Below are 113,845 nucleotides of genomic sequence, written 5' to 3'. Positions count from 1 at the left end.
GAGCTCGTCCCGGCAGGCCCGGGAGTGGAAGGCAGAGTGGGGCGTGCCCCTCACCTCGCCCCTGAGTCCGCTGACCGTCCAGGACGTCGTACCCGGCCTGGAGGTGGCCGGCCCCGTGCCCGAACTGTCCGACCAGGTGCGTGAGTTGCAGTGGCGCTTCCGTACGGGAAAGAACGCGGACGGCTGAGAGACGGGGTAGTGAGCCCCGAGGCCCGGCAGCGTCGCGTGCTGCCGGGCCCCGGCGGGTGGCGTCTCGGCACGCGGCGTCAGACCATGAACTGGTCGTACTTCGCCATGTGTTCGCGCAGTTCGTCCATACTGGGGTTGCGCCCGTCGGCCGTCAGGCGGCCGAGGCCACGGAAGTAGTCCTCGCGGTCGTAGATCGGGTAGAACATGATCAGCAGGGTGGCGTCCTCGGTGCCCCGGTTCGTGAAGCCGTGCGGCTCACCCTTGGGGACGTAGGCGAACGCGCCGGGTTCACCGACCACCTTGCGGTCGCCGATGGTGAACTCGATCTCGCCCTTGACCACGTAGAACATCTCGGTGGACCGCTTGTGGATGTGCGGGGACGCGCCCTTGGCCTCCGGAGCCATGTGATGCTCGAAGAAGCCGAACTCGCCGTCGGAGTCGGGAGTGATGAGCTTCAGATACGTCCTCTTCGTGTCCCGGATGTCGACGTATTCGCCTTCACCAGCGGGGACGTACAGCGGAACAGACATCTTTCCCTCCAGGGATGGTGTCGAGGTGACGAGTGGTTGGGCCGCACACCGGATGGGTGCGCGGGGTGATCACGTGGCATCGGCCAGGGCCGGGTCCTGTCGCGGCGGGTGGTTCGCCTGGGCCTGCGCCCATCGGCCGATGACCGGCGCCGCGAGGCCACAGACGGCGAACAGCGCGGCCAGGACGACCCACCCGGTGGTGCCGGTGGTGATGATCAGGCCGATCAGAAGTGGTGCCGCGATCTGCTGGACGGCCACGCCGAGCCAGAAGACCGACAGGTAGACGCCCTCCTGGCCGGGCGCCGCGAGCAGATACGAGCCGCCCCAGCCCCCGGCGGACTGGAACAACTCGCCCGCGGTCAGCGCGACCATGGCGAGCAGCAGCACCCCGACGGCCAGGACGACGGGCGGCTTCGGTGCCGCGACGAGCAGCAGGCAGCAAGCCGCGAGGGCCAGGCCGGCCCGCACCAGTGCCCGTGCCGAACCGGCGATGGTCTCGGTGCCCCGGCTGGCTCGTACCTGCAGCGTCACGGCCAGCACGGTGTTGACCGCCACCAGGGGCGAGATCACCGCGGCGGGGACCTCGGTGTGTTCGACGATCCACAGGGGGATGCCGATGCTCAGCAGGGTCATGTGCATGGTGAGCACGGCGTTGATCCCGGTGAACGACAGGAACGGTTTGTCCCGCAGCGCGTCGACCGAGAAACGGCGCCGCAGGCTCTTCGTGGGCGTGCCGAGCAGCGGCAACCGGTGGGCCAGGTGGGCGAGTACGGCGAAAGACACGGCGTTGAGGAGCAGGATCGCTCCGTAGCCGGCCCGGGTGTCGAGCAACAGGCCGACACCGCCGAGCAGGGCGCCGACGGTGAAGCCGACGTTGCGCAGGGACCGGAGGACGGCGACCACCCTGACCCGGTCGTCGGGCACCGTCACCTGCCCGACCAGGGCCTGTTCCATCGGGGCCGCCGCCTTGTCGGCCAGGCCGAGCAGGCACACCACTGCCAGGAACTGCCACAGGTTCTGGACGAACGGGTAGAGCACGAAGCACGCACAGCGCCACAGGCTCACCCCGACCAGTACCTTCTTCGGGCCGATCCGGTCGGCCAGGATGCCGATCGGTACCGCCGTGCCCAGGGCGATCGCGGCGGACAGGGTCAGGCCAAGGCTGAGTTCACCCACCGATAGACCGACGGACCGGGTGATGAACGGCACGGAGACGGCCAGGAAGGCGCCGGTGCCGACGGCGTCGATCATCGCCATCACGGACAGTCGTAGGCCGACCGGCCCGCCGGGGACGGACCTCGGCCATCCGCGGACGCGCTGCCAGAGAACAGACATCTGCTACCTCAATGTGTGGTGATGCGGATGACGGCGTCGGCCGTGAGGACGCGGCGCTGCGTGGTGGCCGCGTCCGGCCCGGTCGCGATGACGTGCCCGGCGCGGTCCCAGGAGGACGCCCACGGCCGGACCACTTGGCCTGCCTCGACGTCGACCTCCACGTCCCGTACACCGGGCAGGAGTCGCGCCGCGCCCGTGCCCGCGACCGCCGTGACGGTGCCCGGCTCGGCGGCCAGGAACCGGATCGCCGAGGTCAGTCGCGCGGCGCGGGGCAGGGCTACCGGACGGCCGGCCAGCAGGTCGATGAGGGCCAGCCTGATCCGGGTCCCGTAGGCAAGGTCGTTCAGGTCGATCAGGTGGTCGCCGGGGCAGCGGCCCGCGCATTCCACCAGCGCCGGACCGGCCTCGGTCAGGATCCACTCGGCGTGCAGGATGCCGGTGCGGTAGCCGGTCGCCGCGACGAGCGCACGCATGGCCGCCTCGAACGCGGCCTGCGTGTCCGGGTCGAGCGGAGCGGGCAGCAGGTGACCGAGTTCCACCGGGTACGGACCCGGAATCACCGTCTTGGCCGTGACGTTGTGAAAGATGATCTCTCCCTGCCGGACCAGCGCCTCGACGCTGTACTCGGGCCCTCGCAGGCGTTCCTCGGCCAAAAAGCGCCACGTCAGGTTCCGGTCGGGCACCTGCTCGTACTCGGCGGCGGATGAGGTGCGCTCCCACGCCCGCGCCGCGGTGGTCGCGTCGACCGAGTCGAGGAGCTGTACGCCGACGCTGGCCTGCCGGTTGGCCGGCTTGACCACCACGGGGCCGTCGTCGGCGAAGTCGAGGATGTCCGCGGGGCCGTGCACCTCGCGCCAGCGCGGACCGCGGACGCCGCCGGCGTCGCAGACCTCGCGCAGCCGGACCTTGTCCCGCAGGGCGTGCGCGGCGTGTTCGGTCGCGCCCGGGAGACCGAGCTTCTCGGCGAGTGCCGCCGCCGCGGGCACCGCGTACTCCAGGCCGGGCACCACCGCGGCCACCGGGCGCTCGGCCTCCAGCGCGGCCGCCAGGTCGAGGGCCCCGGACGACTGCTGGTAGCTCGCCGGGATGATGCGGTCCAGGCAGGCGAAGCGCCGTGCCGCGTCGCCCAGTTCCCGTTTGCGGATGATGTCGGGTTCTTCGATGACCACGACGGACCCGACGGGAACGCTCCCGTCGATGGCGGCCAAGTAGGCCGCGTTGTAGCCGACGAACACCACCTGTGCGTCGGCGTCGGAGGTGGTCACGGCCACCTTCCGGTCGGTCATGACGACCTCCTGGCCGTTGATGCGGGGTGCTGCACGATCGGTGCCTTTCTGCGGTGAGGGGGACGGGCCGGTGACAGACGTCGTGCGTACGGATGCCGGCGGCTCGCCGGTCCGGCCGTCCGCACGTACGGGCGTTCCGTCGATGACGAGCTCGATGGCGGCGAGCACCTCGGCGCACCGGCCCCGGGCCTGCTCCGGCGTGGCGCCGGAGACGATGACGTGCCCGTGCCGGTCCTTGGAGTCGCGGACCTCCGCCACGGTGTCGCCCGGGCGCAGTCGCAGGGTCAACTCGTCGACGTACGGCAGCCTGCGGACCTGCTCCAGGCCGCGGATCCCGTCGACACGGCCGGGCGGGAAGGTGAAGAACCGTACGGCTGCCGTGGCCGTCGGCTCCGGCACTTCGACCGGTGCGCCCACGAGGCCCGTGAAGATCGCCTGCTCGATGTCGAGGCCGCCGGCCAGTTCGACGAGCCTCGGGATGCGGTCGCCGCCGAGGCGGGCCTGCGACTCGACGATGCGTGGGCCGCGCGGCGTCCAGATCACCTCGGTGTGCGCGGGGCCGAAGCGGTAGCCGCACACGGTGAGGAACCGGACGGTCAGCTCCTCGATGGCCTGCTCGCGGGCCTGGGGCAGCGGCGCCGGATGGACGTGCCCCACCTCCACGAACAGCGGCGGTGGGCCCAGCAGCTTCTCGGTGATGCCGACGACGTGGTGCCTGCCGTCCCGGCTCAGCGTCTCCACGCTGTACTCGGGGCCGCGCAGGTACTCCTCGACGAGGAACGGACCTTCGTAGCCGTACGCGTCGACGAGCTTCGTCCAGGCCGCCTGGTCCTGCGGCTTCTGCCACAGGAACACGCCGCGGCTGCCGGCGAGAGCGACCGGCTTGACGACGGCCGGGCGGCCGATCCGCTCGACGGCAGCCGGTACGTCGTGCCGGGCCGGCGCCGGCTCGAAGGCCACCGGGGACAGTTCGTGCCGCGCCAGCAGGTCCCGCATCGCGTGTTTGTCGGCGAGGAAACGGATCGCCGCGGCCGGGTTGACCTCGGCGTGCAGGTCCTCGGCGACCTCATGGGCGGTGACCATCGTCTCCTCCCGCCCGATGTGGTAGATCACTGAGACGTGGTGCTGCCGGGCCACCTCGCGGATGGTGTGCCGCAGCAGCACCGGGTCCTGGAAATCGGTCGTCACGAACAGGTCCGCCAGGGCGTGCACGTCGTCGAGATACTCCGGCGTCTGCAGCCGCGGATCCCAGATCGCGCCGACCCAGAACCCCGCGGCCTGCGCCTTGCGCACGAACTGGCGGTAGGGCATCACCATCAGCAGGCGCGGCCGCTCGTCGGTGGGCAGGCCCATGGTGGGCAGGGGCGGCGTCATCGTGCACCGCCCGGTGCCGACGCGCTCTCGAGGCCGAGCAGGCTCAGATATCGCTCGCCGCTGTCGGGCAGGAGCGTCACGATGCGCCGGCCCCGGAACCGCGGGCGGGCGGCCAGGACTCCGGACGCGTGGACGACCGCGCCGCCCGAGACACCGGCCGGCAGACCGGCGTGCTGTGCGAGCCGCCGGGTGGTGTTCATGGCATCCGCGTCGGACACCGTGATGACCTCGTCGATGAGGCTCTGTTGCGTGGTCGGCGCGATGAAGCCGCCGTTGAATCCCGGGATGCCGTGCGTGCCGGGCTTGCCGCCGGACAGCAGCGGCGAGCCCGCGGGCTCCACCGCCACGATCTGCACCGCGGGGTGACATTCGCGCAGATAACGCCCCGCGCCACTGAGCGTCCCGCCGGTTCCCACGCCGCAGACGAGCACGTCGATCCGCCCGTCGGTGTCGTTCCAGATCTCGGGGCCGGTCGTCTCGTAGTGCGCCCGCGTGTTGTCCGGGTTGTCGTGCTGGCGGCAGAACCACGCCCCAGGAGTCCGGCGGTGCAGTTCCTCTGCCGTGTCGACCGCCGCCTGATAGCCGCCGGTGTGCGGGGTGCGGACCACTTCGGCGCCGAGCGAGCGCAGCATGGCCACGCGTTCGCGGGTCGCGTTGTCCGGCAGGACGATCACGCAGCGGTAGCCGCGGTGCGCCGCCAGCGCGGCCAGCGAGATTCCGGTGTTGCCGGAGGTCGCCTCGATCACGGTGCCGGTGCCCGGGACGAGCAGCCCCTGCTTCTCGGCGCCGCGCAGCATCGTCAGGGCGGCCCGGTCCTTGCTGCTCGACCAGGGGTTGAACAGCTCCAGCTTCGCCAGTACCTCGGCATCGGCCGGTGCGCCGTCCACGAGGCGCTCCATCGGCAGCCGCAACAGCGGTGTACCGCCGATCAGGTCGGCCAGGGAGGCGGCGACCGGCCGACGGGAGACCGGCTCGGTCCGGATGCCGATCTCCTGGACGGCGGCCTCCGCGGTGCGCGCCGCCAGCTCGGCGGTCTCCGCCACCACGAGCACATGACCGGCGCGATCACCGTTGCGGCGCAGCTCCCGCACCACGGAACCCGGGGTGGGCTTGACGACGACTTCCTCGACGCCGGGCAGCGCGGCGGCGCGCTGCCGTCCGGTGACCGACACCACCCGGCCCGGTTGCGCGGTCAGATAGCGGATGGCGGCGCCGCCCACCGGCCGCCGGGGCAGTACCGGGGTCGGCAGCGGCTGGCCGAGGTACTGGCGGGCCACCAGCTCCAGGGACTTGATGCCGAGCGCCCGGTCGACCAGGTAGGTGATCTTTCCGCCGGCCGGCCTGGGGTTGATCTCGATGAGCTTGGGTCCCGACTCGGTCACCTTGACCTCGACATGCGCCATGCCCAGGTCGAACCCCACCGCGCGCAGCGCCCGCACGGCCAGATCACCGCAGGCACGCACGAGCGGTCCTGGCAGGCTCGAGGGGAAGGTGTGGGCCAGCTCGACGAAGTAGCCGAGGCCGACGACCGACTTGTCGGTCACCCCGAACACCTCGTACCGGCCGCCGTCGGCGAGGACCTCGACGCTGACCTCGGGGCCGCTCAGATACTCCTCGACCATCAGCTCGTGGTACCGGGCCTGACCGCGGGTGTTCTCCGGACGGGACCGGATCAGGGCGACGTGTTCGGCGGCCTGATCGGCGGTGTCGACAAGGCGGACGTCGGCGCTGCTGGTCTCGTCGGCCGGCTTCACCACACAGGGAAGGCCGACCTCCGCCGCGGCCTTCGCCGCCTCGGCGGGCGTGCCCACCGTGCGGAACGCCGGTATGGGAACGCCCAGTTCGGCGCAGCGGCGGCGCATCAGCGCCTTGTTCCGGGCGGTGGCGACTCCGTCGACGCTGACGGTGGGAAGCCCCAGGTGGACGGCCACCTCGGCGGCCACGACCACGTCGTACTCGGCCAGGGTGAGGAACGCGTCGAAGGGCTGCTCGGCCGCTGCCTCGTGGACATGGGGCAGGAGCTCTTCGAAGAGGTTCGTCTCGCATTGGACGATGTCGTCGACGTAGCGCTCGAAGTAGGCCGGACCGCCCGGGACTTCGAGATAGCGGTCCAGGTCGCGGGTGAAGAAGGTGACGCGGCAGTCGAGTTCCTTGATGATCTGCAGGCCCTCGAAGCCGGAACCGGAGAGATTGCTCTCCAGGACTCCGACGTGAATCATGTGTGCCTCCGTTGGCATTCCGGCGCGCGGCCGGTCGGGATGGAGCTTGATAGGGGCGAACTGCGGGCGGGGGAGCGGTCTGTCACCAGCACCCGGCGGTGGCCAAGGTGCGCAGCAACTGCTCCGAGGCCGCGCGCTCCGCGGCCGACAGCGGTACGACGATTCCGGCCGCGGGAGCCGTCACACGGGCCCGGGGCGGCACATCGCCGAGGACCAGCGAACCGGCGCCGATCAGCGCGTCGGCGCCGACGGTGATGGGGCCGAGCACGATCGCGTTGGTGCCGAGCACCACCCGGTCGCCGACGACCGGGTGGCGTCGGGCGCCGGGCTCGCGGCGCTCGTCCCGCCACCAGCCGACCGCGCCCAGCGTGACCTGGTGGAAGATCGTGACGTCGTCTCCGATCTCGGCGGTCTCCCCGATGACGACGGCGGCCCCGTGGTCGATGAACACGCGCCGGCCCAGGCGCGCACCCGGATGGATCTCGATCCCGCCGGTCACCGCCCGCGCCAAGTAGGCCAGGGCCCGGGCGAGTTGAGGGTGTCCGCGGGTGTAGAGGACGTGCGCCGCCCGGTGGGCCCACAGGGCAGGCAGGGCGGGGTGCAGCAGCGCCTCGGCGCGTGTGTGGATCGACGGGTCCCGGGCCACGATCATGGCGAGGTCCTGCCGCATCCGGGTCAGTGTCCTGCGCATCTGGTCCCCCGCCTCAGTAGTTCGGACTCTTGACGAGATGGCCGGGGTCCTCGACGATCTCCGGGATGTAGACCCGCTCGTTCCACACGTCCTGGGCCACGGGTTCCAGGGCGATGGAGACGACTCCCTCGTCGACCGCGAAAGCGGTCCTGACCGCGCTGGTGATCGCCTCCACCAGGGCCGATACCTGGGCTTCCGCGAGGTTGTCCGGGAAATGCTTGATGTTGACGTGCGGCACTTGGATGACCTTCCTGGTGAGTCGTGCGGCCCGAACGGCGGCGACGAGTTCGTCCACCCCGGCGGGGCGCAGCAGTGCGTAGTGGTCGGCCCGCAGCCGACTGACCCTGGGCGGCGTGCTCGCAAGCGCGGGGTCGAGGTCGATGAACGAGTCCTGGTCGCCCGCGCCCCGCAGGACCGTGACCGGCGCCGAGAGCCGGTGCCCGGTCACGTCATGGGGTGCGTACTCGAACAGGAACGTCTTGCGCACCACGTCGATGATCCGGCGCACCAGTTCGCGTTCCAGGTGCTCGAACCGCTCGCAGACGCAGGCGATGAAGGACTCCTCGTCGTACGTCGACGCCAGACATGTGGCGACTGCCGCGGGTTCGAGGTTCGCGGCGAACACGGAGTAGAGGATCGAGACGAAGACGGGGTCGGTGAACTCGGCTGTCGGCTCGGTGGGTGCTCCCGCGCGGGCTTCCACGGGCGGCTTGCCGGGCGCCAGGAGGAGCACCTCGTCGACCCGGTCCCCGGCCCGCTCCAGCTGCCTGGCCACCGCGAAGGCGACCCGCGATCCGAAGGAGTAACCCCACAGGGTGTAGGGGCCGGTCGGCTGCGCCTGCCGGATCAGCTCGATGTCCTTGGCGACCATTTCCTCGAACGTCGGATACGCGTACTCGCCGGGGTTGATGCCGTGGGCCTGTACGCCGAGGAACGGCCGGTCGAGCCCCAGCCGGCCGGCCAGCAGCCGCAGGCTCATCGGGTAGCCGCCGAGGCCGGGCCAGCAGAAGACCGGCCGGCCGCCGTCCGCGCCGCGCAGCCGGACCAGCCGCGAGAGCGCGGTGTCCGGCGCGCGGTCGACCAACCGGGCAAGACCCGCGATGGTCGGCGCGTCGAACAGGACCTGCAGGGGCAGAGAGCTGCCCAGTTCCCGGTTGATCCGGCCGACCAGGTTGACCGCGGTCAGCGAATGGCCCCCGACGGCGAAGAAGTTGTCCCGGATCGAGACCCTCTCCTGGCGCAGCACCGTGCGCCACAGCGCGGCGATCGCCTCCTCGGTGGGCGTGCGCGGCGGGACGACCGGCGCGTCGGCGTCGTCGACGGCGGCCTTGTCCTGCTCGCGGAGGGCCTGGTGGTCGATCTTGCCGTTGGGGGTGAGGGGGAAGGAGTCGAGGACGGTGACCCGGTTGGGCACCATGTACGGCGGCAGGGATTCGGCGAGGTTGTCCTTGATGATCTCGGCGGGCCCCCGCATGTGGACGGAGTCCTCCTTCATGCCCTCACTGAGCCGCTGTTCAGCGCTGATCCGGCCGCCGACGGCGAAGTAGGAGGCCGTGTTCGAGTCCCTCCCCGGTTCAGGGCCCAGGAGGGCCGCGATGCGCCGGGCCGACGCGAGGGGGTTGCCGGTCTCCGAGCTGTAGCCGGAGGACATCAGGCCAAGACCGAGGTCGTTCATCTGCAGGCGCTGCAGCTCTCGGCCGAGGTCGGCGTAGCGCTGCCACGGCGAGGGCGCGCTGCCGATCACGCTGATCCCGAAGCTTGACCGTGCGTAGACCTCCTGGTTGATGGCGATGACGTCCTGCTTGCGGACCAGTCCGTCGGACACCCGCACCAGGTCCCCGTCGTCGTACCGGTACTGGCCCTCGGCCAGATCGGCGATGCGCCCGGGGTGAGCCTGCACATACAGCTCGACCGGGCCTGGCAGGGCCGGGGTGGCGGTGCCCTGCACCTCGTACGTGCCCAGGTAGAGGTCCTCGTCCGGGCAGCGCAGGGCATCCTTGAGCCCGGGCTCGTCCGCGCGGTCGTGCGCGCGGAGTCCGTACTCGGGGAGCACGTGGTCGAAGAGGCCCATCATGTGACCTGATTCGAACCGCAGGACTTCCTGGATGTTGTTCTGGTAGACCGGCTCGATGGCCGAGCGGCGCCCGACGAAGTGGATGCGCAGCCTGGGCCCGTCGCCGGGAGCGGGGCTGATCAGCGTGAGCCGGTGGCTCACCGGGTGGTAGTAGTAGTGGCCCGCCTCCAGGCCGGCGATGCCGGACAGCTCCAGGTACAGCTGGGTGGCGTACAGCGAGCCGGGTGAGGCGTAGCCGTACTTGGGCAGCAGCCGTTCGGCGCTGGGGAACTGGCCGAAGTGGCGCAGCAGGGAGCCGAGTTCGGGCAGGGTCAGGCTGCTCGGGTCGCGCGGCGCCGCCGACTGGTCCGCCGGGCGGGCGAGCAGGGCCAGAATGTCGTCGCGGGTGACGGGGCCGCCCTCGTAGAACCGGTAGGTCTTGCGGGCGAAGACCGTGCGCCGCTGGCGGGCCGTCGGTGTCCGTCCGGGGAGCTCGACGAAAGGCAGGCCCTCGTCCTGACGGGCACCCAGGTTGCCCAACTGCGCCTTGAGCTGGAGCCTGCTCTGCTTGGACTGGTGGTGGGCGCCGTGATTGCCCTGGTCCATCAGCGCGGCCCGTTCGGGGTCGAGCTCGACGAAGGCCACGAGATTGGCTCCGGTCCGCGCGTCGTCACGGACCAGTACGACGGCGGACTTGACCCAGTCGTGCTTCTCGACGGACACCTTGATCTCGTCCAGCTCGACCCGGAAACCGCGCAGCTTCACCTGGCTGTCGGTGCGACCGAGGAACTGTACGGTGCCGTCGTCGTTCCACCGGGCCAGGTCACCGGTGCGGTAGAGGCGGGTGGAGGGGGAATCGCCGGCGGCCGGATCGGTGAACGGACCGGTGACGAACCGTTCGGCGGTCAGTTCCGAGTTGTTCAGGTACCCGCGGGCCAACTGCCGCCCTGCTATGTACAGTTCACCGGACTCTCCGGCGGCGACCGGTCGGCGGGACGTGTCGAGGATGTGGAAGGTCATGCCGCGCACCGGCCGGCCGATGGAGACGTGGTCCGGGCCGTGCCGCAGAGTCTGTCGGTCAACGCGATGGGACGACGCGTTGATGGTGCACTCGCTCGGGCCGTACAGGTTGACCAGTTCACAGCCGGGCAGCGCGTCGAGCAGCTCGCCGGCCAGGTTCTTGGTGAGTGCCTCACCGCCGCTGAACACCTGAGTGAGCGAGGTGCACAAGGACAGTCGGCCGGTGTCGGCGAGCGCCTGTAACAGGGTCGGAACTCCCTGGAGGGTGGTCACCCCGTTCGCCAGGATCAGGTCGACGAGCCCTCCGGGGTCGGCGTACACCCCGGGTGCACTCATCACCACACCTGCGCCGCAGGCCGGCGCGAGGATCTCCCACTGGGCCGCGTCGAAACTCAGCGGTGTCTTCTGCAGTACCGTCCTGGTCCGGTCGAGGCCCTGCTCGTCGGCCAGCCAGCGCATCTGATGGGCGATGCTGTGGTGCTCGATCCCGATGCCCTTCGGGTTGCCGGTGCTTCCCGAGGTGTAGATGACGTACGCGAGGGCGTCGTCCCGCACGGGCGCGGTGGCCGTCGAACCGGCCGTGCCGATCAGGGCGCGCGGAGCTACAGGTGTCGCTGTCTCTGCCTCCGTCGCCCGGTGGGGCCGTGCCCGGGCGAGGGTGACAATCTGCGTTCCCGGTGGAGTCATGGCGGTCAGCCGGGAGACCAGGGACTCCTCGGTCAGGATGACCTTGGTCCGTGAGTCCGTGACCATGTAGCGCACGCGATCGTCCGGATACTCGGGCGACAGCGGCAGATAGGCCGCACCCGCGCGAAGGACGCCCCAGACGCTCACCATGAGGTCGACGGAAGGCTGCAGGAAGATGCCGACCGGTTCATCCGCGGTCGCGCCGAGGTGCCGCAGGCGCTCCGCCATGTTCTCGCTCTGCTCACCGAGTTGCCGAAAAGTCAGTCTCTCCGCGCCGCAGGAGACGGCGGTCCTGTCGGGCTGGGCGACCATGGCCGCGCGCAGCATGTCGGGCAGGGACAATTCCTTGGGCCCCGTGGGGTTCGTCATCATTCTCTGACCTGGAATCCGTTAACTTCGGGGGTGCGTCATTGGAAAGGCTTCACCGAGAGGCGCGTAAGCCTGATCGGAAATGGTCATGCCGAAGTGGCAGTCGGAATCGACCGTCGGCCGTTGACCGTCGTGAAAGAAGCCGGGGAGGGATGGAAACAAAGAAGGCGCGACGAAGAGCGGTTCGGCGCGCGTGTTTCGTCTCACCCGGAAAGCGCTCAGGCGCGCACGCAGTGCATGCCACACGCGTCACGCATGCCATTCGTGACATGAATGGCATGCAGGTGCATGTGGGCAGGTGTCGGACGCCTGTGGCGGAGGGAAATGATGCGCGGCTGCGCGCGGTTCCCTGTCAGCGCTCGAAAGGCCTCAGCATCGTTGAATCATGAGCTGGGACGCCTCAAGAAGTTGCTCGTACATACCTTTACACTCTCCCCGTTTTGACTGGTCGGTCTGGGATCAAGCGGTACGGGCCAAAAGGTCCGAACCAGAATGCGTGATCCCGGCCAGTCATCTCTTGCTGAGCATTCACCCTAAACACTGGGAACACCCTCTGTAAAACATTAACTTTGTTACAGAGCGCGGGAGTTGGCCGGAGAGTACGAGTCGCTAAAGGTCGATCATCATCCGCTTTGCCTCTCGTCGGGGGCTCGCGAGCGCGAGCGCTGGCGAAAGGGGCAGGCGGCTTTACAGGTGCCAGGTTCCGGCAACCGAAGTCCAGTTGGCCGATAATGAGGGTTGACCTGGCGCACGGTGTCGTGCGCCTCCGTCACTCCCCACTCAGCACGCACATCGAGCGCAATACTGCTGGCCGGTGGAGCGTCAGGGGAAGGGGAGCCCACGGTCAGGTGATACCCGAAACCGTGTGATCGAGCCAGCCCGAACCAAGTACCGAGCCGGGATAAACCAGGTGTTGATTCAGCCCGAACCAGGTATTGAGCACCACCCTCCGGGAGTGACCAATGGCGGTGTGCCGAGGCCGGGTTGTTGGTTAGGGTGACAAAGCAGAGGCTGATCCGCGGTGCGGTCATGGTCGCCGGGGCGCTGCACGGAGAGTCGGAGACGACGAGGGGGCTCGCGTTGGATCGCCTGGCCGAAAGAGCGGAACCGTACGTCGGCGGGCGCGCGTGAGCGGCCGGCCGACGCCCGCGGTGCTGCCCCCTTCGCTGCGCGTGTGGCTCGGGCTGACCGCGTTCCTCGCCGCGTCGGTGGTCGTCGCGCTCGGGGTTCTGTACGCGGGGCACAGCGAGCCCGGCACGGTGGACAGGTGGTTCGTCGAGCCGACGGATGACAGCGTGCGGCCGCCGTGGCGGTACGTCGCTCTGGCCATTGATTTCCTGGCGGAGCCCATCGGCGCGGCGCTGGTGCTCCTCGCCGCCGTGACGGGGTGCCTGCTGCTCCGGCTACCTCGGGGGGCGGCCCTCGTGGTGGGCGGCGTCGGCATCACCGTGGTGACGACGACGCTGATCAAACCGCTGGTGGGGCGCACCATCCACGGCGACGACAACCTGTCCTATCCGAGTGGGCACACCGCCTTCATCACCGCGCTCGCCCTGGTGGTGGCACTGCTCGCGATCGGCAGGTTCGGCCTCGGCAGGACAGCGGGCGCCCTGCTGATACTCGCCGCGACCCTGGTCGCCGGAATCGCCATGGGCTGGGCGCAGGTCGCGCTGAGCGCGCACTACGCGACGGACGTCCTCGGCGGCTGGTGTACCGCGATGGCGGTGATTCCGGTGACCGCGTGGCTGGTCGACCGGTCGGCCGACGTGCTGGCCGACCGGACGGCCGACGCCGGCCGGCGCGAGCGCCGCTGACGTCACCTCAAGCCGTGGCGGGCCACGTCACGCCAGGCGGCGGAAGACGGGCTTCACCGGTCGCCCCGCGAGCCAGGGAGTGGGGTCACCGGAGTCAAGTGCCTTCCGGTAGACGGCACATGCCTGGGCCACCACCTCGACGGTGCGGTCGATGTCGGCGTCACTGAGCGCGCTGCTCACCACGAACGACGGGGCGAGCACCCCGCCCGCGAGGAGCCGGCGCAGGAACAGGGTGCGGTAGGCCTGCGACGGCTGCCCGTGTTCGTCGAGGGTGGCGAACACCAGGTTGCTGGCCCGGCCCCGGACGACGACATGGTCGCCGACGCCCATGCCCGCCGCGGCCTCGCGGACCCCGGTGGCCAACCGCTCGCCGATGGCGTGCAGCCGGGCGGAGACACCCTCCTCGACATAGGTGGTCTGCACGGCCATCGCGGCGGCCAGCGCATGTGTCTCCGCGCCGTGCGTGGTGGACAGCAAAAACACCCGTTCGCCGGAGTGACGCAGCCCGCCCCGCTCCATCAGCGCGCGCCGGCCGGCAAGGGCGGAGACGGCGAATCCGTTGCCCAGCGCCTTGCCGAACGTGGAGAGATCGGGGACGACGCCGTACAGACCCTGGGCGCCCGCCTCGGACCAGCGGAAGCCGGTGATCATCTCGTCGAAGATCAGCACGCAGCCGTGCCGGTCGGCGAGATCGCGGAGGCCTTCCAGATACCCGGGCGGCGGCTCACTGTGGCCGGCGGGTTCGAGGATCAGGCAGGCGACGTCGTCCTGGTACCGGGTGAGCAGTTCCTCCGTGGCCGCCAAGTCCCCGTAGGGGAAGGCCACGGTGAGCTCGGTGGTCGCCGCCGGAATGCCGGCGGACATCGGTGTGGTCCCGATGAACCAGTCGTCGACGGAGAAGAACGGATGGTCGCCGCAGATGGCCACCCGCCGGCGCCCGGTGGCGGCGCGGGCCAGGCGCACCGCGGCGGTGGTGGCGTCGGAGCCGTTCTTCGCGAACTTCACCATCTCGGCTGTCGGCACCGTGGCCAGGAAGCACTCGGCGGCTTCGAGCTCCACGACGGACGGCCGGACGAAGTTGCTTCCCCGGTCGAGTTCGCGCCGCACCGCCTCGACGACACGTGGGTGGGCGTGGCCGAGGCTGACCGACCGCAGACCGGACCCGTACTCGATGTAGCGGTTGCCGTCGATGTCCCATACGTGGGCGCCATGGCCGTGGCTGATGACCGGGGCGAGGTTCTCGGGGTACTGGTCGTCGCCCTTGGCGTACGTGTGCGCGCCGCCGGGGATCAGCGCGTGCAGCCGCTCGTTCGCCGTCCGGGACCGGGGCAGGTCGAACTCTTCCGCGTCGTCGTTGCTCACGCCGGCTTCACCCTTCCTTCTGCTTCAGGACCTCGGCCAGGCTCGGCGCCTCCCGGTCCCTCGACGACATCAACGTGGGCGGCAGCGGCCACGGGATGGCGAGCTCCGGGTCGTCGAAGGCGATCGTCACGTCCTCGGCCGGATCGTGCGGGCGGTCGATGCGGTACGAGGTGTCGGCGGTTTCGGTCAGCGCCTGGAAGCCGTGCGCGCACCCCGCCGGGATGTAGAGGGTCACCTGGGTCTCGCCGGACAGTTCGAAGAAGGCCCGGTTGCGGTACGTCGGGGAGTCCGCCCGCAGGTCCACGACGACGTCGAAGATCTGCCCGTACGAGCACCGCACCAACTTGGCCTCGCCCGCGCCGGAGCGCAGGTGCATCCCGCGCAGCACGCCCCGGACCGAGCGGGACAGGCTGTCCTGGAGGAAGGCGTCCGGGTCGAGGCCCACCGAGCGGACCACGTCGGCGTCGAAGGTGCGGCAGAAGAAGCCGCGTTCGTCGGCGTACGGCGTCGGCTCGAACAGGTACGCGCCGTGGATCTCCGGGACTTCGGTCGCCTTCATATGGCCTTCCGCAGGATGTGGTCGGTCCTCGGGAACAGGGCCGCGGTCAGGGCGGTGAACTGGTCTTCGAGACGCCGGGTGGCGAGCAGGTTCTGATCGGTGAGGGCTCGGCGTACCTCGGCCGAGTTCTGTTCCAGCGCCCGGAACTGTTCGAGGAGCCGGCCGGCGTCCACCTCGCGGGCCGAGTGGCAGTAGGTGCCGAGTCCCATCCGGGCCATGAGCGCGTCGCTCTTCGCCGAGTAGCTGACCGCGAGCGTCGGTGTGCCGACCTTCAGCGAGCAGATCAGGTTGTGGTAGCGGGCCGCCACCACGGTGTCGGCAGCCGCCATCTCCTTCATCAGGTCGTCGAGTGAGGCCGTCTCGGCCTCGGTGACCAGCGGCGAGTCCACCGCGTCGAGGATCGCGGCCGCCACCGGCCGGTCGAGCTCGTCGCCGGTGACCAACCGCACCGTCCTGCCGTCCTGGACCAGCGCGCGCACGAACGCGGTCGTCCCGTCCAGGTAGCGCCGGTGGATCTCGACGGCCCTGGAACGCTCGTCGTTGCTGCCGTGGAAGTCCATGACGCCGACACAGACCGGACCCGGCGTCCCGGAGGGCTCGTTCGCGGACGGCGTCGGCAGGGCGAACACGAGGTCTTCGTAGACCTCGTCGGACGCGGTGTCCACACCCATCGCCCGCATCGCGGCACGGGACTGTTCATCTCGGTACGACCGGTACGCGGCAAGCCGTGCCGACCAGCGCACCAGCGCCCGGGTCGGCCGGTTGCCGATCGGGCCGGCGCCGACGCTGACCAGCGCGACCCGGGTGCCGAAAAGGCGGCCGGTCGCGCAGAGCAGGAACAACGAGTAGGGGAAGCCCCACGGCCGCAGGGGCAAAGTGGTCTCCAGGACACCCGTGCCCGGCACGAGCACCACGTCGTGCCGGCGCACCCACGCGGCGGTGCGGACGACGTCGACGAGCTTGCCGAGCCCCTTGCCCGCGATCGCGCCCGCACGTGACGCGGTCCGGTACTCCCCGCGGTACCAGTTCAACCGCGTCGCGGGGATCCGGTACCGGGCCGAGACGTCCTCCGGACCGCCGCACAGGGCGTCCACGAGCGCCTTCGGGTGCTCGGCGCGCAAGTACCCGAGCACAGCCTCCAACGACCCGTTGTTACCGACGTTGCCGGAGCCGAGCAGACCGAACACCCCTACACGCAGCGGGGTTTCGTCTCCGGATGTCATACCTGCCTCCCTTCTCGGCCGGCGACGAGGGCGTCGACGGAGACGGTGACCAGGGCGGGATCGACCGGGGCGCGGTCCTCGACCCGTTCGCCCGTGCCGGGCCGGGTCCGGCTGGTCATCCACGCGGCCAGGTGTCCGTAGCACGCGCGCCGGTCGGCCGCGGACAGCGGCGCCCGCTGGATCGCTGAGACGAAGCCCCAGACGTACTCGGCGAGAAGCCGGGGCGTCGGGTGCAGCGGGCCTGCCCGGCGCGGGTCCAGGTTGACGCACCGGGATCGCTTGCTCGGGTTGGCCCGCTCGGCGCGGGTGGGGTGGTCGCGGCGGAAGTACAGCAGCTCCGGCACCTGGTGGAAGGGCCCGTGCAAGGCGATCTCGGCGACGAAGGTGCGGTCCGCGTGGTGGTAGCTGTCGTGCGGCTTCACCCGGCGCAGCACGTCGGCTCGCATCACGCCGTAGAAGTCGTCGCCGCCCGGCTCGAACAGCATGCTGCGAAAGCGCTCCGGCGCGCGCGCCGAGTCGGTGGCGAGCGTGTACTCGTAGGGGACCGTCACCTTGCCGTCGCCGTCGATGACCGCTTGGTCGGCGTGTGCGAGGACCACGTCGGGACGCTCGTCGAGCGCCTGCACACAGAGCCGCAGCAGGTCCCGTGCGTACAGGTCGTCGTGCGAGGCCCACTTGAACAGCTCGCCGCGGCACTGGGTGAACACATAGTTGTGGTTCGGCGCGGCGCCGATGTTCCGCAGCAGCCGGATGTAGCGGACGCGCGAGTCCTGCGCGGCGTACTGGCGGCAGATGTCCTGGGTCTTGTCGGTCGAGGCGTTGTCGGTGATGACCAGCTCGAAGTCCTCGTAGGTCTGGCCGAGCAAGGCGTCGAGCGATTCGGCGAGGTACTCCTCGCCGTTGTAGACGGGCAGGCCGATGCTCAACCGGGGATGGGCGGTCATGACGTCCTCACTTCGGGAATGGGGTTCTTGCGGCGCTCACGCAGAGCGGACCGCAGTTGCTGCCACCACACGGCGGAGCTGCAGGCGGCCGCGGCGGCGACGCCCCAGGCCGAGCCGGCCGTACCGGCCAGGACCGCGCCGCCGAGCCCGCCGCAGACGTAGAAGGTGGAGGCGAACAGTTGGCAGCGCAAGCTGCGCCGGGCCGCGGCCAGCGCGCGCAGGCCGGCCGCCGCGCCGGTGCCGAGGCCGGCGCCCGCGACGCCGAGTGTGACCGGCACGATGATCGCCGAAGCGGAGCTCCAGACGTCACCGAGAATGAGCTCGCCGAGCCGGTCCGGCACCAGGAGCAGCACCGAGCCCCAGAGCAGCGCGCCGACGGCCTGTCCGACGCCGAGGTAGAGGCAGAACCTGCCGAGCCGGTCCGGAGCTTGGCGCAGCATCCGCGCCGCCTCCGCGACGGTGACCAGCGTCAGCCCCATCAGTACGGCGAGGAACGGGCCGAGAAGCAGCTCGGCGCCGCGGATCACGCCCACCGCGCTGACCGCGACGATCACGCCGAGTCCGTACGCCCGCAGCTGGCTCGCGCCGCTGACGCCGACGTTCTCGACCAGGTACCGGTAGCTGAGGTCGCGGTGCTCGTGGAGCCACACGCGCGCCCCGGTGAGCTGGGGCCGGATGCCGGCCTGGAAGCAGCCGTACACCGCGGCCACCGTCGCGGACGCGCCCCAGGCGAGCACGAAGGCGGTCACGGTGCCCACGCGGGCCGCCACCACCATGGCCGGCACGAGCGCGACGCCCCAGACGACGTCGTTCACGAACGCCTTGCGACCGTTGCCGGCGGCGAAGAACGAGTACCGCCAGGCGTCCTGCAACAACAGCCCCGGCAGCATCACGCCGAGGCCGGCGAACGCCGGCCCCACCTGACCGCCGAGCGCGAGACCGACCACCAGGCACACCGCGCCGATGACGACACCGACGCTGAGCGCGGTGCCCGACGACCGGGCCACCGCCCCGCGCCAGGAGGCGTCCGACACACCGCTGAAGCGGACGACGAGCGGGTCGGTGGCCAGGCCGCGGGAGACGCTGAGGACCACTCCGTAGGTGACCCAGGCCAGGCTGAACACGCCGAACGCGGTCAGCCCGAGCGAGCGGGCCACGTAGATCCCCACCGCGAAGTTGGACAGGCTGGAGGCCGCCTGGTCCGCCAGGCCCCAGGACAGCCGGCCGAGGATGGCCCGTCTGGCGGCGGGCCGGGCCGTCTTCTCCTCCCCGGTGGTCATCGGCGTCACGCTTTGATCAGCCCGGCGCCGTGCAGGGCGTCGGCCGCGACGGCGACGACGTCGAACGGCAGCTCTGACCGCTCGGCGATGTCGAGCAGACTGTGCTCGCCGTCGGAGAGGTTGAGCACCCAGAGCATGGCCATCTGGGCCTGCTTGGTGTCACTGCGGCCGCCGAGCGCGTCGTACAACCCGCGGCGGCCCAACTGCGGTTCCCCGTACGGACTGAGGTTGAGGTAGGTGCGGTTGCGGTCGAGCACGGCGAACGCCTCGCGGCAGACGGCGAGCGTGTCCGCCATCGCCACCGGGGAGACGAAGTCCGGATTGTCCGCCGAGGTGTGGTATTCCGGGTACTCGGAGTACGGGGTCCTGCTGAGCGAGCCCACGCCGAGGTTGAACCCGGGGGAGCAGTACTGCCGCTCGTCATAGCCGTACGGAGTGAACTCGGCGACGCGGTGCGGGCGTTCGGAGACGGACAGGACGTGCCGCAGCACCCGGTCGATCTCCGCGTCGCCGCGCCTGCTCTGTTTGTACGTCAGCTGGCCCGAGTCGCCGGCGCAGGCGAGCACGAGGCCGTGCTTGACCTGCTCCACCCGCTCCTTGTTGCGGGCCAGCCAGGTGATGGCCCCCACGGTCCCGGGCGCGAAGATGAACCGGTAGGTGTAGTACGGAGTGGTCTGCGCGAGCGCCCGGGCCAGGAACGTCGCCACCGCGATGCCGGCCAGGTTGTCGTTGGCCAGCGACGGATGGCAGACATGGCAGGAGACGATCACCTCGTCGGGCACCTGTCCGGGGACCACGTGCTCGGCGTAGGTGAGGTGCCCGTCCGCGAGCGTGGAGTCGACGCACACCTCGTACTCACCGTCCGGCAGTGCGTCCAGGGTCTCCTGGGCCAGGCAGAAACCCCACTCCGGCTTGTAATAACTGGTGCGGTACGGCACCCAGCTCGGGTGGTCCGGCAAGGTGTGCAGGTGCCCGCGCAGCTCCTCCAGCGGCATGGTCGTCGCGGGCACCGGCACGCTGTAGCCGAGCACGTGCAGGCTGGACGCGGCGAAGTCGACGACCCGGTTGCCCGCGCTGTCGGCGACGTACGCGTCCCGGATGTTCCACTCCTGCGGCACCGTCCAGTCGAGCACCTGCGTCCCGGTCGGCACCTCGTGCACCTGGAGCGGGATGTACTCGCCGACGATGTCCAGGGTGGCGCGCACGCCGTCGCCGGTGATGCTCCGGCAGAGCGGGTAAAGCCGCTCCACCAAAGCGTGCATCTCCTCACCGGTCTCGGTCATCGGCGCCACCGCAGGGTGTCGTCGACGGTGCCCGCCTCGGAGGCCGCGCTCAGCACGGCCAGGCGGGTGAAGCGTCGCTCGAAGGTCTCCCGGGTCAGCCCGAACTTACGGTAGGCGTCCGCGAGTTCGAGCGCACCCTGCTTCACCGTCCACTCGCAGTCGAAGCCGGGGATCGCGGCGCGGAACCGGGAGAAGTCCACTCGGTAGGACCGCGGGTCGGCGCCGTTCTCGCCGGTGATCCGCACCTTCGCACCGGACACGGCCTCGGCGACCTGCTCGGCGATCTCGGCGACCGTGACGTTGTTGATCTCGCTGCCGATGTTGAACGCCCGGTCGTGCACCGCCTCTTGTGGCGCCTCCAGGGCCGCCGCGAAGGCCCGGGCGATGTCGGCGGCGTGCACCAGCGGGCGCCAGGGGGTGCCGTCGGAGAGCACGAGCACCTCGCCCGACAGGAGCGCGTGGCCCACCAGGTTGTTCAGCACGATGTCGGCGCGCAGCCTGGGGGAGTAGCCGAAGGCGGTGGCGTTGCGCATGAACACCGGGCTGAAGTCACCGTCGGCAAGCGCGTGCAGGTCGTCCTCCACCCGCACCTTGGACTCCGCGTACGGCGTCACCGGCCGCAGCGGGGCGTCCTCGCCGACCAGGTCGCTGCCGCCCGCCGCGCCGTACACCGAGCAGGTCGACGCGTACAGGAAGCGCCGCACCCCGGCTTCGCGGGCCAGCCGCGCCAAGTGCACGGACGCGTGGTGGTTGATGTCGTAGGTGAGCTGCGGCGCGAGGGACCCCAGCGGGTCGTTGGAGAGCGCGGCCAGGTGGATCACGGCGTCCACCCCGGCCACGTGTTCGGCCGTGACGTCACGCAGGTCCACCCGGTGGCCCTGCGGGTCGGCGGGCGGCGGGCCGAGCACACAGTCGGCGAACAGACCGGCGTCAAGGCCGACGACTTCGTGTCCGGCGGCCGTGAGTACCGGGGCCATCACGGTGCCCAAGTAGCCCTGGTGTCCGGTGAGCAGTACGCGCAAGGTTCATTCCCCCAGGTCGAAAGTGCCGAGATTGAGCGTGAGCTTGGTGACGGCGAACGCCTCGGCGTAACGCGCGTGGCATTCGATGCCCCGGATCCGCGCGAGACCGAGGAAGGCCTCCCGGTCGTACCAGGGCCGGTGCCGCTGCGAGGGGTAGTGCTCCTGCAGCAGCCGCACCTTGTGTTCGGCGATCTCCGGCGACAGCGGCTGGTACGCCGTGGGGCGGCCGAGATCGCCGTCCCACTTGACGATCTCGTAGGCCAGCACGAGGTGGTCGCGGAACGCGGTGGTCATGAGCTTGGCCAGGCCGCGGTGGTCCTGATGCGCGTCATCGGTGCGCGGGGCGAGGACGAGGTCCGGCTCGGTCCGCTCACGCAGTTCCTCGACGGCCGCCTTGGCCTCGTCCCACTGGGCCGGCAGCCGGCCGTCCGCCAGCTTGAGCACGGTCAGGCGCAGATCGGCGCCGGGGCAGAAGGCGGCGAGCGCGGCCTGCTCCTCCTGCTCCCGCTCGCTGCCACCGCCGGTGAGCACCAGCGCGTCGACGCGGATGCCCGGTCGCGCCTGGCACAGCGTGAGCAGGGTGCCGCCCGCGCCGATGGCGATGTCGTCGCAGTGCGCGCCCACCGCGACGATCCGGTCCAGACGCCCGGACCCGAGCCGGATCATGCGCCCACCCCGGCGCTGTCCCGCTCCCACACGGCCCACGGGCGCTCGCCCCGGGCGTAGGACTCGTCGAGCGCGGCCCGCTCCTTCACGGTGTCGGTCGGCTTCCAGAAGCCGCGGTGCTGGTGCGCCACCAATCGTCCCTGCTTGGCGAGTTGGCCGCATCCGTCGGCGACCAGGTCGCCGTTCTCGGGTATGTGGTCGAAGACTTCCTGGCGCAGCACGAAGTAGCCGCCGTTCTCCCACATCGGCAGTTCGCTGACGGGGGTGATGCCCCCCACCAGGCCGTCCTCGCCCAGCTCCACGCAGTGGAACGAGGACTGCGGCGGCACCACCATCATCGACGCACCCGCGTCACGCGCGGCGAACCGGTCGATCATCTCCGGCAGGGGCGCGTCGGTGAGTACGTCCGCGTAGTTGGCGAGGAACATCTCGTCGCCGTCCAGGTGGTGCCGCACCCGGCGAAGGCGCTCCCCGATCGGTGACTCGATGCCGGTCTGCGCGAACGTGATCGTCCAGTCCGAGATGTCGGTGGAGAGCAGCTCGGTCTTTCCGCCCCGCAGCACGAAGTCGTTGGACGCCGTCTCCTCGTAGTTGAGGAAGAAGTTCTTGATGTGGTGGGCGCCGTATCCCAGGCACAGGATGAACTCCGTGTGCCCGAAGTGCGCGTAGTAGCGCATGACATGCCAGATCAGCGGGCGCGGGCCGACCATTGCCATCGGCTTGGGCACGTCGTCGCCGGCGCCGCTGCGCATGCGCATCCCATAGCCGCCGCAGAACAGTACGACCTTCATGACTTGGCCTCGACAATGCTCAGTTCCGGAATGGGAAAGACAAGGCGGCCGCCCCAGTCGTGCACGAAGGACAGCTGCTCGACCAGCTCGGCCCGCAGGTTCCACGGAAGAACGAGGACGTAGTCGGGCTGGTCGGCGGCGATCTGCTCCGGGGGGAGGATCGGGATACGCGTGCCCGGGGTGTACCTGCCGTGCTTGTACGGGTTGCGGTCGACCGTGTAGGCGAGCAGGTCGGGCCGGATGCCGCAGTGGTTGAGCAGGGTGTTGCCCTTGCCCGGGGCGCCGTAGCCGACGACCGTCTTGCCGTCCTCGGCCGCCGTGATGAGGAACTTCAGGAGATCCCGGCGCACCTTGGCCACCCGGGCGGAGAACTCGGTGTACCCGGACAGCTCCTGAAGACCGGCCGCCTTCTCCTTGTCCAGCACGTCGACCACCCGCTGGGACGGCTCGCCGGCCACCTCGGTGGGGCGGGCCCACAGCCGGATGGAACCGCCGTGCGTGGGCAGCAACTCGACGTCCACCAGGGCGAGTCCACCGCTGGCGAGCGCTCGGATCGCGGACGCGACCGTGTAGTACTGGAAGTGCTCGTGGTAGATCGTGTCGTACTGGTTCTCCTCGATCAGGGTCAGCAGGTGCTGCACCTCGATGGAGACCCAGCCGTCGTCGGCGACCAGGGCGCGCAGCCCCTCGGTGAACCCGACCACGTCGGGGATGTGCGCGTACACGTTGTTGGCCACGACCAGGTCCGCCGGACCGTGTTCGGCGCGGACCGCCGAGCCGGTGTCCGGGCTCAGGAATTCCGTGAGCGTGGGAACACCGGCGTCCCGTGCCGCGGCGCCGACGTTCACCGACGGCTCGATGCCCAGGCAGCGGATCCCCCGGTCCACCACGTGCTTCAGCAGGTACCCGTCGTTGCTCGCGACCTCGACCACGAACGCGTCGGGGCCGAGCCCCACCCGCGTCGCGGCGTCGGCGACGAACGTACGCGCGTGCTCCACCCAGGAGGTCGAGAAGGACGAGAAGTACGCGTACTCGCTGAACGTGTCCTCCGGCGTGATCAGCGGAGGAATCTGCGCCAGCCAGCAGTCGGTGCAGACCCGCAGGTGCAGCGGGTACGCGGGCTCCGCCTGGTCGAGTTGATCCGCCGCGAGAAAACTCTCGCACGGCGGAGTAGCCCCCAGATCGACGACGCTCCCCAGCGCCGCCGAGCCGCAGAGTCGGCATCGTGTCATCTATTTCCCCCCAGTTCTGCTCGCGCGGGTGCCCCACCGCGAGCCAGTGTTTCCATCCCCTGCGGGCGGCGGGTTCTCCCCGCCGCCGGACCGCCCCGCGATCGCGGCGCGGTACCCCTCCACCAGGCGTTCGAGACCGACGGCCGGGCTGAAGCCCTGCTCGTAACGGTGTCGGCCCGCCCGGCCCATCTCCTGGTTCCGCACCGGATCGGCCGTGATCCGGCGCAGACAGGACGCGAGTGAGGCGGGCTCGCCCGGGCGGTGCAGCAGCCCGGTCACCCCGTCCTCGACGAGTTCCACGAAGGCGCCATGGCCGGCGGCGACGGTCGGGACCCCCGCCGCCATCGCCTCCACGACCACCAGGCCGAAGGCCTCGAGCCACGTCGAGGGGGCCACCACGGCCACCGAGCGTGCGATGGCCTGCCGGCACTGGGCCGGGTCGTACAGGCCGACGTAGCGCACGTCGTCCCGGCCCGCCGCCCAGGTGGTCACCTCGTCCTGCAGCGGCCCCGTGCCGGCGATGACGAGCGGCACGCCCACACCGCCGGCCGCGGCGATCTCGTCCCAGGCGGCCATGAGCAGCCGCACACCCTTGGCTTCCGCGAGACGGCCCAGATAGAGCAGGTGCTCACCCGCGCCCGATCGGCGGGCCTCCGGGTCCGGCACGAAGTTGTGCTTCACCGCGAGGCGTTCGGCCGGCATGCCGGCCCGCACCAGGACGTCACGCTGCGCCGCGGAGATGCAGAAGAACCGGTCCACGCCGGACCACCAGCGCCGCCGGTTGACGACAAGGCTGACCGCGAGCGGCACCGTGGCGAGCCGGGAGTCGCGGTAGCAGCCGTGCCGGACGGCGGGCAGCGGCGTCGTCCCGACGCACTCGGTGCACGGTCGGCCGTCCCGCTGCAGCGTGCCGGGCGGGCAGACCTGGGTGTAGTTGTGCAGCGTGGCGACGACGGGCACGTCGGCGTCGGCGCAGGCGGCGATGACCGCGGGCGACAGGAGCGGGAAGACGTTGTGGACGTGCACCACGTCAGGGCGTGAGGCGCGCAACCGGGCGGCGAGCTCCGTGCGGACCCTAGGGTTCCACGGCACGATCAGCGGCACCGCGGCCTTGGCCGGGAGCGACATGGCGCCGATGTCGTCGCTGCGCCGCTCGAACGCCTCGACCCGGTGGCCCGCCGCCCGCAGCAGCTCCGCCTCCTGGTCGACGACGTTGTTCTCCCCGCTCGGCTGTGCCGAGGAATAGCGGTTGTGCACCACGAGGACATGCATGCTCACAGTCGCCTCCGATCCTGGGCCCAGCGCGGGATACGTCGTCGGGGGGCCGCGGGCCTAGCGACGGGTGCGGCCGCCGCAGGTGTCGCGAGGAGCGAGGCGGCCAGGGCCAGATGCAGCAGATACGGCGAGGCGTCGCCGAGACCGGCCTCGGTGTACGACGCGATCGAGCAGTAACTGATCAGGAAGATCGCACAGGCCCTCGCGAGCGACGGCGGCCGCAGCAGCGCGACGCCGCCGAGGATGACGAGGAGCGCCGACACGAGGGAGACACCGATCCAGCCCTGCTCGTGATAGACGGCCAGCCAGCTGTTGTCGATCGGCAGCCCGCCGAACGACTTGTCGCCCAGGCCCATCCCGAACATCTTCTCCGCCCCCGTGCGGGGCGCGGCAAGCAGGGCGTCCCAGACCTTGGCCCGGCCGGTCAGGCTGGTGAGGTACTCCTGACTCTGTCCGCGCAGGAACCACGCGCGTAGCAGGGGCGCGAACCCCACCGCGGCCACCGCGGTGATGACCACCGCCCACGTGAAGAACCGGCGGGCGGCGGCGCTGGTCAGGACGAGCGAACCGATCGCCAACACAAGGCCGATGAGCATGCCGAGCGTGGCCGTCCGGGTATGGGTCAACGCGAGCAGGACGAGCGAGGGCACGATGACGACCGCCGCGCTGACCCGGTCGGTCCGGCGCCCCAGGAGGAGCAGCACGGTGAGCCCGATGATCACTGCGGCGTACTGCCCGATCTGCGGCGGGGTGAGCGGCCACAGCGCTCCGACGAGCCGCCCGCCGTAGATGTCGGGCATGGCCGCGCCCGGTGAGATGACCGCGCCCGCGGCGACCGACCCGAGCACCGCGAAGTAGATGCGGATGTGGTGCCGGACGAACGTCTCGCTGCCGTCCCACCAGCGGCTGAGCAGCCACAGCGTGCCGATGAAGAGAGCGAAGCGGGTACAGCGGAACAGCGCGCCGAACCCGGACACCAGTTGCAGGCTGGAGATCACGCTCGGCACGAGGAGCAGGGTGAGCAACAGCAGGAAGGCGCTGGCGTGGACGCGTACCCGCACATTGAGCGCGAGCGCCAGCGTGAAGGCCGCGACCAGCGCGCCCATGGTGACCAGCTGGATGAGGGAGCGGGGCAGCGGGATGACGGTCTCCGCCCCGGCGGAGCCGAGCGTGTTGAGGATCAGCAGACCCCAGACCTTCCCGACGAGCTTCGGTGTGCCGGGGCGCGGTTCGGCGCCCGGCTGCGTGACCGCCGTGTCCGCCGCACCCGGCAGCCCGCCGCGCCGCAGGTCCTGACTCATATCAATCACCGTCCCGTTCACGGAAGGTGCTCTTCTCGTCCTGCTCGTACGGCGTGCCCTGCCACTGCCCGAAGTCGAGCACCCGGCTCGGGTCGTGGGCGACGAACTTCCAGGGCCCGATGTAGACGTTGTCGTGCCAGCGGTTGCCCTGCTTGTGGGTGATCGCGTCAGCCACCCGCTCGCCCTTGTACGGCGACCACTTCGGATAGGTGCCGTAGTTGGCGAGGACCGCCATGCGGTCGCACATCGCCGTGCACTTGACGACGGACTTGCGCAGCACGAACCGGTTGGTGTGGATGTCCACCCGCTGGGTCTTCCACCGGCAGTCGGCGTAGAGCGGTTTGGTGGCGATCTTCGGCTGCGCGCAGCGGTCGGTGTTCTTCTCCAGCAACGTGCAGTCACCGGACGAGGTGTTGGCGGGGCTGTTGCAGAACCGGTCGGCGTTCTCCCACAGGGTGATGCCGGACCAGTTGTCCTCCATCAGGTTCCGGTAGACCTCGATCTTGTCCGTGCGGGCCCGGACCCGTGGTTCGCCGCCGGACTCGGACAGGTAGAGGGTCGCGAACGGGAACTTGTCGCCCCCGGCGGCTCCCTTGCGGCCCTCGACCCAGTTGTTCCGCCGGATGGTGTTCTTCCGGATGACCGCGTTGTAGCTGGTCTCGTAGATCAGTGCGGCACCGTCGTTGGCCTCGAGTACGTTGTTCTCGATCCGGAAGTCGTTGTTGTTGGTGTCCGCCCACAGACCGGTCCCGCGGTTGTCGTGCACCCAGTTGCCGCGAATGTCCGCGCCGTCGACGGCCCAGAACTTGACGCCCCCGGTGCAGCCGCAGCCATCCCGCCGCCGCTCCCAGTCACCGGTGTTGTTGCCCACGATCTCGTTGCCCTCCATCACGAGGTCGCGAAGGGGGCCGGTGCCCTTGTAGGCGTTCATTCCGTACTGCCCGTTCTTGCGCAGACAGTTGGCGCGGACCTGCTGACGGGCGCCCGCCATCAGCCCGGCACCGGAGTTGTACTGGATCTTCGAGTGCTCGATCACCCATCCATCGGCCGAGTCATGGTTGACCACGCCCTGGTCATGCGGCGCGACGAATCCCTGCACGGTCAGGTGGCGGATGGTGACGGCAGGGGCGCTGCCGCCGAACGCGTACTGATTCTTCTTCCGGCCGTCGAACACCGCGCCCGGCGCACCGAGGTAGCGGTTCCCCTTCTTGGGGATGATCTGTGCGTGGCGGTCCGGTTCGAGTGTGTGCTTGCCCGTGCGAAGCCAGAACGTGGTGCCCGCGGGGCTGCTCTTGGTCTTCGCGGCCAGGTCGTTGCGCACCTTGGGGTCGACCGTCACCGCGCCCGCCGGTGCCTTCGTCGGCCCGGCCGCGGGCTTGGCGCACACGCGGGCCACGGCTGCTCGGGCCCCGGACTTGGACGGCGCGGAGGTCGGCTCCGCCCGCTCGCTCGGCGAGCTGTCACAGCCGGTCGCCACCAGCACGGCCAGCGCCGCCACCGGTAAGGCCCAGTTCCGCCACGTCATCCCCACAGCCCCCTAGCCCCGGAACCTGAGCACGGTCGTGAACCCCTGTGCCCCGTCGGCGAAGCCGGTGCCGATCAGTGTCGTGGCCGGTTCCTTGCGCCCGAAACCGGCGGAGTACCAGCCAAGGGGCGGGTCGCTCTCGCCGTGATGCGCGCGCCACGACAGTTGCTCGGGGAGGTCGAGCACCGCGAAGCGGTCCTCGCCCTCCCGCGTCCAGGTCAGTACCGCCCAGTTCCCCACCAGGTCCGCTGCGATCGCCGGACCGAGGTGGAACGCCAGCCGTACGGCGGCCCGGCGCGGGCCGTGCACTTCGTCGACCACCCGCAGCTCCTGCTCGGCGGCGGTCAGCTCCACCCGGCGGCGATGTGTCACGCGCCCGTATCCGTCGTGCTCGGCACTCCAGCGGCTCACACCCTCCTCGGGGGTGTCCGTGAGGTCCGCGGCCAGGACGCGGGTGCGGGCGTGCCGCGTCCACAGGAACGGGCCGCCGGAGACGGACTGGTCACGGCCATCCACCTGCAGGGTGTTGTGGCCGAGGGTCGAGCGGAAGTACTGCCGCCACTCGGGCTGCCCGTGGTAGCAGAACGTCCCCGGGTCGGCGAGCACGTCGACCCCGTCGTGCCTGACCTCCACGGACAGCGCGTCCGCGTGGGCGTGCGCGGCGATCGACAGGAAACCGTGCGGGCCGCCGTCGCAGCGGCACCAGATCTTCTCCGGACCACGCAGGATGGTCATGCCCGCGTCGGCGAAATGGCCGGGCCGGCGCGCGGGGCGGGACACGGCCGGCGAGCTTCCCTCCTTCGCGTACGGGCGGATCAGCGCGGCAAGCAGCGGGGTGCGCACATCGCTGCCGCTCAGCGCGGGCCACCAGGGAAGCCGTCCGAACACGGCGTTCCCGGTGGCAAGCAGCGAGGTCCAGCGGTCTGTGCCCGCGCCGTCCACGACCAGGCCGTGCCCGTCGTCCGCGTCACCCTGGCGCGGTGGCCGCAGGCGGTTGTCCACGATCGCCGCGAGCGCGTCGGTCATCCGCAGCAGCACGAGGCGGACGGTCGCGGGGACCGGCACGCAGGCGGCATCCGCCTCGGCCACAGCGGCCAGGCCGAGTTCGAGGACAAGACCGTGATACTCGGTGGCCAGCTCGCGGTTGAGACCGGAGTGGTAGGTGTTGCCGCGCAGATGGCGCTCCAGCGACCGCAGCGCCTCGGCTCGCCACCGCGCCGAGGAGGGGAACCAGGCGAACGCACAGGCCGCGGCGAACTGCCCGGCGGCCTCGGCGATGATGTGGTTGTTCGCCGAAGACCCCCGGCTGGGGAACGCGGCCAGCCAGCGCTGATGGTGCCAGATCTGGTTCAGCGCCACCGGGTTGCCCTCGAAGAGACCGGCCGCCCCCGGCCACCCGTCGAGCAGCCTGCGGATCCACACCCAGGAGAGCAGCCGGATGCCCAGCTCGATGCCGCTGATCCAGTGCACGCCGCGCAGCGGCGGGTTGGCCGCCCACCACGACCGCAGGTGCTCGGCCACGCGCTCGGCGTACCGCTCGTCCCCGGTGACCGCGTAGGCGGCGGCCAGCACGGTGAGGTACTGATGCCGCGACAGCTCCCAGATCTGCTTGATGTCGCCGACCGCGTCTTCGTTGCGGTACGGCACGTCGAAGGCATAGCCCCACGGAGCCCGACGGCCCGTCTTCGGGTCGTACCACCAGTCCGGGTCGGCCAGGTCGTCGCGGTCCACGCCGAAGTACTCGACGTGCCCGGCCATCAGCCGGTCCGCCTCGGCGACGAGACGTTTCGCGGCGTCCGGCGGCACGGCGGCCATGGTCCCCGCGGGCAGTACCGCGGTGAACCGGGCGCCGGTCACGCTCGGGCAGGTGGGCCGCGCCGAACGCCACCGTCGCCTGCGCACCGTGTCGCCCACCCGGCCGCCGACCTCCCGCGGCCCCATCCGGGAAAGCCGCCGCAGGTACCAGCCCGCGCTCGTGGTCATCACGCCCTCGCCAACATCACCGGCGCGCCGCCGGCCAGGCCGGCCGGCACGGCCAGGGTGGCGGCCGTGGTGGCGACGAGGGACTCCAGCGGCACCGGCATCGGCCCGCCCGACCGCACGGCCTTGACGAACGAGGCCAGCTGGGCTTCCTGACCCTTGTCCCGGGCCTTGGGCAGCCGCGAACTGACCCACCGCTTACGGCCGTAGACCGAGGCACGGACGAAGTCGTCGAGCCGCAGCGCTCGCCCGTCGGCGACCAGGTCCAGCGTCTCCTTGGGGAAGCCGGCAGGGCCGGTGGTCACGTAGCTGATGGTGGCGGTGGACCCGTCCGGGTAGCGCAGCACGACCTGCAGGTCCTCGGTGCCGGACGAGGCGACCGTGTACACCGACACGGGGTCGGCCCCGAGCAGCCAGCTGGTCGTGTCGATGAAGTGTCCGCCCTCGCCGATGAACCGCGAGCCCTCGGTGCCCTGTTGGAGGTACCAGCTGCCGTGTCCGAGGCGGCCGGCGTTCACCAGGTAGCGGACGTTCGCCGGACCGGTCCGGGTGCCGAACCGTTTCCTGGCCTCCTGCAGCAGCGGCGCGAAGCGCCGGTTGAAGCCCACCTGCAGCCGGTCGTTGCCGGACTCCTCGACCGCGGCCAGTACGCCGGCCAGCTCGTCCTCGGTGAGTGCCAGCGGCTTCTCCACGAACACGGCCTTGCCGGCCAGCAGCGCCTTGCGGGTCAGTTCGGCGTGCGAGCTGTGCCGGGTGACCACGAACACCGCGTCGATGGACTTGTCGCCGAGCACCGCGTCGAGATCGGTGGTCGCCTCGGCGAAGCCGAACTTCCGTTGCGCGTTGGCCCCGGACAGCGCGGTCGTGGTGACGACGGTCGACAGCCGTACGCCGTCACGCTGGGCCAGGTGCGGCAGCAGCATCGACGTCGCGTAGTTTCCCGCGCCGACGAACGCGAGGCGCACCGGCGTCGTGGCCGTGCGGCCCGGGGTGGACACGCGGCCGCCGGGCCGCTTCACCGCGGGCACGGCCACTGACGGGGCCACCGCTTCCGCCGGGGGTTCGGTGTCGCCGGGGTAGCGGAACAGCACCGCCACGGCCTTCAGGTCGCCGTCCTTCAGGCTCTGGTACGTCTCGACGGCGTCGTCGAAGTCGGCTATGTGGGAGATCAGGGGCTCCACGTCGACGCTGCCACGGGCGACGAGGTCCAGGAAGCACGCCAGGTTGCGGCGCTCGGTCCAGCGCACGTAGCCGATCGGGTAGTCGCGCCCCTCCAGCTCGTACTCCGGGTCGTAGCGCCCGGGGCCGTAGGAGCGGGAGAACCGGACGTCGAGTTCCTTCTCGTAGTAGGCGTTCCACGGCAGATCGAGGCGGCACTTGCCGATGTCGACGACCCGGCCACGGTCCCGGCAGAGCCGGGCGGCCAGCTCGACGGGCTGGTTGCTGGCGCCGCCGGCGGCCAGGTACACCTGGTCCACGCCGTGCCCGCCGGTCAGTTCGGCGACGGCGGTCTCCACGGCCGGGGAGGAGGGATCGCCGCAGGCCGCGGCCCCCACACGCTCGGCGAGCTCGCAGCGCACCGGGTCGGGGTCGACGCCGACGACGCGGACTCCGGCCGCGGCAAGAAGCTGCACCACCAGCTGGCCGATGAGACCGAGGCCGATGACCAGTGCCACCTCGCCGAGTTGCGGCTCGCCCTGGCGGACGCCCTGCAGGGCGATGGACCCGACGGTGCCGAAGGCCGCGTGCCGGGGCGCGAGACCGTCGGGCACCGGGGCGTAGAGGTTCTTCGGCACCCAGTTCAGCTCGGCGTGCAGCGCGTGCTCGTTGCCGGCGCAGGCGACGAGATCACCGACCTTCACGTCGTCGATCCCGGCGCCGACCTGCTCGACCACCCCGCACAGCGAGTAGCCGAGAGGCGTATAGGAGTCCAGCTTGCCCATCACCTTGCGATAGGTGGCGGGCACCCCGTTGGTGGCCACGCTCTGCATGACCTTGGCCACCTGGTCCGGCCGGGAGCGGGCCTTGCCCACCATCGACATGCCGGCCTCGGACACCTTCATGAGCTCGGTCCCGGTGGAGATCAGCGAGTAGGCGCTCCGCACCAGCACGCCGCCCGGCTTGCACCCCGGCACCGGCACGTCGAGCAGCGCCAATTCGCCACTCTTGTAGTTCTGAACGACCTGTTTCACCCGAGCTCCTCTAATTTCTGCGTTCAACGCCGTCAGGCCGCTTGGCTCTGGCCGGAGCCAGAGGTCGCGTCGCGATACCAGTACTCGAGGGTCAGCACATGCCACAGATGCTTGGAGAAGTCCCGCTGCCCCGCGGCGTCCTCGGCGACCATCCGCGCCAGCGCGTCGCGGCGCAGGATCCCGGAGCTGACGAGCACGCCGTCGTTGACCACCTCGCGCACCAGCGGTGCCAGATCCCGGCTCATCCAGGCGCGCAGCGGCGCGCTGAACAGCCCCTTGGGCCGGTACACGATCTCCCGGGGCAGGACGGACGTGGCCGCCTCCTTCAGGACGGCCTTGCCCTGCCTGCCGACGATCTTGCGATCACCGGGCACGGCGAACGCCGCCCTGACCACCTCCACGTCCACGTACGGCACCCGTACCTCGGTCGAGGCGGCCATGCTGGAGCGGTCGGTGTAGGCGAGGTTCAGGCCCGGCAGGAACATCCGGGCGTCGCCCAGACACATGCGGTTGACGAAGTCGTCCAGTTCGTTGTCCTGGTAGATGTCCGCATGCTCGGTCAGCACGTCGTCGACCGTCCCGGCCAGATCCGGATTGACCAGGGCGAGCAATTCATCCTGGTCGTACATGGTGTAACTGCGCCGGAAGGCGGTCTCCTCCGGCAGATCGGCGAAGGACAGGAACCGCTTCGCGAAGCGCACCGAGCGATAGCCCCGGCGGGCCGTGGCCACCGGCATCCGGTCCACGGCCGCGGACAGTCCGCGCCGCAGGGGCCGCGGAACGCGCTGATAGCGCAGCGCGAGCAGGTTGGCCAGGTGCTTGCGGTAACCGGCGAACAGCTCGTCGGCGCCCATCCCCGAGAGCATCACCTTGACCCCGGCCTCCCGGGCGGCCGAGCAGATCAGGAAGGTGTTGATCGCGGCGGGGTCGCCGATGGGCTCGTCCAGGTGGTAGGTCATCTGCGGCAGCAGGTCGAGCACATTCGGGGCGATCTCGATCTCGTGCAGGTCCACGCCGAACTGCTCGGCCACCTGCCGGGCATAGCGCAGGTCGTCGGGCATCGCCTCGAACTTGGCGTCCTCGGCGCGGAACCCGATCGTGTACGCGGAGATCCCGGGGCGGTCGCGGGCGGCGAGCGCGGTCAGGTAGCTGGAGTCGAGGCCCCCGGAGAGGAAGGTCGCCACGGGGACGTCGGAGAGCAGGTGGCGCCGCGTCGACTCCTCGACGATGGCGGCCAGATCGGGCAGCTCGCCGCTGCGGGCGCGCTCCCGACCCTCGGCGGCGACGTCCTTCAGGTGCCAGTACGTGCCGCGCTCCACCCGGCCGTCGGGCCGGCACCGCAGCCAGCTCCCCGGCGGCAACTTCTCCGCCTCGCGGAACGCGCAGCGCGAGTCCGGCACCCAGTAGTACAGCAGGGATGCCACAAGCGCCGCATGGTCCACCTCGAGCGATCCGCCGGTCGCGGCGGCCAGCGCCTTGAGCTCGGAGGCGAACACCAGACCCGCGCCGCGCCGGAGCAGGAACAGCGGCTTGATGCCGAGCTGGTCGCGGGCGAGCACCAGTTCACCGGTGCGCTCGTCGAAGATCCCGAACGCGAACATGCCGCGCAACCGGGGCAGGCAGTCGGTGCCCCAGCGCCGCCAGGCCTCGAGGAGCACCTCGGTGTCGGAGGTGCCGCGAAAACGCACTCCGGCGGCCGTCAACTCGGCCCGCAGCTCCGGCGCGTTGTAGAGCTCGCCGTTGTACGTGAGGGAGAGGCCGTCCGAGACCATCGGCTGGGCGCCGGTCTCGGACAGGTCGATGATGGCCAACCGGCGGTGCCCGAGGTGCACTTCGCCGTCACCGACGGAGTGGCTGTACCTGCCGGCCCCGTCCGGGCCGCGGTGGGCGAGGGTGTCGGTGAGCCGGTCGGCGACGACCTTCCCGTCCGGCCACCGGTATGTGCCTGCGATGCCACACATGTATTACCGCGCTTCCTGGTCGCTGTCCGGCACTCGTACGGCCCATGACGGCCGCTCCGTGAGCTGCCGGTCTGCCGCGTTCTGCCGGGCAAGACGTTCGTTGTGGCCGCGCAGCGCGGTGTGTTGGCCGTCCCACAGGGTGCCGTCGGTCCGGTCCCGCGGATCTGGGTCGATCAGCACCACGCCGATCACCGGAATGAGCAGGTCCGCGAGCTGTCGCGCCACGGTGTGCAGCCATGCGGTGCTGCCGTGTCCGGCCCGCACGACGAGCACGGTCTGGGAACCGAGGTCCTGCAGACCGGTCCACGCCGTGCCGGGCGCGACCGAGCCGACACCGAGCCGTCGCATCTGGTGCGGCACGTCCGCGGCACGATCGGCGCTGACCACCGCCGGGCCCCCCGGCTCCTGACCGCGGGCGGCGCGCTGCAGGGCCGGCAGACCATCGACGATCACCACAGGCCCGTCCGCCGCCAGCGCCCCTGCGAGATCCAGGGCGATCGCGCTCGTGCTGTGCGCACAGCCCAGCTCGAGGAGCGACACCGATTCCCCGGAGTCACGCACGGTGCGGGCCAGGGTCGATATGAGCCGTTCGCGTGCCGCGCGGGTCCGTCGGAGCTGCCACAGCTTGACCGGACGGCGGTGCACGCGGCGCAGCTCCGCGATGACCGAGGCCCCCAGGTTCGCTGCGATCTCCCGGCGCAGTACGGGACGGTCCGCCACCACGGAACCGATCGCGGCCACCGCCAGCCCGAGGACGAGCCCGAGGACGAGCCCGATGCCGGCGTTGGTGACAGCGGCCAGGGGCACGGAGTGCCGCACCGCGCGCGGGTCGTCCACGATCTGCGTGCCGGCGACGATCCGGGGGGTGCCCACGCGCGCATCCTCGGCGCGCTGATCGAAATCGGCGATGCGGGAGGTGAGTTCGGCCCGGCGTGCGAAGAGCGACTCCATGCTCGCCGACGACTCCGGGTCGGTCTCGGTCTCCTGTGTCCTGCCGCCGATCGACTTGTTGACCTGGGCAAGTTCCTTGCGCATCCGGTCGCGTTGGTCGCGCAGGGCCTCGGCCTCGGCCTTCGCGGATTCCTGCATCCGCCGCACATGATCTGCGATGAACGCGTCCGCCAACGCCTTTGCCCGGGCCACCGCTTCCGCGTCGCTGTCAGCGGTCACGTCGATCTGCAACAGGTTGTTGGTCACGCCGGTTCCCCGGTAGTCCTGCAAGAAGTCTTCGGGCTTCACCGAGGACTTGAGGGACTTCAGGGCCTTGTCGGCGATCCGCGTGGTCTGCAGCACCTCGACGTCGGTGCGGATCAGCGTCCCGGTGTCGTTCGGCTGATCGTCCTGATGCGCGACGAGCACCTTGGCCATGGCGGCCGGCGGCGGCGGTCGCAGGACGGCCACCGCCGCGCCGACCAGCAGCCCGATCAGCGCCAGGGTGCACCAGAGGCGACGGCGCCTGCGCACCGACACCACCAGCGCCTGCAGGTTCAGCAGCGGAGCGGCTGTCGACGACTCCGAGGTCGTGTTGGTCGTCACGCCGAACCTCCCGTCGCCTGGCCGCGAGCCGCGAGGGCCGGGGCGGCATTCTCCGGAGGGTGTCCGACAGGCCGCGTGGGACGGGCCCGGACCGTGCCGGCGACGACGATGCCGACGATCTCGTGCCTGCCGTCCGCGCACGCCTCGGCGATGCCGGCGAGTTCCCCCGCGGTCCAACTGCCCGCACTGAGGACGACCAGAGCGCCGGACTCGGTGTCGCGGTCCGGCACCATCGGCCGGGACGCCGAGACGTCCACCATCCGCAGCTGCGGATCGCCCTTGGCCTCGGCGACGAGCTGTCCGGCGGCCAGGCGACCGATCTCGTCGCCGTCCGGGACGACCAGCAGCAGCCGTCGCGAACCGGGCACGTGAATCCGGATACGAGCGCACACCCGCCGGTAGCGGAGCTGTCTGCCGGCCTCGTCACCCGACGCCACCGGGGCCGGTATGTCCCACCGGGTGTCGACGCCGAGGAAATGGCGGATCCAGGACCGCGGGCCACGGCCTCGCGGCCGGTGCACGGACCCTCCATCGGGTACGTCGACGGTGCCGATCAGTGTCGAGCCCAGTGCCGCGGCGATCTCCGCTTCGGTACGCAGCCGCCGATTGGACCGTGCCGCGGTGAGGTGGGCGATGACCGCGATCAGAAGGAACAGCAGTGCCCCGCCGACGATGAGCTGCGTCCTCGTCGGCGGTGCCTCGCCGGTCGGCAGGGCCGCGGGACCCATGACGACCAGGCCGGCCTTGCCGCTCGCGGGATCTGCCTCCTCCAGCTTCTGCATGGCCTCCTCCAGCGAGGTGCGCAGCTTCTCGAGCGAGGTGCGGGCCTGCACGCTCTCCACGGTCTGCCCCGGATCGGCAGCCTTGGCCAGTTCGGTGATGCGGCGGTTGGTCTCCGCGACCTTCTTCCGCAGCGCCTCGGGTCCCGTGGCCCTCGCGGGGTCGGTGCTGCCGCCTGCCACGCGCGTGGCGAAGGTGACGTATTCCTTGGCGACCTGGTCGGCCAGCTGTTGTGCGTGCTGCGGCGTGTCGGCCGTACCCGAGATCTTGACGATGTTCCCGTCGGCGGCCTTGGCGCTCACCTCGTCGATGAGGTCGCTTCCGTCGCCGCCCGTCCAGTCGAGCGTGCCGGCCACCCGGTCGACCACCGACGAACTGGTCGCGACGTTCACCTGGGTCAGCAGCTCGCGTTCTTCCCACGCCCCCGGCAGCAGTACCGACGCCGACGCCGTGTAACGCGGCGGGAACAGCACCACCGAGGCGCCGTAGCCCACGAGCGCGCCCAGCAGGGTGACGACGGCGAGCAGTCGCCAACGCCCACGGAAGATCCGCCCGACGGTGACCAGGCGTATCGTGTCATCGCTCAACGTCGCCGCCTCCTCCCCATCCGGGTCGAGGCGCCACCGACACGGGTGCGGTCGGGGCAGGCGGCGGCGTAGGCGGCGAGCAACGATCTCTGGGAGTTCTGCCAGGAAAGCTCTCCACCGACCCGCTCCTGGCCGATCTTGCCCATCCGGGCCCGCTTCTCCGGGTCGTCGAGCAACAGCGCGATGTGCTCGGCGAATTGGGCCTCGTCGTTGGCGGGCGCGTAGACGGCGGCGTCGCCGGCGGAGACGCGCGCCTCCTTGAGGTCGAAGGAGACGATCGGCCGGCCCATCGCCATGTACTCCATGACCTTGTTCATGGTCGACACGTCGTTGAGCGGATTGCGCGGGTCGGGGGAGAGGCACACGTCCGCGGTGGACAGATAGCGCACCAGCTCGGCGTCCGGGATGCGCCCGGTGAACTGCACCTGCTCGGAGAGCCCGAGCCGCCGGGACAGCTCCACCATCGCGTCGAAGGCGTCGCCGGAGCCGACGAACACCGCATGCCAGTCGGTGCGGCCGAGGTTGTCGCGCAGCTTCGCCAAGGACCGCAAGGCGTAGTCGACGCCGTCCTGCGGGCCCATGACACCCAGGTAGCACAGCAGATGCTGCTTTCCGCGCTTCAACTCCGGTTCGGGCGGCACCGGTTGGAACCGTTCGATCACGGGCGCGCTGCGCACCACGAAGACATCCGCGGGCCGTTGGCCGCCGCGGCGCACCGCGACGTCCCGGTAGCTCTCGTTCGTGGCGAGCACGACGTCCGCGGCCCGGTAGGTCATCCGTTCCAGCGCGCACACGGCGCGGTAGAGCAGGTCCTCGCCGCGGTCGAACCGGGAGAGATACAGCTCGGGCACCAGGTCGTGCTGGTCGAAGACGAACCGCGCGCCGCGCCGCTTCATCCACAGGGCGGGCAGGAACAGCAGGTCGGGCGGGTTGCAGGCGTGCACCACGTCGACCGGGCCCACCTTCCGAGCCAGGCGGACCGTATGCCACAGCGCCGAGCCGTACTCCCGCAGGTAGCCCGCGGGACCTCCGGTGGCCGCGCGCAACGGATAGCGGTGGATCCGCACCCCGTCGATCTCCGCCTCCGGCTCGGTGTCCCGCTTCTCCCCCCGCGGACAGATGACGTGCACCTTCCAGCCCGCGTCGCGCAGTGTCGTGCACTCCTGCCACACCCGCCGGTCGAACGGCACCGACAGGTTCTCCACCAGGATCAGCGCACGCCGGTCTGTCCCGCCGCCGCCGGTTGTGTCACCAAACGATGTGTTACCAAGCAAGGCCTATGTACCCCGGTTCTGTCCGGCGCGCGTCGGCGTCGGGAAGGCGGATGAGGTCGACGATCACCGGTCCGTCGCCATGGGGCAGCGCCGAGAGAACGTCCGGGTCCCTGGTTCCGACCAGGCACACTTCCGCGTGTTCGAGCACCTCGTCGACGGAGTCCGCCATCAGCTGCGCGAGGTGCGGCAGCCGGGTCTCGATGTACTCGCGGTTGGCGCCCATCAGCCGGGAGAGGCTCACGTTGGCGTCGTAGATCCGCAAGGAGTAACCCTTGCCGTGGAGTCTCTCCGCCAGCTCGACGAGCGGGCTCTCGCGGAGGTCGTCGGTGCCCGGCTTGAAGGAGAGCCCGAACAGGCCCACCTGGCGCTTGCCGGTGCGCTCGACCAGGTCCACCGCGCGCTGCAGGTGGTCGGAGTTGGAGGGCAGCACGTGGGAGAGGATCGGCACCGAGACGTCGGCCCGCTGTGCCGCGTGCACCAGGCTGCGCAGGTCCTTGGGCAGGCAGGAGCCGCCGAAGGCGAAACCGGGCCGCAGATAGGCCGGGCTGATGTTCAGCTTCCGGTCGGCCAGGAACACGTCCATCACCTGGTGCGAGTCCACCCCGAGCGCGTGGCACACCGCTCCGAGCTCGTTCGCGAAGCCGATCTTGAGGCCGTGGAACGCGTTGTCCGCGTACTTGATGGCCTCGGCCGTCGGGATCGGCACCCGGAACACCTCGCCGGGCAAGCCGTCGTACAGCGCCGCCACCACGTCGCCGCTGGCCGGATCGAGCTCACCGATGACGGTCTTGGGCGGGTCGAAGAAGTCCCGCACGCTCGTGCCCTCACGCAGGAACTCCGGGTTGACCGCGACCCCGACGTCCACTCCGGCCGTGCCGCCGACGTACTTCTCCAGGATCGGCACCAGCAGATCCAGGCAGGTGCCCGGGAGCATGGTGCTGCGGAACACGATGGTGTGCCGCCCGCCCCGCTCGGCCAGGGCTGCGCCGATCTGCTCGGTGACCCGCTCCAAGTACGTGGTGCACAGGCTGCCGTTGGGCTCCGACGGCGTACCCACGCAGACCAGCGACACATCGCTGCCCATGATCGCCTCGCGGACGTCACCGGTGGCGCGCAGCGTTCCGGTCCGCACGGCCTCGGCGACGAGTTCGCCGATCCGCTCCTCGACCACCGGAGCCTTGCCGTCGTTGACCAGGTCGACCTTCACCTGGTTGACGTCCACCCCGATGACCTCGTGACCCATGCCTGCCAGGCACGCGGCCGACACGCAGCCCACATATCCGAGTCCTAAGACGCTGACTCTCATATCCCGTTCCTCCCCCCGGGCAAGACCTCGCGGCCTGCCTTCCGTGCGCCGGCCGGACCACGGTCCCCGCGCGTCAGTCGCATGAGTCGCATCAGTAGGCCCCTTGTCCCTGGAGCACCGCCCGCAGGGTCTTCCACAAGATCACTGTGTCCAGGGCGAGCGACCAGTCCTCCACGTACCGCAGGTCGAGGCGGACCGCCTCCTCCCACGGCAGGTCGCTGCGCCCGCTGATCTGCCACAGGCCGGTGAGCCCCGGCTTGACGAGGAGCCGGCGCCGGATGTCCGGGCCGTACGCGGCGGACTCCTCCGGCAGCGGAGGCCGCGGTCCGACGAGCGACATCGAGCCGGTGAGGACGTTGAAGAGCTGCGGGAGCTCGTCGAGCGAGTACCGGCGCAGCACCGTTCCCACGCGGGTCACGCGGGGATCCCGGCGGAGCTTGAACAGCAGCCCCGCGCCCTCGTTGTGTTCGGTTAGCTCGGCGCGTGCCGCGTCGGCACCGACGACCATGGTGCGGAACTTGAAGATGGTGAACTCGTGTCCGTCCTTGCCCACTCTGCGCTGGCGGTACAAGGCCCCGCCCCGGCTGTCCATCAGCACGAGCAGCCCGACGAGCACCATCAGGGGCGCGAACAGCAGCAGCAGAACTGCCGCGCCCAGCCGGTCCACGACTCCTTTGACCACCCGGCGGCCGCCGGTGAAGGTCGGCATGCTGACCCGGAGCAGCGGTATCCCGAGCACCGCGTCGACATGCAGCCGAGGTCCCGCCACTTCCATCAGTACGGGGGCCACGACCATCTCCGCGTCGCTGCCCTCGAGGTTCCAGGCCAGTCGTTGCAGTCCGTCCGGTGACCAGTGCGGGTCCGGGGTGACCGCCACGACGCGGTAGCCGTCGCGACGGACGTGGCCGGCTACGTCGGACAGCCGGCCGACGACCGGCACGCCGTCCAGATGGTCACTGTCGAGTCCATAACCGTCCGACGTGCACACCGCCTCGACGCGCCAGCCCAGATGCGGGAACTTGCGGGTCCGGGCGATCAGGTCGCTCACGGTGGCCAGGCTCCCGGCAGCGAGCACCGGGCGCAGGCATCGCCCCTCTTTACGGTGTCTGTGCAGCCACAGGCGCAGCAGATACCGCTCGGTCATGATGACGAGCGCGATCGCCGGGATCGCGACGAATATCCAGAGCTTGATGTTGCGCGAGGTGAGTGCTATCCCCCCGAGCGCCAGCACGACGGCCGCCGTGAACACCGCGCGTCCGAGCCGGCGGAACTCCTCCGCGCCCTGGCCCAGTACGGCCGGAGCCCACGACCTGCTCGCCGCGAGTGCTCCCAGCACAAGGAGCTCCGTGCCGAAGGCGAGGATGCGCCACTTCTCGTGCCAGTTGGCGGCGTCCCGGACCCCGAAGAAGCCGCCGATCGACGCCACCACGAAGGCGGTGACCACGGCGTCGCTGGTGATCACGACGCGGCGGTAACGCTGTTCCCAGTCAAATGATGGTCGGCTGATTGTCCCGTTCCCCGGACGCCCGTGCGCCGGCGGAAACGGGCTGACTAATTCCCCCTGTTGCACAGACCCCCCCAGGTCGCCAGTGGGCTCGACGTGTTCGCTCCACACGGTTCCTCCCCCCGGGAGGCCCCCGCCCCCCGCACTGTGTCCTCCCCTCGGGAGGCCCCCGCCCCCCGTGCCACGCCACGCTGTTCCTCCCCCCGGGAGGCCCTCGCCCCCAGCGAATGGCTCCCGGATATTTCAGCGTTACTTGAGCACCCCACCCAAGCGGCAGCGGACTTGCATGCGCTGCCACCAGACCTTCGACGCGCGCAAAAGCCCGTCGAAACCCCGGGTGTTCCCCACACCCTGGGTTTCTTCCGGGCACCACGAATTGATCACCCCCAAGCCTGGCGCCGGGGTACGCAAACTACTGGTCGCCCGTGGCGCCGGACTTATAGATCATCTTTTGTCGCCTCGTGTCCGCATGTGAAGCACGGTCAATCTAGACCATTGGCGCCGGTCTGAAGAGGGGATGTGTGTAATTTGTGGTCAACCTTTGAAGCTTGTTCAACTCGCCGGTGATCACCCGGGTTGCTTTGATAGGGCACGGACTCCCTGTGACCTGCGTGAACGGGACTTTTCAGGTCTGCTGGAACCGCCAACTCCGCGGCGTTCGGAGGTGGTTGGCTCAAGACCGCCGTCGCCGGAGCCCCGTCTTCCGCAGTGATCGCGTAGGGGTGCCGGGATCTTGTGTGGTGGAAAGACCGCGAGTAGTGCCCTTGGGGCTGCAGTGATCGTCGAGGGGGTGGGCGGCACCGGCCCGAGGCGCGGCGGGGCGGCTTGATGCGGGGGGTGAGTGCTGTATGTGGGTGAAGCCGCAACGGCTCATCGAATTGAGCCTCGACCTCAGGTTTAGGGTGAGTCCGGGATATCGGGCCACCTCGGTTCAGCCAATTTCGGGACTCGATACATGGCCGATTCCGGTCGGGGCAACCGAAGGGTCGGTCCCGTGTCGACGGTGAATGCGCGGTACGGGCTTCGCCGCTCAAAGGAGGCCGCGTGTTCGAAGGATTCGAGACAGCGCAGATCGAGGTCGGCGAGGCTTCCGTCTTCGTCCGCTTCGGTGGCCACGGCCCGCCGGTGGTGCTGCTGCACGGGCACCCCCGCACTTCGGCGACGTGGCACCGGGTGGCTCCGCTGCTCGTGCGAGCCGGTCACACGGTGGTGTGTCCGGATCTGAGGGGGTACGGGCGCTCCAGGGGTCCGAGCTTCACGGCGGATCACGTCGGCTACTCCAAGCGCGCGGTGGCCGACGACGTGATGGCCGTGATGCGCCGCCTCGGACATCGCCGCTTCTCCCTCCTCGGGCACGACCGCGGAGGCAGCGTGGCTCTGCGCCTCGCACTCGACCACCCCGAGAGCGTCTCCCGGGTGGTGTTCGCGGACTGCCTGCCGCTGACGGAGCATCTGTCGCGGATCACCCCCGAGTTCGCCACGCAGTGGTGGCACTGGTTCTTCTTCGCGCAACCGGGCATCCCCGAGCGTGTCATCTCCGCTGACCCTGACAGCTGGTACCACGGCGACCCCGAGACGATGGGGGAGGAGAACCACAAGGAGTGGCGGCAGGCCACACGCGATCCCGATGTGGTGAGAGCGATGCTTGAGGACTACCGCGCCGGCCTCACGGTCGACCGACGCCACGAGGAAGCCGACCGTGCGGCCGGTAGGCGCATTACCTGCCCGACGCTGGTCCTGTGGTCTCTCCGGGACGACCTGGAGGACCGCTACGGGGACCCTCGCGCGATCTGGCGCCGATGGGCCACCGACGTCCGAGGTCACGGCATCGAATCCGGCCACCACGTCGCGGAACAGGCCCCCGAGGCCTTGGCCGCCGCACTGACGGACTTCCTTCGATCAACCCCGGACGGCGGGTAGCGACTGCGTGCGCAGTACGTGACGTGGACCGGCCCGCGATGGCGTCGACGGCGGTTCAGGGGCGCCAGGGTTGGCAGTAGCCCTCCAGCAGTGGTCCGCCGAGCAGGTCGAGAGTTCGCTTCACCGCCGTGGCCAACGGCTGGGGATCGGCGTGCTCGGCCACTGCCAGGTGGCCGTCAAGGAGGGCTTTGCCCAGCGCGGGGTCGGCACTGAGCAGCCGCCGGGGAAGCCATTTGCCGATGCCCGTCCAGGCGCCGTGGTGCGCGGTGACCAGGTCTGCTGCCAGACGCAGCACCTGGTCGGCGAGGGAAAGCTGTTCGTGCCGATCGCGGGGAAGGGTGTCGACCAGGTCGTCCAGGAAACAGGTGAGCGCGTAGCGGCCGTGTTCCCACTCGGCCGTGGTGAGCGGGGGAGGGCCGGAGGCAAGCATGTCGCGGGCCAGTTCGCGCGTACGGGCCACGTGACCGTGCGGATCGGTCAGCGGCAGGCCTTGGTCGTAGACGAACAGGACGGTTCCCCGACGCCGGGCCCGGTCCCAGGCGAAGAACTCCGGTATGTCGGCCGGGGTATTGAGGAACAACTCGACCGTGCGGCCCTCGTGGCGCCTCACCTCCCGCCGGCTGATGTCCGAGTCCGGAACAAGGACGGCCACATCCAGATCGCTGGCCGCCGTCGCGCGCCCTTGGGCGGCGGAGCCACCGAGCAAGGCTCCCAGGGCGTCGGGAAAGAGTTCGGTGACCACGCGGAGGGCTTGGGCTGCCGCAGCTTCTTGACCATGCATGGGCGCTCATCGTGCCAGGTGACGGAAGCGCAGTTCTGCGGCACCCCGTCCACGTAGCCCGCGGTAGAGGTCGGCTGCCGCTGCCGCGCTGTCTGACGCGCAGTCCAACACCGGCCTGCGGGCCGCGCCACCAGCCGGGCCTGCGAGCTGCCCCGAGTGCTGGGGAACCACAAAACGGGGAGCTATCCCCGATTCGTGTTACGGTCTCCACCGCCACCCAAGCGGGGAGTAATCCCCACTTCCTTCCGGGAGCCGTCGATGCGCACGTCCCACCCCACCCTCCGACTCGCCGACCTCACCGAGGACTTCACGGCCGACCCCTACTCCGCCTTCACCGCACTGCGCTCCCGCGGGCCCGTCCACCATGTGCGGTTCCCCACCGGGGACGAGTCGTGGCTGGTGGTCGGGCACGAGGAAGTGCGCGCCGCGTTCGTGGACCCCCGCTTCCGTAACGACGTACGCCACTCCGCCGACTTCGAGGACGACGGGCTGTACGCCGTGGGCCGCAACATGCTTCAGGTCGACCCGCCCGATCACACCCGCCTGCGAACGCTGGTGGCCCGCGAGTTCACCGCCCGACGCGTCCAGGCGCTGCGGCCCCGCGTCCAGGAGGCCGCCGACGCGCTCCTGGACGCCGTGGGCGCCGACGGCCGTGCCGACCTCGTGGCCGCGTACGCCTATCCGCTGCCGCTCACCATCATCTGCGAGCTGCTCGGCGTACCGGACGCGGACCGGACCGCCTTCCGCGCGTGGTCCACCAAAGTCGTCGCACTCGACGACGCGGAGCAGTCCGCCCGCGCCTCGCAGGAGATGGCGGTGTACCTCGCGGGGCTGGCGGAGCAGAAGCGGGCCCTGCCAGAAGCGGCGGAGAGTGATCTGCTGCACGCGCTGGTCCGAACCCACGACAGGGACGAAGCCGACCGGCTCACGCCGGAGGAACTGCTCGGCATGGCCTTCCTGCTGCTCGTCGCGGGGCACGAGACCACCGTCAACCTCATCGCCAACGCCGTCCACCTGCTGCTCCGGCACCCCGAGCAGCTCGCAGCCCTCCGCGCCGACCCGGAGTTGCTCACCGGCGCGGTGGAGGAAACGCTCCGCTTCGAGTCGCCCGCGCCGGCGGGCACCTATCGCTACACGGCTGAACCCGTCACCCTCGGCGGTGCTCACCTACCGGCGGGTGCGCGTGTCGTGCTCTCCATCGCCGCCGCGAACCGCGACCCCGTACGCTTCCCGGACCCTGAACGGTTCGACATCCGCCGCGATCCATCCGTGACCCGCGCCCATCTCGCCTTCGGACACGGGCTGCACCACTGTCTGGGCGCCCCGCTGGCGCGCCTGGAGGCGACCCTGGCCCTGCGCGCCCTGCTGGACCGCTTCCCTCGCCTGACCTTTGACGGCGACGCCGCCCCGCAGTGGAGGGCCAGTCTCATGCGGAGCCTGCGAGAGGTGCCGGTGCGCTGGTAGCCACCGGAACCCTTACGGCAGCAGTGATGCCGTTTTCCCCTGAGTTGCCCGGGTGTGCGCATCCTGATGGCCCTCGTGATCGTTCAAGTGGGCATGAAGAACACGAAGCGCGTCGTTGTCGCCCTGTCCGCTGCCGCTGCTGCTTTTGCCGTGGCCGCACCCGCACCCGCTCATGCCGACGAGAGCCCCCGTGAGGGCAGCATCAACCTTCCCGACGATCCCCGTCAGGTCGTCGACGGAGTGCGTACGGGTCTTGAGGTGGCGTCCATGGGCTTGGAAGCGGCGCAGGCCCGCTGAGTAGTTGAGCTACTGCGAGTCGAGCGGCCGAGGGCCGAGCGGCTGAGGACCGAGCGGCTGAGGGCCGAGCGAAGCAAACCGGGGCCCGCCCACCCCGCAACTGGCCCGCGCCCAAGGGGGTCCGCCCGTCGCCGGGTGGGCCCTCTACTGGTTGAAAGTGAGCCGGTAAGGTAGCGCTCTTCGGGCGGCTCGGCCCCCGGAGTCCCCAAGGCGACCGCTCATGAATCTGTGCCGCGTACCTGCTCGTTCCCGTGCCGCGATCCGTCACGTGTGGCGACTTCCCGTTGTCGATGCCGCCCGGGGGCTCCGGGCCCTGTGGTGGAGTGTCGGGCCTGCCGGGGAGCTCGCGGTCCTGCTCGTCCACCGGCGCTACCTTGAGCGCGGCCGCTACCCCAAGGGGTGGATCGGGCTACGGCCGACGCTCCCGTTCAGCGGCGAATTGCTCACCGTCACGGGACAGGGGGAGCAGCGGACCCCGGTGCAGGACATCGCGATGTGGCCCAGCCACCTAGCCCTTCTGCCGGACTGCCGATTCCTGCTGGTGAGCGGTCGTACGTCCCTGAACCAGGCCGAGGGCCTCTGGAAGCCCAATGCCGTGGTGTTCTCCCCGTCCGGCACACCTGAAGCCGAGTTCTGCGTGGGAGATGACATCCCCGCCTTGGTCACCGACGCCCACGGTGGCATCTGGACGGCTTACGGAGACGAAGGCATCTACGGCGGCCACCCGGAGTCCGGGGCCGGCCTGGCAGGTTGGGACATCCAGGGGAAGTCGTCCTGGACTCCGGACGGACGACTGCCCGACCACCCGCTGGAAGGCTGCACCGCGGCGACCGAGAACGGACGGGTATGGCTGGTCTGGTACTCGGGCAGCGGCAGAGGCGGCACCTTCCTGACCCGGATCACCCCGTCCACCGGCGGCGTGGTCAGCCATCCCAGCCCCGTCCGTGCCCCGGACGGCTTCGCGGTCCGCGGCAACCGGGCGGTGCTCACCCGCCGGGACCACAACAAGCGGTCCGTGGAACTCACCCGCGCCGAGCTCGACGGCGGCACCTGGACAGTCACCGGCCGGGAGCGGATCCGTGTGCCGGGCCGGGTCGTGCTGCGCTGCGGTCAGGGCCGCGACGGCTTTCTCTGGCTCCGCGCGGGCAACACCTGGCTGCGCATAGAGGCATGAGCATCTTGACGAACGGGTGGCCGACGCGGTGCGATCGGTGACCGCGAGCGCCTCACCTGTCGCACTCAGTCGGAGCGGGCTTCCACTGGCTGCCGCAGAATCGTTCTGAGTTCGGCGGGGCTCGTCCTGCGCGGATCGCTGAGGTAGATCTCGTGGTGCAGCCCCGTCTCGCGAAGGTCGTTGGCGGGCAGGTACTCCTGGTGCAGCCTGTTCAGGGCCGGGGTCTCGTCGTCGTACGAGCCGATGTGCAGGAGCTGGGCGCTGGTGCCCTCGCGCAGGGTCTCCGACCGGACGTCCGCGATGGCCGGGAGGTTCTTCTTGGCGAGGGCGGTGCGCTTGGCGTCATCGATCATGTCGCCGGTGACCCAGTCGGGGAGGTTGATGAGCAGCCTCCACCGCCAGTTGTCCTTGCGCCTGGTCAGGAAGTCGTCCATGTCGTCGGCCCACCACAGTCCTTCGAGCGGGCCGACGACGAAATCCTTTCCGAGGTTGTTCTTGCTCGCGAATTTGACGGTGTAGGCGACCGGATAGAGCGCCTCCACCGCGCGGCGGTACTCGGCGCCGGTGTTGGGATCGCCGTGCCCGTCGATGGCGAGGAAGTGCAGCTCGGGGACGTCGAGGAGCTCCCAGTCAGTGTTCCTGGGCGCATAGCAGCTCTTGAGCTCACGCTTGACGTCGTACTTGGCGGTCATGCCGGGGCGCCTTCCTGACGAGGGACGGTCCACCCAAGCACAGGCCCACCGGCACGAAGAAGCACCACGGCCCCATCCGGTTCAGACTCCGGGGTCCGCTTCGATGGGGCCCGGCTGCAGCGCACGGGCCGCCTCGAGCTGCGCGCCGAAGGCCAGGCCCAGGTACAGGGCTATCGAGGTCAGGTAGGCCCAGAGCAGCAAGGACATGAAGGCGCTGAGCGGACCATAGACAGTGTCGAAGGAACCGCTGAGCGAGAGGTACAGGCTCAGCAGGCCGGTCAGAGCTGTCCACAGAAGGAGGTAGACCGCCGCGCCGAACGCCAGCCACGTATAACCGGGTTGGCGCCGCCGCGGCGCGAGCCTGAAGATGATGCTCGCCGCCACGAGTGCCAGCACGAAGCCCAACGGCCAGCGCGCCACCCCGAACAGCGTGGTCACCCAGGGCCCGGCACCGAAGACCGACACCGCCGCGGCCGCCAGGTCACGGCCCGCCACCATGACGACGAATCCCAGGCCCAGAGGCAGGCCCGCGGTCACGGCCATGACCAAGCCGCGCAAGTACTTGCGGTGGAAGGGCCGGTCGCGCTCGTTGCCGTAGATCCGATTGGCGCCGCGTTCGATCTGGCACATCGCCGTGGTGACGTTGGTCAGGGAGAACACGAGCCCGAACCAGAGAGCGGCCTGGGTCCCACCGTCAGCGGTACGGCGGCTGCGGGCCAGCGCCTCGTCGACGACATCGGCGCTCGGTCCCTGTGCCATGCGGTGGATGACCACCTCGGCGAACCGGCCGATGCCCTGTGTGTGCAGCACGCTCGACAGGCCGACGAAGACGATCGCGAGCGGGACGAGCGCGAGGACCGTCTGCAGTGCCAGCGCCCGGGAGTGACTGAACCCGTCGGCGTAGCGGAACCGCACGAAGGCGTCGCGCAGCAGCCGCCAGCCCCCGTAGTGGCGCAGCGCCACGAAGGCCTCGTCGCCGGAGAGCTCATCGCCCTCCATGTCCCGCGTCTGCGGAACCGTCGTCGCCGTGCCCATGCTCCGCCCCGTTCGTCCGTTGTACGTCGCCGGCAGGAGGTTCCTGCGCACCAGTGCCCGGTGCCCAGGCGCCGACGCCGTAATCCGGCGTCGCCGTCATCCGCGGGCATGGCCGCGCGTGCACCGGGACCAGCGCCAAAGGGTACGTGCTGTGACGGGCGGCTGTCGGTGCCGGAAACTCGCGTGACAGCGTGGTGGGCCCTTGGCACGATGGCCCCTCGCCATGACCGACTGAGCCCTGGAGGAACGCCACGGCCGGCAACGACGAACTCGCCCCCGCCGGACTGCCGTGGGCTGCCGTCGACCCTGACCTGAACGCCTTCGTGTGGAGCGACGGAGACCATGCCGAGCTCGCCGGGATGATTGCGCCGATGGTGCCGCCCGCCGATGCCGGGTGGGAGGCAAGACACCGGTTCGTCGACGAGGTCACGGCGCTGGTGGCTGCCCGGTACGGCCGTTGGGCGTGCGGATGGCATTGGGCACTGGGTGAGGGCGGTGGCGGAGGCGTGGTCGCCAGCTGGTGCTGTGCTTCTCATTCCGTGGGGGAGCCCGCTGCCACGGCTGCCAAGGTGGTGGCCTCGCTGCTGGAGTGGCGCGACTGGCTCGAGGAACTGGCGGAAAGATTCGAGCAGTTGGCACCGCCCGCCGCCGAGGACCGAAGCTGGCATCTGGATCGGGCTGCCACGCGCCTGGTGACGGTGGTGGTCGACCGCACGGGCGCCGAATGCGGTTGGTACGGACTCTGCCACACGGTCCTGACGTGGTTCCTCACGTCCACCGGCATGCGGCCGGAGCCCGCCAGAGCAGCCGTGGAGCGGGCGATCGGCGGACGCTTCGAGAGCTGGACGCAACCGTCGTCCGTCCTGGTCGATGCCGTGGGAGAGGATCTTGCCGTGGGCCTGACCGGAGACCGGCCTCATCGTGGCTGATGAAGCCCTGACCGGAGACCGGCCCTATCGTGACTCCTGACGCCCTGGCCGCCTGGGGGAGAGTCAGATCCCAGGTCGACTGGACCTCGGCGGCCGCTGAGACGCCTGCACCTGTCGAGGCGACCGTGGACGGCTTGGCCACTTGGTGCGCCGCACAGGGCCGTCCCGGGGACCCGGCTCGCGGCCACCGGCTGCTTGCGGCACTGGCCCGATCGCGCGCGGACGCATCGCACGGAGGCACGCTCGGCTGCGCGCTGCTGGCCTCATGGCAGCGCGTTGTCCTCGGCAGGCCGCGGGTTGCTTTCCGGCAGGGCGATGCCTACGCCAAGGGCGGCCAGGAACGCTACGCACTGACCCCGGGCACTCAGGCGGGCTTCGAGCGCTGCCTGCGCGAGAGCACCGACGCGAACGTGCCCCTGGCTTCCCGTGCGGCCAGGGCCTACCTGGACGTGGCGTTCTTCCACCCGTTCCCCGACGGCAACGCCCGCCTCGCCATGCTGGCCCTTGGCCACGTACTGGAACGGGACGGGGTCCGGCTGGATCAGACCGGCCCCTTGCAGACCACCCGTTACGCGGATGACGCGGACGGCGCAGCGGACCTGGCCGCCTTGGTGGGCGTCCTCATCCGAGCGACACATCGCCGGGCGACCGGCGCCCACCCTCCGGAGCACGACGCCTCGGCGTAGGCAGCCTCATGCCGCTCACCTGGCCCGTGCGTGCGTCTACGCTGTTCGTCATGAGCCGTTGGGAAGAACTGACTGGTGGGACGTCCGGCGAGGACTATGCCGCCCGTTTCGCGGCCCTGGCCGACAGCGGCAAGGACATGCACGGTGAGGCAGGGTTGTGCGCCGCGCTGGTGCCTGCCGGGGGGCGGGTGCTGGATGCCGGGTGCGGGACCGGCCGGGTCATGATCCGGTTGGCGGAGCTCGGGTACGACTGCGTCGGGGTCGATCTGGACGCCTCCATGCTGGCCGTGGCGCGCAAGCAGGCGCCGGAACTGCCCTGGATCCAGGCCGACTTGGCCACGTTCGACCCAGTCGAACTTCAGGTGGGGCCGGGCTTCGACCTGGTGGTCGCCGCCGGGAACATCTTCCCGCTGCTTGCCACCGGGACCGAGGCCACGGTGGTGAGCCGTCTGGCCGCCACCCTGCGCCCGGGCGGCCTCTTGGTCGCCGGATTCGGCCTGGACAAGGCCCACCTGCCGGTGTCGCCCACCATCACCCTGCCCGAGTACGACGCCTACTGCGCCGCCGCCCACCTCAGCCTCGTGGACCGCTTCGCGACGTGGGCCGCCGACGCCTACGAGGGCGGCGGTTATGCCGTCAGTGTCCATCGGGCGCAGCGCGACTGATGGACCGCGGGCCGCGCGGGGGCGCCGCAGTTCGGCACTCCGACCGTCGGCCGCCTGCGGCCCCACCGTGCGTTGGCCGACAGCTGAGATCCGGATCACCAACCGCAGTTCGAAGGTGTCGAACTACGGGGTGGACGTCGAGTTCCGCGACGCGAAGGGTGGGCGCATCTCCGAGGGCTTCGCCGCGACCAAGCGTGCTGTCGAAGGTGCAGGGGACTCCTCGCCTCGCCTCGGCCCGTTCAGATGCCGTTCGCCGCACAACCATCCGGCGTTTCCGCGTGTCTCGAAGGTGAATCACATCTGCGCGCACGTGTCTCGACGTCGCTCGCGCGCTCAAGGAGGAATCGTGGGCATTCGCCGACCTGCCATATCGACCGCCGTAGCCGCCGCCCTGATCGGAACGCTCGGCGTGCCGATCGTCGCGGGCAGCGCCTTCGCGGAGGACGGCGCCGCGACCGTGCGCGAGGACTTCGACGGTGACGGCTACCAGGACGTCGCCGTCGCCGCCCCCGGCGCGAAGGTCGGCGGCCACGCCCGGGCCGGCCACATCACGGTCAGCTACGGCTCGGCGCAGGGCCTCGACCCGGCGCGCACCACGGTCATCACCCAGGACACCGAGGGTGTGCCCGGCGCCTCCGGCGACGACCAGGTCTTCGGCTACGCGATGATCTCCCGCGACCTGGACGGCGACGGCCTGACCGATCTCGCGGTGGTCGCCCGCGACTACCGGCCGGAGAACAACGTCAACGGCTCGGTGATCGTGCTGTGGGGCCGGGAGACCGGCATCACCGGCCAGGGCGCCGTCCGTATCGGCGCACCGGCAGATACCCAGGTCGGCGACGACATCACCGCGGGGGACTTCGACGGCGACGGGCACGCCGACCTGTTCATGCGCAACGGCGCGGACTACGACTATCACGACGTGCTCTACGGCCCCTTCGACCGGAGCGGCACTGCCGCCCGCGAGCAGGAGGTGAAGGTCTACAGCACCGACAACTCCATCAACTCGACGGCCACGGGCGACTTCAACGGCGACGGCATCGAGGACCTCGCGACCTTCTACGTCTACGAGAACCATGCCGAGGGCGGCAAGCTGTGGCTCGGCACCGAGGCCGGCCTGTCCACTGTCCCGCAGCGCCTGAACTCATCCGCCGGCACGGCCGTCGCCGACTTCGACCATGACGGCTACGCCGACCTCGCCACCCGGATCTTCCCGAACGGCGACACCGAGGGCACCGAGGAAGACCCCGGCACCGTCAAGATCTACTACGGTTCGGCGTCCGGCCCCAGCCAGACCCGTACGCAGACCATCACCCAGAGCACGGCGGGTGTGCCCGGGGCGAGCGAGAAGGGCGACCAATTCGGCGGGCGGCTGAGCACGGGCGACGTGAACGCGGACGGCTACCCCGACCTGGCCGTCGGGGTGCCCGGCGAGGCGATCGGCTCGAAGGCGAAAGCGGGCGCCGTCGTGCTGCTCAAGGGCGGCAAGAACGGGCTGACTGGCACGGGCGCGCAGGCGTTCCACCAGGACACGGATGGTGTGCCGGGAGTCGCGGAGTCCGGCGACCTGTTCGGCGGATCGCTGCGTGTGCTCGACATGACGGGTGAGGGCAAGGCGGACCTGGTCACGGGGGCTCCGGGGGAGAACCTGGGCAGCGTCGTCAACGGTGGCGCGGTGTGGCTGTTGCGCGGCACCTCTTCGGGGGCGACAGCCTCGAAGTCGGTCGCGTACAACCCGGTGGACATCGGAGCACCGGCGGCGCAGGCGTGGTTCGGGGCGAACCTGAGCAACGACAACGGCTCCGGAACGGTGATCCCCTAGCGCTGGAGGTGGCTCCGGGGCAGTGCACGGCCGCGGGAGGGTTTCCTGCGGTGGAGCGTTCGTGCTGGTGGCTTCCGTGTCACTCATTGAGGTGCAGTACGGCCGCGTCACGTAGGTGATGGGGCAGCCGTTTGTTTCTGTTCATCCTGTTATGGGATGAACGGAAGGTGCCCTGGTGAGGAGCACGTCGGTGCTGGAACACCTGTGGGCCCAGGAGATCAGGTGCCCTGTCGGCAGCTGGTCGCTCTGACGTCCCGCCGTGCTCATGCCTCAGGAGTCCTTCCGTGTCTGCTCCCAGCTCTACGCAGGTCCGCCTTCCCCTCGTCGCCCTCCTGGCCGTTGCCTGCACGGCGGGCCTGGTGCAGGCCCCGGCCCACGCCGCGGATCTTCCCGCAGGTGACGACCGGGCGTTGCAACGGCAGCTGCGGGAACTGACCACCGCGCCCGGTGGACCTCCCGGAGCGATCGCCGTGCTCAAGCGCGGGCCCCGTACCGAGGTCTACCGGGCCGGGGTGGCCAAGACGGGCACCGACCGTCCGATCAGAGTCACCGACCACATGCGCATCGCCAGCACGGCCAAGGCGTACAGCGGCGCGGTCGCCCTGCAGCTCGTCGACTGCGGGGAGCTGCGCCTGGACGACACCATCGGCAAGGTGCTTCCCCGGCTGCCGCGCGCCTGGCATCGGGTCACGCTGCGCCAGCTCCTGAACCACACCAGCGGCCTGCCGGACTTCAGCGCGGACCCGAAGTTCGTGGACCTGGTGACGGAGAACCCGCGCCGCCACTTCGACTCCCGCCGACTGCTGGACTTCGTGGCCGATGAGCCGCTGAGGTTCCGCCCCGGGTCCCGCTACACCTACTCCAACTCCGACAACATCGCGGTGGCACTGATGGCGGAGGCGGTGACGGACCGTCCCTACGAAGAGCTGCTCGCCGAGTTCGTGTACCGCCCGCTGGGCCTGCGCGGCACCAGCCTGCCGCAGGGCTACCGCATGCCCAGGCCGTACATGCACGGCTACGACATCACCGCGTCGAACCCGCCCGAGGACCTCAGCGAGGTGCTGAGCGCGTCGGGCGTGTGGGCATCGGGCGGGATCATCTCGACACCGAAGGACATGACGGCCTTCATCCGCGGCTACGCCGGCGCAAAGCTGATCTCCGACCGGACACGCCGCCAGCAGCGGAAGTGGGTGAACGGTGCGTCCGAACCCGCGGGCCCCGGCAAGAACAAGGCCGGTCTGGCGATCTTCCGGTATGCCACCCGATGTGGCGTGGTGTACGGCCACACGGGCAACTTCCCCGGCTACACGCAACTGATCGCGGCGACCCCGGACGGCAAGCGGTCGCTGACCCTCTCCCTCACCACCCAGATCAACAAGACGAACAAGCCGGAACTCCTGGAGCGACTGCGGACCGTGGAGGAGAACTTCGTCTGCGCGCTGTTGCGCAAGTAGGCCCCCCACCTCAACTCCGGCTCTGCTCAACCAAGGCCCAGGTCAGATGGCTTGAACGTCGCCGCGGGTGGAGGAGGCGACCGTGTCGCGGTGGGCGAAGTCACCGGGCGGGATGCCGGGGTGGTGGCTGGGCGTGTGCTCCGGCGCGGTCGCGGCCGGGCCGAGGGTGAGCCGGGAGACGATGCGGTAGCGGTCGCCGCGGTAGAGCGAGTGGACGTACTCGACCGGGCAGCCGGAATGATCCGAGGTGAGCCGCTCGACCAGCAGGGCGGGGGAGAGTTCGGGCACTTCGAGTACCTCGGCCTCGGCCCGGGTCACCACCGTCGGCTCGATGGTCTGGGTCGCTTCGCGGACGTGAACGTCGTGGTGTTCGCTCAGATGCTCGTACAGATCGCCGCTCTCCAGTTCCTGCGCGGAGAGGCCGGGCACCAGATCGGCTCGGATGTGCAGGTGCTCGATGGCCATCGGGGCGCCGTCGACGAGCCGCAGCCGGGCCACGTACACGATCCGGGCGGCGGGGGAGAGGCGCAGTTTGCGGCCGACGCGGGCGCCGGCCTGGATGGTGGTGAACTCCAGGAGACGGCTGGACCAGGCGCCCCCCGCGCGCGGCACCTCAAGGCCGTGCGCGGGCGAGATCAGTTCCTGAGTGATCTTCTCCGGCGCGACGAACATGCCGCGACCGTGTTCGCGGACCAGAACGCCCGCCGCGACCAGTTCATCGACGGCCGCGCGCAGGGTGGGGCGCGAGACACCCAGGTCCGCGCAGAGCGCGCGCTCGGAGGGGATGGGATCGCCGGGGCGCTGTGACTCGATGAGTTGCAGGAGGTGGTCACGGACCCGCTCCCGCTTGAGCACAGCTCCTGAGGAGCGCCGTCCGACCCCTGCCTTCGCTGTCCCGCCCGCGTCGTTCGCGTCGGTGGTCACCGTCCGCCCCCTCTTGCCGTACGACCAGCTGCCTGACCAGTTGACCACGAAAGCGTGGAGATCGACAACCAAATCATTAACTCCCCTGTGTGCAGCGGGGGTTGACGCAGCCATTGGTCTATGCCAGCTTTCTCCCTCACCAGAGGTCACCTGACCAGTTAGTTGCTGGTCAGGTCCGGCACCCCAGAGGTGAACCGTGAAGTTCCGTTTCCTTGCCGGTGTGTCCGCGCTCGTCGCGGTCGCCGGGCTCAGCGCCTGCTCATCCGGCTCCGGCGACGGGGATTCGGCCGGCGGCGGGAAGACAGCGATCGACGTGTGGCTGATGCGTGACAGTGTCTCCGCCGCCTTCCAGAAGGACTTCGAGAAGGGCTTCGAAGCCGCGCACCCGGACATCGACGTACGCATCCAGATCCAGGAGTGGGACGGCATCGGCGAGAAGGTGACCGCCGCGCTGGCCAGCAACGACGCCCCCGACGTCATCGAGACGGGCAACACCCAGGTCGCCCAGTTCGCACAGAGCGGCGGCCTGAAGGACCTGAGCGACAAGGTCGAGGACCTCGGCGGCGACGCCTGGCTCAAGGGGCTCGCCGAACCGGGGGCCTGGGAGGGCAAGCAGTACGGCATCCCGTACTACGCGGCGAACCGCGTCGTCATCTACCGCAAGGACCTCTTCGAAAAGGCCGGCATCGACGCCGCCGCCATCAAGACCCGCGACCAGTGGGTGGCCGCGACGAAGAAGCTCAACAAGGGCTCCCAGCAAGGCATTTACCTGCCCGGGCAGAACTGGTACACCTACGCCGGCTTCGTCTGGGACGAGGGCGGTGACCTCGCCACCGAGTCGGACGGCACCTGGAAGGGCGCACTGGACAGCCCCGAAGCGCTGCGCGCCATGGCCTTCTACGAAAAGCTGCAAGCACTCGGCAAGGGGCCGAAGGACTCCGACGAGGCGCAGCCGCCACAGGCCGAGGTGATGGCCAAGGGCCAGGTCGCGCAGGTCATCAGCACGCCGGGCGGAGCCAATGTCGTCGCCCAGAACAACCCTGAACTCAAGGACAAGCTGGGGTTCTTCCCCATCCCGGGCAAGACGGCCGACACCCCCGGCGCGGTCTTCACGGGCGGCTCCGACCTGGTGATCCCGACGGTGTCACAGCATCACGACGCCGCGTACACCTTCGTCAAGGAGCTGACCGGCGACACATGGCAGAAGAAGCTCGCCGTCGCGATGAGCTACGTCCCCAACAAGACCACGCTCGCCACCGCGGTCGCCGACGATCCGGGCGCCTCCGCCATGGCGGTCGGAGCGGCCGTCGGCCACGCGACGCCCAACACGCCGGGCTGGGCAGCCGTCGAGGCCAAGAACCCCATCAAGGACTACCTGACCGCCGTCCTCACCGGCGGCGATCCGAAGAAGAAGGCCGCCGAGGCATCCGACGCCATCACCAACGCCATGAAGTCCGGCTCCTGACCCGCCCCTTGACCACGCCGCGTCGAAACCCCGCACCGAGAACCCACAGCGAGAGGAGTACGCCGTGACGATCGTCCGCGACCCGGTGGTGTCCCGACCGCCTCGGCGCACGCCCATCACCCCCACCCGCCGCTCCACGATGTCCGGCATCTGGCCTTACCTGCTCGTCGCGCCCACGGTCCTCGGGATGCTGTACCTGCTCGTCTACCCGCTGGCGCGGGCCGTCCTGATCTCCTTCCAGGACTTCGGCCTGCGCCAGCTCATCCTCGGTGAAGCGCACTTCACCGGCCTCGACAACTACACGGAACTGCTGTCCGACCCGCGGTTCTGGGCCGTGGTGCGCCGCACCTTCCTCTTCATGGCCGTCAACGTCGCACTGATCATGGTCCTGTCGACACTCGTGGCGCTGATGGTCGAGCGGCTCGGACGCTTCGGCCGCACAGCCGTGCTCAGCGCACTCGTCCTCACCTGGGCGATGCCCGTGGTCGCGGCGACCACCGTGTTCCAGTGGCTCTTCCACTCCGAGTTCGGCATCGTCAACCACGCCCTCACCGGCCTCGGCTTCAGCTCCTTCGACGGCTACCCCTGGCTGGCACACGGGCCGGCGGCGTTCGCCATCCTCGTCACGCTGGTCGTGTGGCAGTCGGTGCCGTTCGCGGCGATCACCCTGTACTCGGCGCTGACCACCGTGCCCGCCGAGCTCTACGAGGCCGCCCGCATCGACGGCGCGTCCGGGTTCCGGATCTTCCACTCCGTCACCCTGCCGATCGTACGACCGATCTTCATGCTCGTGCTCTCCCTCGAAGTCATCTGGACGTTCAAGGCGTTCGTGCAGATCTGGGTGATGACCCGCGGCGGCCCCGGCGACGCCACGACGATCCTGCCGGTCTACGCCGTGCAGACCGCACTGGCCCAGCAGCGCTACGACCTCGGATCGGCCGCGTCGATGCTGACCGTGCTGCTCATGTCCGGCGTCCTTGTCGCCTACTTCCGCCAGATGTTCCGACAGGAGAACGAGCTGTGACGACCTCGCGCGCACTGCGCCGCCTGCCGCTCAACATCGCCGCCACCGTGACGGTCGTCGTCTGCCTCTTCCCCGTCTACTGGATGGTCACCACCGCCTTCAAGCCGTCCCGCGACATCCAGTCCGACAGCCCTCAACTGCTGCCGCAGAGCTGGACGTTCGACCACTTCCGGCGAGCCGTCGACGCGGACGGATTCGCGCTGTTCTGGCGCAACAGCGTGCTCGTCACCCTGGCCGCCGTCGCCCTGGCCCTGATCGTCGCGCTCGGTGCCTCGTTCGCGGTGGCCCGGATGCGCTGGCGCGGCCGCCGTCAGTTCATGCTCATGGTGTTCATCGCGCAGATGGCACCGTGGGAGTCCCTGATCATCCCCGTCTACATCATCTCCCGGGACACCGGGATGCTCGACCGGCTGCCGACACTGACCCTCGTCTACTTCATGATGACGTTGCCCTTCACCGTCGTCGTGCTGCGCGGCTTCATCGCCACGATCCCGGCGGAACTCGAGGAGTCGGCGCAGGTCGACGGCTGCACCCGGTTCGGCGCGTTCCGGTATGTGGCGTTTCCGCTGCTCGCACCGGGACTGATGGCGACGTCGCTGTTCGGCTACATCACGGCGTGGAACGAGTTCGCCTACGCCAACTTCCTGATCATCAAGCAGCAGGACCACCGGACGCTGCCGGTGTGGCTGTCCTCGTTCCACAACACCTTCGGCACCGACTGGGGCGCCACCATGGCCGCCTCGACCCTGTTCGCGCTGCCCGCCCTGGCGATCTTCCTGCTGCTGCAGCGACACGTGACATCAGGGTTCGCCTCCGGCGCCGTCAAGGGCTGACCCGCACCGCGCCCGTCCCGCATCCCCACGCCCGCACCGGAGGTCCGCCGTGCCCGCGTCCCGCCCCACGCTCGTGCCCGCACCCACCCAACTGACGCTGCGACCGGGCCACTTCACGCTCGACGCAGCAACCTCGCTCCGCGTCACACCGGGCGCCGAAACCGCCGCCGCCCTGCTGCGCACCCTCGTCGCACCCGCCACCGGCCTCCCGCTCCCCGCCGCCCCCGACGGACCTTTCGTCCTCGCACACGACCCGGGACTGAGCGGACTCGGCACAGAGGGCTACGGCCTGACCGTCTCGGCCGACGCCGTGCTGCTGAGAGCCGCCCACCCCACCGGCCTCCTGCGCGGCATCCAGACGATCCGGCAACTGCTCCCCGTCGAGGCCCTGTCCGGCCGTGCCCGCCCCGGCGTGTCCTGGCGACTTCCCTGCGTCGAGATCACCGACGTACCGCGGCGCGCCTGGCGCGGCTTCATGCTCGACGTGGCACGCCACTTCCAGCCCGTGTCATTCCTGCGCCGCTACGTCGATCTGCTGGCCCTGCACAAACTGAACGTGCTGCATCTGCACCTCACCGACGACCAGGGCTGGCGCATGCCGGTGCCTGACTACCCGCTGCTGACCGAGGTGGGCGCGCGGCGCGCACAGTCCATGGTGGGCCCCGACGGGTCCGACATCTTCGACGGAACCCCCCACGAGGGGGCCTACACGGAAAGGGAACTACGCGACCTGGTCGCCTATGCCACCGACCGCGGCGTCACCATCGTGCCCGAAGTGGAGATGCCCGGCCACACCCGCGCGGCTCTGGCCGCCTACCCCGAACTCGGCAACATCCCGGGCCGCCGGCTCGACGTCTGGACCCGCTGGGGCGTGTGCGACACAGTCCTGGGCGTCCACGAGCCCGTCCTCGACTTCTGCCGCACCGTCCTCGACACCGTCCTGGACGTCTTCCCCTCCCCACACATACACGTCGGCGGCGACGAATGCCCCACGATCGAGTGGGCCACCAGCGGCGCCGCACGGGAACGCGTCGAGGCCGAAGGCCTTTCGGGGCCAGGCGAGTTGCGCGGCTGGTTCCTCGCCAGGATCGGCGCCCACCTCCTGGAGCGCGGCCGGATCCCGACCGCCTGGGCCGAGACAGGGGAGGGCCTGCCGCCCGAGTTCACCCTCATGACCTGGCGCGATCCCGAGCACACCCGCGTCGCCCTCAAACGCGGTCACACCGTGGTCAGCAGCCACTACAGCGCCACCTACCTCGACTACGCCCAGTCCGCATCCCCGGACGAACCACCTGCCCAGCCCGGAGCCGTGGTCGATCTGCGCGCCGTGCACGACCACGACCCACCCGACGACCGCACCGCAGGCGGCGAACTGCTCGGCGTACAAGCCCAGTTGTGGACCGAACTCGCCCCCACCGCCGGTCACGTCGACTACTTGGCCTTCCCCCGGCTTGCCGCACTCGCCGACCGGGCCTGGCACGGCGCCTCGCCCTGGCCCCTGGCACGCGCACGCCTGATCGCACACGGCGCCAGGCTCGCCGCACTCGGCGTGCGGCACGGACCGTTCGACCCGTACGTCCCCGTCCCCCACCGTTTCGGAGAGGAAACGAGATGAGTCCTGCACGAAAGCCCTCCCGCACCGCCCTCACGAGATCGGCACGCTGCGCTCTCGTCGCCCTGATGGGCTGCACAAGTCTCGCCGCGCTGCCCGCCACCGAGGCCGGCGCCGCAGCGGGCGCCGTCTCGGTGCAGTACCACACCGGCTCCACCGGCAGTGACCAGGCCGAACCCTGGCTGAAGGTGAAGAACACCGGCTCCTCCCCGGTGGCACTCAGCGGCGTGAAGCTGCGCTACTACTTCAAGGCCGACTCCGCGAGCACCAACTATCGCTTCGCCTGCTCGTGGGCCGTGAAGGGCTGCGGCAACATCACCGGTACCTTCGGCACGCTCGCCCACCCGACCGCCACCGCCGACCGCTATCTGGAGATCGGCTTCACCTCGGGCGCCGGTTCCCTCGCAGCCGGAGCCGACAGCGGCGATCTCCAGCTCCGCTTCCACCGCTCCGACTGGCAGTCGCTCAACCAGCGCGACGACTACTCCTTCAGCGCAGCGCAGAGCTCCTACGCCAACTGGACGAAGGTCACCGCCCAACTGGACGGAGCGACGGTCTGGGGCACCGCCCCCGAGGGCAACGACCCCACCGACCCGACGGACCCGACCGACCCCACCGACCCGCCTGGCTCCGGAGCGAGCCTCTTCGACGACTTCAACTACGCGAAGTACGACGACCCGGCCATCTCGGCGCACGGCTGGAACGTGCGCTCCAACTCGGGTGGCCCCGGGGTGCCGGGCGCGACCTGGGCGCCGCAGAACGTCACGTTCTCCGCCGCCGGCGGCAACTCGGTGATGAACCTGGAGACCTCCACCGCCGGCACGGGCGCGAGCACCAAGCAGACCGAAGTGCTCACCAAGGCAACGAAGTTCAAGAACGGCACCTACGCGGCGCGTGTGAAGTTCAGCGACGCTCCCAAGAGTGGCCCGGACGGGGACCATCTGGTGCAGACGTTCTTCACCATCAACGACCTCAAGGCGCCGATGGCGGACGACTACGCCGAGTACGACTTCGAGTACCTGCCCAACGGCGGTTGGGGCGAGCCGTCGAACATCCTCTACACGACGTCCTGGGAGACCTACAACCCGGATCCCTGGCAGGCCGTCAACCAGCACACCGAGAGCCGGCAGAGCTACGCGGGCTGGCACGACCTGGTCGTCACCATCGACAACAGTTCCATCAAGTACTACGTCGACGGGCAGCCGTTCGGCACGCACGACGCCGCGTATCTGCCGGAGCGGCCGATGTCGATCAATTTCAACCAGTGGCTGATCGACCTCGCCGGGCAGACCAGCACCAGCCCGCGCGCGTACGACCAGCAGGTCGACTACGTCCTGCACGTCAAGGACCAGGTCCTGAGCCCCGCACAGGTGGCCGCCAAGGTGGCCGCCTACCGCAGCGCGGGCACCGCCTTCGAGGACACGGTGCCCTCGGCGTGAGGTGAGAGAAGACGACCACATACGGCTACAGGCGTCGGGGTGGAAAGAGCTCGGCTCTTTCCACCCCGACGCCTGAAGTGGTTGGTTTTATGCGGCAGAAATCAGATACGGCCATGCGTCAGTCGAGTCAGCGGGCCGCCCTGGATCTTCGCTGTCTTGCGCCCGGCGGTGAAGGAAAGACCGACCACGCTCACCAGGCCCGCGGCAGCACCCGCGGCTATGGCCTTGCGGTTCTTCACCAGGGTCCAGCCGGCGACCGCCGAAGACGCGACCTTGCCGGTGGCCGACACGACCGTCTTGCCGCCACTCTCCAGGCCCGCGGCTGCCGCCTGCTTCGCGCGCTGGGTCGCGAGACCGAGGGAATTCGCGCCGCTACTGGCGGCGTCGGCCGCCTCCCCGGCGGAGCCCTTCGCCTTCTCGGCAGCCTCTGCCGATTCCTGCTTGGCCTTCTGTGCAGTGGTGTTCACCTTGCTCGCCCCTGTACTCGCAGTGGACCGCCCCTTGGCGGCTGCCGTCTTCGTGCTTTGCCGAGCGTTACCGGCGTCGTCATCAGAGGTTCTTCTCTCATCAGCCATGCGGACCGTGTTGCCACTCAACGCCCCGTGAAACTTCTGCCGACCGGCTCTCCTTCATCGGCAGGCAGCGGCAGCCAGCCGGAAAGCCGAACGACCCCGGCTGACCTTGGATTCACCCCTGGGTGCCTTGTCCGTCGGGGCGTGGCTGTTCGGCCGCCTGGAAGCGTCGATGGGCCGCGACGCGTTCGCGGGTCGCGCATCGGCGGGAGCAGTAGCGGCGGTCCGGGCCGCTGCCCTGGGTGATGAAGACGTTCTGGCAGCTGGGGGAGGCGCAGATCCCGCCGGGCGGGCGTTGGCGGTCCCAGACGAGGACGGCAAGGGCCATGCAGGAGGAGGCGAGGAGCCACTGGTCCCAGGGCGCGTCGTCGTCGTGGTCGAGGTGCGGATGCCAGGGGGTGCTGCCGCCGTGCGAGGTCAGGCGCAGCGCCCCGGTGTGGTCGCGCAGGAGACCGTTGAGGGCGGCTGCGGCGCCGTCGACGTGCTCGGCGGCGAAGACGTGCCGCAGGAGAGCGGCGGCTGCCTGCATCTCGGCGACCTCGCGGGGAGCGAGGTCGATGGGGTCGCTCTCACCGTATGCGCGGAGCACATCGGCGATCTCGGCCGGGTCGGGGTGGTCGTCGGCAAGGGCGTTGAGCAGGGCGGCGGTTCGCCGAGCGGTGGACAGCACGGAGTGCCGGGTGGACCAGTCGTCGCTGCGTGGGGGCACTGGGGGAATGTAACGCATCTTGCCGAGTTTTGAGTTACCTCCGTAACGTCACGCCGATGGGAAAGCGTTGCTCACTCCGCCTCTATCTCGCCGGAGCGGTGGTGGCCCGTACGGGGGACGAGATGTCAGGACCGGCGCTGATGCTGGCGGGATTCGCCCTGGCCGGGTCGACCGTCGAGGCGTCGTCGCTGCTCGCGGGCATCACGATCTCCGCAGCGGTGGGCGGGCCGGTCCTCGGTGCGCTCCTGGACAGGGCGACATGGCCCGGGCGCCTGCTGGCCGGAGCCCTCCTCATGTACGCGGTGGGGCTGGTGGTGATCCTCCTGGGACTCGGCCGGTTTCCGTTCGCCGTCATCATGCTGATCGCCGTGGTGACAGGACTACTGGGTCCGGCGCTGTCGGGTGGATGGACGGCCCAACTGCCGCGTGTGGTGGTCGGCGAGCGCCTGCCCAGGGCGAACTCGCTCGACGCCATGACGTTCGGCGTCGCGAGTCTGGCCGGTCCGGCTCTGGCCGGTGGTGTCGCGGAAGCCTGGCGAGCCTCATCGGCCGTGGTGGTCGCAGTGGTGCTCATCGCTTGGGCGCTGCCCGCCGCGTGGATACTGCCACCCCGCGCCAAGCGGGTACGGGGCGCTCGGACGACCTCGCTCAGGACCGACCTTGCCGCCGGCCTGCTGACCATCGTCCGCAGGCCGGACTTGGCCCGGGCGACCCTCAGCTCCGTCGTCTCCTGTGTCGCCACAGGGATGCTGACGGCGTGCATCCCGCTCCTGGGGGAGCGCGTCCTGGGTGGAGCGGGCCGCGGCGCGATGCTGCTCTCGTGCGCGGCTGTCGCCGCCTTGGTGGCCAACGCGGCACTCGTACGGTTTCCGCGTGCGATCGCCCCCGACACGATCATCTGGGCCGGTGCCGTGCTCCAGGCGGCCGCGTTGGTCCTGGCGGCCACGGGGTCACGCGTGGCGCTCATCGGGGCCGTTCTCATGACGGGGATCGGTGAAGGCCCCCAGCTGACCGCCTTGTTCGCCATCCGCCACCGCGAATCCCCCGAACACCTGCGAGGCCAGATCTTCACCACCGGCGCCAGCCTGAAGATCACCGGATTCGCGCTGGGGGCGGCGATGGCCGGCCCCGCCGCGACCTGGTCCCTTCCGGGCACCTTGGCACTCGCAGCGAGTGTGGCCGCCCTCGCGGCGCTGGTCTTCTTCGCGATTCCGTCGGCGGTTGTCGACGGGAAACGAGCCAGGGAATCCGACTCTGTTCTGTGAGGAGGTCGGAACGGGAAGAGCCTTGGGCTGAGTTCAGTAGGTGTCGGCTCAGGCTTTCGTGCGTTGCTGTCGTCGGTGCCTTCGGTTGGCGATCAGGAGACTGGCGAACGCCACGCACAACAGGGCGGCGGTGGTGACTTCTCCCGCTGTGTCGCCGTCCACGACTCGCCACACCAGGACGGCGGTGCTCAGGCAGAGCATCGGCCAGTAGAACCAGGGCACCCAGCGTGCTCCCGGCCGGGCCCAGGCCGGTGGTTCGGATCGTCTCGTCACCTTGCACCTCCTGCCGCCCGTATGCCCGTGGGGCCTCGTCACAACCGCCCCTGGTGGCCGGTCCGTGCCAGGTGAAGCCCGCAGAAGGGTCCGCATCCGAGTGTCGAGAGCGCCCGTCTGCCCGTTCTGTCGTGACCAGCTGGGCGGTCCCGGCGTTGGCAGCGGAGAACCCTTCCCTTGCCGACCCTCGCTTCACAGGGACGGCTCCCAGCAGATCAGGACAGCTTGTGAACGCGCAGATCATCTACCTTGCCGACGACATCGAGAGCGAAACTGGCGGCGTGATGGCCCTCGACCAGACAACCGGCGCCGTCGCCTGGGGCCCTACCCGTGCTGAAGCGGAATCCCGGGTGCGTGAGAGTCAGCACGCTGAGCGTCCGGGCAGCTGACGGCGAGGTCTGCGTGCCTCAGCAGGTGTGCGCCTTTGAGCGTGTGCGCCCTTGCGTGTTTGGCCCAGGGCTTGCCGCCCGGTCTCTGCCAGGTGCTGCCTGACGCGATGTCAGTACGGCGCGCCACACTGGTCACTCGTCGATCAGTAAGGGGGCCGGTGTGGCGTTCAGGGCAGTGCACGCGCAGTGGGGGACGGTGTTCGCCCATCTGCCCGATCTGGGATGTGGGCAGAGCTGGGAGACGGTGTGGAAGGTGCGGCCGCCCGCACCGATCACCTGTGACGAGTGCCGGCACCCGATGTACGCCAAGACCTCCCGCAGCGGCCTGCGCTTCTTTGCGCATGCTCCGGGCGCCCCCACCTGCGCACTCGGACTGGAGTCCGTCGCCCATCACTTGCTCAAGCTCGAACTTGCCACGGCTGCCCGCGTGGCGGGGGTGCATGCTGAGCTTGGAGTTCCCCGGTCCTGGAGGCGCCTGGCGCGCTGATGTGCTGGCCAGTGATCCCTCAGGTGGCTGGAGCGTTGCGCTCGAGGCCCAGCTGTCTCCCATCACCGGCGACGAGATAGTGACGCGGACCGAACGTATGGGCGCCGACGGTGTCTCATCGATCTGGTTCAGCGACCGGCGCCGGCCTCCCTGGCTGGGCGCCGTGCCGTCGATACGCCTTGAGAGGGTGGACGGCGAAAGTGACCTGTCCGTCGCCGAGGGGCTGGCGAAGTTCTCCCATGGAGGCTGGTCGCCGGTCGCGGCCTCGCTGCCCGACTTTCTCGACTGGGCGTTCACGCGTCGCATCGTTGCGCACGCCCCGCGCATTCCGATGCGACCCCCGCAGCGAGCCCTTGCCACGGTGTGGACGGCACCGCGGTATGTCGGAGCCGAGACCGCCCAACTCCCGCCCGCTTTTCACGTCCCCGTCTGCACCTGCACCGCCCCGAAGCTCGTCGCGCGATTTCAGAACGCCCTGTACGCCGCGCAGCCGAGCGATCAGATGGGTCCGGGCGCCGCACACCTGCGAGCGCATTGCCGCGTGTGCGAGGGGAGGTATGTGAAGCCATGGCGGCGCACCGGCAGCGAACCCATGCCCATGGTGTAGGTGTGGAATCACGGCTGCTGGGTCGATTCCCCAAGCAGCAAAACCCGTTGCGCGGGCCGGGTACCGACCCGAGTGTGTCTCTACGGCTGCAGCCCCAGCCTGAACGGTCGTTGGCCTATCGAGAAGGACCTCATGTCAGCCGTTGTTGTCGTCGGTGCGGGAATCGTCGGCTCCTCAGTGGTCTACCACCTCGCGTGTCGGGGCGTCCCTGTCACCCTGCTCGAGCAAGGACCCGCACCGGCCGCCGGGGTCACCGGAAACTCCTTCGCATGGATCAGAGGCGCAGGGGGCCATTGGCCCGGTGGTGCCCAGGACCTCCGCGAGTACGTGCCGGCGGATTACCGACGCCTGGCGAAGGAACTGCCCCACGTCGCTGTTCGCCGGACCGGTTCGCTGTCCTGGGCCGACACGCCGGATGAGGCTTCGCCGCTGGGGCCAGGTCAGAGCCGCATCGGGCGGAGTGACATCGCGGAGCTGGAGCCCAACCTCCGCCACCCACCCGAGCAGGCCATCCACACTCCGAGCGATGCCGGCGTGGACCCAGTGGCGTTGGCCCGTGCTCTGGTGGCGGCCGCCCGCGCCCGCGGGGCAACCGTGCTTTACGACACCGCCGTTACCTCCTTGCAGGTGACCAAGGGACACGTCGAGGGGGTGCTGTCGTCGACAGGGCTTCACGCTGCCGCGACCGTCGTCCTCACGGCCGGGATCAATGTCCCCGAGCTGTGCAAGCCGCTGTCTGCCGACTTGGCCATTGGCGCCTCCCCGGCCACCCTCGCGCGGGTCGCCGCACCGCCCGGCATGGTGAAGACCATCGTGGCCAGACCTGACTTCGAGGTCCGCGAGGTTCGGGATGGCGAGCTTTTGATGGTCCTGCCGCACGGTGGTGGCGCTGCCGCGGTGTCGGAGCAGGTGGCGCGACATACGCTCCGGCGCCTCCAGGCGACCTTTCGGGGCAGCGACCGGTGTCGCCTGCTGGGTTACCGCACCGGTATGCGTCCCATGCCTGCGCACGGGCCCGTCATCGGATACGCGACGAGTGATCGATCCGTATACGTGGCTGTCATGCATTCCGCCATCAGCCTGGCGCCCACCGTCGGACGGCTCATCGCGGACGAACTCGTGACCGGCAGTCCGCCCCCTGCCCTGCGGCACTGTCGCCCGCAGGGCGGCATCACCTCGTAGCCAGTGCGTCGTCCAACTGACTCTGTTCCGCTGTGCTCAGTTCGAGGTCGGCCGCCTTGGCGGAGTCCTGGATCGATGCCGGGCGGCTGGCACCCGGTACGGGGATCATCGCCGGGGAGCGGGTCAACAGCCAGGCCAGGGCGACCTGTTGGGGGCTGACGCCGCGCTCGGCTGCGATGCGGTGGAAGGCCGTGCGGGGCCCGCCCGGCCCGGAGGGGCCGTCCAGGGAGCTTCGGGAGATGCCGCCCAGGGGGCTCCAGGGCAGGAAGGCCAGCCCCAGCTGGGTGCTCAGTTGCAGCTCGGGGTCGCTGTCGCGGACAGCGGGTGAGTACTGATTCTGTACGGAGACCAGGCCGTCGCCCAGGATGGCGTGCGCCTCGCGGATCTGAGCGGTGGTGACGTTGGAGATCCCGGCGGATCGGATGGTGCCCGCCTGGAGCAGTTCGCGCAGCGCGCCCACGGAATCCGCCCAGGGAACGGCCGGGTCCGGCTTGTGCAGTTGGTACAGGCCGATGGCTTCCCCACCCAGGCGTCGGAGGGAGGCTTCGGCGGCGTGCTTGAGGTGGGAGGGGGTGGCGGTGATGGTCCAGCTGCCGTCGCCGGGGCGGCCGCGGCCGCCCTTGGTGGCGATGAGCAGGCGGGAGGTGTCGCCGCCGTAGCGGGTCAGGGCGCGGGCGATGAGGAGTTCGTTGTGGCCGGTCTCGCCGGCGTGCCAGTGGTAGCTGTCGGCGGTGTCGATGAGCGTGACCCCGGAGTCCAGGGCCGCATGGATGGTGGCGATTGCGCGCTGCTCGTCGGGACGGTGCTCGATGGACAGTGGCATGGCGCCCAGGCCGACGGCGCTCACAGAGATATCACCGATGGTGCGGTGGCGCATGGGTGTCTGCTCCTCAGGCGGCGGTGGTGGTGGGGGCTGCGACGGTGGTGGCGGACGGTGCGTCGAGGGCTTCGGCGACTGCGTCGGGGAGCCAATGCGCGGTGTGGGAGAAACTGAAGCCCAGTTCCTTCGCGCGGGCGTTGCTCATGGCGTAGTGACGGTCGAAGGAGAACGGTGAGGCCGGCTCGCCCACCCCGACGCTGCGGTAAAGGGCTTCCGCGCCGGTCTGCGCGGCGATCACAGCGCTCAGGGCGCGGGCATCGAGCGGACCGTCGGAGCACGCGTTGAGCGGACCGGTGAAGTCGGTGGCCGTCGCCGCCCACAGCAGCAGGTCGGCCAGCTCCCGGTAATGGATGAAGACCGTGGGCAGCGTCCGAGCGTGCACGGTGATCTCCGTGCCCCGGGTGATGTGCTCGATGTAGTGCGCCAGCCGGCCGGTGAACTCCTGCGGTCCGCCGCCGAGGACGTGGGAGCTGCGCACGGTGGCGAAGTCGAACCCGTGATGCTGCGCGAAGACAGCCTCCGCCTGCCGCTTCCCCTCGGCGTAGTGCGCCTCCAGGTACGCGGTGTCGTGCCAGGGCAGGTCCAACTCCACCCGCCACGTGGCCGGATCCACCGTCAGTTCAGGGATCGGAGTCCCGGCCGGGACCTCGGGCAGCGCGGAGGTCGCCGGATCGTAGACCTCGATCGTGGAGGTCATGACGTAGCGCCGGGAGCGGCCGTTGAAGGCACGGGCGGCGATCGCGGCCTGTACCGGGGTGTAGCAGACCTGGTCCACGACCACATCGAAGCTGCGGTCGCCCAGTGCGGCGACCAGGGCGGCCTCGTCATCGCGGTCGGCAACGAGGTGCTCGACCCCGGTGGGCGGCGGGGTGGTGCCGCGGTTGATCACCGTGACCTGGTGGCCTGCCGCGTGCAGGAGTTGCACCAGGAGCTTGCCGAAGTATCGGCTTCCGCCGATCACGCAGATTCTTTGCATGCCCCTCATCCTGAACACCTAAGGTCCTCAGTAGAAGTGCCCTCTTGCTGGTTGCGTATTAAGGAATACTGTTGATCGATGTGCAGCGGCTCCGCGTCCTGCGGACGGTGGCCGAACACGGCAGCTTCAACCAGGCGGCGGCAGCCCTCCACCTCACCCCCTCCGCCGTCTCCCAGCACATCGCCGCACTCGAACGCAGCCTCGGCGCCCAGGTTGTCGCGCGCAGCACCCGCGGAGTCACCCTCACCCCGGCCGGACGGATCATGGTGGGGGCGGCCGAGTCGGTCGCCGCGGAACTCGTGCACGCCAAGCAGCAAGTCGACCAACTCGGCGGCGGCCGCTCCCAGATCACCATCGCCACCTTCACCAGCGGAGGCAGGCACCTGCTGCCCGGCGCGCTCGCCCGCCTGACCGCCGCCCACCCCGACACCGTGGTCCACGTCAGGGAAGCCGAGCCCGAAGACAGCCTGCCGCTGGTCCGCCAAGGCGCCGTGGACATCGCCCTCGCCTACCACTTCGACGGGCCGCTGGCCGGCCGGCTCGGTCCGAGCTCCAGTCTGGCGTGGACGGCACTTATGGAGGATCCGCTGCATGTCGTCCTGCCTGACGCTCACCGACTGGCCGACCGCACCTCGCTCGACATCGCCGAACTCGCGGCTGAGCCCTGGGTGCTCGGCTGCCTCAAGACCGAGGCGTACCTGCGCCGCTACGCCGAACGTGCCGGCTTCGACCCGGAGGTGCGCAGTACGACGACCGACTACTTCTTCGCCCGCTCGCTGGTCGCCGCGGGCGTGGGAATCTCGCTGATCCCCTCCATCGCACTGACTCCGCGGACAGCAGGAACACGCAGCATCCCCATCACACCGCCGACTCCGACCCGGCACATCGGACTTGCCACGATCCATCGCCGGCGCCATCCCCCGGTCGTGACGCTGATGCAAGCACTCCAGGAACAAGCAGAAACGCTGGAGGTGACCTGACCCGCGGAGCGTGGCGTGGCCGGGTCTCTTACGTACAGGGGTGTTCCGGGGTACTGACGGCGACACCCGTCCGGTGGGCTAAGCTGCGCGGCGATGACTACCGGGACGGCATCGCGCCACACACAGACTGGTTACCCGGTGCTCTCCTGAGCGCCGAACGGGCCGAAGCGGGCCCGTCGTTCGACCGAGGGCCTCGCGCTGCCGCGCGCGCTCCGCCTCCGTCGTGTTGATCTCAGGTGCGACACATCAACCACGACAGGAGAAGTCATGCCCACCAAGACGTTGCAGATTGCCACCGCGGAAGGCCAGGCTGACGCCTTTGCCGCCTTCCCCTACGACGGCGAGCGGCACCCGGGGGTGCTGCTGTACGCGGACGCCTTCGGCATGCGGCCCGTACTGGCGGAGATGGCCAGTGAACTGGCCGGGCACGGGTACTACGTGCTCATCCCCAACTACTTCTACCGTCACGGACCGGCACCGCTTCTCGATCTTCCCGAGTACATCGGGGCCGAGGCCCGGCCCGAGATCCTCGCCCAGTTGATGCCCTTGATCGAGGAGCACATCTCCGGCGAACGTGTCGCGAGCGACGCGGACGCCTACCTCAGGTTCCTCACAACGCAACCCGAGGTTGCCGCCGGGCCGGTGGCCGTGACCGGCTACTGCATCGGTGGTCTCCTGGCGATGCGCACCGCCTCGGCCCACCCCGGCCAGGTGGCTGCCGTCGCCGGATTCCACTGCCCTGTGGTCGCGGACGGGCCCGACGGCCTGCACGACCTCCTCTCAAAGATCACCGCCCAGGTGCACCTCGGCCACGCCGCATCAGACCTGACGCCCGAGGCCCTCGCAGAGCTCAACCAGGCCTTGGACACCGCTGGGGTCAGCTACACATCCGAGATCTACCCCGGCACCGCCCACGGCTTCACCATGGCCGACACCGACGCCTTCAACGCCGATGGCCTGAAGCGCCATTGGGACCGCTTGCTCGATCTCCTGGACCGCACCATGACCAACGGCTGAAGGGAGCCTACGAGCGTGATCCCGCCTATGGCCTGACGGGACCATAGGTGGGATCGTGGGGCGGGCCGGGCAGGCGGCTCCACGGGGTAGCCGTGGCCTCCCGGTCAGCGCATGAAGTTGCCGCAGTCGTCCTTGTCCACCCAGCGGTGCGAGCTGATCCTGTTGTACGCGACGTATCCGGTGGAGAACCAGGCACCTGGGGGGCCGACGATCGGGCCCCGCGGCGGGTCGAATCAGACGTCTTCGTCGCGCGTGGTGTCGCTCCATTTCGGGGCCCAGACACCGTGGTTGGGGCGTCCGGGATACGCGGCGGTGAGGTGACGGCGCAGGGCAGCCAGGGAGGGGTGGGGGTTGTGGGTGCGCCAGATCAGCGAGTGGGGATAGACAGGGGTCGGGTTGGTGAGGGGGATACGGCGCAGGGTGTGACCGGCGGGCCACACCAGGGGGGTCTGCTCGCTGACGAACGTTGCCAAGGTCGCGGAGCCGGCGATGGTGTCGAGCAGGGCCTCGATGCCGAAGTCCGGTCCCACCGAGTCGATGACGATGCCGAAGGTGCCGGCGAGTTCCGCGTAGTAGGCATCCCACTCGGTGCCGGGAAGGTTGCCGGGCATCCAGATGCGCCGCCCGGCGAGTTGGCCCGGAGTGAGTGTGGGGGCGTTCGCGAACTCGTGGCGTGCCCCGGTGAACAGGTGCAGTGGTTCATCGAATACGGGCGTGGCCTCCACGCCTGGGGGCAGTTGCCGCCCCGGCATGCACACCGCGCGGAACGTAGCGTCGATCGTCCCCTCGCGGACCGCGGCGATGGCCGCGTCGTAGTCGAACAGCGTGACGACGTCCAACTCGATGTCGGGATGGGCACGATAAAAGCCGCGCAGCAGCCCTGCCAGCGAGAGCTGGCGGCCGATCACGTCGACGCGCAGCGCCCGGTGGCCCGGCCGCACGGACGCGACGGCGCGCCCGGCGGAGTCGAGAAAGGAGCGGGCGTGGGGCAGGAAGGCCTGCCCGTCGATGGTGAGCCGTGCCCCGCGGGCGTCGCGGGTGAAGAGCTGGACGCCGAGCTCCTTCTCCAGTGCGGCAACGCGTTTGGACACGGCCTGCGGGGTGATCCGCAGATCCGCGGCAGCCTCCTGGAACTGTCCCGAATCCACGACGGCAACGAAGGTGCGCACGGCCACGACATCCACGCGGCTCAGTCTAGGCAGACAACCAAACGTTGATCCTGACCACATCGATTGTTGTTTGATTCCCGCGTACTCCGGTGGCTTTGATGATTCCGGTCAACCTCTGGTTGCCCGACTGTCGCGACCGACAGATGCCCGACCACGGCTACGGCGCCCCTGCGCCCCATCGCGAGGACCTCTCATGCCTGACCTGAACCGTCTCTACGTCCGCACGCCCGAGTTCGCGCGGGTGGCTGAGCGGATCGAGCACGTGACCATGCTCACCTCTCGGCTCAACGTCCTGCCCTTCGACGACAAGGCCGGGCGTGCGGCCCTGCTGTCCGAGATCGTGGGCAAGCAGGTCCCCGACTCCGTCACCGTCTATCCGCCCTTCTACACCGATCACGGGCTCGGCATCGAGTTCGGAGAGCGCGTCTTCGTCAACCAGAGCTGCACCTTCCTGGACCAGGGCGGCATCTACCTGGGCGACGGCGTCCTGATCGGCCCGAAGACCAACCTCATCTCCTCCGACCACCCCATCACCATGCCGGAGCGAAGCGAATTCATCACCCGGGCGCCCATCACGATCGGAGCCGACGCGTGGATCGGCGCGGACGTGACAGTTCTCCCCGGCATCACGATCGGACGTGGTGCTGTCGTCGGCTCGGGATCCGTTGTCACCAAGGATGTCCCTCCGAACACCTTGGTGACGGGCCCGGCCGCGTTCACACGCAAGCAGTGGAGCGATCGAGTCAGCGATTGAGTCTGCGGCGACGATTCTGAGCTGCTCGCCGTCGGCGACCTGAGTCGCTTCAGGACGTGTGGTCGCCGTCGGTGGCGGTGTCGGTGGCCGTGTCACCGAAGGACGCGGCGAGTGCTTGTGCGATCAGTTCGGGTAGTTTCATCCGGCCGTTTTCCTGGGCCCAGCGGGTGAGTGCCGTGTGCATCGCGGCGAGGCAGGCGCTGGTGGCCGCGTGGGCCCTGAATGCGGTGTCGGGGTCGCTCATGTCGTCGCCGAGGGCGTCGACGATGGCCTGTTGAAGCGCGTGCTGGCTGTCCAGGTGCTTGGCCCGCAGTGCGGGTGTCGAGACCATGAGTCGCAGGCAGTCCAGCAAGAACCGTTCATTTGCCGCTGGTTGGGCGCCGTCGTCCGAGGTCAGCGCCGTGGCGGCGTCGATCAGTGCGCCTCCGACGCGGCGCACCAGGGGCTGCGTCGCCTGCGACGCGGCGACCCGCTCGGCGATGAGTTGGGCCGGCTGCTCGATGAGGACGAGGTCTTCCTTGGTGGGGAAGTGCCGGTAGACGGTCATGGCCGAGACACCGGCGGCCTCGGCGACGTCGGCCACCGTCACCGCGTCGTAGCCGCGGTCGGTGAACAGCCGTACCGCGTGCGTCTGAATCACGCGCCGCGTCTCGGATCGCCGCCGTTCCCGCAGGGTCGGTTCTCGCTCGTTCATGTGATAGACACTACCGCAATGTTAGTGACTAACATGAAAGTGGGGTGGGCGGCATGAGTGATCTTGTCGGCAGGACAGCACTGGTGACGGGCGCGTCGCGTGGCATCGGTCAGGCGACAGCAGCCCGGCTGGCAGCCGAAGGGGCCATGGTCATCGTGCATTTCGGCACGGACGAGGGCGGGGCGGCGGCGACGGTCCAGGCGATAGAGCGCGCAGGCGGGAGCGCCTGTGCCGTCCGGGCCGAACTGGGTGTGGACGGCGACGTCGAGACGCTTTTCGCCGGCGTGGAGGCCTCGTTGGCCGGTCGGCCGCTCGACATCCTCATCAACAATGCCGCGGCCGCGCCGGCCGGCCCGCTCGGCGTGACGTCCCGGGCGCAGTTCGACCACCTGTTCGCGGTGAACGTCCGGGCCCCGTACTTCATCATCGAACGCGCGCTGCCCCTGCTGCGCGACGGCGGGCGGATCGTCACGATCTCGTCGGTGGCGACCCGGATGGCCAACCCCACCCAGACCTCCTTCGCGATGACGAAGGGTGCGGTCGAGACCATGAGCAAGACCCTGGCCAGCCAGCTCGGGGCCCGGGGAATCACGGTGAACGCGGTCGCTCCCGGGGCGACCAGGACGCCGACCAACGAAGCCGCCTTCGACCTGCCGGGCCTCACGGATCAGATCACCGGCATGACAGCGCTCGCCCGGCTGGGCGGGCCCGAAGACGTCGCCGACGCGATCGCCTTCCTCGCCTCCGATGCCGCCCGATGGATCACCGGACAGGTCATCGACGCGAGCGGGGGCCTGTTCCTCGGGCCACGAGTCTGAGCGGCGAGCGGCGGCCCGTCAGTCACTGCGTGCGCATCCTCAGCGCCAGTTGGGTGCGTGAGGTCAGGGCGAGCTTGCGGTAGATGCGGCTCAGGTGGGCCTCGACCGTCTTGACGGAGATGAAAAGGGCGTGGGCCACCTCCCGGTTGGATGCCCCGGAGGCGACCTGCCGGGCTATGTCCGCCTCGACCCGCGTCAGTTCCTGCCCGGCGCCGCTGGGCGCGGCGCGGTCGAGTCGCTGGAGGAGGTGGCGGGTGCACTCGGCGCGATAGGTCGCCTGGGCCTGCGTGTAGACGTCGTGGGCGTGTTCCCGGTGACGTCGTGCGGCCGCCGCGCGGCGCCGCTTCTGCTCTGCCTGGCCCAGCAAGACCAAGGTGTGTGCGTGTTCCAGGGGCAGATGTGACGCGTCGAAGGCGAGGGCCGCTTCGGCAAGCCGGTCGGCGGCCCGGTCGGTCCGGTGGTGGTGGAGGTCGATCCGCGCCCGGCTGCGGAGCAGGGCAGCGGCGACGACCGGGGCCGGTTGCGGGTGCTCCTCGGTGAGCCGGGTGAGGAAGTCCTCGGCCTGGTCCGGCCGGCCGGACAGAGTGAGCGCGTCGGCATACAGATGGTGCCACTTGAAGGCTGCGAGATCGGCCGTGAGTTGATGCTGTTCGAGGCGGGCCACCTCACTCAAAGCGGCCGCTGCCGCGTCGAATTGGTGGAGGCACAGGAGCGCTTGGGCCAGGGCGTGCAGGTTGCGTGCCGTGAAGATGCTGTCCTCTTCTTCCTTGGACTGCTGCAGGCCCCATCGGGCGGTGGCGGCGGCGTCGTGCGGACCTTCCCTCTCGACCTGTACGAGGGCATGCGTGGAGCAGGCGGGCCCGGGGGAGAGGCGCAGCGTACGGGTGAGATGCAGGGCGCGACGGCTCCAGCCTTCGGCGGCGGCTACGTGGCCACGGCGCAGGTCGCTCTCGGCGAGACTGCGCCAGATCTCCTGGAGGTCCTCGGCGCTGCCCGTGGCCTCGGCGTGCCCGAGCAGATGCTGCAGGCCGCTCTGCGCGGTCGGGTGGTCGTCGTCGTAGAGGGCGTGGCGGAGCCGCAAGTAGTGCGGGCTGTAGCGGAGTTGCCCGGAAGGAAGGCCGGGGCTGACGGCGAGTGCCCGGGTGAGGGTGGCCTCGGCGTCACCGCGGCCGGTGAGGCGTTCGATGCGGGCCTGCATGGTCAGGGCGGCCGCCTCGATGTCCGGCCGTACGGAGGACCGGGCATCCAGCGCCGCCTGCTCGGCCGCGGCAAGCGACTCCTGGGGTCGGCCCGCGATGTTGTGCCGTATGGCCGTGTAGAGCCCGAGCCGGGCACGCAGCGAAGGGTGGGAACGCGTCAGGGCCGCCAGGCGGGCCAGGGTCGCACTCTGGTTCTCGAGCCCCTGGCCGTGCGTGTCGAGGAGCGCCAGCAGGGCTTCCGCCTCGGCGTCGGGGGCGCGCAGGAGGGTCAGTGCGGCGACGGCACGTGAGGCGAGGTCGGCGTCTCCGGCCTCTGCCGCGTCCCGGCAGGCCTGGAGCCAGCGCTCCACGAGGAGAGGCCGGTCGTTGGCGGCGGTGCGGCGCGCCGCCAGCTGCATGAGTTCGGCGGCAAGGCCCGGCTCGGCGCAGGCCCGGGCTGTGCGGGCCGCGGCCACACCGTCCTGGGCGGCTTGTTCGTCGGGTCCGCCCGTGGCCAGCAGGCGATGCCGAGCTGCGGCGAGTGGGTCCGGTGTGGCGGCGGCCAGCGTGTGATGAAGGGCTGCCCGCTCAGTGGCACCGATCGCGAACTCGGCCTGCCTTCTCAGGAGTTCGGAGGGGAAGAAGGCGTTCCCCGCCGGGCCGCGGGCGATGAGGCCGGCTCTGTCCGCACGATCCAGGTCGCGTTCGGCGTCGGCGTATCCGCAGGAACAGAACAGCGCGGCGTCGGCCGACCGGGCCAGGGCCAGCGCGGTGAGCGTGCCCCGCCAGGAAGAGGGGACCGACTGCCACCATGCCTGCGCCAGGCGGGCCGGCTGGGTGGTGGGCCCGCGGCCCGTGCCAAGTGAGTTCGCTGCGGCACGGGCCAGCAGCGGATGGCCGCCGCTGTCGCGGTGCACAGAGGCGGCATGCCCGGCGGGGATGCCCTGAGCCACCAGGGCCGCGGCGACCTCGGCCTCGGTCAGCATCGGGAGTTCGACCCAGGGGATGTGGCCGCCGCCGAGTACGGCACTGTGCACACCCATGGCGCAGCGGGCGGACGGAAGGGAGAAAGCCACCCGCAGGCGAGAGGGGGGAAGCGTGCGGCAGCAGAAGTCCAATGCCTCCAGGCTCAGTTGGTCGGCCTGGTGTACGTCGTCGATCAGCACCGTCCAGCCTCCGGCGCCGTCGTCGAGACACAGCTGCCGTACAGCCCTTGCGGCGGAGGCGACGGTCGGTGGGTTCGTCTGGCAGACCTCCGTGCATAGGTCAATCGGTGGCGCGGCCTCCGGCGACGGTGGCAACATCCCGGCCAGCTGCGCCAGCAGTCCGTACGGTTCGCACTCCAGCTGCCTGCTCCCCGCCAGCGCCAGGCATCGCGTGTCCTCCGCGGCGGCCGCGCGCCGGGCCAACTCCCGCAGCACGTAGGACTTCCCCGTGCCCCAGGGCCCGCTCACCACGGCGCGGCCCAGCGCACGCAGGTCCGCCTCCGCTTCCCGCACCACCCGGTCATGCTCCGGCCACCACACGGCTTGCGCGTCGCGCGACTCCCGCACCTCAGTCACGCCCGTGAGCCTAGGTTCTGGGGGCGCGGCCCAGCCAGCACGGATCTCGTGTGCAAGGGAAAACCCTCAGACCTATGCCCGAGCGGGCGCCCCGCCTGTCGGAGACGGCACCCCCGCCATCCCAAGGTCACCGTACGCACGACACGCCATATGGCAGGTACGGCCCGCCCGAGAGCGGCTGATCCGCGTCGGCGGACCCGATCGGACCCCCGCCCTGGTCCAGGGTGTGACGCCAGGGACTTCTCTGATGGTCGCCGACGGCTGGAGCCACGAGGCTGCACGGCTATCGGTCCACGTCGCGCCGCGGCAGTCACAGCAGCTTCGCGCTGCGGCAGACACAGCAGCGTCGCACTGCGCCAGACACAGCAGAAAGGCCCCCACCGTGCCCATCACCCCTCGCAGCACCACACTACGTGCCGCTCTCGCCGGCACCGTCGCCTGCCTCACCCTCGCCGCGCTTCCCCAACTTGCCGCCGCACAGGGCGCTTCCGCTCCCCAACCCCCGGCTCCTGGTCTCCTGTCCGCCCTGCAGCGCGACCTGAACCTGACGCCGGAGCAGGCCCGTACCCGCCTCGCCGACGAGAGAGCGGCCAGGGACGTGGCCACCCGACTTGGCTCCACCGTCGGTGACCGGGTCGTCGGGCTGTGGTTCGACGGAGCGTCGGGACGGTTGCACGCCAACCTCAACGGCTCCGCTGACGCGGCCACCGCCGAACGACTGGGAGCCATCGCCCACCGCACCGCCTACACGCCACGCCGACTGACCGAGGCCCTCGCCGTGGTCCGCGGTCAGGTCCGCGACGTCCCTGGGGTCGTCTCCTGGGGTGTCGACCCGCGCGCCGGGCGGATCGACGTCGTCACCGCCGCCGACCGGCACACCAAGGCAACCGGGCGGCTGATCGAGCGGCTGCGCAGCCTGGGAGGCATCGTCAGCCACTCCACCATCGCTGACGCACCCCATCAGCAGCAGGGCAGCGTCGTCGGCGGCGAGAAGTGGACACCCGGCAGCGAGAGCCCCTGCTCCGTCGGCTTCTCGGTGACGGCCGCCGGCGGCACGAAGGGATTCCTCACCGCGGGCCACTGCACCAACGACGCCAACCAGCCCGCCTACGGCAAGGACGGCAGCCGGCTGGGAACCTCCAACCAAGGCGGAAGCCACAGCATCAACGCACGCGAAGGCGACTTCGGACTCGTGGCCGTCGACCAGGCCGGATGGAGCCTCTCGCCGAAGGTTTCCGGCTACGGGCAAGGCGATGTCACGGTCACCGGCTCAGCCGAGGGCATCGTCGGGCAGAGCGTGTGCCGCTCCGGCCAGACCAGCGGCTGGCGTTGCGGAGAGATAACCAAGGTCAACCAGAGCGTCGACTACGGCAACGTCGTCATCGACGGCCTCTCCTGGACGGACGCCTGCTCCTCCGGCGGAGACTCCGGGGGTTCCTACGTGAGCGCCGCCGGCGGCAAGGCCGTAGGGCTGCACTCGGGCGGCGGCAGCGCCACCTGCGGAAGCTCCGGCGCGACCAACACCATCTTCCAGCCGGTCAACGAAGCCTTGCAGAAGTGGAACCTGACCCTGGCCACCAGCAGCCCGCAGCCGGGCGAGGTCACCGTCGGCGCCGTGAGCGACCAGAGCGGCACGCTGGGGCAGAGCGCCACGCTGAACAACACCGCGCAGGGCGGCACGGCCCCCTACCGGTGGAGCGCCTCGGGTCTGCCCGCGGGCCTGCGGATCGCGGCGGACTCCGGAACCGTCACCGGGACACCCACCACGGCAGGCACCAGCACAGTGACCCTCACGGCCACCGATGCCGCCGGAAAGAGCGGCAGCACCACGTTCGCCTGGACCATCACCGCGCCCGGCGACGGCACCCTCGCCCTGACGCATCCCGGCAACCAGACCGTTTACACCGGGCGGTCCTACTCCTTGCCCCTGACCGCCAGCGGCGGCACCGGAGCCCGCACCTTCACCGCCACCGGCCTGCCCGCGGGCCTGGCCATCAACGCCACCACCGGCACGATCTCCGGGACCCCCACCACGTGGGGCATCCACACCAGCCGGATCACCGTCAAGGACAGCACGGCGAGGACCGCGGCCATCACCCTCAGCTGGTACGTCTTCAACTAGGACACGCACAGCACGCGTCCACCGGCAGGCCGGCGGCTCCTCACGGGGGGTGCCACCGGCCTGCTTACGCGGCACCGAGCGACGTGGTGCGCGGTCCTCGGCTGCGGAGTGCCTGCACCAACCTGCCTGCCCGTGCGCCGGGTTGTGGCACGTCATGGGTGGGAGTCGTGAAGAGTTCGCGCACCATTCTGGGGATTCGGTCACGGGAGCGAAAAGATCGGGGAGCTCACTCGGCGCTTCCGAACAAGTCGGGCGCCGACCGTGCGATGGGAGACCGATCAACGATGTTCACTCTGGTACGGAGCAGAGTGCGGACCGCCGCGCTCGCGCTCTCGGCCGTCGCTGCCCTCGCCTTCGGCGCGACCGCCACGACCGGCGCGGCAGCGGCCCCCGCGCCCGCCCCCACTTCCGCGAAACAGGGGCCGACCTCGGTGGCGTACGTCGAGGTGAACAACAACAGCATGCTCAACGTCGGCAAGTACAAGCTCGCCGACGGCGGTGACAACGTTTTCGACGTAGCCGTGATCTTCGCGGCGAACATCAACTACGACACGAGCAAGAAGGCCGCGTACCTGCACTTCAACGAGAACGTGCAGCGCGTCCTCGACAACGCTGACACGCAGATACGGCCGTTGCAGCAGAAGGGCATCAAGGTCGTCCTCTCGGTCCTCGGAAACCACCAGGGCGCCGGATTCGCCAACTTCCCGTCCCAGCAGGCCGCTTCGGCGTTCGCCAAGCAGATGTCGGACACCGTGACCAAGTACGGTCTCGACGGCATCGACTTCGACGACGAGTACGCCGAGTACGGCAACAACGGCACCGGCCAGCCCAACGCCAGCTCGTTCGTGCACCTGGTGACGGCACTGCGCGCGAACATGCCCGACAAGATCATCAGCCTCTACAACATCGGCCCGGCCGCATCCCGCCTTTCCTACGGCGGCGTCGACATCTCCTCCAAGTTCGACTACGCCTGGAACCCGTACTACGGCACCTGGCAGGTCCCCGCCATCGCCCTGCCCAAGTCGAAGCTGTCGCCGGCGGCCGTCGAGATCGGCCGGACTTCGCAGAGCACAGCCGCCGACCTCGCCCGCCGCACCGTCAGCGGGGGATACGGCGTCTATCTGACGTACAACCTCGACGGCACCGATCGCAGCGCCGACGTCTCCGCGTTCACCAGGGAGCTGTACGGCAGTGACGCCGTCTACACGCCGTAGGACGGCCGCTCGCTCCGGCGCGCGGTACTGCCCCGGGGCTCGCCACCTCCCCTGAGGCCATGGCGATCCGCCCAGGCCGCGCCCTCGACAACGATGTCGGGGCGCGGTCGCTCTGCTTACCCCTTGGGAGAGTCATGACGAGTTATTCGATCTCGGTTCGGTTGCAGCGCACGACGGTGGAGGAGGCCTACGTCTCCGTACCGGTCACCCAAGCCTTGATGCAGGAAGAGCCTGCCGAGGACGGCTCGTATCGCCTCGACACGGAGAAGTTCGTTGCCGCGGCGATCGAACTCCAGGACGGAGCTGATTGGGCGCCGGAGCAGCAGCAGGTCGTACTGCACCCGATCCAGCAGGCTCCCGACCACACATAGCGGACCGGGCCGACGGCTCCGGCCCGGCCCGGCCCGTCAGCAGCCACTGCGCCCACGGCGCCTGTCGTGCGTTCAGTGGCTGCTCAGCGGCTTTCCGTACTTCTGAGCCGTCGCGAGGTACGGGAGGGCGAGCGTGCGGGGGGAGAAGGCCGCCGAACCACTGGCCGCGCCCTTGGGGAAGAGCCAAGCGGCGCCCAGGGAGGCGTTCTCGCCCGGGGATCCGACCGTGACGTCCGGTACACCGTCGGCGTCGTGATCGCCCGCGGCGACCGCCGCACCGAAGGCGTCTCCCGCTTCGGCGACGCCCGGGACAGCGGACGTGTCCTGGTTCCAGGAGAGGGAACTGGCAGCGCCCTTCGCGTCGACCAGGCCTTGCGCGCCGCCGCGCAGCAGCCACGCGGCGCCCGCCCCCGCCTCGCTTCCGATGCTCTCACCGGGAGCGCCCGCGATCAGGTCGTCGCGTCCGTCGCGGTTGACGTCGGAGACGGCGAGGGAGGCACCGAAGCGGTCGCCGTCCTCGGCCGCCCCCGGCACGCCCGCGGTGTCCTGGTTGAGGGTCTGGGCACGGGTGCCGAAGGAGCCGCCGGCGGGGCTTCCGTAGTGAACGTGGATGCCGCCGCCCTTGGCGAGGCCTTCGGGGCCGCACGGGTCGTCGATGTTCTCGTCGGCGATCTCACGGCATTCACCGAGCGCCAGGTCTTCGTGGCTGTCGCCGTCGAAGTCGCCGGCGGCCAGGGCGGTCACACCGGCGTTGTCCGTGTTCCAGAATTTTGCCATCTCGGATGCGTCGGGGTCCCACTTCCACAGCCGTACGTGGGACTGCGTGTTGGGGACGCCCGCGGTCCAGTACGCCACGGCCAGGTCCGCCGTGCCGTCGCTGTCGAAATCACCGGTGGCCAGGACGGGCGCGCGGCCGCCCATGGGGGCGGCGACGACGGTGGTGACCATGCTGTCCTCACCCACGATGACACGAGCGACGACCTTGTCCGTGCCGCCGACCACGATCGCCTTGTTGTCGCCGCCGGTCAGGTTGGCCGCGGCGACCGATGTGCCGTAGGCGGCCGATGGAGACGGTCCGGTCAGGACGGTCGAGCCCGGTCCCGGCCCGGTCTTCGAGCCGCCTACGGCAATGACCATGCCCGCGTCCGTGCCGCGGTCGGTGACGTCCTCGCCGGGAGCACCGGCGAGCAGTTCGGCGATGCCGTCGCCGTTGAGGTCGGTCAGGGTCACGGATGCGCCGAAGCGGTCACCTGCCTCCGGGGAGCCGGGAACCTCCGGCGTGGCCTGGGTGACACGGATGCTTCCATGGGCGCCCACGCCCTTCGGTCCGCCCCAGACGACGTTCACGTACCCGGCCTTGGCCTGGTCGGCCACGGTTCCGTCCGGGACGCCGACGGCCAGGTCCGCGAAGCCGTCTCCGTTGAAGTCGCTCGTGGCGGTACGGGGTGCGGCAGCGGTGGCGCCGGGCGGGAACACGAACCCGGCGGTGGCCGCAGCAGCGGCCGCGATGGCGTACGTCAGGATGCGGCGGCTGTGTGGCACGGTGGCTCCCACTCGTCGACGGGCTGCGGGTCTGTCTGGTGTGACCGTCGAAGGGCGGGGCTGGTTGTACGGAGTTCACCGGTGGTTGGCCCCAGGTTCACGGCACCGGGTTCTGTGGGGGCGGGTGAGACTCCTGATACCGGGGTGTGCCCTCCGGCTTCTGGCACCGGCGGTAGGTGACCCGTGTCGTCAAGGCAGCTACTTGCGTCCGCGGTTGAACGTGGAGGTCGACCAGAAGCAGCCGAGAGCCGCGAGGCCCACACACCAGGCGACGGCGAGCCAGCCGTTGTGGCCGATCTCGCTGCCGAGCAGCAGGCCGCGCAGGGTCTCGATGGCCGGGGTGAAGGGCTGGTACTCGGCGATGGGCTGGAACCAGCCGGGCATGGATTCCACCGGGGTGAAGGCGCTGGACAGGAGGGGCAGCAGGATCAGCGGCATCGCGTTGTTGCCGGCCGCTTCGGCGTTCGGGCTGACCAGACCCATGCCGACCGCGATCCAGGTGAAGGCCAAGGAGAAGAGCGCGAGCAGTCCGATCGCCGCCAGCCACTCCAGAGCCGTGGCGTCGGTGGAGCGGAAACCGATGGCCACCCCGACGGCGCCCACCACGAGGACGCTCATGACCGACTGCAGCACGCTGCCGGCCACATGACCGATGAGCACCGAAGCGCGGTGGACGGCCATCGTGCGGAAACGGTCGATGATGCCTTCGCTCATGTCGTTGGAGACCGAGACCGCGGTGCCAATGGTGGTACTGCCGATGGTCATCAACAACAGGCCGGGGACGATGTAGGCGATGTAACTGGAGCGGTCGGCCTCGCCGCCTCCGATGCCTGTGCTCATCACGTCTCCGAAGATGTAGACGAAGAGCAGGAGCAGCATGATCGGGGTGAGCAGCAGGTTCAGGGTGAGGGAGGGGTAGCGCCGGGCGTGCAGCAGATTGCGGCGCAGCATCGTGTTCGAGTCGCGGACGGCGAGGGAGAGGGAGCTCATCGGACGTTCTCCTTGGACTGGTGGGGGACGGCTTCGGTGCTGGTGAGGGCGAAGAAGACGTCGTCGAGGTCGGGGGTGTGCACGGTCAGCTCGTCCGCCTCTACGCCGACGGAGTCCATCCAGTCCAGGAGGGAGCGCAGTTCGCGCTGGCTGCCGTCGCTGGGGAGCTGCAGCGCCAACGCCGCGTCGTCCGCGTGGGCTTCACGCAGGGCGAGAGCGGCGGACCGGTAGGCGGCCGGGTCGGTGAAGCGCAGGCGTACGTGGCCGCCCGGGATGAGCCGCTTGAGCTCCTCGGCGGTGCCTTCGGCGGCGATCTTGCCGTTGTTCAGGACGGCGATGCGGTCGGCGAGTTCGTCGGCTTCCTCCAGGTACTGGGTCGTGAGGAAGACGGTGACGCCGTCGGAGACGAGTTCGCGGATGATCTGCCACATGTTGTGGCGGGAGCGGGGGTCGAGGCCGGTGGTGGGTTCGTCGAGGAAGATGATCCGCGGGCTGCCGACCAGCGTCATGGCGATGTCCAGGCGGCGTTTCATGCCGCCGGAGTAGGTCGAGGCGGGCTTCTTCGCCGCCTCCACCAGGTCGAAGCGTTCCAGGAGTTCGGCGGCGACCCGGCGCCCCTCGCTCTTGGAGAGGTGATGCAGGTCGGCCATCAGGAGCATGTTCTCCTCGCCGGTGATCAGCCCGTCCACCGCGGAGAACTGGCCGGTCACGCCGATGGCGGCTCGCGCGGCCTGCGGATCGATGGCGACATCGTGACCGGCGACCAGGGCCTGCCCGCCGTCGGAGGCGATGAGCGTGGACAGGATCTTCACGGCTGTGGTCTTGCCGGCGCCATTCGGGCCGAGCAGCGCGAACACGGACCCTGCCGGGACGGTCAGATCGATGCCGTTGAGGACGGTCTTGTCGCCGTACGACTTGTGCAGTCCGGCGGCGCGGATGGCAGCGGCCGACGGGTGCTCGCCGCCCCGTCGGGACGCGTTGCTGGTCGTGTCGCTGGTTGTGTTGCCGGTCGTGTTGCTGGTTGTGGGCATGACAGGTGAAGGCATGAGGCCCTCCCGTTCGAAGGCTGTAGGTGCGAGGGATGAAGTGCGTCGTGGCTGAGGCGTGCAGGCAGGTCATGGGGGCGTCCGGGGAGGCTGCAGAGCGTGTGGCGGTCACAGCGAGCAGCCCCTGCAAGGTAGTTGAGGCACCGTCAGGCGCCGGCGGGTGGCACCCACTCCACGAGTTGGATCACCACGCCGTTGGGGTCGGTGAGCTGCATGACCCACTCACCCCAGGGCTCTTGGCGCAGCGGCGCAGTGATCCGTGCCCCTTCCCGCCACAGTCGCTCGTGTTCGGCGGCGAGATCGGTGACCGTGAAGGACACCTGCGCTTCGGTCTGCGGGCCCGACTGCCCGTGCCCCTCCCGTTCCCGCATCCGCTCTCGCGGCGTGGGTCTGCTTTCCAGGACGACGAGATCGGTGGCCGAGTCATCGCGGGAGAGGTGAATGGCGCTCTCGGCCACCAGCACCTCCCGGAACCCCAGATGGCTGGTGAAGAACCGGCTCGAGGCCGCAGGGTCGTCGACGGTCAGCAGCACCGCCGACGCAATGATGTTCATGCACTGAGCTCCTTCCGTGCAGCCGTCTGTCTCACGGACAAGCATCGGCAACGCGGGAGGGCGGATCAACGCCGTATCCTGCAACGGTACTTAACACAGCGGTTCATGATGCGGGGGCGTGGAGCGTGGAGCTGCGGGAGATAGAGATCTTCCTGGCCCTGGCGGAGGAACTGCACTTCGGCCGCACGGCGGATCGATTGCACGTCACCCCGGCCCGCGTCAGCCAGGCCATCAAGAAGCAGGAACGCGTCATCGGCGCCGAACTGTTCAAGCGCACCAGCCGCAACGTGCAACTGACGCCCATCGGCGCACAGCTCAGGGACGGCCTCGCCGTCGGCTATCAGCACATCCAGGATGCGCTGGCCGCCGCGACCGCCGCAGGACGGGGGATCGCGGGGGAGCTCCATGTCGGCTACGCCACCGCGTGGTGCGGCAATCTCATCGTGACGGCCGCCGACACCTTCCGTGCCCGCCACCCTGACTGCCGGATCCACATCTACGACTCGCCCCTGCTGGATCCGATCGGCCCGATGCGCGACGGCAGCCGCGACCTCCAGCTCATCGAGCTGCCGATCAACGAGCCCGACATCGTCAACGGTCCCGTCCTCTTCAGCGAGCCTCGTGCACTGATCGTCCCCGCCGGCCACGCCTTCGCCGAGCGCGAGACGGTCTCCCTGGAGGACCTTGCCGAGGCCCCCCTGATCACGGTCACGGACCAGCCCCGGTACTTCCTCGACCTGCACTACCCGCACCACACACCGCAGGGCAGGCCCATTCCCCGAGGCCCGTCAACCACCGCCTGGCAGGAAGTGCTCACCCTGGTCGCCGCCGGCAAGGGGGTCTCCCCGACCAGTGCGCGCGCGGCGCACTACTACTCCCGCCCGGACATCGCCTACGTGCCTTTCAGCGACGCCCCGCCGGTGGAGTACGGCCTCCTGTGGCCGGCCGCGGCGAACACCCCGGCCTTGCGCGCTTTCGTCCAGACCATCCTCGAAACGGCAGCCCTGGAATCAGCCACGGCCTGACGGCGCTCACCCCGTCGCTCACCACACCCCTGGGAAAGGCCTCAGGCCGGTTTCCGGATGACGACATTACTGATGATCGCAGTCACGAGTTTGCTGACGGCCGCGGTGGACGGCGGACCGGGGTCGCGGTCGGCGAACAGGAGATGTCCGCCACCGACCAGGGAAAGGGTGAGCGAGTCGATGTCCGCGTCGGCCGCGATACGGCCCAGCGCACGCTCGTCGCCCAGATAGCCCGAAACCGCCGTCGTGGCCTGGGCGAGGATCGCGATGCCGCCGCCGGGTCTGGCTTGTCGCAGCCGGGCGCGCAACTCGTCCCGGAAGGTGATGAGCGGGATGATCGCCACCGGAATCGGTCCGAACACAGTGGTCAGCGCGGCAGTGAGGTTGTCGGCCACCGTGCCGGTGCCGGCGGACTCGCGCAGCGCGCTCGCCTGCGCCTCGAGCTGCGCGGCCCGGTCGAGCACCAGGTCGGTGAGGAAGGCGTCGAAGTCGGTGAAGTGCCGGTGCAGGACGCCCTTGGCGTAGCCCGCCTCATCGGTGACGGCGCGGCTGGTCAGCCCGTTCGGCCCGTCTCGCAGCAGTACGCGTTCGGCAGCCTCGAACAGTTGCTGCCGGGCATCGCGAAGATGCACCCCAGTCGGCACTGACAGATCCTCTCGATTCGACTGCCCGCCGGGCGACCGTTGCCTAGTGGGCATGCGCCCACTAGAGTGGGCGCATGCCCACTTTACCTCGAGAGCAGCCGGAGCCGTCCCCCGCCGAGCCACATGAAGCCCGGCGGATGGCCCAGTCGTTCGGCGCGGACGCGCAACGCTACGACCATGCCCGGCCCGGCTACCCCGATGCGCTGGTGGCGCGGATCATCGTCGGTGCCCCCAAGGCCGATGCGCTCGAGGTGCTCGACGTCGGCTGCGGCACCGGCATCGCGGCCCGCCAGTTCCAGGCCGCCGGCTGCACTGTGCTCGGCGTCGAGCCGGACGCGCGGATGGCGGACCACGCGCGAGCCCATGGCCTGCGGGTCGAGGTGGCCACTTTTGAAGCCTGGCAGCCGGCCGGCCGGACGTTCGATGCGGTCATCGCCGCCCAGTCATGGCACTGGATGGATCCGGTGGCCGGTGCCATGAAGGCCGCGCATGTGCTGCACCCACGGGGCCGCCTTGCGATCTTCGGCCATGTGTACGAGCCGCCTGCCGAGGTGGCAGAACCGTTCGCCGCCGCCTACCGCCGGGTGGCACCCGACTCACCGTTCAACGCCGGACCGGCCCGGTCGGCCCGGCGTCCGCTCGATGTCTATCAGGCGGGATACGCGCGGTTCGCCGACAAGATCCGCGAGACCGGGCAGTTCGACGAGCCCGAACAGTGGCGCTTCGACTGGGAGCAGACCTACACGCGCGACCAGTGGCTGGACCTGCTCCCCACCACCGGCGGCCTCACCCGACTCCGTCCCGATCAACTGGCCGAGGTACTGGACGCGGTCGGGGACGCCATCGACGTACTGGGTGGACGGTTCCTGATGAACTACACCACCCTCGCGACCACGGCGGTACGCGCCAGCACTTCCTGAGCCGCCTGCGCGCTGCCTTCGGCGTAGTGCCACAGAGCGATCCGGGGGCAGCTGGATCCGCGCCGAAGTCAATGAACTGCCGCGCGTCCAAAGCGAGTTGAACGGCAGGCGCCCCCGTGTAGGTCGGGTGCGCCCACCGGTGCGATCAGATGCCGCAGCTCGACGCCGACCAGAAGCGGCTGGGGCGGTGGTCGAGGTGGGTGTGGTCGCTGTGCCCCGGATAGCCGGGGCCGAGAATTCCGTTGAAGCCGTGGTTGCGGGCCTGCTGGGCGAGTCGGCACAGCGAGTGCGGGCCCGAGCCGAGATCGGCCGCATCTCCGTACAAGTGGCGGCTGCCGGCTGCTCCGCCGACCGCGTCATTGCAGGCATGCGAGCGGAAGCCGCTGGTCACGCGAAGGGGCTGGTCGCCGAGTGCGTGCCGCAATGCCTCCAGTTTCCACATGGTGCGCAACGCGTTCGACTTCGCGGTGCTCGCGCTCACCGCGCCGCCCGCCCAGGTGCTGTTGCAGGTGTTGAGTTCGGCGTACGTGAAGTGGATCGGTGTGCAGTCGTTGTCCTGGAGCTCGTAGATCTTGCTGAATGTCGCCGGACCGGCGACGCCGTCGGCGCCCAGTCCGTAGGCGGACTGGAATCGCTTGACCGCGGCAGTCGTCGCCGGTCCGTAGGCGCCGTCGATGGCGAGTACGCCGCCGTTGCCGGCGTGACCCGCCACCCGGATCTGCAACTGCGTCACGTCGGCGCCCGATGCCCCTTGGGACAAGGTGCGCGACCACGTGTAGCAGGTGTCGGCTTGGGCGGTTCCGGCAGTAGCGATGACGCCGCCCAGCGTGGCGGCAATGAGCATGACAAGAGAAAGGATGAGTCGTGCGGTGCGTCTGGTCATCAGAGCACTCCAGTGAGGGGGGGATGGGGGGATGCGCGCGTGCAGTCCGAGCGTGGCGGGACGAGCGGCGCACGTCAACGGGACGTCAACATCCGTCATTTGTCCGCCCATTGGCGACGCCGATGGCCGCCGCTGCCTCTCGGGTCGGTGAGAACAGGGCCCGGGCCGCGTCCAGTTCACTTCGCCGCGGCGCGGCCGGGCGGCAAGGGGTGTCCGACGGGGGGTGCCCCTGGGGGCCCGCTCCATCCCCGTACGCGGTGGCGGCACATGGACGGTTCACTCGGCCCATTGGGGGCATCCGGCAACTCATGACGACTCATGACGAGCATCGTGGATCGCCTGACATGGGCGATATGGAACGAGGTACTCCGCAGCGTCTCGCGGCGCGCAACCAGATGTGGACGCTGGCCTGGACCGCCCTGTGTGTCCTGCTCTCCATCTGGTCGGTTGCCTGGGCCGTCGGCGCCGCCAGGGGCAGCACCAACGCATGGGCCTACTGTTTCGCCGGCCTGGTGCTGCTGGCCTGCGCCCTGTGGGCCCGCCGTTCAGCCATCCGCAACAGTCCGCCACGCCGTTTGTGAGCGAGAGGCTTCTCCGAACGCGGCGAAGCACAGGGGCGGGGCCTTGGGCCGACCATCGGTGCGCTCACCCAGCCGCGTTCATCGACCAGCGGCCAGTACCGCCGCGAGGCCCTCTTGCAGATCCTTGACGAAGAACTCGGGAACCTCCAGCGACGGGAAATGCCCCCCGCTTTCGGGTGACCTCCACCGGACGATCTGCCGGAACCGCTCCTGTGCCCAGGGGCGCGGGCACTTCTCGATGTCGTGGGGATACACACTGATGGCCGACGGGACGTCGACCCGCAGTTCGGGGTCGAGCGAGTCGTGGCTCTCGTAGTAGATACGGGCCGACGACGCTCCGGTCCGCGTCAGCCAGTACAGCGTGACGTCGTCAAGAACGCGGTCCATGGGAACCGTCTCGAACGGGCTGTCCTCGGTGTCGGTCCACTCAGCGAACTTGTCAAGGATCCAGGCGAGAAGCCCGACCGGTGAGTCGACGAGCGAATAGCCGATGGTCTGCGGCCGGGCCGCCTGCTGCTTCGCGTACGCCGCGCGGGGGCCGTCCCAGAAAGCGCGGGTTTCCTCGGTCCATGTGCGTTCGGCCGCCGTCAGCCCGTCCGTCGTCAACCCGGGCGGCGCCTGCGGGGTCGTTGTGTGGATGCCGAGAACATGCGCAGGGAACCTGCCGCCGAGGACCGTGGTGATCACACCGCCCCAGTCGCCGCCGTGGGCCACGAACTTGGCGTAGCCGAGCCTTCCCATCAGCTCCACCCACGCGCCCGCGATCTTCTCGATGCCCCACCCGGTGGTGGCCGGCTTGTCGCTGTAGCCAAAGCCTGGCAACGACGGGACCACGACGTGGAACGCCGGCGCGTCCGCATCCTTCGGATCTGCCAACTCATCCACCACATCGATGAATTCGGCGATGCTGCCCGGCCACCCGTGCGTCATGACCAGAGGAGTGGCATCCGCGCGCGCGGACCGGCGATGCAGGAAGTGAATTCCCACCTCGTCAATGGTCGTGCGGAACTGGCCGATCTGGTTGAGGCGCGCTTCGAACGACCGCCAGTCGTACTCCGTGCGCCAGTAGTTCACGACGTCGACGAGAGGGACTCCCTGGGCCCATCGGTGAGCGCCGGGCGCGGCGCGATGGACCGTCTCGGTCTCCGGCAGGCGCGCCGCGGTCAGTCGCGCGCGCAGATCGTCGAGGTCGGCGTCAGTCGCGTGGGCTTCAAAGGCTTGCACGTCCCTGGTTGGACGGTTCATGAGACCTCCTGGTCATGGTGCGTCCGGCGAATCCGGCGCGAACCGGCTTAGACGGTTCTAGCAGCCCTCAAGGTTCGGCCGCAACCTGCTAAGGTGGTTCCATGCGTGCCGAGTTCCCAGACTTTCGCCTCGGTAAGGTCCTGGCGACCAGCTTCACCGCGACTCTGACGGAGCGTTGTGGTGATGCCGTGGAACGCATTCCCACGCCGCACCGACTCGTCGACTGGCTGGCAGTGAGCGGCCTGGCCGTAAGTTCCTGCACCACCGCCCAGCTCGAACTCGCCCGGAAACTGCGGGAGTCGATTCACGCCGTCGCGACGGCGGCCGCGGTCCAGGACGCTCTGCCCGCACCCGCTGTCCAAGTCATCAATGACTGCAGCGTTCAGGGGCGTGCCGCGGCGATCTTGACGCCTGAAGGCAAGCGTCGATGGCAGCTCAGCTCGGCTTCCTGCGTGGAAGACGCCCTCAGTGTGATCGCCGCTGATGCAATCAGCATCATCGCGGGGGAGCGAGACGGAAAAATGGCCTTGTGCGCATCACCGACGTGCCAAGCCGCCTTCTTCGACACCAGTCAGAGCCGCACCCGCAGATGGTGTGACATGAACACCTGCGGAAATCGGCAGAAGAAGGCGCGCTTCCATGCCAAGGAGCGCAAGAATCCCGGACCGGCGTAGGGATCGTCACCGGGTACGTCCACGAGGGCCGCGGCCGCGCCCGCTGAGCCACTCCTCCGACACGTCAGGAAGTGCTCAGGACGCCTCGTCGATCAACCCGAAACCCTCCGGGAACTCTGCCAGGAACGCGCGACGGCCCGGGTTGGTCTCGGCGGCTGCCATCTCCCCGACCAGCTCGATCAGCTCTCGTCGTTGATCACCAGGCAGCGTGCTGACCACGTGGGCGACGCCCTCAAGCACCTTGACCGCGTCATCCGGATCCATCTGCTCGTCGTCGCTGCCGTCGATGAACCACAGGACATCGACCAAGGCCTCGACCAAGGCCTCGGCCAAGGCATGGGTCAGGGACGGGTGCGAAGACGTCACGTCGGCCTCCGGGCGGATTGACGGCGGAGTTCGATCATCCCATCACAGCGGGGAACAACCGGGCCGTCGACGCTTGACGGAGGCCCGGTTGACGCAGGGCGACCAAAAATTTGGTGTGCGGGGCCGCCGGAACCGGGTAACGTCTAGGTCATGTTCTTCCAGACGCCGATTTACGAGTGAGAGCGTGATGGGCCCCTGCTGACGTCCCAGGACGTCGCCGCGCCCGTCCCCCACCGTTGAATCCGTAGATCACTTCACATCATCCCGGGAGAACCCGTGAGCAAGAACATCAATAACCCCGTGGGCATGGGCGGCGGCAAGCGCAAGAAGCTGTCCCGCGCCGAACGGCAGAACAACGGTCCGCACCGCAACCTCGATCGCCAGGGCGCCGCCGACCAGAAGGCGGAGCTGGTGCGCAAGATGCGCGAGAAGACACAGGCTGCCGGGGACGCAGGACAGACGGCCGACGAGGCCGCACAGAGCTGACACACCGCCGCCGCAGGGCGGCACAGCACGGGGCAGGGCCCGGACCGCGACGCGGTCCGGGCCCTGGCCTTTTCCCATTGCACACCGGTGGAGTGCACCGAGGGTCATGTGCCGGCATCTGTGGCATTCTCGGCCGTCGCTCGTTCCAGGATTCCGGCGACCACCTCGGACTTGGCGTCCGCGTAGTTCTGCACGTACTCCCACTTTTGCCGGGACAGGAAGCGTTTGGTGTCGCCGTACAGCTTGCGGTCCCCGCCGTGCTTGCGCAGCCGGTCGCGGAAGAGCAGCATGCGGTCGGCCTCAGGGCAGCCCGCTGACAGGACGTGCAGGTTGGCCGTAGCGGCACTCGGGTCAAGGTCGTACTTGCGCAGAACGCGGTGCTCGTACCAATCGGGCTCGCGTATGACGAGCTCGAAACCGAGCGCCTCCAGGGCGGGCACGTAGGAGGCATCGGCGGCAGAGTCGGGGACGATCAAGAGCATGTCGATGACCGGCTTGGCGGGAAGGTCCGGGACGGCAGTAGAGCCCACGTGCTCAAGCCGGTGCTCGAGGCGGCCGAGATGCTCACGTATCCGCGCGGCTTCCCATTCGAAGATCAGAGGCCAGCATGGGTCGTAGTCTCGCAGAGCGATCTGGCCGTTGAGCTTGGGCGGGGCGACGAGGTGGGCTGCCTCGATCTCCTCGGCGGACATGGAGATGCGGGGGTTTGGCTGCTCGGACGTGCGCGGGATCTGCTGCTCGGACATGCGGGGCTCCCGTCCTGGAGGCCGAGGGGTGTGTGTCGCTGGGTAGAACCGGGCCTGAGCCGATGCATCTTAGACGGCTCGAAAGTCCCCCGAGGCTCGAAGGGGTCGCATCCGTGCATGCGCCCCATGTGCGCGCACCCACGCTGTCGTCGCCTTCTGCCGACATCGTAGGAAAACGATTGACCCCGCCGTGTCGGTTCGTGAAGCATTCCGGACCGTGATGACGAACATCGATCATGACCATCCCGCTCACGGACAGGACGCTGCGGCGGACCGCCCGCTCGCCCTGGTCACCGGGGTGGGCCGCACCGTCGGTATCGGTGCGGGCATCGCCCGTCGCCTGGCCGCATCGGGCTGGGACATCGCTTTCACCTACTGGACTCCGTACGACGCCCGCATGAGCTGGGGCAGCGAGCCAGGAGCGACCGAAGTGATCAGTCAAGCCCTGGCCGAACACGGAGCGTCCACGATCGCGATCGAGGCGGACCTCGCCGACCCGGACACCCCGGCCCGCGTCTTCGACGAGGTCGAACAGCGGATGGGCCATGTCACCGCGCTGGTCATGAGCCACTGCGAGTCTGTCGACTCCGGACTGCTCGACACCAGCGTCGAAAGTTTCGACCGGCACTTCGCCGTCAACGCACGCGCCCCCTGGCTGCTCATCCGCGAGTTCGGACGCCGCTTCGCCGCAGAACGGGGGACCGGCCGGATCGTCAGCCTCACCAGTGATCACACCGTCGGCAACCTGCCCTACGGGGCGAGCAAGGGCGCCCTGGACCGCATTACGCTGGCCGCCGCCCACGAGCTCGCCCACCTCGGCGTGACAGCCAACGCCATCAACCCCGGGCCGGTCGACACCGGCTGGATGCCCGAGGAGGTCCGGGAGCACTGCGTGCGCAGCACCCCGCTCGGCCGCCTGGGCACGCCGCAGGACACCGCGCACCTGGTGGACTTCCTGTGCTCCCGGGAAGGCGAATGGATCAACGGCCAGCTGCTGATGAGCAACGGTGGCCTCACGTAGGCGAGCACTGTGGCGCTTGCGTGCAGACCTTACGAACCGGAGCGCAACCCAAGAACACTGTGCTGCACCACACCCGAAGAAACCTCGCTCTCACCTGAGGACCGAGCAGACAACTCCACCAGACCGGACCGGAGTTCGGCAGCTGCCTCGCCAAGGACGATCGCACTGATGATCAGCTCCAGCATCAGGCAGTCGTACTCGTCGCCCTTGCTCCGATAGCGCTCCGGATCGGCCTCCACTGCAGCGGAGGTGATCCTCCTTCCGCCAGTGGTGGGGGAGAAGTGCGCCTCGTAGACCCCAAGGCCGGTCCAACTCCGGTGCAGGAAGAGGCTGTTGTCCTCAGCGAAGACGTTCCACTTCTCATCCATGTCCCGGGCTCGATATCCGCGCCGGATCTGGTCCCATTCCTCGTCGGTCCAGACACGCTCCGGCAACTGGGAAACGGGCCGAGGCGTGCTGATCGGATGGAGGCGCCGGAATGATTCCCGGGTGAGCGGAGCATCGTCAGTCATGACGTGATCCTACGGAAGCACCACTCCAACAGGGCAGTGGTCAGAGCTGGTGGAACCCTCCAAGCCCGGTGGGGCATCGTTGTGCCGGTCAAGATCACCTTGCTCCGCTGCGTGGCCGCAGACTTGCAGGACGCGGCGGCCGGGCGGTCGCCGCATGCTTGTCCATGACGACACCTGGGGGACCACACCGTGAGCGAACGTGTCATTGCGCCCAAGAGCCGGGGCTTCTTGTTCCTCGATTCCCATCCTGGTGGCTGCCGGCAGCTGGTGGATGAGATGTGGCAGGCCGTACCCGCCCCGGCCTCAGTTGGGGGCGAAGGGCCGGTGGCCCTGGTCATCGGCTCGTCGGCCGGGTACGGCCTGGCGGCGACGGTCGCGGGCCTGGCCCGTGTCGGCATCCGTGGCATCGGCGTGTGCCTGGAGAAGGCGCCCGCGCGGCGCACCGGTACCGCGGGCTGGTATCGCACCGCTGCCACCGCCCGGCTCGCCCAACAGCACGGGCGGGACATGGTCTTCCTCAACGGCGATGCGTTCAGCGACTCGGTGAAGGAGGAGGTTGCCGTCCTCCTCGCCGAGCGGTTCGGGGGACGACTCGACTTCCTGATCTACTCGGTGGCCGCGCCTCGCCGCACCGACCCCGACACCGGCACCGCGTACGCCTCCGTCCTCAAGCCGATCGCCTCCCCGCACACCACCAAGACACTGGTCTTCGACGAGGACGGTGCCCCGGAGGTGAAAGAGGTCACCACCGCACCGGCCGAGGGCGACGACATCGAACAGACCGTGGCGGTGATGGGCGGCGCCGACTGGGAACGGTGGATCACCTTCCTGGCCGACCGGTCCCTTCTCGCCGACGGCTTCACCACCGCTGCCCTCTCCTACATCGGCTCGCCCCTCACCGCGGCGATCTACCGGCAGGGCACCATCGGCGCCGCGAAGTCCCATCTGGAGGCCACCGCACGCTCGTTGCATGAGCGCCTCGCCAAGACGCTTGGCGGACGGGCCATGACCTCGGTCAACGCCGCTGCCGTCACTCAGTCCTCGACCGCCATCCCCGGTATCGCCCTGTACCTCGGCCTGCTGCGTGGCGTCCTGGGGGATGCCATGGTGGCGCCGATCGATCAACTGGTGCAGTTGTGGGACCAGTTGACCGGTGCCCGCCCCCTCGATCTGGACGACGAGGGCCGGGTCCGTCTGGACACCTGGGAACTCGACCCCGCGGTGCAGCGTGCCGTCGTCGAACGCTGGAGCGCCGCCACCAGCAACACCATCAACGGACTCGCCGACCTCGACTGGTTCAATGACGAAGTCCGCCGCCTCTACGGCTTCTCCGTCCCCGGCATCGACTACACAGCCGCCGTCGAGACCGACGTCCCCTGGCCCACGCTCACCCGCTGACGCCCGCCACCGGTGTCGGCGCCTGCGGCGGTCGGCGGCCCTGGCCGGGCAGGCGGGTCAGCGCAGTCCGGCGAAGAGATCGTTCTCGGGTACGGCGGAGCTGGTGGCGTCCTTGACGCGTACGAAGGTCTCCATGCCCATCAGCTCGCCGAACCTTTCCTTGCCCATCTTGAGGAAGAAGATGTTCTCGCCCTGACTGGCGTGAGCGGCCAGCGCGTCGAATTTCTGCCCGCTGAAGGCGGTGGTGTCCACCCACGTGGTGATCTCATCGTCGGGGAGGCCGATCTCGGCCATCGCGGCGGCCTCGGCAGGGTCGGGCTCAGGCATGTTCTCGTCGAGCTCGCGCATGGTCTCACCGAAGCGCTGCATCATCGAGCGGGGCATCGTCGTCCAGTACACCTTCGGTGTCAGCGTGACCATCTCCAGGGCCGCCATGGTGATGCGGTGAGCCTGGATGTGATCGGGGTGGCCGTAGAAGCCGTTCTCGTCGTAGGTGACGACGACATCGGGCCGGTAGTGCCGCATGAGTTCCGCGAGCCGGGCGGCCCCTTCCTCCACAGGGGTCTGCCAGAAGGAACCGGGGGCGTCGTTGCTCGGCCAGCCCACCATCCCGGAGTCGGCGTAGTCCAGCATCTCCAGATCGCTGACCTTCAGGACGTCGCAGCTCTCCTCGAGTTCCCGTCGGCGCATCAGGGCGACGGCCGCCGGATCGTGCCCGGGATCACCCGGCTTGACACCCCCCGGTCCATCACCGCAACCGCCGTCGGTACAGGTCACGAGAACCGTCCGGATGCCCTCCGCCGCATACCGCGCGAGGACCCCTCCGGTCCCGGTGGCCTCGTCATCGGGGTGAGCGTGTACTGCCATGAGCGTCAAGGGCCGGTCAGTCATGAAACAGTCCTTCGGTTAGGAATACGTGGTGAGTGAAGTGCGCGGGACGTACCGCGACCCTGAGGGCCCGTGCCCTGGCGGGCGGACGGCCTGGTGGCCTCCGCGTACCCCGCCCGTGCGGCGCCGGCCCCTCGGTCGTGCAACCGCGCGGACCGGACCGGATGTTCCCGGCGTGGCTGATCGGCCTGCCTGCCGTCGGCGATTCAGCCCCGGAGAATACCGGCCGGGCGGCCCCGTGGCGGCGGGCACAGTCACCGGTTCAGGCGGGGCGCTCGGCCATCACGACCACGCCCGGCCCGGCCTGCTCGCTCGCGGGGAGGCGGAGTTCGGCGACGGGGCGCAGTCCGGCCCGGTCGATCAGGTCGACGAGCTGTTCCGGGCGCCACTGGTGTGTGGTCCAGCGAACGGGAACCCCTCCGTAGGCCTCGGTGCGCACCGTGTCCTGGTCGCCGACGTGCGTGGCGGTGATGAAGTGCCCGCCCGGCTTCAGGGCGCGTGCGAACAGAGCCAGGACCTGCGGGAGGACGCCGCGGGGGAGATTGAAGAGTGACCACCATCCGAGCACGCCGCCCAGGGATGCCTCATCGAGGTCGAGCTCGGTGGCGGAAGCGACGCTGAAGCGGCACTGCGGGTACAGCCTGCGCGCGTTTTCGATCATCCGGGGAGAGAGGTCCACCCCGGATACGTCGAGTCCGCGTTCGGCGAGATAGCCGGTCACCGTGCCGGGGCCGCAGCCGACGTCCAGGACGGGCCCGAGGTCGCCCACGGTGTCGGCGAAGGCGTCGATCGATGCCTTGAGCCAGGGGTGGCGACGGATGTCGCCCATGCCTGTCGTTGCCACCATGTGGGCGTAGTTGTCGGCCACTTGGTCATAGGACTCCCGGGCGACGTCGAGATCGGTGGGGCGGTCGATACGGCGTGCGTGCATCAGCCAACCATAGGGCTGCCGGGATAGGGCTGCCGTCCGGAGCGTGAGGCGCCCAGGACCGGCCTGGTTCGTGCGTGGCGCATGACTCCGGCGGGCCTTGAGGTGGAACTCTCCCTGCGGCAAGTCGTGTTCACCGAGCAGCCACCTTCGCACAACCCTTCGTACGCCTCGTGAGTCACATTCCCGCAAGCCCTTCCCCTGCTTTTCCCCTTTGACCAACGGAGTTCCACCGTGCGTGTACGTACCCTGGCCGCCACCGCCGTCGTGGCGGCGCTCACCGCCACCGGTCTGACCCTGCCGCTCGCCGGGAGCGCCGCGGCGGACACGACGACTCCGCGGTTCGACTTCAACGGCGACGGATACGCGGACATCGCCGTCGGCATGCCCAACGCCACGGTGGACGGCAAGGCCAAGGCCGGCTACGTCAGCGTGATCTATGGCGGCCCGCAGAGCCCGAGCGGGTCCACCGGCGTCATCAGCCAGGCTGAGGCCGGCATACCCGGCACGCCCGAGGCAGGCGACCGCTTCGGCTCCTCCGTGGCACCCGTCGACGTGAACGGCGACGGCGTCTTCGAGCTCGTCGTCGGCGCGAGCGGCGAAACGCTCAACTCCGAGCAGCGCGGCAGTGAGGGCACCATCACCGTCCTGGACGGCTCCGGGTGGAACATCAAGGGCACCACCGTGGCCAGAGGCGGGGGCGAATTCAGCAGCATCGGCAACACCATCGCCACGGGCGACTACGACGGCGACGGCGACACCGACCTCGCGTACAACGAGGACGGCGAGGAGCGCGGCTCGCTCCGGTTCAGGCCTGGCCCGCTCACCGCGGACCCGGTGACCCCCACCACCTTGCGCAGCTACAGCATGGGCGGCCGCACCCACGCCCTGGCCACCGGCGACTTCGACGGCGACGGCCGGGACGACCTCGCCACCACCTGGCAGGCCATGGAGGACTCAGGCACCTTCATCACGCGCTGGGACGCCCAGGCCAAGCCCGCCCAGTGGTGGGCCGACGCCGACCGCGGCAGCGCGCTGGCCGCCGCCGACTTCGACCGGGACGGCACGGATGACCTCGCGGTCGGCCTCGTACAGCCCAATCCCGAGTCGGAGACCACGCATTGCGAGAACCGCCTCGGCGGTGCGGTGCTCCTGCTCAAGGGCTCGAAGTCCGCGGACTTCGGCACCGAGAACGAGTGCATCACGCAGGACAACCCGGAGGTCGGCGGCACCGCCGAAGAGGGCGACGACTTCGGCGCCGCGCTGTCCGCCGGTGACCTGAACGGCGACAGCCGTCCGGAACTGGTGGTCGGCGTGCCCGGCGAGGACGTGGGCACCGTGAAGGACGCGGGCGGATACGTCACCATGAACGGCACGGAGCACGGCCCCTACGGCGGCCTGGCCCGCAGCCAGAGCACCGCGAACATGCCCGGCACCGCCGAGGCCGGCGACCGCTTCGGCGCCCAGGTGGCCGTCGGCGACTACAACCGCGACGGACTGTGGGACACCGCGGTCAGCGCACCCGGGGAGAACGCCGGTGAGCCCCGGTCGGGCGGCGTCTGGTTCGCGCCGAGCAGCACCGAGGAGACGTACCCGGTGGGCAAGTCGCTGACCCCGTTCGGCTTCGCGCTGCCCAACGGCGCCATCAAGTACGGCGAGGTTCTGGGGCTTTGAGCCTCCGCTTGCGCTCGTAGCACGTGAACTGACCTTCCCACCTTGCGATGTGGAGTATCTGTGCGCAGTAAGAGACTTTCGGCCGCCCTGCTCGGCGCCGCCACCGTCCTCGTGTCGGCGGGGCTCGCCCCCACGGCGGGCGCGGCGCCGGCGGCGGCCGGCCAGGGGCCCGACTTCAACGGTGACGGATACGCGGACTCCGTGGTCGGCGTGTCTCGAGGGGACATCGACGGCCAGAAGTCCGCGGGCTATCTGCACGTGCTCTACGGCGGATCGAGCGGGGCCGGCACCTCCACCAGGTCTGTCAGCCAGGACAGCCCGGGCGTGCCCGGCACCAGCGAGAAGAACGACGGGTTCGGCGGTGCCGTCGCGACGGCCGACGTGGACGGCGACGGTTTCACCGATGTCGTGGTCGGGGCGCCGGGTGAGGACGTCGGCAGCGATCCGGCGGCGACGGGCCACGGCTCGGTGGTCGTCCTGTACGGCTCCTCCAGCGGCGCCTTCGAACGCGGCCGGACGATCGCGCAGGGCCAGAGGGGCGGCGGCGCCGGGGCCTCGCTCGCCGTGGGTGACTTCACCCAGGACGGTGCCGTGGATGTGGCGGTGGGACTGCCCCGCGGGGAATTCGGCGAGGTCGCGCTGCGGCCGGGTCCGCTCACCGAGGACAAGCCGCTGACGTCGTTGCTCCGCACCGGCTTCGGCGGCACCGCGGGCAGGCTGGCGGCCGGGGACTTCGACGGGAACGGCAAGACCGACCTGGCGATCTCCGCGTACTCCAACGACTACTCGCGCACCGCGCTGTGGAGCTGGAACGGCTCGGCGCTGCAGGAGTACTGGAAGTCCCCGGCCACCGGTTACGACATCACCGCGGGCGATTTCGACGGCGACAGTGTGGACGACCTGGTGCTCGGGCACTGCCTGATCACCGCCGTGGAAGACCGGCCCACCGGTGCCTGCGGCCCCGACGAGCTGGCCAAGGGCGGCAAGGTGCGGGTGTTCTACGGAGGCGGGGGCGCCGAGGGCTTCGGCACCCGCAACCACACCTTGAGCCAGGACACTCCGGGCGTCGCGGGCACCGCGGAGGACGCGGACAACTTCGGCATCAAGGTGGCCGCGGGCGATCTCAACGGGGACGGCCGGGACGACCTGGTGGCGGGCGCACCTGCCGAGGCCATCGGGACGGCGGACCGGGCCGGTTCGGCGACCGTGCTGACCTCGGGCCCGGACGGTCTGCTCGACGCCTCGGGCACCGCCAAGTCGACGGCCTGGCACCAGGACTCCGCCGGGGTACCGGGGGCGGCGGAGGTCAACGACGAGTTCGGCTCGGCGCTTGCGGTCGGGGACTACGACGGCGACGGGGACGGCGATGTCACGGTCGGCGTCTACAACGAGAACAGCGCGGAGTACGACGAGAACCTCAGCACGGGCGGCGTCTGGACCCTGCCCAATGGAGCCGGGTCGGGCTCCAAGGCGCTGACGCCACGGCTGTTCGGGCTGCGGGGGGCGCTGTACTACGGGCACGTACTCGGGCGTTGACACGGCGGTGATGACGGGGCGGCGCGCTGCTGATTCTGGCGGCGCGCCGCCGCACCGCGGGCCTCCGGCTCGGACACACGTACGCCGCATCAGGCCGCCCGGCTGAGGCCGAGCGGCAGTTCCACATCGCCCGCTCCTTGGCCGGGGAGGCGTAGCGGCGACGTTCGTGTCGAGAGCATGGCCCGGCGAGGCTCCGACGCGGCGTGACGCAGGTCGGCATCACGAGATCCAGCGGCCGTCCCGGCAGCGCCCCCGTCGCCCACAGGAAGGCGCGAGGTCAGGGGCGTGTACTTTTCGGGCGGTGTCCCGGAGTCTGTGGTGGTGGACTCACCGTTGACCACCTATCTGCTTCCCGCTGTCCTCGCCGTGATCATGTTCGGTCTTGGACTCGGTCTGACCGTGGCTGACTTTCGTCGGATCGCGGCCTATCCGCGGCCGGTGGCCTGTGCGCTGATCTGTCAGTTGGTGTTGTTGCCGGCTGCCTGCCTGGGACTGGTGCTTGCCTTCGACCTGGGGCCGGCGCTGGCGGTGGGCATGATGCTGCTTGCGGCGTCTCCGGGCGGCACCATGGCGAACATCTTCAGTCATCTCTTCGGTGGCGACGTCGCCCTCAACATCACGCTGACCGCCATCAACTCCGTCATCGCCGTCGTCACGCTGCCGATCGTGGTGAATCTGTCCCTGGATCACTTCATGAGTGGCTCGGATGAGGCGCTGGGGTTGCGTTTCGACAAGACGCTTCAGGTGTTCCTCGTGGTACTGGTGCCGGTGGCCGCCGGGATGCTGGTGCGACGTCGGCGTCCAGACTTCGCCGAGCGCTCCACCCGAGTGGTGAAGGTGACGGCGGTGGTCGCGCTCATCGGAATCATCATCGTGGCCCTCGTCGCCGAGCGGGAGAACGTGCTGGGATATCTCGCCGACGTCGGCCTGGTCGTCGTCATCTTCGGCGTCATCTCTCTGAGCGTCGGTTACGGCGCGACGCGGTTGGTCCGCGGCGATCACCGCCAGTCCGTTGCCACCTGCTTCGAGATCGGCATGCACAACACGACACTGTCGATGGCGATCGCGCTGAGCCCCTCGCTCCTGGACAGCACCCGGATGGCGATCCCCTCTGCGGTCTACGCGGTGCTCATGTTCCCCATGGCATTGGCGGCCGGTTTCCTGCTGCGCCGCATGGCCCCGAACACAACGGCCACCACCTCTGACGGCGGACCCCGTACACCCCAAAAGCCGGTGGGCCCACAGTAGTTGCCCCAATGGACGTTATGCAGGGAGTGCTTCAGGGGCGTGGCCACGGACGTCCGTCGAGACGTTCGAGGTCGGTGTTGAAACGCCGCAGGTAGTGAGCGAACGCGGAGACGTCTTCCTGGCGCCAGTCGGTCATGACCTTGCTCAGGGAACGGATCATGCCCTCACGTTCCTCGTCGAGGAGGCGGGATCCCTCGTCCGTGATGCGGAACTTGCGGGCCATGCCGCCCGCCGGATCAGGAATCCGCTCCACCAGGCCGGCGCGCGTGGCGGCGGAGGTCTGGCGCTGAAGGGTCGAGACATCGAGGTCGAAGGCCTCGCTCAGCTCACCGATGGACATGGGGCCCTGGACGCGAATGCGACTGAGGAGAACGTAGGCGCTGCGTTCCATCACGCCGTCTACGCGGCGGCCCCTTCTGCGGGTCATCAGCCCGTGACGGCTGAGCAGCATCTGCTCGTACTCGACCTCGCTCGTGGCCCTGTCCATGCGCTCGTGCCTCTCCGTTCCGGTCGGCCGCCGTCCCTCCCCTCGCGGAGCTGGCGGCTCAACGGCATTCTCCCTCAGAGTATGCATCGACCATTGAGTATGCATAATACAAGGTGCATGTACTATGCATATCCATTCTCCCAACCAGCACCCTGAGGACTCGCGTCATGAACGCCTCCCAGCCTGTAGCCCGAACCGGCGGCGTGGTCACCACGTTGGCACTCGCCGGCACAGTGGCCGCAGTCATGCAGACTCTGGTCACCCCACTCATCGCCGAGCTGCCACACATCCTGGACACGTCGTCTTCCAATGCGGCGTGGGTGGTGACCGTCACTCTGCTCGTCGCGGGTGTCTGCGTACCCGTCTCCGGCCGCCTGGGTGACCTGATCGGCAAGCGCCGGATGCTGTTGATCTGCGCCGTACCGCTGGTCCTCGGATCGGTGATCTGCGCCCTCTCCTCATCGATCGTGCCGATGATCGTCGGGCGGGGCCTGCAAGGCATGGGCATGGGCATGGTGCCGCTGGGTATCGCCCTCCTGCGGGACGTGGTCCCCACCGAGAAGCTCAGCGGCTCGATCGCGCTGGTCAGTGCCTCCATGGGCATCGGGGGAGCGCTCGGCCTGCCGATCTCCGCAGCCGTCGCCGAGTACGCCAGCTGGCGCGTGCTGTTCTGGGGCTCCGCGGTCCTGGCGCTGATGATCGCCACCTTGATCTGGTTCTACGTTCCGGATGTGCCCGCTGGAGCCAAGGGGCAGCGTTTCGATGCGCCCGGCGCGATCGGGCTGGCCATCGGCCTCGTGTCGCTCCTGCTGGCCATATCCAAGGGTGCCGACTGGGGCTGGGGATCAGGTACCACGCTCGGCCTGTTCGCCGTCGCCGTCGTGGCGCTCGGCGTCTGGGGGTTCTACGAGCTGCGTACCCGTGAACCCCTGGTCGACCTGCGGACCACCGCCCGCCCGCGCGTGCTGTTCACCAACATCGCCTCGATCCTCGTGGGCGTCGGCATGTACGCCTTCATGCTGATCGCCCCACAGCTCCTGCAGTTCCCCGAGGCCACTGGATACGGCCTGGGGCAGTCGATGCTGGCCGCCGGCCTCTGGATGGCGCCCGGTGGCGTCATGATGATGATCGTGTCTCCGCTGGGCGGAAAACTCATCAACGCCCGTGGTCCGAAGCTCGCCCTGGTTCTGGGCGCGCTTGTGATCGCCGCTGGATACGGCCTGTCCCTGATGCTCATGGGTTCGGCCTGGGGCCTGATGGTCGTCGGACTTGTCATCAACAGTGGCGTCGGCCTCGCCTACGGCGCGATGCCCGCCCTGATCATGAGCTCGGTCCCGCTCTCCGAGACCGCTGCCGCCAACGGATTCAACACCCTCATGCGTTCGCTGGGCACGACCATCGGATCGGCCGTGATCGGTGTGGTCCTCGCGCAGATGACCCTCGACATGGGTGGTGGGCACACCATCGCCTCCGAGGACGGCTTCCGTGTCGGACTGATGATCGGCTGCGGTGTCGCACTGCTGGCCGCCGCGGTCGCCGCCGTCATCCCGGGCCTCTCCCGGCCCGCGGAAGACGAGACCGGGCGGGCGGCCGCGGTCGAAGGGGCAACCGCCCGAGGCTGAAGCCGAGCACGCGTGACGGCGGCCTGTTCGACCCCGCTGGGGTTGTGCGGGCCGCCGGTCAACTCGCTCTGGCGCGTGGGGATCTGGAGCCGACCGCCGACCGCCGACCGCCGAGCCTGGTCTGACGCTGGCCTTTTTCTGGCTGAAAGAGTGCCAAACGAGTATTAGCCAGGTTTGTTCATCGCCTTCCTTATGAATCCGGTATCGGCAGGATGTCTGGTGTCCTCGCTGGGCAGTGCCCGGCTGTCCGTACACGCACCCCCCATCCAAGGAGCGAGTCGATGGCGAACGAGCTCAAGTACGGCGAACAGATCCACCTGCAGAACGGCTACAACGGCTGGCAGGGCGGCTACCTGGACACCAACGGCCACAGCAGCGCCTCGGGCGGCAAGTACCAGGTCTCGACCGCCGAAACTCCCGCCCGCGGCAAGGGCACCGGAACGTGGGAGATTCTCTCCGCCTCCGGCAAGGGTGCCGGACAGCCCGTGGTGAGCGGCGACGTGGTGTACCTGCGCAACCTGTACGGAGGCGACGGCGGGTACCTCGACACCAACGGCCACGCCTCCGACGTACAGAAGACCGCCGGCGCCAAGTTCGATGTCGCCACCTCGGAGGCCAGGGATCGCGCAGCGGGCACCGGGCGTTGGCGCATCTTCGCCCAGACCTCCACGCCTGCCGACCAGTACGTCAGGGCGGGCGACGTGGTCCACCTGTGGAACCTCTACGGCGACAACGGCGGCTTCCTGGAGACCAACAACCACAGCACGGCCGACGGCGGCAAGTACGACCTGTGCACCAACGCGTACTTCAACCGCAGCTCCAACGTCGCGGACTGGAAGATCCACAAGACTCAGGCCTGACCCCGGCAGGTAGGGGTCCTGTGGGCAGTCCGCCGACAGGGCCCCGCTGCTTCCGACGAGTCACTGCCCAAGTCGGCTCCTGCTCGGCGCACTTGACCCGGCTCCGGGCGCCCGCCGTGACGTACCGTGCAGCCACATGACGGGGGCCCCTTTGTAGGCCGGTCATGCGAGCTGAGCCGACTCGAAGGAAGTGGCCATGCAGACGGTGTACGACGGCGAGCTTCACGTCAGTTATCGGCAGTTCTACGTGGAGAGTCGACCAGAGACGTACGGCGCGACCTCGGAGACCCGAGGGGGACAGAGCAACGGTCTGTGCGGTGCTGCCGTGCCGGGCCACCTCTTTCTGACGACAGGCCTGCACACCGGGCGCGTGGGCCTGACTGTCGAGGTGCACGACGTTGTGCCGCCCCTGGACGAGGCGTGGGAGGACGTCGTGGAAGTGCCGTTCCAGCCCGCGTCCACCTCTGCGGTCATCGTGCCGTGGGGTGATGGGCCTCTGTGCACAGCGGAGCTGCCCCTGGTCCCGCACCGCGTGCGTTACTGCGCAAGCGGCATGGATCTGTCCGTTGATCAGGAGCTGGCCATACTGGACGGCGGAAGCATCGCCGACCGTTATCTCCTGCAGTTCTGGCCCGCTCCTTCCGCTCCCGACCAGGTGGTCAAGCAGAGCTCGCAGAGCGCGGCGTACTGGCACGAGCACGCCCGCAGCCTGTCCACGCCCTCACCTGCGGAAGAGGCATAGACGGTGTGGCCTGCCGGAGGAGGGATTCAGATTCTCCGTCCGCGTCCCGGCCAGTCAGGATCATCGTCGGCGTCCGGCAGGTCCTGGTGCCCCTCGTCCCACGGGTTGGTCCAGCCGCACACTCCACAGGCGTAGCGCCCGCTGATGCCCGACACCTGGGTGCCGCAGCCGCGGCAGTCCGTGGTCGTGATCTCCGATGGCTGCGGGCAATCAACGGTCGACTCTGGGGGCGACCGCGATCCTCCCCACGACACGGGCGCCGAACGGGAGATGGGACCGCACTGTCCGCACGCCCAGGAGCCGTCCGAGCCCTGTTGCGCCGCGCCTCCGCAAGAAGGGCAGTTCACTGCGCTCAGCTCCCTCCCCAACGACCGTCGTGCACCTTTCTCTGAGGCTGCCCAGGCAACGCGACAGTAAGCGAACGACTGTCCGTATTAGGCCCCGACGGCGGCGTGGACGCCGCAGTCGAGGAGGTAAGAGCTGGTGCCGGTGTCGATGATCGCGCCGTTGGGCGGGGGCGGACAGACGCGATCTCACGACCAGCGTCGCCCCCCCCGGTCCAGGAGGTGGCGCGGGCGCCCTTACGGTCGTGCCTGTGCCGGCAGGGTGAGAATCTCGGCTCCGGTCTCGGTGATGGCGATGGTGTGCTCGCTGTGCGCGGTCCGGCAGCCCGTCGCGCTGCGCAGAGTCCACCCGTCGGCGTCGGTGACGAGGGTGGCAGTGTCGGCCATGACCCAGGGCTCCAGGGCGAGCAGCAGACCGGGGCGCAGCTTATATCCGCGGCCGGGGCGTCCGGTGTTCGCGACGTGCGGGTCCTGGTGCATGGTCGTACCGATCCCGTGGCCTCCGAACTCGGTGTTGATCGGGTAGCCCGCCTCGCTGAGGACTGTGCCGATGGCGTGCGAGAGGTCGCCGATACGCGCCCCGGGCTTGGCCGCGGCGATGCCGGCCGCCAGTGCGCGTTCGGTCGTCTCGATCATCGCGACGCTTTCCGCAGGCCTGGCCTTGCCCACCAGGAAGCTGATCGCGGCGTCCGCGGCCACCCCGCCCCTGGCCACGGCGAGGTCGAGAGTCAGCAGATCGCCGTCCGCCAGTGTGTAGTTGTGAGGCCGCCCATGGAGCACTCCGTCGTTGACGGCCGTGCAGATGTAGTGCCCGAAGGGGCCGCGGCCGAAGGAGGGCGCGTAGTCGACGTAGCAGGACTGCGCACCCGCCTCGGTGATCATCTCCTTGGCCCACTGGTCGATGTCCAACAGGTTCGTGCCCACCGCGCTGCGCTGCTTCAGCGTGTGCAGGATGTGTCCGACCAGGGCGCCGGTGTCCCTAGCCCGCTCGATCCGCGCGGAGTTCAGGATCTCGATCATGGGGGGCCTCTCGTGTGCTTCCAATAACTATACCGGTCAAACTATACCGGTATTGGAATAGGGTAGTGGTCAGGAGCGAACGCGACGGTCGCGTCGTGTCCTCATCGCTGCGGTCAAGAGAGCCCGCATCGAGTGGGGTGCCTGCTCTCAGTTCTCCTGTGCGACACCGAGGTCGTGCCGCATGGCCGTTCGCATGGTCCGAAGCATCTCCCAGAGCTCGAACTGCGACTCGGTCGCGGTCTGCATCGTTTCGCCTGGTTCGGGTGCGCCGCGTTCCAGGCGCTTCACCTGGCCGTAGACCCTGTTCAAGGCTTGGTTGACGACACTGGCTCGCACAAGCACCTCCTCCGGGGCGATCATCTGTGCTTCGGAGTATCGATCGCGGTGCGCATCCTTCGCCTGTTCAAGGGCGTCGACGTGAGCTTCCTCCACGCCGCGTTCTTTCATGACGTGCAGGTGGCGGTTGAGCGCGGTGGTGAACTGCCGGGCATCTCGGTTGAGCTCGACGTAGCAAGTGCGTCGTAGCGCACGGTTCTCACGGACCTCCTCATGGTCTCGAACGAGCTCTATCTCCAGGCGCTTCGCTCGGTTGGAACCGCGCTGGGTGAGAAGAGCCCCTCCCAGGGTTCCCGCGACGCCCGCCACAGCGATGACCACTGAGCTCAGATCCACCGACGTACCCCCAAAAATCTACGGGCCCCATGCCCGCTGCACATGGCCCAAGCCGTCAAGTTTGACGCCCCCCGGTGCGCCGCGGTTGGGTGCCATGTCTCAGGCGCGCCAAGGGCAGCCGACGCCGTTCACTAGGCTCCGGCACCATGACCAGTGATCTCGGAACCGCCCACGCATACTGCGGGGTCCGCCGCCCTGAGCTGCTGACGGCCCAGGCCCCCGCCGTGTGGGGTCGGGCCTTTGCCGACGCCGACATATGCAGCACGGCGCCTGTGCCCCACTCCGGCGTGGACCAGCAGCAGTGACGGCCGAGGACTGCGTACCGCCCATCCCGGGCGCGAAGGACGAGGAGAGAGTCGTACGCCTGACGCGGATCTTGAGCGGGCTGCCGGCGGCGGCCCGGCAACTGTTGTCGGAGACGGACTGGGGCTCCCTCCACCACGCCTACGGTCCCGCCGGGGACATACCCCCGCACCTGTGCTCTTTGGTGGACGAGGACCCCGAAGCGAGGTCCGAGGCGTTGGCCGCGCTGGACATGAGGGTGCTGCACCAGGGCTCGCTGTACACCGTCACCGCGCCCGCGGCGCTGTTCGTCGCCGCGATCCTCGACCACCCCACGGGCCTGGCCGAGCACGAAGGGCACTTCCCGTGGGACGACGGGCCACCCCGCAGCCTGCGGGCCGCCCTGCTCGTCTGGCTGGGGCAGGTGGCCGAGTCGGCCGCCTACGGGGAGGATCCGGTGCGGGAGCGGACCGACTGGCAGTGGGAGCCCTGGCGCGAACAAACGCGAGGCGAGCGGGACCCGCAGGAACTCGCCGCACTGCACGCATGCCGGGACGTACGCCCGGCCCTCTACGACGCCATCGAACCGTTCCTCTCCGCTCCCGACCCACACGTCCGCGAGGCAGCGCTCAGTGCCGCGGTCCCGCTCCTGTCCGCCCCGGACCTCGCCGACCGGGCCCCGCGTGCCGCCGCGCTGCTGCGTGCCGGGCTGGGCGCCGCGGCGGGGCGACGAGAGCGAGCGGGTGTGGCGCGGGCGCTCAGCGTGTGGGGGATGGATACCTCCGACCTGCTCGCCGACCCCGACCCGGCCGTGCGGGTCTGCGCCGCGCTGGGTCCCGTCCGTGTGGACCGGCCACGCGCTCTCGCCGTACTGCTCGACGCGCTGCGCAACCCGCGTACGACGGACAGCTGGTTCCCCGAACCGCTGCCCGGACTCGACGGGTGGTTCCGGTTCACCGTGCTGCGTTCCGCCCTCGCTCTCGCCGAATCGTTCGAGGAGGTGGCGCCGGTGGCCGTCGCCATCGTGGCCGCCGGCGGTGCGTCGATCACCGACCATGAACGCGGGCCGATCCTCTTCAGGGCCTTCCCCGGCGGCTATGACCCGGCCCACCCGCTCACCCCCGCCCAACGCGACCTGCTTCGGGCCTTCGTGGACGCTGACGAGGTGACGGGCGGCATCGCCGGTAACTGGTTGTGGTTCCGCGCGGCCGGGTTGCCCGAGGACCGGGAAGGTGTCGCGGCGTTGCTGTGATGATGCCCGGGACAGGGCCAACCTACGGCGTGGGCCACCTCCGGAGTTGTGGCTGCGGGGAGGGCGCAGAGGCGGTGGCCATGTACGCGGCCACCGCCCGTGGCTCCAGGTGAGCGGTTGGGTCAGTGGGCGGTCTTGTCGCCCACTACGCCGGAGAAGCCGAGTTTGTCGACGGCCTGGTAGTAGGTCCAGGCCGTACCGTTGCAGGTGGTCTTCGTCGCGCCGCTGTACCGTGCGCACACTCTTTTCAGGTCCTCGTAGAAGGCGCTGTCCACACGGGCCTTGTTGGCGCTGAAGGTGCCTGCCTCCTTGTAGTTGCGGTAGCCGAAGTCGTGCCGGGCGCAGGCCGTCTTGAAGGGGAAGCCCAGGGGGTTGTCGGGGGAGGTGGAGCAGTAGTCGGTGGACCAGTTGAACTGGTAGGCGCTCCAGGCCCCCTGATTCGCGTTGGCCGACGCCCAGGCGCTGTAGCTGCCCGCGTCGGTCTGGGTCCACTGGCTGAGCACCTGTGCCTTGTCGGCGGGCACGGCGGACGCGGGGGTGGCGGCTCCTGCTAGAGCCAGGGTGAGGGAAGCGGTACTCACGGCGAGAGCGGTCAGTCGTCGGCGCATGGGGCCTCCTGTGGGGGGATGACACTTCCGTCTCAACAAGCCCTGTCATTCCCACAGTTGGCATTTCAACAAACGAGACGCGCGCGTGAACTCCACTTGACCGGCAGGGTTTTACGCCGTTTGGAGGCGGCCTGGGGGAGGGGACGGCGGCGGGCCCGGGAGCAGTCAGGGCAGGCGGTCGGCTCCGTGCGGGCTCGGCGCTGCCGAACGCACCCTCGGCCCGCCGGGCCCCGGCGAGGTGCTCGATGGCCGCGACCACCCGCCGTACCCCGGCGGCAAATCTTCCCTTGTTACACACCTGTGTCGATTCGCCCTACAACGGACCCGAGGTCCGCGTCGTCTAGCAGGTGGGATCCGACCCGCGAACCAAGGACGAACGAGGAGTAGGCAGCAATGGGGGACATACGCAGACGAGGAGCCGTGGCTCTGGGGATCACCGTGCTGGTGGCCCCGCTCACGGTGGCGCTCGGCACAGGCAGTGCGCAGGCCGCGTCGTGCTCGACGCAGACCGGCCCGTACCAGAAGCAGGTCGAGAAGTTCCTCGGCCGCCCGGTGGACGGCAAGCAGTCGGCAGCCGACTGCAAGGTCATCAAGGCCTTCCAGACCAAGCACAAGATCACCCCGAACGCCGGGTACGCGGGCAGCGTCACCTGGGGCGTCATGAACCTCATGAACAAGCAGAAGGCGGTGGGCAACAACCCCAACAAGGCGGGGAAGTGCCCGACCAACAAGGGGCGCATCGCCTGCGTCGACCTGACTCTTCAGCTCAGCTGGATCCAGGACGGCACGAACCTCAAGTACGGCCCGGTCCCGGTGCGCACCGGCCGCAACGGCCACGAGACCCGCACGGGCCTGAAGAAGGTTTACTGGCGCAACATCGACCACGTGTCGAGCATCTACGACGTGCCGATGCCGTACAGCCAGTTCTTCGATGGCGGCCAGGCGTTCCATTCGGTCGGCATCAGCGTCTGGTCACCTCCGGGCTCCCACGGCTGCGTCAACATGACGAAGAAGGACGCTGTGCAGTACTGGAACATGCTCCGCAAGGGCGATGACGTCTTCGTCTACGGCCGCAAGCCAGGAACCTGATCGCCTGTCGGCGAGTACGAGGTCACCTTCCCGCCCCTGGCCTCGATGCGGCCGGGGGCGGGACTTCGCAGCGTGGTCACCGGCGTATCCGACAGCCGACATTGCCCCACCCCGCACGTCAGCTTTGCTCATCGGCCATGGAGTCGAACGTCTCCCGCATCAGTTGGTCGATGACCCCGGGCCGTCCGGCCAGGGAATCGAAAAGGTCGGCGAGCAGCCACAACACGAAGCCGTGCACGAGGGCCTCCTCCGGCGGAATCTGCCCGAACCGGTCCCGCCACACGACGGTGTCCATGCCCATGGCAGCGGCCATGAGGACGCCGGTGGCCATCGGCACCTGAGCTGGGTCGGCCATCTCGAACGTGGGAAGCCGGCGGATCACAGCGGGGATCAGATCGCTGAGTGGATCAAGCCGATCCTTGCTGCCGGATTGTTCGGCGATGAGATATCCGGTCAGCACGCCCACCAGAAAGACGGTGCCCCGGGACACCTCCTCACGGCCGTACGCGTCCACCGCGGCCTGGACGTGCTGCTGCGCCTCCTTGCGGTCCTCGGCGGAGGTCCGCTTGTCCAGGACACGGTAGGAAGCCCACGCCGCACGGATCGCCTCATCCACCACTACGCCGTCACTCGTCATGCAACGAACCGTAGCGCTGCCCGGATCGCCTGTAGGCGACAGGTAGGCGCCCGGGTGCGTGGCAGGCGGGCAGCTCGGGAAAGCGCGGGCGTCCCTAGCGCCAGGGATCGAGGGCGTGCTTGCCACGGGTCTGGCCCGCTTCGAGTTGCTTGAGAACCGTCGGCCCGTCGGCCAACGGATGGACATGGGGCGTGCCGGGCGGGTACACGCCGCGGGCTATGAGGGCCTCGAGCTCGACGAGCAGCGAACGATAGAGGGATGGCGCTGCGGCTGCCAGCGCACCGATGTGCAGTCCCTTGAGCTGGACCTGGTGGGCGAAGACGAGATCGTGCGTGGTCACAGTTGCGTCGCCGGAAGCGGCGCCGAACACGATGACGCGTCCGGTGAAGGGTTTGGTCACCGAGAGGCTGGTCTGGAACGTGGCTTGTCCCACCGACTCCAGGACCAGGTCGACACCGTCGGTCAGACGTGTGATCGCCTCAGCCAGATCGGGGCGCCGGCTGTCCAGCACCTCGTCGGCTCCGAGCGCTTCGACCGTGTCATGCTTCGCCGGTGACGCCGTGGCGATCACGCGCGCGCCGTAGTGGCGGGCGAGGCGAACGGCAGCCTGCCCCACACCTCCGGCGGCGGCGTGTACGAGGACGACCTCACCAGCCTTGACGTCGCCCAGCGGCTTCAGCGCGGCCAAGGCGGTGGCCCAGTTCAGCACCAGGCCGAGGGCTTCGGCGTCACTCCAACCGGCAGGCACGGGCAGTACGCCCGCGGCGGGCATCGTCATGTACTGCGCGAAGGCGCCGGGGCCGGTGCCGACGACGTGGGTACCGAGCGGGAGCGGACCCTCGACGCCCGGGCCGATGCCCACGATCTCACCGGCCGCCTCGAAGCCCGCCACGTAGGGCACCTGTGGGCCTCCGTCGTACGTTCCATGTGTCTGCATGACGTCAGCGAAGTTGACCCCGGCGGCCCCCACACGGATCAGGTAGTGGCCCGGCCCCGGGGCAGGGCGGCGTTGATCAGCCGTCAGGGAAAGGTCTCCGGGCCCCCGGTGAGACTGCTGGACCAGTGTGCGTACCGGCTGCTCAGCGGTGTGCCGCTGTTCGTTGCTCTTCATGCAGCGAACGTAGGACGCTGACACTTACGTCAAGGTCAAGCGCCGGTCAGTGATCAGGGCGGCGGGCCTCTCGAAGGTAGGTGTCGAGCGCCGCCTGCTGATCGCTGAGAATGGCGATGCGCGCAGCGAGCCGATCGCGATGGCTCTGCACCTCGTGCAGGAACTCCGCGCACACCATTTCGGGTGTGCCGGCTTCGGTCCCGTCAGTGAGACGGGGCAGGGCTTCGCGGATCAGCCGCACGGGAAGCCCGGACTCCAGCAGCGAGCGGATGACCAGCACCCGATCAATGGTGGACTGGCAGTAGTCGCGAAACCCGTTGGTGAAACGGCCGGGGACGATCAAACCTTCATCCTCGTAGTGCCGCAGAGATCTCGCGCTCACACCGCTGATTTTGGAAGCTTCGCTGATCTGCATATCTGCGACCAACGCCCGGGAGCGCCACGATCTTCCAGTGTCACTGTTGTTGGCGTGATCGGAGACGGCACCGGGTCAAGGGGTGAGCGGCAGTTCGGCGAGAACTTGCCAGCCGGCGGGTGAAAGAGCGACCACGTGAACGGCGGACACCACGGTAGTGATCGGCAGACGGCTGGTGAGCTGACGCTCGATGTCGGTGGCGGTATGGTCAGCCGCGTCCAAGGACACGGTGATGTGCACCGGCGGATCCTGCCCGAACCGGCCGCCATAGGGGATTTGTTCGGGGAACACGGCTCGAACGTCGGTGGCCAGCGTACGCAGTTCGGGCACCGGGACACCGACGAACGCACCATCTCGTTCGACCTCGGTCAGCCGCAGGCGAATCCGGCCGGCGTCCGGCGTCGCCCTCACCAGGGCGGCCCGCAACCGCTCCAGTTCCCCGGGCCCGATCTTCTCGGCGGGCAGCCATGGGTAGAGCAGCGTGGCGTGTGCGGGCACACCGGGCCGCACCACCCGCGCGTCCACCCGGGTGGCCAGATCCAAGAGCGGCTCGGCGTCCGGCAGCAGTGCCAGTACAGCCGTCGTCCCCGGCACAGGCATCGTTGCCTTCCCCTCAACTCCCGCTCTACGCATAACAGTTGATGCTCTGCCGCTATCGCCGAATGGTATCGGTACGGATGAGCCCCGTCTTCCCGATACTCGTTGCGACCGCAGGGCCGCACTCAACGGGCCTCGGTCCCGGGACTCGAGGTGCCCTCGTGCTCCGAAGGCTCCCGGTCACCCCGGCCCTCCAGGCCACCGGACATCCGAAAAAGGGACTCACCCCCATGAACAGATCCCGTACCAGATCCCGCACCAGCCTCCTGGCTCTCCTCGGCGCCACTGCTTTGGTGAGCTCGCTCGCCGCCGCGCCCACGGCGTTCGCGGCGCCCGCACCCGACGCGCTCAAGTCTGCACCATCGAACGCCACGTCGGCGTACGCGGGCTCCGCCGAGGAGGCGTCAGCCAACCGCGAGTTCTTCGATGCCGTCATGAAGTCGGCGCTGAAGAAGCAGGCGGCGCAGCCGGGCATCCAGCTCGTCACCGTCCGGTACCGCACGACGCGGGCGCCGAGCTTCCGCAGTCAGATAGCGCAGAGCACGCAGATATGGAACTCCTCGGTCAGCAACGTCAAGCTGCAGGAGTCCAGTTCGGGCGCCGACTTCGAGTACC

The 113,845-nt window shown here is 69.6% G+C and carries 103 protein-coding genes and 1 pseudogene (2 of these 104 cut by a window edge); 44 read left to right on the top strand and 60 right to left on the bottom strand.

What is annotated here, in order from left to right; all coding sequences use genetic code 11:
* Positions 1 to 187 carry the 3' portion of a nucleoside deaminase gene (locus ACWGIH_RS08510; protein WP_453444992.1) on the top strand. 284 nt of this gene lie to the left of the window's left edge, so the window shows 187 of its 471 coding nt (coding positions 285–471); the start codon falls outside the window, past its left edge; it ends in the stop codon at positions 185 to 187.
* A gap of 79 nt (positions 188 to 266) precedes the next feature.
* On the opposite strand, the gene ACWGIH_RS08505 is transcribed toward ACWGIH_RS08510, so the two are convergent.
* The 7 genes and pseudogenes from ACWGIH_RS08505 to ACWGIH_RS08475 all read right to left on the bottom strand — a co-directional run bounded on the left by ACWGIH_RS08505 (position 267) and on the right by ACWGIH_RS08475 (position 11,756).
* A complete protein-coding gene (locus tag ACWGIH_RS08505) occupies positions 267 to 719 on the bottom strand; it encodes a cupin domain-containing protein (protein WP_453444813.1) in 453 nt (150 codons plus the stop codon).
* A 69-nt stretch (positions 720 to 788) separates the two neighbouring features.
* A complete protein-coding gene (locus tag ACWGIH_RS08500; protein WP_453444811.1) occupies positions 789 to 2,054 on the bottom strand; it encodes an MFS transporter in 1,266 nt (421 codons plus the stop codon).
* 8 nt (positions 2,055 to 2,062) lie between these two features.
* Complete coding sequence (locus ACWGIH_RS08495; RefSeq protein WP_453444809.1) at positions 2,063 to 4,714, bottom strand: ATP-grasp domain-containing protein; 2,652 nt, start codon at positions 4,712 to 4,714, stop codon at positions 2,063 to 2,065.
* Entirely contained in the window at positions 4,711 to 5,934 is a 1,224-nt protein-coding gene (locus tag ACWGIH_RS08490; RefSeq protein WP_453444990.1) for a pyridoxal-phosphate dependent enzyme, read from the bottom strand. Before ACWGIH_RS08490 ends, ACWGIH_RS08495 begins: the two co-directional genes overlap by 4 nt.
* A gap of 114 nt (positions 5,935 to 6,048) precedes the next feature.
* Positions 6,049 to 6,933 (bottom strand): annotated as a pseudogene (locus tag ACWGIH_RS08485) (ATP-grasp domain-containing protein); the annotation flags it as partial.
* Between the two features lie 82 nt (positions 6,934 to 7,015).
* The gene (gene epsC / locus ACWGIH_RS08480; protein WP_453444807.1) at positions 7,016 to 7,624 is read right to left on the bottom strand and encodes a serine O-acetyltransferase EpsC; all 609 of its coding nucleotides are present in this window, start codon (positions 7,622 to 7,624) and stop codon (positions 7,016 to 7,018) included.
* A 13-nt stretch (positions 7,625 to 7,637) separates the two neighbouring features.
* Positions 7,638 to 11,756 carry an amino acid adenylation domain-containing protein gene (locus ACWGIH_RS08475; protein WP_453444806.1) on the bottom strand — a complete coding sequence of 1,373 codons (4,119 nt, stop codon included), beginning with the start codon at positions 11,754 to 11,756 and terminating at the stop codon, positions 7,638 to 7,640.
* 1,124 nt (positions 11,757 to 12,880) lie between these two features.
* Here ACWGIH_RS08475 and ACWGIH_RS08470 point away from each other — a divergent pair.
* Positions 12,881 to 13,567 carry a phosphatase PAP2 family protein gene (locus ACWGIH_RS08470; RefSeq protein WP_453444804.1) on the top strand — a complete coding sequence of 229 codons (687 nt, stop codon included), beginning with the start codon at positions 12,881 to 12,883 and terminating at the stop codon, positions 13,565 to 13,567.
* Positions 13,568 to 13,594: 27 nt separating this feature from the next.
* Here the strand turns inward: ACWGIH_RS08470 and ACWGIH_RS08465 are convergent, their stop codons facing one another.
* The 21 genes from ACWGIH_RS08465 to ACWGIH_RS08365 form a co-directional block, all read right to left on the bottom strand.
* Positions 13,595 to 14,929, bottom strand: a complete 1,335-nt coding sequence (locus tag ACWGIH_RS08465) for a glutamate-1-semialdehyde 2,1-aminomutase (RefSeq protein WP_453444802.1) — start codon at positions 14,927 to 14,929, stop codon at positions 13,595 to 13,597.
* Positions 14,930 to 14,936: 7 nt separating this feature from the next.
* Positions 14,937 to 15,488, bottom strand: coding sequence for a dTDP-4-dehydrorhamnose 3,5-epimerase family protein (locus tag ACWGIH_RS08460; RefSeq protein WP_453444800.1), 552 nt, complete (start codon positions 15,486 to 15,488; stop codon positions 14,937 to 14,939).
* Entirely contained in the window at positions 15,485 to 16,711 is a 1,227-nt protein-coding gene (locus ACWGIH_RS08455; protein ID WP_453444798.1) for a polysaccharide pyruvyl transferase family protein, read from the bottom strand. Before ACWGIH_RS08455 ends, ACWGIH_RS08460 begins: the two co-directional genes overlap by 4 nt.
* Positions 16,708 to 17,655 (bottom strand): glycosyltransferase family 2 protein, encoded by a 948-nt coding sequence (locus ACWGIH_RS08450; protein ID WP_453444797.1) that lies wholly within the window; start codon positions 17,653 to 17,655, stop codon positions 16,708 to 16,710. The genes ACWGIH_RS08455 and ACWGIH_RS08450 overlap by 4 nt, the downstream gene beginning before the upstream one ends.
* Entirely contained in the window at positions 17,652 to 18,935 is a 1,284-nt protein-coding gene (locus ACWGIH_RS08445) for a hypothetical protein (RefSeq protein WP_453444795.1), read from the bottom strand. The genes ACWGIH_RS08450 and ACWGIH_RS08445 overlap by 4 nt, the downstream gene beginning before the upstream one ends.
* Positions 18,936 to 18,940: 5 nt before the next feature.
* Positions 18,941 to 20,227 carry a DUF4910 domain-containing protein gene (locus ACWGIH_RS08440; RefSeq protein WP_453444794.1) on the bottom strand — a complete coding sequence of 429 codons (1,287 nt, stop codon included), beginning with the start codon at positions 20,225 to 20,227 and terminating at the stop codon, positions 18,941 to 18,943.
* Complete coding sequence (locus ACWGIH_RS08435) at positions 20,215 to 21,240, bottom strand: NAD-dependent epimerase/dehydratase family protein (RefSeq protein WP_453444793.1); 1,026 nt, start codon at positions 21,238 to 21,240, stop codon at positions 20,215 to 20,217. Before ACWGIH_RS08435 ends, ACWGIH_RS08440 begins: the two co-directional genes overlap by 13 nt.
* A gap of 3 nt (positions 21,241 to 21,243) precedes the next feature.
* Entirely contained in the window at positions 21,244 to 21,906 is a 663-nt protein-coding gene (locus tag ACWGIH_RS08430; RefSeq protein ID WP_453444791.1) for a PIG-L deacetylase family protein, read from the bottom strand.
* On the bottom strand, positions 21,903 to 22,697 hold the full coding sequence (locus ACWGIH_RS08425) for a glucose-1-phosphate cytidylyltransferase (protein ID WP_453444790.1): 795 nt from the start codon (positions 22,695 to 22,697) through the stop codon (positions 21,903 to 21,905). The genes ACWGIH_RS08430 and ACWGIH_RS08425 overlap by 4 nt, the downstream gene beginning before the upstream one ends.
* The gene (locus ACWGIH_RS08420; RefSeq protein WP_453444788.1) at positions 22,694 to 23,929 is read right to left on the bottom strand and encodes a class I SAM-dependent methyltransferase; all 1,236 of its coding nucleotides are present in this window, start codon (positions 23,927 to 23,929) and stop codon (positions 22,694 to 22,696) included. Before ACWGIH_RS08420 ends, ACWGIH_RS08425 begins: the two co-directional genes overlap by 4 nt.
* Entirely contained in the window at positions 23,930 to 25,201 is a 1,272-nt protein-coding gene (locus ACWGIH_RS08415) for a glycosyltransferase family 4 protein (RefSeq protein ID WP_453444989.1), read from the bottom strand.
* Positions 25,202 to 25,203: 2 nt separating this feature from the next.
* Positions 25,204 to 26,505, bottom strand: a complete 1,302-nt coding sequence (locus tag ACWGIH_RS08410; protein ID WP_453444787.1) for an O-antigen ligase domain-containing protein — start codon at positions 26,503 to 26,505, stop codon at positions 25,204 to 25,206.
* Position 26,506: 1 nt separating this feature from the next.
* The gene (locus ACWGIH_RS08405; RefSeq protein WP_453444785.1) at positions 26,507 to 28,030 is read right to left on the bottom strand and encodes a right-handed parallel beta-helix repeat-containing protein; all 1,524 of its coding nucleotides are present in this window, start codon (positions 28,028 to 28,030) and stop codon (positions 26,507 to 26,509) included.
* A 12-nt stretch (positions 28,031 to 28,042) separates the two neighbouring features.
* On the bottom strand, positions 28,043 to 30,013 hold the full coding sequence (locus ACWGIH_RS08400; protein WP_453444987.1) for an alginate lyase family protein: 1,971 nt from the start codon (positions 30,011 to 30,013) through the stop codon (positions 28,043 to 28,045).
* Positions 30,013 to 32,202: a bi-domain-containing oxidoreductase gene (locus tag ACWGIH_RS08395; RefSeq protein ID WP_453444783.1), complete on the bottom strand. Its 2,190-nt coding sequence runs from the start codon at positions 32,200 to 32,202 to the stop codon at positions 30,013 to 30,015. Before ACWGIH_RS08395 ends, ACWGIH_RS08400 begins: the two co-directional genes overlap by 1 nt.
* A gap of 32 nt (positions 32,203 to 32,234) precedes the next feature.
* Positions 32,235 to 34,163, bottom strand: coding sequence for an asparagine synthase (glutamine-hydrolyzing) (asnB, locus tag ACWGIH_RS08390; protein ID WP_453444782.1), 1,929 nt, complete (start codon positions 34,161 to 34,163; stop codon positions 32,235 to 32,237).
* Between the two features lie 3 nt (positions 34,164 to 34,166).
* Complete coding sequence (locus ACWGIH_RS08385) at positions 34,167 to 35,699, bottom strand: Wzz/FepE/Etk N-terminal domain-containing protein (RefSeq protein WP_453444781.1); 1,533 nt, start codon at positions 35,697 to 35,699, stop codon at positions 34,167 to 34,169.
* A complete protein-coding gene (locus ACWGIH_RS08380; protein ID WP_453444779.1) occupies positions 35,696 to 37,066 on the bottom strand; it encodes a polysaccharide biosynthesis protein in 1,371 nt (456 codons plus the stop codon). Before ACWGIH_RS08380 ends, ACWGIH_RS08385 begins: the two co-directional genes overlap by 4 nt.
* Complete coding sequence (locus ACWGIH_RS08375) at positions 37,063 to 38,340, bottom strand: glycosyltransferase family 4 protein (RefSeq protein ID WP_453444778.1); 1,278 nt, start codon at positions 38,338 to 38,340, stop codon at positions 37,063 to 37,065. The genes ACWGIH_RS08380 and ACWGIH_RS08375 overlap by 4 nt, the downstream gene beginning before the upstream one ends.
* Positions 38,330 to 39,646, bottom strand: a complete 1,317-nt coding sequence (locus ACWGIH_RS08370; RefSeq protein WP_453444777.1) for a nucleotide sugar dehydrogenase — start codon at positions 39,644 to 39,646, stop codon at positions 38,330 to 38,332. The genes ACWGIH_RS08375 and ACWGIH_RS08370 overlap by 11 nt, the downstream gene beginning before the upstream one ends.
* A 91-nt stretch (positions 39,647 to 39,737) precedes the next feature.
* Positions 39,738 to 41,216: a sugar transferase gene (locus tag ACWGIH_RS08365; protein ID WP_453444986.1), complete on the bottom strand. Its 1,479-nt coding sequence runs from the start codon at positions 41,214 to 41,216 to the stop codon at positions 39,738 to 39,740.
* A gap of 978 nt (positions 41,217 to 42,194) precedes the next feature.
* Between ACWGIH_RS08365 and ACWGIH_RS08360 the strand changes: the two genes are divergently transcribed.
* Positions 42,195 to 43,070: an alpha/beta fold hydrolase gene (locus ACWGIH_RS08360; protein WP_453444776.1), complete on the top strand. Its 876-nt coding sequence runs from the start codon at positions 42,195 to 42,197 to the stop codon at positions 43,068 to 43,070.
* A gap of 55 nt (positions 43,071 to 43,125) precedes the next feature.
* Here ACWGIH_RS08360 and ACWGIH_RS08355 read toward each other — a convergent pair whose 3' ends face one another.
* On the bottom strand, positions 43,126 to 43,851 hold the full coding sequence (locus ACWGIH_RS08355; RefSeq protein WP_453444775.1) for a nucleotidyltransferase domain-containing protein: 726 nt from the start codon (positions 43,849 to 43,851) through the stop codon (positions 43,126 to 43,128).
* Between the two features lie 258 nt (positions 43,852 to 44,109).
* Between ACWGIH_RS08355 and ACWGIH_RS08350 the strand changes: the two genes are divergently transcribed.
* The 3 genes from ACWGIH_RS08350 (at position 44,110) to ACWGIH_RS08340 (ending at position 46,786) form a co-directional block, all read left to right on the top strand.
* Complete coding sequence (locus ACWGIH_RS08350) at positions 44,110 to 45,315, top strand: cytochrome P450 family protein (RefSeq protein WP_453444774.1); 1,206 nt, start codon at positions 44,110 to 44,112, stop codon at positions 45,313 to 45,315.
* A gap of 93 nt (positions 45,316 to 45,408) precedes the next feature.
* The gene (locus ACWGIH_RS08345) at positions 45,409 to 45,612 is read left to right on the top strand and encodes a hypothetical protein (RefSeq protein ID WP_453444773.1); all 204 of its coding nucleotides are present in this window, start codon (positions 45,409 to 45,411) and stop codon (positions 45,610 to 45,612) included.
* A 268-nt stretch (positions 45,613 to 45,880) separates the two neighbouring features.
* The gene (locus tag ACWGIH_RS08340) at positions 45,881 to 46,786 is read left to right on the top strand and encodes a hypothetical protein (RefSeq protein ID WP_453444772.1); all 906 of its coding nucleotides are present in this window, start codon (positions 45,881 to 45,883) and stop codon (positions 46,784 to 46,786) included.
* 65 nt (positions 46,787 to 46,851) lie between these two features.
* Here the strand turns inward: ACWGIH_RS08340 and ACWGIH_RS08335 are convergent, their stop codons facing one another.
* Positions 46,852 to 47,478, bottom strand: a complete 627-nt coding sequence (locus ACWGIH_RS08335; protein WP_453444771.1) for a GyrI-like domain-containing protein — start codon at positions 47,476 to 47,478, stop codon at positions 46,852 to 46,854.
* Between the two features lie 81 nt (positions 47,479 to 47,559).
* Positions 47,560 to 48,513: a YihY/virulence factor BrkB family protein gene (locus tag ACWGIH_RS08330; protein ID WP_453444770.1), complete on the bottom strand. Its 954-nt coding sequence runs from the start codon at positions 48,511 to 48,513 to the stop codon at positions 47,560 to 47,562.
* A 371-nt stretch (positions 48,514 to 48,884) separates the two neighbouring features.
* Between ACWGIH_RS08330 and ACWGIH_RS08325 the strand changes: the two genes are divergently transcribed.
* From ACWGIH_RS08325 to ACWGIH_RS08305, 5 genes are all read left to right on the top strand, one after another.
* Positions 48,885 to 49,442, top strand: a complete 558-nt coding sequence (locus tag ACWGIH_RS08325; protein ID WP_453444769.1) for a hypothetical protein — start codon at positions 48,885 to 48,887, stop codon at positions 49,440 to 49,442.
* Positions 49,443 to 49,567: 125 nt separating this feature from the next.
* Positions 49,568 to 50,128, top strand: a complete 561-nt coding sequence (locus ACWGIH_RS08320; RefSeq protein WP_453444984.1) for a Fic family protein — start codon at positions 49,568 to 49,570, stop codon at positions 50,126 to 50,128.
* Positions 50,129 to 50,178: 50 nt separating this feature from the next.
* The gene (locus tag ACWGIH_RS08315) at positions 50,179 to 50,793 is read left to right on the top strand and encodes a class I SAM-dependent methyltransferase (protein ID WP_453444768.1); all 615 of its coding nucleotides are present in this window, start codon (positions 50,179 to 50,181) and stop codon (positions 50,791 to 50,793) included.
* Positions 50,794 to 51,139: 346 nt separating this feature from the next.
* Entirely contained in the window at positions 51,140 to 52,615 is a 1,476-nt protein-coding gene (locus ACWGIH_RS08310; RefSeq protein ID WP_453444767.1) for an FG-GAP and VCBS repeat-containing protein, read from the top strand.
* A 284-nt stretch (positions 52,616 to 52,899) separates the two neighbouring features.
* On the top strand, positions 52,900 to 54,069 hold the full coding sequence (locus tag ACWGIH_RS08305) for a serine hydrolase domain-containing protein (protein WP_453444765.1): 1,170 nt from the start codon (positions 52,900 to 52,902) through the stop codon (positions 54,067 to 54,069).
* 42 nt (positions 54,070 to 54,111) lie between these two features.
* Here the strand turns inward: ACWGIH_RS08305 and ACWGIH_RS08300 are convergent, their stop codons facing one another.
* A complete protein-coding gene (locus ACWGIH_RS08300; protein WP_453444983.1) occupies positions 54,112 to 54,924 on the bottom strand; it encodes a GntR family transcriptional regulator in 813 nt (270 codons plus the stop codon).
* A gap of 265 nt (positions 54,925 to 55,189) precedes the next feature.
* Here ACWGIH_RS08300 and ACWGIH_RS08295 point away from each other — a divergent pair, with 265 nt between their 5' ends.
* From ACWGIH_RS08295 to ACWGIH_RS08275, 5 genes are all read left to right on the top strand, one after another.
* Positions 55,190 to 56,458 carry an extracellular solute-binding protein gene (locus ACWGIH_RS08295; protein ID WP_453444764.1) on the top strand — a complete coding sequence of 423 codons (1,269 nt, stop codon included), beginning with the start codon at positions 55,190 to 55,192 and terminating at the stop codon, positions 56,456 to 56,458.
* Positions 56,459 to 56,597: 139 nt separating this feature from the next.
* Positions 56,598 to 57,482 (top strand): carbohydrate ABC transporter permease, encoded by an 885-nt coding sequence (locus ACWGIH_RS08290; protein WP_453444981.1) that lies wholly within the window; start codon positions 56,598 to 56,600, stop codon positions 57,480 to 57,482.
* A complete protein-coding gene (locus ACWGIH_RS08285; RefSeq protein ID WP_453444763.1) occupies positions 57,479 to 58,315 on the top strand; it encodes a carbohydrate ABC transporter permease in 837 nt (278 codons plus the stop codon). Before ACWGIH_RS08290 ends, ACWGIH_RS08285 begins: the two co-directional genes overlap by 4 nt.
* Before the next feature lie 49 nt (positions 58,316 to 58,364).
* A complete protein-coding gene (locus ACWGIH_RS08280; protein WP_453444762.1) occupies positions 58,365 to 59,930 on the top strand; it encodes a beta-N-acetylhexosaminidase in 1,566 nt (521 codons plus the stop codon).
* A 65-nt stretch (positions 59,931 to 59,995) separates the two neighbouring features.
* Entirely contained in the window at positions 59,996 to 61,366 is a 1,371-nt protein-coding gene (locus tag ACWGIH_RS08275; RefSeq protein ID WP_453444979.1) for a cellulose binding domain-containing protein, read from the top strand.
* Positions 61,367 to 61,467: 101 nt separating this feature from the next.
* Here the strand turns inward: ACWGIH_RS08275 and ACWGIH_RS08270 are convergent, their stop codons facing one another.
* Positions 61,468 to 61,833, bottom strand: a complete 366-nt coding sequence (locus ACWGIH_RS08270; protein ID WP_453447325.1) for a hypothetical protein — start codon at positions 61,831 to 61,833, stop codon at positions 61,468 to 61,470.
* Between the two features lie 220 nt (positions 61,834 to 62,053).
* Positions 62,054 to 62,665, bottom strand: coding sequence for a CGNR zinc finger domain-containing protein (locus ACWGIH_RS08265; RefSeq protein WP_453447323.1), 612 nt, complete (start codon positions 62,663 to 62,665; stop codon positions 62,054 to 62,056).
* Between the two features lie 38 nt (positions 62,666 to 62,703).
* On the opposite strand from ACWGIH_RS08265, the gene ACWGIH_RS08260 reads away from it, so the two are divergent.
* Entirely contained in the window at positions 62,704 to 63,912 is a 1,209-nt protein-coding gene (locus ACWGIH_RS08260; protein ID WP_453447321.1) for an MFS transporter, read from the top strand.
* 48 nt (positions 63,913 to 63,960) lie between these two features.
* Here ACWGIH_RS08260 and ACWGIH_RS08255 read toward each other — a convergent pair whose 3' ends face one another.
* On the bottom strand, positions 63,961 to 64,185 hold the full coding sequence (locus ACWGIH_RS08255; RefSeq protein ID WP_453447319.1) for a hypothetical protein: 225 nt from the start codon (positions 64,183 to 64,185) through the stop codon (positions 63,961 to 63,963).
* Between the two features lie 227 nt (positions 64,186 to 64,412).
* Between ACWGIH_RS08255 and ACWGIH_RS08250 the strand changes: the two genes are divergently transcribed.
* From ACWGIH_RS08250 to ACWGIH_RS08240, 3 genes are all read left to right on the top strand, one after another.
* Positions 64,413 to 64,574: a hypothetical protein gene (locus tag ACWGIH_RS08250; RefSeq protein WP_453447317.1), complete on the top strand. Its 162-nt coding sequence runs from the start codon at positions 64,413 to 64,415 to the stop codon at positions 64,572 to 64,574.
* A 440-nt stretch (positions 64,575 to 65,014) separates the two neighbouring features.
* Positions 65,015 to 65,668, top strand: a complete 654-nt coding sequence (locus ACWGIH_RS08245) for a hypothetical protein (protein ID WP_453447315.1) — start codon at positions 65,015 to 65,017, stop codon at positions 65,666 to 65,668.
* A gap of 132 nt (positions 65,669 to 65,800) precedes the next feature.
* Positions 65,801 to 66,850 (top strand): NAD(P)/FAD-dependent oxidoreductase, encoded by a 1,050-nt coding sequence (locus ACWGIH_RS08240; RefSeq protein WP_453447329.1) that lies wholly within the window; start codon positions 65,801 to 65,803, stop codon positions 66,848 to 66,850.
* On the opposite strand, the gene ACWGIH_RS08235 is transcribed toward ACWGIH_RS08240, so the two are convergent.
* Entirely contained in the window at positions 66,840 to 67,727 is an 888-nt protein-coding gene (locus tag ACWGIH_RS08235; protein ID WP_453447314.1) for an aldo/keto reductase, read from the bottom strand. The two genes, ACWGIH_RS08240 and ACWGIH_RS08235, sit on opposite strands and share 11 nt — an antisense overlap.
* 13 nt (positions 67,728 to 67,740) lie before the next feature.
* Positions 67,741 to 68,706, bottom strand: a complete 966-nt coding sequence (locus ACWGIH_RS08230; protein ID WP_453447313.1) for an NAD-dependent epimerase/dehydratase family protein — start codon at positions 68,704 to 68,706, stop codon at positions 67,741 to 67,743.
* A 71-nt stretch (positions 68,707 to 68,777) separates the two neighbouring features.
* Between ACWGIH_RS08230 and ACWGIH_RS08225 the strand changes: the two genes are divergently transcribed.
* Both ACWGIH_RS08225 and ACWGIH_RS08220 read left to right on the top strand, forming a co-directional pair.
* Positions 68,778 to 69,686 carry a LysR family transcriptional regulator gene (locus ACWGIH_RS08225; protein WP_453447311.1) on the top strand — a complete coding sequence of 303 codons (909 nt, stop codon included), beginning with the start codon at positions 68,778 to 68,780 and terminating at the stop codon, positions 69,684 to 69,686.
* A 267-nt stretch (positions 69,687 to 69,953) separates the two neighbouring features.
* Positions 69,954 to 70,703 (top strand): dienelactone hydrolase family protein, encoded by a 750-nt coding sequence (locus ACWGIH_RS08220; protein WP_453447310.1) that lies wholly within the window; start codon positions 69,954 to 69,956, stop codon positions 70,701 to 70,703.
* Between the two features lie 233 nt (positions 70,704 to 70,936).
* On the opposite strand, the gene ACWGIH_RS08215 is transcribed toward ACWGIH_RS08220, so the two are convergent.
* Entirely contained in the window at positions 70,937 to 71,887 is a 951-nt protein-coding gene (locus ACWGIH_RS08215) for a LysR family transcriptional regulator (RefSeq protein ID WP_453447309.1), read from the bottom strand.
* Positions 71,888 to 72,065: 178 nt separating this feature from the next.
* On the opposite strand from ACWGIH_RS08215, the gene ACWGIH_RS08210 reads away from it, so the two are divergent.
* Positions 72,066 to 72,626, top strand: coding sequence for a sugar O-acetyltransferase (locus ACWGIH_RS08210; RefSeq protein ID WP_453447308.1), 561 nt, complete (start codon positions 72,066 to 72,068; stop codon positions 72,624 to 72,626).
* Positions 72,627 to 72,675: 49 nt separating this feature from the next.
* Here ACWGIH_RS08210 and ACWGIH_RS08205 read toward each other — a convergent pair whose 3' ends face one another.
* Complete coding sequence (locus ACWGIH_RS08205) at positions 72,676 to 73,320, bottom strand: TetR/AcrR family transcriptional regulator (RefSeq protein ID WP_453447306.1); 645 nt, start codon at positions 73,318 to 73,320, stop codon at positions 72,676 to 72,678.
* 53 nt (positions 73,321 to 73,373) lie between these two features.
* Here ACWGIH_RS08205 and ACWGIH_RS08200 point away from each other — a divergent pair, with 53 nt between their 5' ends.
* Positions 73,374 to 74,138: an SDR family oxidoreductase gene (locus ACWGIH_RS08200; protein ID WP_453447305.1), complete on the top strand. Its 765-nt coding sequence runs from the start codon at positions 73,374 to 73,376 to the stop codon at positions 74,136 to 74,138.
* A gap of 22 nt (positions 74,139 to 74,160) precedes the next feature.
* Here ACWGIH_RS08200 and ACWGIH_RS08195 read toward each other — a convergent pair whose 3' ends face one another.
* The gene (locus ACWGIH_RS08195; protein WP_453447303.1) at positions 74,161 to 76,878 is read right to left on the bottom strand and encodes a LuxR C-terminal-related transcriptional regulator; all 2,718 of its coding nucleotides are present in this window, start codon (positions 76,876 to 76,878) and stop codon (positions 74,161 to 74,163) included.
* A 382-nt stretch (positions 76,879 to 77,260) separates the two neighbouring features.
* On the opposite strand from ACWGIH_RS08195, the gene ACWGIH_RS08190 reads away from it, so the two are divergent.
* The 3 genes from ACWGIH_RS08190 to ACWGIH_RS08180 all read left to right on the top strand — a co-directional run bounded on the left by ACWGIH_RS08190 (position 77,261) and on the right by ACWGIH_RS08180 (position 80,585).
* Positions 77,261 to 79,000, top strand: coding sequence for a putative Ig domain-containing protein (locus tag ACWGIH_RS08190; RefSeq protein ID WP_453447302.1), 1,740 nt, complete (start codon positions 77,261 to 77,263; stop codon positions 78,998 to 79,000).
* Positions 79,001 to 79,284: 284 nt separating this feature from the next.
* A complete protein-coding gene (locus ACWGIH_RS08185) occupies positions 79,285 to 80,214 on the top strand; it encodes an endo-beta-N-acetylglucosaminidase H (RefSeq protein ID WP_453447301.1) in 930 nt (309 codons plus the stop codon).
* A gap of 134 nt (positions 80,215 to 80,348) precedes the next feature.
* Entirely contained in the window at positions 80,349 to 80,585 is a 237-nt protein-coding gene (locus ACWGIH_RS08180) for a hypothetical protein (RefSeq protein WP_453447299.1), read from the top strand.
* Between the two features lie 72 nt (positions 80,586 to 80,657).
* On the opposite strand, the gene ACWGIH_RS08175 is transcribed toward ACWGIH_RS08180, so the two are convergent.
* The 4 genes from ACWGIH_RS08175 to ACWGIH_RS08160 all read right to left on the bottom strand — a co-directional run bounded on the left by ACWGIH_RS08175 (position 80,658) and on the right by ACWGIH_RS08160 (position 84,717).
* Positions 80,658 to 82,127, bottom strand: a complete 1,470-nt coding sequence (locus tag ACWGIH_RS08175; RefSeq protein WP_453447297.1) for an FG-GAP-like repeat-containing protein — start codon at positions 82,125 to 82,127, stop codon at positions 80,658 to 80,660.
* A 198-nt stretch (positions 82,128 to 82,325) separates the two neighbouring features.
* Positions 82,326 to 83,117, bottom strand: coding sequence for an ABC transporter permease (locus ACWGIH_RS08170; protein ID WP_453447295.1), 792 nt, complete (start codon positions 83,115 to 83,117; stop codon positions 82,326 to 82,328).
* Positions 83,114 to 84,148 carry an ATP-binding cassette domain-containing protein gene (locus tag ACWGIH_RS08165; RefSeq protein WP_453447294.1) on the bottom strand — a complete coding sequence of 345 codons (1,035 nt, stop codon included), beginning with the start codon at positions 84,146 to 84,148 and terminating at the stop codon, positions 83,114 to 83,116. The genes ACWGIH_RS08170 and ACWGIH_RS08165 overlap by 4 nt, the downstream gene beginning before the upstream one ends.
* Before the next feature lie 161 nt (positions 84,149 to 84,309).
* Entirely contained in the window at positions 84,310 to 84,717 is a 408-nt protein-coding gene (locus ACWGIH_RS08160) for a VOC family protein (RefSeq protein ID WP_453447293.1), read from the bottom strand.
* 125 nt (positions 84,718 to 84,842) lie between these two features.
* Between ACWGIH_RS08160 and ACWGIH_RS08155 the strand changes: the two genes are divergently transcribed.
* Positions 84,843 to 85,742: a LysR family transcriptional regulator gene (locus tag ACWGIH_RS08155; RefSeq protein ID WP_453447292.1), complete on the top strand. Its 900-nt coding sequence runs from the start codon at positions 84,843 to 84,845 to the stop codon at positions 85,740 to 85,742.
* A gap of 41 nt (positions 85,743 to 85,783) precedes the next feature.
* Here the strand turns inward: ACWGIH_RS08155 and ACWGIH_RS08150 are convergent, their stop codons facing one another.
* Positions 85,784 to 86,386: a TetR/AcrR family transcriptional regulator gene (locus tag ACWGIH_RS08150; protein WP_453447290.1), complete on the bottom strand. Its 603-nt coding sequence runs from the start codon at positions 86,384 to 86,386 to the stop codon at positions 85,784 to 85,786.
* 74 nt (positions 86,387 to 86,460) lie between these two features.
* On the opposite strand from ACWGIH_RS08150, the gene ACWGIH_RS08145 reads away from it, so the two are divergent.
* Positions 86,461 to 87,306, top strand: coding sequence for a class I SAM-dependent methyltransferase (locus ACWGIH_RS08145; protein WP_453447288.1), 846 nt, complete (start codon positions 86,461 to 86,463; stop codon positions 87,304 to 87,306).
* A gap of 145 nt (positions 87,307 to 87,451) precedes the next feature.
* Here the strand turns inward: ACWGIH_RS08145 and ACWGIH_RS08140 are convergent, their stop codons facing one another.
* Entirely contained in the window at positions 87,452 to 88,189 is a 738-nt protein-coding gene (locus ACWGIH_RS08140) for a D-Ala-D-Ala carboxypeptidase family metallohydrolase (RefSeq protein ID WP_453447286.1), read from the bottom strand.
* Positions 88,190 to 88,542: 353 nt separating this feature from the next.
* On the opposite strand from ACWGIH_RS08140, the gene ACWGIH_RS08135 reads away from it, so the two are divergent.
* The gene (locus ACWGIH_RS08135; RefSeq protein ID WP_453447284.1) at positions 88,543 to 88,770 is read left to right on the top strand and encodes a hypothetical protein; all 228 of its coding nucleotides are present in this window, start codon (positions 88,543 to 88,545) and stop codon (positions 88,768 to 88,770) included.
* 78 nt (positions 88,771 to 88,848) lie between these two features.
* On the opposite strand, the gene ACWGIH_RS08130 is transcribed toward ACWGIH_RS08135, so the two are convergent.
* Positions 88,849 to 90,015 carry an epoxide hydrolase family protein gene (locus ACWGIH_RS08130; RefSeq protein ID WP_453447282.1) on the bottom strand — a complete coding sequence of 389 codons (1,167 nt, stop codon included), beginning with the start codon at positions 90,013 to 90,015 and terminating at the stop codon, positions 88,849 to 88,851.
* A 101-nt stretch (positions 90,016 to 90,116) separates the two neighbouring features.
* On the opposite strand from ACWGIH_RS08130, the gene ACWGIH_RS08125 reads away from it, so the two are divergent.
* Complete coding sequence (locus tag ACWGIH_RS08125; protein WP_453447280.1) at positions 90,117 to 90,689, top strand: CGNR zinc finger domain-containing protein; 573 nt, start codon at positions 90,117 to 90,119, stop codon at positions 90,687 to 90,689.
* A gap of 75 nt (positions 90,690 to 90,764) precedes the next feature.
* Here ACWGIH_RS08125 and ACWGIH_RS08120 read toward each other — a convergent pair whose 3' ends face one another.
* Positions 90,765 to 91,055, bottom strand: a complete 291-nt coding sequence (locus ACWGIH_RS08120) for a hypothetical protein (RefSeq protein ID WP_453447279.1) — start codon at positions 91,053 to 91,055, stop codon at positions 90,765 to 90,767.
* A 276-nt stretch (positions 91,056 to 91,331) separates the two neighbouring features.
* On the opposite strand from ACWGIH_RS08120, the gene ACWGIH_RS08115 reads away from it, so the two are divergent.
* Positions 91,332 to 91,541: a DUF6243 family protein gene (locus ACWGIH_RS08115; RefSeq protein ID WP_453447278.1), complete on the top strand. Its 210-nt coding sequence runs from the start codon at positions 91,332 to 91,334 to the stop codon at positions 91,539 to 91,541.
* Between the two features lie 104 nt (positions 91,542 to 91,645).
* Here ACWGIH_RS08115 and ACWGIH_RS08110 read toward each other — a convergent pair whose 3' ends face one another.
* A complete protein-coding gene (locus ACWGIH_RS08110; protein ID WP_453447276.1) occupies positions 91,646 to 92,287 on the bottom strand; it encodes a GrpB family protein in 642 nt (213 codons plus the stop codon).
* A gap of 220 nt (positions 92,288 to 92,507) precedes the next feature.
* Between ACWGIH_RS08110 and ACWGIH_RS08105 the strand changes: the two genes are divergently transcribed.
* Entirely contained in the window at positions 92,508 to 93,308 is an 801-nt protein-coding gene (locus tag ACWGIH_RS08105; protein ID WP_453447274.1) for an SDR family oxidoreductase, read from the top strand.
* Positions 93,309 to 93,337: 29 nt separating this feature from the next.
* On the opposite strand, the gene ACWGIH_RS08100 is transcribed toward ACWGIH_RS08105, so the two are convergent.
* Entirely contained in the window at positions 93,338 to 93,820 is a 483-nt protein-coding gene (locus ACWGIH_RS08100; RefSeq protein WP_453447272.1) for a hypothetical protein, read from the bottom strand.
* Between the two features lie 189 nt (positions 93,821 to 94,009).
* On the opposite strand from ACWGIH_RS08100, the gene fabV reads away from it, so the two are divergent.
* A complete protein-coding gene (gene fabV / locus ACWGIH_RS08095) occupies positions 94,010 to 95,218 on the top strand; it encodes an enoyl-[acyl-carrier-protein] reductase FabV (protein ID WP_453447271.1) in 1,209 nt (402 codons plus the stop codon).
* A 57-nt stretch (positions 95,219 to 95,275) separates the two neighbouring features.
* On the opposite strand, the gene ACWGIH_RS08090 is transcribed toward fabV, so the two are convergent.
* Complete coding sequence (locus ACWGIH_RS08090; RefSeq protein WP_453447269.1) at positions 95,276 to 96,109, bottom strand: PIG-L family deacetylase; 834 nt, start codon at positions 96,107 to 96,109, stop codon at positions 95,276 to 95,278.
* Between the two features lie 259 nt (positions 96,110 to 96,368).
* Positions 96,369 to 97,037: a class I SAM-dependent methyltransferase gene (locus tag ACWGIH_RS08085; RefSeq protein ID WP_453447267.1), complete on the bottom strand. Its 669-nt coding sequence runs from the start codon at positions 97,035 to 97,037 to the stop codon at positions 96,369 to 96,371.
* A gap of 231 nt (positions 97,038 to 97,268) precedes the next feature.
* Here ACWGIH_RS08085 and ACWGIH_RS08080 point away from each other — a divergent pair, with 231 nt between their 5' ends.
* The 3 genes from ACWGIH_RS08080 (at position 97,269) to ACWGIH_RS08070 (ending at position 101,492) form a co-directional block, all read left to right on the top strand.
* Positions 97,269 to 98,708, top strand: a complete 1,440-nt coding sequence (locus ACWGIH_RS08080; RefSeq protein ID WP_453447266.1) for an FG-GAP repeat protein — start codon at positions 97,269 to 97,271, stop codon at positions 98,706 to 98,708.
* Positions 98,709 to 98,768: 60 nt separating this feature from the next.
* On the top strand, positions 98,769 to 100,244 hold the full coding sequence (locus ACWGIH_RS08075; protein WP_453447264.1) for an integrin-like protein: 1,476 nt from the start codon (positions 98,769 to 98,771) through the stop codon (positions 100,242 to 100,244).
* A gap of 321 nt (positions 100,245 to 100,565) precedes the next feature.
* Positions 100,566 to 101,492, top strand: coding sequence for a bile acid:sodium symporter family protein (locus ACWGIH_RS08070; RefSeq protein WP_453447262.1), 927 nt, complete (start codon positions 100,566 to 100,568; stop codon positions 101,490 to 101,492).
* Positions 101,493 to 101,523: 31 nt separating this feature from the next.
* Here ACWGIH_RS08070 and ACWGIH_RS08065 read toward each other — a convergent pair whose 3' ends face one another.
* Positions 101,524 to 101,979: a MarR family winged helix-turn-helix transcriptional regulator gene (locus tag ACWGIH_RS08065; RefSeq protein WP_453447260.1), complete on the bottom strand. Its 456-nt coding sequence runs from the start codon at positions 101,977 to 101,979 to the stop codon at positions 101,524 to 101,526.
* Positions 101,980 to 102,146: 167 nt separating this feature from the next.
* On the opposite strand from ACWGIH_RS08065, the gene ACWGIH_RS08060 reads away from it, so the two are divergent.
* The 3 genes from ACWGIH_RS08060 (at position 102,147) to ACWGIH_RS08050 (ending at position 105,203) form a co-directional block, all read left to right on the top strand.
* On the top strand, positions 102,147 to 103,601 hold the full coding sequence (locus ACWGIH_RS08060) for an MFS transporter (RefSeq protein ID WP_453447258.1): 1,455 nt from the start codon (positions 102,147 to 102,149) through the stop codon (positions 103,599 to 103,601).
* Positions 103,602 to 103,882: 281 nt separating this feature from the next.
* Positions 103,883 to 104,461 (top strand): hypothetical protein, encoded by a 579-nt coding sequence (locus ACWGIH_RS08055; RefSeq protein ID WP_453447257.1) that lies wholly within the window; start codon positions 103,883 to 103,885, stop codon positions 104,459 to 104,461.
* Positions 104,462 to 104,657: 196 nt separating this feature from the next.
* Positions 104,658 to 105,203, top strand: coding sequence for a hypothetical protein (locus ACWGIH_RS08050; RefSeq protein WP_453447256.1), 546 nt, complete (start codon positions 104,658 to 104,660; stop codon positions 105,201 to 105,203).
* Between the two features lie 581 nt (positions 105,204 to 105,784).
* On the opposite strand, the gene map is transcribed toward ACWGIH_RS08050, so the two are convergent.
* On the bottom strand, positions 105,785 to 106,567 hold the full coding sequence (map, locus tag ACWGIH_RS08045; protein ID WP_453447255.1) for a type I methionyl aminopeptidase: 783 nt from the start codon (positions 106,565 to 106,567) through the stop codon (positions 105,785 to 105,787).
* Positions 106,568 to 106,714: 147 nt separating this feature from the next.
* Positions 106,715 to 107,224: a hypothetical protein gene (locus tag ACWGIH_RS08040; protein ID WP_453447254.1), complete on the bottom strand. Its 510-nt coding sequence runs from the start codon at positions 107,222 to 107,224 to the stop codon at positions 106,715 to 106,717.
* 161 nt (positions 107,225 to 107,385) lie between these two features.
* Between ACWGIH_RS08040 and ACWGIH_RS08035 the strand changes: the two genes are divergently transcribed.
* Both ACWGIH_RS08035 and ACWGIH_RS08030 read left to right on the top strand, forming a co-directional pair.
* On the top strand, positions 107,386 to 107,544 hold the full coding sequence (locus ACWGIH_RS08035) for a hypothetical protein (RefSeq protein WP_453691610.1): 159 nt from the start codon (positions 107,386 to 107,388) through the stop codon (positions 107,542 to 107,544).
* Positions 107,541 to 108,773 (top strand): hypothetical protein, encoded by a 1,233-nt coding sequence (locus ACWGIH_RS08030; protein WP_453447252.1) that lies wholly within the window; start codon positions 107,541 to 107,543, stop codon positions 108,771 to 108,773. The genes ACWGIH_RS08035 and ACWGIH_RS08030 overlap by 4 nt, the downstream gene beginning before the upstream one ends.
* A 122-nt stretch (positions 108,774 to 108,895) precedes the next feature.
* Here the strand turns inward: ACWGIH_RS08030 and ACWGIH_RS08025 are convergent, their stop codons facing one another.
* Positions 108,896 to 109,381 carry a phospholipase gene (locus tag ACWGIH_RS08025; protein WP_453447251.1) on the bottom strand — a complete coding sequence of 162 codons (486 nt, stop codon included), beginning with the start codon at positions 109,379 to 109,381 and terminating at the stop codon, positions 108,896 to 108,898.
* A 393-nt stretch (positions 109,382 to 109,774) separates the two neighbouring features.
* Here ACWGIH_RS08025 and ACWGIH_RS08020 point away from each other — a divergent pair, with 393 nt between their 5' ends.
* Entirely contained in the window at positions 109,775 to 110,470 is a 696-nt protein-coding gene (locus tag ACWGIH_RS08020) for a L,D-transpeptidase (RefSeq protein ID WP_453447249.1), read from the top strand.
* Positions 110,471 to 110,588: 118 nt separating this feature from the next.
* Here ACWGIH_RS08020 and ACWGIH_RS08015 read toward each other — a convergent pair whose 3' ends face one another.
* The 4 genes from ACWGIH_RS08015 to ACWGIH_RS08000 form a co-directional block, all read right to left on the bottom strand.
* Positions 110,589 to 111,107 carry a hypothetical protein gene (locus tag ACWGIH_RS08015; protein ID WP_453447247.1) on the bottom strand — a complete coding sequence of 173 codons (519 nt, stop codon included), beginning with the start codon at positions 111,105 to 111,107 and terminating at the stop codon, positions 110,589 to 110,591.
* Positions 111,108 to 111,201: 94 nt separating this feature from the next.
* Positions 111,202 to 112,218, bottom strand: coding sequence for an NADPH:quinone oxidoreductase family protein (locus tag ACWGIH_RS08010; protein ID WP_453447245.1), 1,017 nt, complete (start codon positions 112,216 to 112,218; stop codon positions 111,202 to 111,204).
* A 46-nt stretch (positions 112,219 to 112,264) separates the two neighbouring features.
* Positions 112,265 to 112,633: a MerR family transcriptional regulator gene (locus ACWGIH_RS08005; RefSeq protein WP_453447243.1), complete on the bottom strand. Its 369-nt coding sequence runs from the start codon at positions 112,631 to 112,633 to the stop codon at positions 112,265 to 112,267.
* A 75-nt stretch (positions 112,634 to 112,708) separates the two neighbouring features.
* Complete coding sequence (locus ACWGIH_RS08000) at positions 112,709 to 113,233, bottom strand: 2'-5' RNA ligase family protein (RefSeq protein ID WP_453447241.1); 525 nt, start codon at positions 113,231 to 113,233, stop codon at positions 112,709 to 112,711.
* Positions 113,234 to 113,460: 227 nt separating this feature from the next.
* Between ACWGIH_RS08000 and snpA the strand changes: the two genes are divergently transcribed.
* Positions 113,461 to 113,845, top strand: the 5' portion of a protein-coding gene (gene snpA / locus ACWGIH_RS07995; protein ID WP_453447240.1) for a snapalysin. Its footprint extends 308 nt past the window's final position; the window shows 385 of its 693 coding nt (coding positions 1–385); its start codon is at positions 113,461 to 113,463; the stop codon falls past the right edge of the window.

This window comes from Streptomyces sp. NPDC054872 (genome assembly GCF_053610705.1).
This window is presented reverse-complemented; position numbering and strand designations above follow the sequence as displayed.

Bases quoted from the DNA above. Each gene is read 5' to 3' on its own strand.
- ACWGIH_RS08505 (WP_453444813.1), bottom strand. From the start codon at position 719: ATGTCTGTTCCGCTGTACGTCCCCGCTGGTGAAGGCGAATACGTCGAC.
- ACWGIH_RS08500 (WP_453444811.1), bottom strand. From the start codon at position 2,054: ATGTCTGTTCTCTGGCAGCGCGTCCGCGGATGGCCGAGGTCCGTCCCC.
- ACWGIH_RS08495 (WP_453444809.1), bottom strand. From the start codon at position 4,714: ATGACGCCGCCCCTGCCCACCATGGGCCTGCCCACCGACGAGCGGCCG.
- epsC (WP_453444807.1), bottom strand. From the start codon at position 7,624: ATGCGCAGGACACTGACCCGGATGCGGCAGGACCTCGCCATGATCGTG.
- ACWGIH_RS08475 (WP_453444806.1), bottom strand. From the start codon at position 11,756: ATGATGACGAACCCCACGGGGCCCAAGGAATTGTCCCTGCCCGACATG.
- ACWGIH_RS08460 (WP_453444800.1), bottom strand. From the start codon at position 15,488: ATGAAGGCGACCGAAGTCCCGGAGATCCACGGCGCGTACCTGTTCGAG.
- ACWGIH_RS08455 (WP_453444798.1), bottom strand. From the start codon at position 16,711: ATGACATCCGGAGACGAAACCCCGCTGCGTGTAGGGGTGTTCGGTCTG.
- ACWGIH_RS08450 (WP_453444797.1), bottom strand. From the start codon at position 17,655: ATGACCGCCCATCCCCGGTTGAGCATCGGCCTGCCCGTCTACAACGGC.
- ACWGIH_RS08445 (WP_453444795.1), bottom strand. From the start codon at position 18,935: ATGACCACCGGGGAGGAGAAGACGGCCCGGCCCGCCGCCAGACGGGCC.
- ACWGIH_RS08430 (WP_453444791.1), bottom strand. From the start codon at position 21,906: ATGATCCGGCTCGGGTCCGGGCGTCTGGACCGGATCGTCGCGGTGGGC.
- ACWGIH_RS08425 (WP_453444790.1), bottom strand. From the start codon at position 22,697: ATGAAGGTCGTACTGTTCTGCGGCGGCTATGGGATGCGCATGCGCAGC.
- ACWGIH_RS08420 (WP_453444788.1), bottom strand. From the start codon at position 23,929: ATGACACGATGCCGACTCTGCGGCTCGGCGGCGCTGGGGAGCGTCGTC.
- ACWGIH_RS08415 (WP_453444989.1), bottom strand. From the start codon at position 25,201: ATGCATGTCCTCGTGGTGCACAACCGCTATTCCTCGGCACAGCCGAGC.
- ACWGIH_RS08410 (WP_453444787.1), bottom strand. From the start codon at position 26,505: ATGAGTCAGGACCTGCGGCGCGGCGGGCTGCCGGGTGCGGCGGACACG.
- ACWGIH_RS08405 (WP_453444785.1), bottom strand. From the start codon at position 28,030: ATGACGTGGCGGAACTGGGCCTTACCGGTGGCGGCGCTGGCCGTGCTG.
- ACWGIH_RS08400 (WP_453444987.1), bottom strand. From the start codon at position 30,013: ATGACCACGAGCGCGGGCTGGTACCTGCGGCGGCTTTCCCGGATGGGG.
- asnB (WP_453444782.1), bottom strand. From the start codon at position 34,163: ATGTGTGGCATCGCAGGCACATACCGGTGGCCGGACGGGAAGGTCGTC.
- ACWGIH_RS08370 (WP_453444777.1), bottom strand. From the start codon at position 39,646: ATGAGAGTCAGCGTCTTAGGACTCGGATATGTGGGCTGCGTGTCGGCC.
- ACWGIH_RS08355 (WP_453444775.1), bottom strand. From the start codon at position 43,851: ATGCATGGTCAAGAAGCTGCGGCAGCCCAAGCCCTCCGCGTGGTCACC.
- ACWGIH_RS08350 (WP_453444774.1), top strand. From the start codon at position 44,110: ATGCGCACGTCCCACCCCACCCTCCGACTCGCCGACCTCACCGAGGAC.
- ACWGIH_RS08345 (WP_453444773.1), top strand. From the start codon at position 45,409: ATGAAGAACACGAAGCGCGTCGTTGTCGCCCTGTCCGCTGCCGCTGCT.
- ACWGIH_RS08335 (WP_453444771.1), bottom strand. From the start codon at position 47,478: ATGACCGCCAAGTACGACGTCAAGCGTGAGCTCAAGAGCTGCTATGCG.
- ACWGIH_RS08330 (WP_453444770.1), bottom strand. From the start codon at position 48,513: ATGGGCACGGCGACGACGGTTCCGCAGACGCGGGACATGGAGGGCGAT.
- ACWGIH_RS08325 (WP_453444769.1), top strand. From the start codon at position 48,885: ATGGTGCCGCCCGCCGATGCCGGGTGGGAGGCAAGACACCGGTTCGTC.
- ACWGIH_RS08315 (WP_453444768.1), top strand. From the start codon at position 50,179: ATGAGCCGTTGGGAAGAACTGACTGGTGGGACGTCCGGCGAGGACTAT.
- ACWGIH_RS08290 (WP_453444981.1), top strand. From the start codon at position 56,598: ATGTCCGGCATCTGGCCTTACCTGCTCGTCGCGCCCACGGTCCTCGGG.
- ACWGIH_RS08275 (WP_453444979.1), top strand. From the start codon at position 59,996: ATGGGCTGCACAAGTCTCGCCGCGCTGCCCGCCACCGAGGCCGGCGCC.
- ACWGIH_RS08265 (WP_453447323.1), bottom strand. From the start codon at position 62,665: ATGCGTTACATTCCCCCAGTGCCCCCACGCAGCGACGACTGGTCCACC.
- ACWGIH_RS08260 (WP_453447321.1), top strand. From the start codon at position 62,704: ATGGGAAAGCGTTGCTCACTCCGCCTCTATCTCGCCGGAGCGGTGGTG.
- ACWGIH_RS08245 (WP_453447315.1), top strand. From the start codon at position 65,015: ATGCTGAGCTTGGAGTTCCCCGGTCCTGGAGGCGCCTGGCGCGCTGAT.
- ACWGIH_RS08240 (WP_453447329.1), top strand. From the start codon at position 65,801: ATGTCAGCCGTTGTTGTCGTCGGTGCGGGAATCGTCGGCTCCTCAGTG.
- ACWGIH_RS08235 (WP_453447314.1), bottom strand. From the start codon at position 67,727: ATGCGCCACCGCACCATCGGTGATATCTCTGTGAGCGCCGTCGGCCTG.
- ACWGIH_RS08230 (WP_453447313.1), bottom strand. From the start codon at position 68,706: ATGCAAAGAATCTGCGTGATCGGCGGAAGCCGATACTTCGGCAAGCTC.
- ACWGIH_RS08220 (WP_453447310.1), top strand. From the start codon at position 69,954: ATGCCCACCAAGACGTTGCAGATTGCCACCGCGGAAGGCCAGGCTGAC.
- ACWGIH_RS08210 (WP_453447308.1), top strand. From the start codon at position 72,066: ATGCCTGACCTGAACCGTCTCTACGTCCGCACGCCCGAGTTCGCGCGG.
- ACWGIH_RS08205 (WP_453447306.1), bottom strand. From the start codon at position 73,320: ATGAACGAGCGAGAACCGACCCTGCGGGAACGGCGGCGATCCGAGACG.
- ACWGIH_RS08200 (WP_453447305.1), top strand. From the start codon at position 73,374: ATGAGTGATCTTGTCGGCAGGACAGCACTGGTGACGGGCGCGTCGCGT.
- ACWGIH_RS08185 (WP_453447301.1), top strand. From the start codon at position 79,285: ATGTTCACTCTGGTACGGAGCAGAGTGCGGACCGCCGCGCTCGCGCTC.
- ACWGIH_RS08180 (WP_453447299.1), top strand. From the start codon at position 80,349: ATGACGAGTTATTCGATCTCGGTTCGGTTGCAGCGCACGACGGTGGAG.
- ACWGIH_RS08170 (WP_453447295.1), bottom strand. From the start codon at position 83,117: ATGAGCTCCCTCTCCCTCGCCGTCCGCGACTCGAACACGATGCTGCGC.
- ACWGIH_RS08165 (WP_453447294.1), bottom strand. From the start codon at position 84,148: ATGCCCACAACCAGCAACACGACCGGCAACACAACCAGCGACACGACC.
- ACWGIH_RS08160 (WP_453447293.1), bottom strand. From the start codon at position 84,717: ATGAACATCATTGCGTCGGCGGTGCTGCTGACCGTCGACGACCCTGCG.
- ACWGIH_RS08145 (WP_453447288.1), top strand. From the start codon at position 86,461: ATGCCCACTTTACCTCGAGAGCAGCCGGAGCCGTCCCCCGCCGAGCCA.
- ACWGIH_RS08140 (WP_453447286.1), bottom strand. From the start codon at position 88,189: ATGACCAGACGCACCGCACGACTCATCCTTTCTCTTGTCATGCTCATT.
- ACWGIH_RS08135 (WP_453447284.1), top strand. From the start codon at position 88,543: ATGGAACGAGGTACTCCGCAGCGTCTCGCGGCGCGCAACCAGATGTGG.
- ACWGIH_RS08130 (WP_453447282.1), bottom strand. From the start codon at position 90,015: ATGAACCGTCCAACCAGGGACGTGCAAGCCTTTGAAGCCCACGCGACT.
- ACWGIH_RS08125 (WP_453447280.1), top strand. From the start codon at position 90,117: ATGCGTGCCGAGTTCCCAGACTTTCGCCTCGGTAAGGTCCTGGCGACC.
- ACWGIH_RS08110 (WP_453447276.1), bottom strand. From the start codon at position 92,287: ATGTCCGAGCAGCAGATCCCGCGCACGTCCGAGCAGCCAAACCCCCGC.
- ACWGIH_RS08105 (WP_453447274.1), top strand. From the start codon at position 92,508: ATGACGAACATCGATCATGACCATCCCGCTCACGGACAGGACGCTGCG.
- ACWGIH_RS08100 (WP_453447272.1), bottom strand. From the start codon at position 93,820: ATGACTGACGATGCTCCGCTCACCCGGGAATCATTCCGGCGCCTCCAT.
- ACWGIH_RS08090 (WP_453447269.1), bottom strand. From the start codon at position 96,109: ATGACTGACCGGCCCTTGACGCTCATGGCAGTACACGCTCACCCCGAT.
- ACWGIH_RS08085 (WP_453447267.1), bottom strand. From the start codon at position 97,037: ATGCACGCACGCCGTATCGACCGCCCCACCGATCTCGACGTCGCCCGG.
- ACWGIH_RS08065 (WP_453447260.1), bottom strand. From the start codon at position 101,979: ATGGACAGGGCCACGAGCGAGGTCGAGTACGAGCAGATGCTGCTCAGC.
- ACWGIH_RS08060 (WP_453447258.1), top strand. From the start codon at position 102,147: ATGAACGCCTCCCAGCCTGTAGCCCGAACCGGCGGCGTGGTCACCACG.
- ACWGIH_RS08055 (WP_453447257.1), top strand. From the start codon at position 103,883: ATGGCGAACGAGCTCAAGTACGGCGAACAGATCCACCTGCAGAACGGC.
- ACWGIH_RS08050 (WP_453447256.1), top strand. From the start codon at position 104,658: ATGCAGACGGTGTACGACGGCGAGCTTCACGTCAGTTATCGGCAGTTC.
- map (WP_453447255.1), bottom strand. From the start codon at position 106,567: ATGATCGAGATCCTGAACTCCGCGCGGATCGAGCGGGCTAGGGACACC.
- ACWGIH_RS08035 (WP_453691610.1), top strand. From the start codon at position 107,386: ATGACCAGTGATCTCGGAACCGCCCACGCATACTGCGGGGTCCGCCGC.
- ACWGIH_RS08025 (WP_453447251.1), bottom strand. From the start codon at position 109,381: ATGCGCCGACGACTGACCGCTCTCGCCGTGAGTACCGCTTCCCTCACC.
- ACWGIH_RS08020 (WP_453447249.1), top strand. From the start codon at position 109,775: ATGGGGGACATACGCAGACGAGGAGCCGTGGCTCTGGGGATCACCGTG.
- ACWGIH_RS08015 (WP_453447247.1), bottom strand. From the start codon at position 111,107: ATGACGAGTGACGGCGTAGTGGTGGATGAGGCGATCCGTGCGGCGTGG.
- ACWGIH_RS08010 (WP_453447245.1), bottom strand. From the start codon at position 112,218: ATGAAGAGCAACGAACAGCGGCACACCGCTGAGCAGCCGGTACGCACA.
- ACWGIH_RS08005 (WP_453447243.1), bottom strand. From the start codon at position 112,633: ATGCAGATCAGCGAAGCTTCCAAAATCAGCGGTGTGAGCGCGAGATCT.
- ACWGIH_RS08000 (WP_453447241.1), bottom strand. From the start codon at position 113,233: ATGCCTGTGCCGGGGACGACGGCTGTACTGGCACTGCTGCCGGACGCC.